94 protein-coding genes (2 of these 94 only partly in view) are annotated in these 115343 nt (G+C 46.6%); 51 read left to right on the top strand and 43 right to left on the bottom strand.

Features of this window, described 5'->3' with window-relative positions:
• Nucleotides 1-819 carry the 3' portion of a hypothetical protein gene (locus P3C17_RS06410; protein WP_300928635.1) on the top strand. Its footprint begins 60 nt before the window's first position, so the window shows 819 of its 879 coding nt (coding positions 61-879); the start codon falls outside the window, past its left edge; its stop codon occupies nucleotides 817-819.
• On the opposite strand, the gene P3C17_RS06405 is transcribed toward P3C17_RS06410, so the two are convergent.
• The 7 genes from P3C17_RS06405 to P3C17_RS06375 form a co-directional block, all read right to left on the bottom strand.
• The gene (locus P3C17_RS06405) at nucleotides 781-1686 is read right to left on the bottom strand and encodes a site-specific DNA-methyltransferase (RefSeq protein ID WP_300928634.1); all 906 of its coding nucleotides are present in this window, start codon (nucleotides 1684-1686) and stop codon (nucleotides 781-783) included. The two genes, P3C17_RS06410 and P3C17_RS06405, sit on opposite strands and share 39 nt — an antisense overlap.
• 231 nt (nucleotides 1687-1917) lie before the next feature.
• Nucleotides 1918-2346, bottom strand: coding sequence for a DUF2787 family protein (locus tag P3C17_RS06400; protein ID WP_300928633.1), 429 nt, complete (start codon nucleotides 2344-2346; stop codon nucleotides 1918-1920).
• 142 nt (nucleotides 2347-2488) lie between these two features.
• On the bottom strand, nucleotides 2489-2938 hold the full coding sequence (locus P3C17_RS06395; protein WP_300928632.1) for a DUF6641 family protein: 450 nt from the start codon (nucleotides 2936-2938) through the stop codon (nucleotides 2489-2491).
• Between the two features lie 30 nt (nucleotides 2939-2968).
• Nucleotides 2969-4930: an AAA family ATPase gene (locus P3C17_RS06390; RefSeq protein WP_300928631.1), complete on the bottom strand. Its 1962-nt coding sequence runs from the start codon at nucleotides 4928-4930 to the stop codon at nucleotides 2969-2971.
• A 56-nt stretch (nucleotides 4931-4986) separates the two neighbouring features.
• The gene (locus P3C17_RS06385; protein ID WP_300928630.1) at nucleotides 4987-5892 is read right to left on the bottom strand and encodes a tyrosine-type recombinase/integrase; all 906 of its coding nucleotides are present in this window, start codon (nucleotides 5890-5892) and stop codon (nucleotides 4987-4989) included.
• Between the two features lie 178 nt (nucleotides 5893-6070).
• Nucleotides 6071-7381, bottom strand: coding sequence for a hypothetical protein (locus tag P3C17_RS06380; RefSeq protein WP_300928629.1), 1311 nt, complete (start codon nucleotides 7379-7381; stop codon nucleotides 6071-6073).
• A 3-nt stretch (nucleotides 7382-7384) separates the two neighbouring features.
• Nucleotides 7385-9028, bottom strand: a complete 1644-nt coding sequence (locus tag P3C17_RS06375) for a DUF3987 domain-containing protein (protein WP_300928628.1) — start codon at nucleotides 9026-9028, stop codon at nucleotides 7385-7387.
• Between the two features lie 290 nt (nucleotides 9029-9318).
• Between P3C17_RS06375 and P3C17_RS06370 the strand changes: the two genes are divergently transcribed.
• The 3 genes from P3C17_RS06370 to P3C17_RS06360 all read left to right on the top strand — a co-directional run bounded on the left by P3C17_RS06370 (nucleotide 9319) and on the right by P3C17_RS06360 (nucleotide 11112).
• Nucleotides 9319-10047: a hypothetical protein gene (locus P3C17_RS06370; protein ID WP_300928627.1), complete on the top strand. Its 729-nt coding sequence runs from the start codon at nucleotides 9319-9321 to the stop codon at nucleotides 10045-10047.
• Between the two features lie 176 nt (nucleotides 10048-10223).
• Nucleotides 10224-10865 carry a hypothetical protein gene (locus P3C17_RS06365; protein WP_300928626.1) on the top strand — a complete coding sequence of 214 codons (642 nt, stop codon included), beginning with the start codon at nucleotides 10224-10226 and terminating at the stop codon, nucleotides 10863-10865.
• Between the two features lies 1 nt (nucleotide 10866).
• Nucleotides 10867-11112 (top strand): hypothetical protein, encoded by a 246-nt coding sequence (locus tag P3C17_RS06360; RefSeq protein ID WP_300928625.1) that lies wholly within the window; start codon nucleotides 10867-10869, stop codon nucleotides 11110-11112.
• On the opposite strand, the gene P3C17_RS06355 is transcribed toward P3C17_RS06360, so the two are convergent.
• Nucleotides 11109-12701 (bottom strand): MASE1 domain-containing protein, encoded by a 1593-nt coding sequence (locus tag P3C17_RS06355; RefSeq protein ID WP_300928624.1) that lies wholly within the window; start codon nucleotides 12699-12701, stop codon nucleotides 11109-11111. The two genes, P3C17_RS06360 and P3C17_RS06355, sit on opposite strands and share 4 nt — an antisense overlap.
• 56 nt (nucleotides 12702-12757) lie before the next feature.
• Here P3C17_RS06355 and P3C17_RS06350 point away from each other — a divergent pair, with 56 nt between their 5' ends.
• Both P3C17_RS06350 and P3C17_RS06345 read left to right on the top strand, forming a co-directional pair.
• Nucleotides 12758-13411: a response regulator transcription factor gene (locus tag P3C17_RS06350; protein ID WP_300928623.1), complete on the top strand. Its 654-nt coding sequence runs from the start codon at nucleotides 12758-12760 to the stop codon at nucleotides 13409-13411.
• A gap of 190 nt (nucleotides 13412-13601) precedes the next feature.
• Nucleotides 13602-14183 carry a hypothetical protein gene (locus P3C17_RS06345; protein ID WP_300928622.1) on the top strand — a complete coding sequence of 194 codons (582 nt, stop codon included), beginning with the start codon at nucleotides 13602-13604 and terminating at the stop codon, nucleotides 14181-14183.
• Between the two features lie 266 nt (nucleotides 14184-14449).
• On the opposite strand, the gene P3C17_RS06340 is transcribed toward P3C17_RS06345, so the two are convergent.
• From P3C17_RS06340 to P3C17_RS06325, 4 genes are all read right to left on the bottom strand, one after another.
• Nucleotides 14450-15322 (bottom strand): Kiwa anti-phage protein KwaB-like domain-containing protein, encoded by an 873-nt coding sequence (locus P3C17_RS06340; RefSeq protein ID WP_300928621.1) that lies wholly within the window; start codon nucleotides 15320-15322, stop codon nucleotides 14450-14452.
• Between the two features lie 4 nt (nucleotides 15323-15326).
• A complete protein-coding gene (locus tag P3C17_RS06335; RefSeq protein ID WP_300928620.1) occupies nucleotides 15327-15836 on the bottom strand; it encodes a hypothetical protein in 510 nt (169 codons plus the stop codon).
• A gap of 207 nt (nucleotides 15837-16043) precedes the next feature.
• Nucleotides 16044-17330, bottom strand: a complete 1287-nt coding sequence (locus P3C17_RS06330) for a tyrosine-type recombinase/integrase (RefSeq protein ID WP_300928619.1) — start codon at nucleotides 17328-17330, stop codon at nucleotides 16044-16046.
• A 12-nt stretch (nucleotides 17331-17342) separates the two neighbouring features.
• A complete protein-coding gene (locus tag P3C17_RS06325) occupies nucleotides 17343-18620 on the bottom strand; it encodes a site-specific integrase (RefSeq protein WP_300928618.1) in 1278 nt (425 codons plus the stop codon).
• A gap of 481 nt (nucleotides 18621-19101) precedes the next feature.
• On the opposite strand from P3C17_RS06325, the gene P3C17_RS06320 reads away from it, so the two are divergent.
• The 3 genes from P3C17_RS06320 (at nucleotide 19102) to P3C17_RS06310 (ending at nucleotide 21508) form a co-directional block, all read left to right on the top strand.
• Complete coding sequence (locus P3C17_RS06320) at nucleotides 19102-19914, top strand: alpha/beta hydrolase (protein ID WP_300928617.1); 813 nt, start codon at nucleotides 19102-19104, stop codon at nucleotides 19912-19914.
• On the top strand, nucleotides 19850-20956 hold the full coding sequence (kynU, locus tag P3C17_RS06315; RefSeq protein ID WP_300928616.1) for a kynureninase: 1107 nt from the start codon (nucleotides 19850-19852) through the stop codon (nucleotides 20954-20956). The genes P3C17_RS06320 and kynU overlap by 65 nt, the downstream gene beginning before the upstream one ends.
• A 288-nt stretch (nucleotides 20957-21244) precedes the next feature.
• Nucleotides 21245-21508, top strand: a complete 264-nt coding sequence (locus tag P3C17_RS06310; RefSeq protein WP_300928615.1) for a DnaJ domain-containing protein — start codon at nucleotides 21245-21247, stop codon at nucleotides 21506-21508.
• Nucleotides 21509-21599: 91 nt separating this feature from the next.
• Here P3C17_RS06310 and P3C17_RS06305 read toward each other — a convergent pair whose 3' ends face one another.
• Nucleotides 21600-23084, bottom strand: coding sequence for a serine hydrolase domain-containing protein (locus tag P3C17_RS06305; RefSeq protein ID WP_300928614.1), 1485 nt, complete (start codon nucleotides 23082-23084; stop codon nucleotides 21600-21602).
• A 254-nt stretch (nucleotides 23085-23338) separates the two neighbouring features.
• Between P3C17_RS06305 and P3C17_RS06300 the strand changes: the two genes are divergently transcribed.
• From P3C17_RS06300 to P3C17_RS06290, 3 genes are all read left to right on the top strand, one after another.
• A complete protein-coding gene (locus P3C17_RS06300) occupies nucleotides 23339-24184 on the top strand; it encodes a restriction endonuclease (protein WP_300928613.1) in 846 nt (281 codons plus the stop codon).
• 189 nt (nucleotides 24185-24373) lie between these two features.
• A complete protein-coding gene (locus P3C17_RS06295) occupies nucleotides 24374-24745 on the top strand; it encodes a PA2779 family protein (RefSeq protein WP_300928612.1) in 372 nt (123 codons plus the stop codon).
• 12 nt (nucleotides 24746-24757) lie between these two features.
• A complete protein-coding gene (locus P3C17_RS06290) occupies nucleotides 24758-25738 on the top strand; it encodes a PA2778 family cysteine peptidase (RefSeq protein WP_300928611.1) in 981 nt (326 codons plus the stop codon).
• Between the two features lie 95 nt (nucleotides 25739-25833).
• Here P3C17_RS06290 and P3C17_RS06285 read toward each other — a convergent pair whose 3' ends face one another.
• Nucleotides 25834-26736 (bottom strand): LysR family transcriptional regulator, encoded by a 903-nt coding sequence (locus P3C17_RS06285; protein WP_300928610.1) that lies wholly within the window; start codon nucleotides 26734-26736, stop codon nucleotides 25834-25836.
• 126 nt (nucleotides 26737-26862) lie between these two features.
• On the opposite strand from P3C17_RS06285, the gene P3C17_RS06280 reads away from it, so the two are divergent.
• Together P3C17_RS06280 and P3C17_RS06275 are read left to right on the top strand one after the other, a co-directional pair.
• The gene (locus tag P3C17_RS06280; protein WP_300928609.1) at nucleotides 26863-28053 is read left to right on the top strand and encodes a serine hydrolase domain-containing protein; all 1191 of its coding nucleotides are present in this window, start codon (nucleotides 26863-26865) and stop codon (nucleotides 28051-28053) included.
• Nucleotides 28050-29222, top strand: a complete 1173-nt coding sequence (locus P3C17_RS06275; RefSeq protein ID WP_300928608.1) for an MFS transporter — start codon at nucleotides 28050-28052, stop codon at nucleotides 29220-29222. The genes P3C17_RS06280 and P3C17_RS06275 overlap by 4 nt, the downstream gene beginning before the upstream one ends.
• 149 nt (nucleotides 29223-29371) lie before the next feature.
• Here P3C17_RS06275 and P3C17_RS06270 read toward each other — a convergent pair whose 3' ends face one another.
• Nucleotides 29372-29764, bottom strand: a complete 393-nt coding sequence (locus tag P3C17_RS06270) for a RidA family protein (protein WP_300928607.1) — start codon at nucleotides 29762-29764, stop codon at nucleotides 29372-29374.
• A 190-nt stretch (nucleotides 29765-29954) separates the two neighbouring features.
• Here P3C17_RS06270 and P3C17_RS06265 point away from each other — a divergent pair, with 190 nt between their 5' ends.
• On the top strand, nucleotides 29955-30542 hold the full coding sequence (locus P3C17_RS06265) for a TetR/AcrR family transcriptional regulator (RefSeq protein ID WP_300928606.1): 588 nt from the start codon (nucleotides 29955-29957) through the stop codon (nucleotides 30540-30542).
• A 54-nt stretch (nucleotides 30543-30596) separates the two neighbouring features.
• On the opposite strand, the gene P3C17_RS06260 is transcribed toward P3C17_RS06265, so the two are convergent.
• Nucleotides 30597-31265, bottom strand: a complete 669-nt coding sequence (locus P3C17_RS06260; RefSeq protein WP_300928605.1) for an RluA family pseudouridine synthase — start codon at nucleotides 31263-31265, stop codon at nucleotides 30597-30599.
• A 109-nt stretch (nucleotides 31266-31374) separates the two neighbouring features.
• On the opposite strand from P3C17_RS06260, the gene P3C17_RS06255 reads away from it, so the two are divergent.
• On the top strand, nucleotides 31375-31827 hold the full coding sequence (locus P3C17_RS06255) for a DUF4826 family protein (RefSeq protein ID WP_300928604.1): 453 nt from the start codon (nucleotides 31375-31377) through the stop codon (nucleotides 31825-31827).
• 12 nt (nucleotides 31828-31839) lie between these two features.
• On the opposite strand, the gene P3C17_RS06250 is transcribed toward P3C17_RS06255, so the two are convergent.
• Nucleotides 31840-32889 (bottom strand): helix-turn-helix domain-containing protein, encoded by a 1050-nt coding sequence (locus P3C17_RS06250; RefSeq protein ID WP_300928603.1) that lies wholly within the window; start codon nucleotides 32887-32889, stop codon nucleotides 31840-31842.
• 147 nt (nucleotides 32890-33036) lie between these two features.
• Between P3C17_RS06250 and P3C17_RS06245 the strand changes: the two genes are divergently transcribed.
• Together P3C17_RS06245 and P3C17_RS06240 are read left to right on the top strand one after the other, a co-directional pair.
• A complete protein-coding gene (locus P3C17_RS06245; RefSeq protein WP_300928602.1) occupies nucleotides 33037-34569 on the top strand; it encodes an amidohydrolase family protein in 1533 nt (510 codons plus the stop codon).
• Nucleotides 34570-34643: 74 nt separating this feature from the next.
• On the top strand, nucleotides 34644-35348 hold the full coding sequence (locus P3C17_RS06240; protein WP_300928601.1) for a hypothetical protein: 705 nt from the start codon (nucleotides 34644-34646) through the stop codon (nucleotides 35346-35348).
• 11 nt (nucleotides 35349-35359) lie between these two features.
• Here the strand turns inward: P3C17_RS06240 and P3C17_RS06235 are convergent, their stop codons facing one another.
• Both P3C17_RS06235 and P3C17_RS06230 read right to left on the bottom strand, forming a co-directional pair.
• Nucleotides 35360-36940, bottom strand: a complete 1581-nt coding sequence (locus tag P3C17_RS06235; RefSeq protein ID WP_300928600.1) for a tetratricopeptide repeat-containing sulfotransferase family protein — start codon at nucleotides 36938-36940, stop codon at nucleotides 35360-35362.
• A 66-nt stretch (nucleotides 36941-37006) separates the two neighbouring features.
• Nucleotides 37007-39460, bottom strand: coding sequence for a TonB-dependent receptor (locus P3C17_RS06230; RefSeq protein WP_300928599.1), 2454 nt, complete (start codon nucleotides 39458-39460; stop codon nucleotides 37007-37009).
• A gap of 425 nt (nucleotides 39461-39885) precedes the next feature.
• Here P3C17_RS06230 and P3C17_RS06225 point away from each other — a divergent pair, with 425 nt between their 5' ends.
• A complete protein-coding gene (locus P3C17_RS06225) occupies nucleotides 39886-41289 on the top strand; it encodes an ADP-ribosylglycohydrolase family protein (protein WP_300928598.1) in 1404 nt (467 codons plus the stop codon).
• A 56-nt stretch (nucleotides 41290-41345) separates the two neighbouring features.
• Here the strand turns inward: P3C17_RS06225 and P3C17_RS06220 are convergent, their stop codons facing one another.
• The gene (locus tag P3C17_RS06220) at nucleotides 41346-42203 is read right to left on the bottom strand and encodes an SDR family oxidoreductase (RefSeq protein ID WP_300928597.1); all 858 of its coding nucleotides are present in this window, start codon (nucleotides 42201-42203) and stop codon (nucleotides 41346-41348) included.
• A gap of 83 nt (nucleotides 42204-42286) precedes the next feature.
• Here P3C17_RS06220 and P3C17_RS06215 point away from each other — a divergent pair, with 83 nt between their 5' ends.
• Nucleotides 42287-42709 (top strand): helix-turn-helix domain-containing protein, encoded by a 423-nt coding sequence (locus P3C17_RS06215; protein WP_300928596.1) that lies wholly within the window; start codon nucleotides 42287-42289, stop codon nucleotides 42707-42709.
• Nucleotides 42710-42734: 25 nt separating this feature from the next.
• Here the strand turns inward: P3C17_RS06215 and P3C17_RS06210 are convergent, their stop codons facing one another.
• Nucleotides 42735-43250: a DUF1569 domain-containing protein gene (locus P3C17_RS06210; RefSeq protein WP_300928595.1), complete on the bottom strand. Its 516-nt coding sequence runs from the start codon at nucleotides 43248-43250 to the stop codon at nucleotides 42735-42737.
• Between the two features lie 102 nt (nucleotides 43251-43352).
• Here P3C17_RS06210 and P3C17_RS06205 point away from each other — a divergent pair, with 102 nt between their 5' ends.
• The 3 genes from P3C17_RS06205 (at nucleotide 43353) to P3C17_RS06195 (ending at nucleotide 46093) form a co-directional block, all read left to right on the top strand.
• A complete protein-coding gene (locus P3C17_RS06205) occupies nucleotides 43353-44039 on the top strand; it encodes a Crp/Fnr family transcriptional regulator (RefSeq protein WP_300928594.1) in 687 nt (228 codons plus the stop codon).
• 80 nt (nucleotides 44040-44119) lie between these two features.
• On the top strand, nucleotides 44120-44611 hold the full coding sequence (locus P3C17_RS06200; protein WP_300928593.1) for an Mpo1-like protein: 492 nt from the start codon (nucleotides 44120-44122) through the stop codon (nucleotides 44609-44611).
• A 132-nt stretch (nucleotides 44612-44743) separates the two neighbouring features.
• On the top strand, nucleotides 44744-46093 hold the full coding sequence (locus P3C17_RS06195; RefSeq protein WP_300928592.1) for a ribonuclease J: 1350 nt from the start codon (nucleotides 44744-44746) through the stop codon (nucleotides 46091-46093).
• Here P3C17_RS06195 and P3C17_RS06190 read toward each other — a convergent pair.
• Entirely contained in the window at nucleotides 46090-51654 is a 5565-nt protein-coding gene (locus P3C17_RS06190) for a response regulator (protein ID WP_300928591.1), read from the bottom strand. The two genes, P3C17_RS06195 and P3C17_RS06190, sit on opposite strands and share 4 nt — an antisense overlap.
• A gap of 185 nt (nucleotides 51655-51839) precedes the next feature.
• On the opposite strand from P3C17_RS06190, the gene P3C17_RS06185 reads away from it, so the two are divergent.
• Nucleotides 51840-52952: a response regulator gene (locus P3C17_RS06185; RefSeq protein ID WP_300928590.1), complete on the top strand. Its 1113-nt coding sequence runs from the start codon at nucleotides 51840-51842 to the stop codon at nucleotides 52950-52952.
• Between the two features lie 37 nt (nucleotides 52953-52989).
• Nucleotides 52990-54156, top strand: coding sequence for a GNAT family N-acetyltransferase (locus tag P3C17_RS06180; RefSeq protein ID WP_300928589.1), 1167 nt, complete (start codon nucleotides 52990-52992; stop codon nucleotides 54154-54156).
• Here the strand turns inward: P3C17_RS06180 and yghU are convergent.
• Nucleotides 54153-54998: a glutathione-dependent disulfide-bond oxidoreductase gene (yghU, locus tag P3C17_RS06175; RefSeq protein ID WP_300928588.1), complete on the bottom strand. Its 846-nt coding sequence runs from the start codon at nucleotides 54996-54998 to the stop codon at nucleotides 54153-54155. The two genes, P3C17_RS06180 and yghU, sit on opposite strands and share 4 nt — an antisense overlap.
• Nucleotides 54999-55190: 192 nt before the next feature.
• Here yghU and P3C17_RS06170 point away from each other — a divergent pair, with 192 nt between their 5' ends.
• The 4 genes from P3C17_RS06170 (at nucleotide 55191) to P3C17_RS06155 (ending at nucleotide 57897) form a co-directional block, all read left to right on the top strand.
• Nucleotides 55191-55637 (top strand): glycine zipper 2TM domain-containing protein, encoded by a 447-nt coding sequence (locus P3C17_RS06170; protein WP_300928587.1) that lies wholly within the window; start codon nucleotides 55191-55193, stop codon nucleotides 55635-55637.
• A gap of 66 nt (nucleotides 55638-55703) precedes the next feature.
• On the top strand, nucleotides 55704-56990 hold the full coding sequence (locus P3C17_RS06165) for a leucine-rich repeat-containing protein kinase family protein (RefSeq protein ID WP_300928586.1): 1287 nt from the start codon (nucleotides 55704-55706) through the stop codon (nucleotides 56988-56990).
• A 119-nt stretch (nucleotides 56991-57109) separates the two neighbouring features.
• Nucleotides 57110-57505 (top strand): response regulator, encoded by a 396-nt coding sequence (locus P3C17_RS06160; protein WP_300928585.1) that lies wholly within the window; start codon nucleotides 57110-57112, stop codon nucleotides 57503-57505.
• Between the two features lie 182 nt (nucleotides 57506-57687).
• Nucleotides 57688-57897, top strand: a complete 210-nt coding sequence (locus tag P3C17_RS06155; RefSeq protein ID WP_008897616.1) for a cold-shock protein — start codon at nucleotides 57688-57690, stop codon at nucleotides 57895-57897.
• Between the two features lie 381 nt (nucleotides 57898-58278).
• Here the strand turns inward: P3C17_RS06155 and P3C17_RS06150 are convergent, their stop codons facing one another.
• A complete protein-coding gene (locus tag P3C17_RS06150) occupies nucleotides 58279-58971 on the bottom strand; it encodes a hypothetical protein (RefSeq protein WP_300928584.1) in 693 nt (230 codons plus the stop codon).
• A 130-nt stretch (nucleotides 58972-59101) separates the two neighbouring features.
• Here P3C17_RS06150 and P3C17_RS06145 point away from each other — a divergent pair, with 130 nt between their 5' ends.
• On the top strand, nucleotides 59102-60415 hold the full coding sequence (locus P3C17_RS06145; protein WP_300928583.1) for an AarF/ABC1/UbiB kinase family protein: 1314 nt from the start codon (nucleotides 59102-59104) through the stop codon (nucleotides 60413-60415).
• On the opposite strand, the gene P3C17_RS06140 is transcribed toward P3C17_RS06145, so the two are convergent.
• Nucleotides 60303-62954: an EAL domain-containing protein gene (locus tag P3C17_RS06140; RefSeq protein WP_300928874.1), complete on the bottom strand. Its 2652-nt coding sequence runs from the start codon at nucleotides 62952-62954 to the stop codon at nucleotides 60303-60305. The genes P3C17_RS06145 and P3C17_RS06140 overlap by 113 nt on opposite strands.
• Nucleotides 62955-63281: 327 nt before the next feature.
• On the opposite strand from P3C17_RS06140, the gene P3C17_RS06135 reads away from it, so the two are divergent.
• From P3C17_RS06135 to P3C17_RS06075, 13 genes are all read left to right on the top strand, one after another.
• Entirely contained in the window at nucleotides 63282-65960 is a 2679-nt protein-coding gene (locus tag P3C17_RS06135) for a TonB-dependent receptor (RefSeq protein WP_300928582.1), read from the top strand.
• A gap of 64 nt (nucleotides 65961-66024) precedes the next feature.
• Nucleotides 66025-66732, top strand: coding sequence for an SDR family oxidoreductase (locus tag P3C17_RS06130; RefSeq protein ID WP_300928581.1), 708 nt, complete (start codon nucleotides 66025-66027; stop codon nucleotides 66730-66732).
• A 41-nt stretch (nucleotides 66733-66773) separates the two neighbouring features.
• Complete coding sequence (locus tag P3C17_RS06125; RefSeq protein WP_300928580.1) at nucleotides 66774-69143, top strand: sugar-binding domain-containing protein; 2370 nt, start codon at nucleotides 66774-66776, stop codon at nucleotides 69141-69143.
• Nucleotides 69144-69147: 4 nt separating this feature from the next.
• Entirely contained in the window at nucleotides 69148-70164 is a 1017-nt protein-coding gene (galE, locus tag P3C17_RS06120; RefSeq protein ID WP_300928579.1) for a UDP-glucose 4-epimerase GalE, read from the top strand.
• Nucleotides 70165-70184: 20 nt separating this feature from the next.
• Nucleotides 70185-71255 (top strand): UDP-glucose--hexose-1-phosphate uridylyltransferase, encoded by a 1071-nt coding sequence (locus tag P3C17_RS06115; protein WP_300928578.1) that lies wholly within the window; start codon nucleotides 70185-70187, stop codon nucleotides 71253-71255.
• A gap of 5 nt (nucleotides 71256-71260) precedes the next feature.
• Nucleotides 71261-72427, top strand: a complete 1167-nt coding sequence (gene galK / locus P3C17_RS06110) for a galactokinase (RefSeq protein ID WP_300928577.1) — start codon at nucleotides 71261-71263, stop codon at nucleotides 72425-72427.
• Nucleotides 72424-73422: an aldose epimerase family protein gene (locus P3C17_RS06105; RefSeq protein ID WP_300928576.1), complete on the top strand. Its 999-nt coding sequence runs from the start codon at nucleotides 72424-72426 to the stop codon at nucleotides 73420-73422. The genes galK and P3C17_RS06105 overlap by 4 nt, the downstream gene beginning before the upstream one ends.
• 96 nt (nucleotides 73423-73518) lie before the next feature.
• On the top strand, nucleotides 73519-75081 hold the full coding sequence (locus tag P3C17_RS06100) for a sodium/sugar symporter (RefSeq protein ID WP_300928575.1): 1563 nt from the start codon (nucleotides 73519-73521) through the stop codon (nucleotides 75079-75081).
• 2 nt (nucleotides 75082-75083) lie between these two features.
• Nucleotides 75084-77651, top strand: coding sequence for a cellulase family glycosylhydrolase (locus tag P3C17_RS06095; RefSeq protein WP_300928574.1), 2568 nt, complete (start codon nucleotides 75084-75086; stop codon nucleotides 77649-77651).
• A gap of 102 nt (nucleotides 77652-77753) precedes the next feature.
• Nucleotides 77754-79199, top strand: coding sequence for an MFS transporter (locus P3C17_RS06090; RefSeq protein WP_300928573.1), 1446 nt, complete (start codon nucleotides 77754-77756; stop codon nucleotides 79197-79199).
• A gap of 37 nt (nucleotides 79200-79236) precedes the next feature.
• Nucleotides 79237-80247 (top strand): LacI family DNA-binding transcriptional regulator, encoded by a 1011-nt coding sequence (locus P3C17_RS06085; protein ID WP_300928572.1) that lies wholly within the window; start codon nucleotides 79237-79239, stop codon nucleotides 80245-80247.
• Between the two features lie 285 nt (nucleotides 80248-80532).
• Entirely contained in the window at nucleotides 80533-81033 is a 501-nt protein-coding gene (locus P3C17_RS06080) for a hypothetical protein (protein ID WP_300928571.1), read from the top strand.
• Nucleotides 81034-81630: 597 nt separating this feature from the next.
• Entirely contained in the window at nucleotides 81631-82074 is a 444-nt protein-coding gene (locus P3C17_RS06075; protein WP_300928570.1) for an anti-virulence regulator CigR family protein, read from the top strand.
• A gap of 52 nt (nucleotides 82075-82126) precedes the next feature.
• Here P3C17_RS06075 and P3C17_RS06070 read toward each other — a convergent pair whose 3' ends face one another.
• The 7 genes from P3C17_RS06070 to P3C17_RS06040 form a co-directional block, all read right to left on the bottom strand.
• Nucleotides 82127-83611 (bottom strand): NAD-dependent succinate-semialdehyde dehydrogenase, encoded by a 1485-nt coding sequence (locus P3C17_RS06070; protein ID WP_300928569.1) that lies wholly within the window; start codon nucleotides 83609-83611, stop codon nucleotides 82127-82129.
• An 87-nt stretch (nucleotides 83612-83698) separates the two neighbouring features.
• On the bottom strand, nucleotides 83699-84928 hold the full coding sequence (locus tag P3C17_RS06065; RefSeq protein ID WP_300928568.1) for a DNA-processing protein DprA: 1230 nt from the start codon (nucleotides 84926-84928) through the stop codon (nucleotides 83699-83701).
• On the bottom strand, nucleotides 84925-87039 hold the full coding sequence (locus P3C17_RS06060; protein WP_300928567.1) for a RecQ family ATP-dependent DNA helicase: 2115 nt from the start codon (nucleotides 87037-87039) through the stop codon (nucleotides 84925-84927). The genes P3C17_RS06065 and P3C17_RS06060 overlap by 4 nt, the downstream gene beginning before the upstream one ends.
• Nucleotides 87040-87175: 136 nt before the next feature.
• Complete coding sequence (locus P3C17_RS06055) at nucleotides 87176-88426, bottom strand: RNA polymerase sigma factor (protein WP_300928566.1); 1251 nt, start codon at nucleotides 88424-88426, stop codon at nucleotides 87176-87178.
• Between the two features lie 12 nt (nucleotides 88427-88438).
• The gene (locus P3C17_RS06050) at nucleotides 88439-88846 is read right to left on the bottom strand and encodes a YciI family protein (protein WP_300928565.1); all 408 of its coding nucleotides are present in this window, start codon (nucleotides 88844-88846) and stop codon (nucleotides 88439-88441) included.
• A 79-nt stretch (nucleotides 88847-88925) separates the two neighbouring features.
• A complete protein-coding gene (locus P3C17_RS06045; protein WP_300928564.1) occupies nucleotides 88926-89270 on the bottom strand; it encodes a YciI family protein in 345 nt (114 codons plus the stop codon).
• A 9-nt stretch (nucleotides 89271-89279) separates the two neighbouring features.
• Nucleotides 89280-89708: a nuclear transport factor 2 family protein gene (locus tag P3C17_RS06040; protein ID WP_300928563.1), complete on the bottom strand. Its 429-nt coding sequence runs from the start codon at nucleotides 89706-89708 to the stop codon at nucleotides 89280-89282.
• Nucleotides 89709-89884: 176 nt separating this feature from the next.
• Between P3C17_RS06040 and P3C17_RS06035 the strand changes: the two genes are divergently transcribed.
• On the top strand, nucleotides 89885-90895 hold the full coding sequence (locus tag P3C17_RS06035; RefSeq protein ID WP_300928562.1) for a GGDEF domain-containing protein: 1011 nt from the start codon (nucleotides 89885-89887) through the stop codon (nucleotides 90893-90895).
• Here P3C17_RS06035 and P3C17_RS06030 read toward each other — a convergent pair.
• The 6 genes from P3C17_RS06030 to P3C17_RS06005 form a co-directional block, all read right to left on the bottom strand.
• Complete coding sequence (locus P3C17_RS06030) at nucleotides 90892-91905, bottom strand: prolyl oligopeptidase family serine peptidase (protein ID WP_300928561.1); 1014 nt, start codon at nucleotides 91903-91905, stop codon at nucleotides 90892-90894. The two genes, P3C17_RS06035 and P3C17_RS06030, sit on opposite strands and share 4 nt — an antisense overlap.
• 142 nt (nucleotides 91906-92047) lie before the next feature.
• Nucleotides 92048-92506 (bottom strand): hypothetical protein, encoded by a 459-nt coding sequence (locus P3C17_RS06025; RefSeq protein ID WP_233080496.1) that lies wholly within the window; start codon nucleotides 92504-92506, stop codon nucleotides 92048-92050.
• Nucleotides 92506-93657: a PepSY-associated TM helix domain-containing protein gene (locus P3C17_RS06020; protein WP_300928560.1), complete on the bottom strand. Its 1152-nt coding sequence runs from the start codon at nucleotides 93655-93657 to the stop codon at nucleotides 92506-92508. Before P3C17_RS06020 ends, P3C17_RS06025 begins: the two co-directional genes overlap by 1 nt.
• Nucleotides 93658-93854: 197 nt before the next feature.
• On the bottom strand, nucleotides 93855-95294 hold the full coding sequence (locus P3C17_RS06015) for an efflux transporter outer membrane subunit (protein WP_300928559.1): 1440 nt from the start codon (nucleotides 95292-95294) through the stop codon (nucleotides 93855-93857).
• Nucleotides 95287-98454, bottom strand: coding sequence for a multidrug efflux RND transporter permease subunit (locus P3C17_RS06010; protein WP_300928558.1), 3168 nt, complete (start codon nucleotides 98452-98454; stop codon nucleotides 95287-95289). The genes P3C17_RS06015 and P3C17_RS06010 overlap by 8 nt, the downstream gene beginning before the upstream one ends.
• A 9-nt stretch (nucleotides 98455-98463) precedes the next feature.
• The gene (locus P3C17_RS06005) at nucleotides 98464-99720 is read right to left on the bottom strand and encodes an efflux RND transporter periplasmic adaptor subunit (RefSeq protein WP_300928557.1); all 1257 of its coding nucleotides are present in this window, start codon (nucleotides 99718-99720) and stop codon (nucleotides 98464-98466) included.
• A gap of 465 nt (nucleotides 99721-100185) precedes the next feature.
• Between P3C17_RS06005 and P3C17_RS06000 the strand changes: the two genes are divergently transcribed.
• Both P3C17_RS06000 and P3C17_RS05995 read left to right on the top strand, forming a co-directional pair.
• Nucleotides 100186-100815, top strand: a complete 630-nt coding sequence (locus P3C17_RS06000) for a TetR/AcrR family transcriptional regulator (protein WP_300928556.1) — start codon at nucleotides 100186-100188, stop codon at nucleotides 100813-100815.
• 127 nt (nucleotides 100816-100942) lie between these two features.
• The gene (locus P3C17_RS05995) at nucleotides 100943-101875 is read left to right on the top strand and encodes a sensor domain-containing diguanylate cyclase (RefSeq protein ID WP_300928555.1); all 933 of its coding nucleotides are present in this window, start codon (nucleotides 100943-100945) and stop codon (nucleotides 101873-101875) included.
• 63 nt (nucleotides 101876-101938) lie between these two features.
• Here the strand turns inward: P3C17_RS05995 and P3C17_RS05990 are convergent, their stop codons facing one another.
• Nucleotides 101939-104536 (bottom strand): TonB-dependent receptor, encoded by a 2598-nt coding sequence (locus tag P3C17_RS05990; protein ID WP_300928554.1) that lies wholly within the window; start codon nucleotides 104534-104536, stop codon nucleotides 101939-101941.
• Between the two features lie 334 nt (nucleotides 104537-104870).
• On the opposite strand from P3C17_RS05990, the gene P3C17_RS05985 reads away from it, so the two are divergent.
• The 3 genes from P3C17_RS05985 to P3C17_RS05975 all read left to right on the top strand — a co-directional run bounded on the left by P3C17_RS05985 (nucleotide 104871) and on the right by P3C17_RS05975 (nucleotide 108651).
• The gene (locus P3C17_RS05985) at nucleotides 104871-106601 is read left to right on the top strand and encodes a phosphoethanolamine transferase (protein ID WP_300928553.1); all 1731 of its coding nucleotides are present in this window, start codon (nucleotides 104871-104873) and stop codon (nucleotides 106599-106601) included.
• 209 nt (nucleotides 106602-106810) lie between these two features.
• Nucleotides 106811-107716 carry a porin gene (locus tag P3C17_RS05980; RefSeq protein WP_300928552.1) on the top strand — a complete coding sequence of 302 codons (906 nt, stop codon included), beginning with the start codon at nucleotides 106811-106813 and terminating at the stop codon, nucleotides 107714-107716.
• Nucleotides 107717-107919: 203 nt separating this feature from the next.
• On the top strand, nucleotides 107920-108651 hold the full coding sequence (locus P3C17_RS05975) for a transporter substrate-binding domain-containing protein (RefSeq protein ID WP_300928551.1): 732 nt from the start codon (nucleotides 107920-107922) through the stop codon (nucleotides 108649-108651).
• Here P3C17_RS05975 and P3C17_RS05970 read toward each other — a convergent pair.
• A complete protein-coding gene (locus P3C17_RS05970; protein ID WP_300928550.1) occupies nucleotides 108648-109058 on the bottom strand; it encodes a DUF4440 domain-containing protein in 411 nt (136 codons plus the stop codon). The genes P3C17_RS05975 and P3C17_RS05970 overlap by 4 nt on opposite strands.
• Nucleotides 109059-109128: 70 nt before the next feature.
• On the opposite strand from P3C17_RS05970, the gene soxR reads away from it, so the two are divergent.
• Complete coding sequence (soxR, locus tag P3C17_RS05965; protein WP_300928549.1) at nucleotides 109129-109632, top strand: redox-sensitive transcriptional activator SoxR; 504 nt, start codon at nucleotides 109129-109131, stop codon at nucleotides 109630-109632.
• Here soxR and P3C17_RS05960 read toward each other — a convergent pair.
• On the bottom strand, nucleotides 109593-110300 hold the full coding sequence (locus P3C17_RS05960) for a glutathione S-transferase family protein (RefSeq protein WP_300928548.1): 708 nt from the start codon (nucleotides 110298-110300) through the stop codon (nucleotides 109593-109595). The two genes, soxR and P3C17_RS05960, sit on opposite strands and share 40 nt — an antisense overlap.
• 276 nt (nucleotides 110301-110576) lie before the next feature.
• On the opposite strand from P3C17_RS05960, the gene P3C17_RS05955 reads away from it, so the two are divergent.
• Nucleotides 110577-112052 (top strand): SulP family inorganic anion transporter, encoded by a 1476-nt coding sequence (locus P3C17_RS05955; protein ID WP_300928547.1) that lies wholly within the window; start codon nucleotides 110577-110579, stop codon nucleotides 112050-112052.
• Nucleotides 112053-112108: 56 nt separating this feature from the next.
• On the opposite strand, the gene P3C17_RS05950 is transcribed toward P3C17_RS05955, so the two are convergent.
• Together P3C17_RS05950 and P3C17_RS05945 are read right to left on the bottom strand one after the other, a co-directional pair.
• Nucleotides 112109-114754 (bottom strand): TonB-dependent receptor, encoded by a 2646-nt coding sequence (locus tag P3C17_RS05950; RefSeq protein ID WP_300928546.1) that lies wholly within the window; start codon nucleotides 114752-114754, stop codon nucleotides 112109-112111.
• Nucleotides 114755-114866: 112 nt separating this feature from the next.
• On the bottom strand, nucleotides 114867-115343 hold the final stretch of the coding sequence (locus P3C17_RS05945) for a hypothetical protein (RefSeq protein WP_300928545.1). Its footprint extends 2208 nt past the window's final position; the window shows 477 of its 2685 coding nt (coding positions 2209-2685); its start codon lies beyond the right edge, outside the window; its stop codon occupies nucleotides 114867-114869.

Raw genomic sequence — 115343 nt, 5'->3', positions numbered from 1 at the left:
AATAGAGCTTTTTTTGATGAATTTGTTCGTTTTATTCAGAGCTATGGTTACCCCCACATACACAACTTTGTCACTGATATAGATCAGCAAAGAGTCCAGTTTGTTTTGCGTTCATATTTCAGTACTCCATTTGCTACTACATTGTTTGATGGAATTGCACGCCCTTATAATGACGCAAAATCGAAGTGGTTTTTCATTACATGGCTTTTGCGTGATGCCCCTCAACAGAGGCTCCAGCCAATTGTATCTTCATTAAGTGGCTCCCCAATTGATAATAAAATTTGGGTCGTTATGAAAATAATGGCCTTTGTTGCACCTTTATTGCCTTGCCCGAGTCAGTGGGAGTGGTCAGCTATTTCAGAAGTGATGCTCCAGCGGATTGAAGGAAGTCGACGCGCTTTAAAGGGGGGGCTCTTTGAAGCTATTGTCAGATCTCAGCTTGTCGAATTGTTTAGAAGACACCAGCTTAGGCTCAGAGTTACACCAAATGAAGTTAAACTTCACGACGAGACATACGATGTTGAAGTTGCGGGCACGGCTAAAAAAATATTAATGCCTGTTAAGACGCGTGAAACAATGGGTGGAGGACATGCTTTATTGTTCACTCGGGATATACATAAATCAATATCAGTCGCTCATGATAATGGGTTTGAATGTATACCTGTTGTAATAGCTGAATCTTGGGCAGGTAACCTCGATGACCTTCCTTGTAGTAACTTCATTTATATTCAAATGAACCCAAATCAGGTTGATAAAATCAACCCGATTCTTGAGCAGAAACTAGAGAACCTTGTTGGTTTTTTCCAGATGATTCAATAAGTCTGGTTGAATAGTAGCAAGTCGACGTTGAGCAATCAGCGCATAATCAGGGTTAATTTCAAGGCCTACAAAGTTTCGATTGAATTTGTAGGCAACAACTCCAGTTGTACCTGCTCCAAAAAATGGGTCTAAAACTAAACCATCCTCAGGACATCCCGCTAGTATGCAAGGCTCAATTAACTTCTCAGGGAAGACTGCAAAATGAGCCTCTCTGAATTTCGATAATGGGATATTCCATACTGTTCGTTTATTTCTCCCGTTTGGGTGAAATGCCTGATCCCACCTACCCGAATGGAGATTAGAATTACCGCCGTTTTTACCTTTTTCTGGAGTACCGTCTACTTTACCAAAGTGATTTCTACCACCTTTCATTTTACTGTTTTCGGAAAATGTAGTGTGCTCTTCTCTAATAGAATCTTGATCATAAAAATAGTTTTTATTGGATTTTGTGAAGAAAAAAACATATTCATGATCAGTTGTTAGTCTATTTTTAGATGAATGCGGCATCGCATTAGGTTTGTGCCAAATAATGTCGTTTCGGAGAATCCAGCCCGAATCTTGGAGAGCTATGGCTACTCTCCATGGCATTCCTAGCAAGTTTCCGTCGACATACTTGTCGCCTAAATTTATCCAAAGAGTCCCTGTTTTTTTGAGGACACGATTACATTCAGAGAAAATATCTACTAAGTTGCTGATATACTCTTGTGGTGTTTTTTCAGAGCCAATTTGTCCATTAACTCCATAGTCTCTTTGTCCATAGTAAGGAGGGCTTGTAACTATACAGTCAATCGATTCAGAAGGCATTTTCTGAAGACTGCCTAACGAGTGACCAACAACAATCTTATTTTTAATATCTTGATATTGCACAGGTTTATTCCAAATCTAGTTGGGGTAGAAGGTGACTATCATTGAGTCGAAGCTTGATTGATTCGACTACAAAATCTTGGATAGATATATTTCTGAATGCAGCTTCTATTTTTAGCCTTTTATGTAACTCAGGTTCTAGCTTTATGTGTATCTGTTTTTGATTGCTAAGGGCTTGATCCATATTTATCACCGCCAGGTATATTTGGTTTAAATATACCTCTAGCAATGATCTCACGTCAACGCAGATGTTAAAGCAATTTCAACTATTGGCTTTGTCTTGCTCGTACTTGAATAAGTAATAAAATTCTCCTCCCATACCTGATAGATGTCTAACCCTTCCTCTATCCGGTAATACCCGTGTAAGGTCTGAAACACACCTGCCTGAAAGTCAAAATCCAAGTCTTTTGCTAGTTCAACGTCTTGCCCTTGACCGACATACTTAAAGTCGGTGATGTAGGCAAAGTGCCACGTATCACCTCTCCGAAATAACATGATCTCAACTGGATGGTAGCCACCTTTTTCTGAACAGTAATCTGGATCTCTGAAGTTGATAGTGACTGTACTGGTGTTGCTCAAATCATGATTTTTTAGCAAATCAGTAAGGTGGTTAACCAGTATTTCGCTGACTGGTAGAGGTAAGTTTTTGTAGTCGATGTTCATCACAGACTCCTATTTTTTCTGTCTAAATAGTTCGATATGGCTGCTGGTAAAAATCGGGGGGTGTATAGCTGTGTGTCTTAAAAACAAACCTACAAAACCCCCAAAACTCGACCAGAGTGCTGATCTGGCCGAAATACCATGGTTATTTTTTGACGTTTCTTAATTTTGGGGGTTTTGGGGGTGACATTTGGAGGATCTGCTGGTCTAACTCGCCACGTTCAACCGCCTGAATGATGATACCTATCACCTCTAGCAGTTTGTCTTTTGGGCCCACATCAATGGCCGTTTTACCCTTCGCCAGCTCCATGGTTTTTAACCCTACCTTGATTTCAAAGTAGTAGTGGTTATCACTGTCGTAATACCAAGGCCGGACGGCTTTGCGTTTTCTGACGATTTTGCGTTCACCCGTTTCAGGGTCTTTGATGCTTTTGTCCTTAAACGCTTCAAAGGCTTGGTTTTGTAACATGCATTGCGCCATGGCCAGCTGTTCATCCAGCTTTTCAATCAGCTTCATGCGCTTGCCTAAAATCGGTGGCTTCGGCTCGATTTTTGGACGGTCGATCACCTTGAGAGAACTCAATAATGTAGTCATAGATACCTCGGGGTTTTGGTTAGTCAGAGCCTAGTGGACAAAGCCAATGGTTCTGTTGGGTTGCTTGCGGTTGTTTTCGCCTTTCAGCAGCTCTAGTGCTGAAGTGCGATGGTTTTGCTTGGGTTGAAACATCATGCGACGAGCAAGGATCGCAAAATCGCCTGGGGTCAGCAGCTTGAGCTGAGCAAGAGCGCTAAGTTCTTCATCTGCCAGCGTTTTAACGCTCAGAGCGCGCTTGTAGAGCGCTATGACTTGCGGTGCAGTCAAGTAGTCACAGTCGAGCTTAAAATCGAATCTACGCAGTACAGCTTTGTCTAAAAGCGTTTCAAAGTTTGTTGCTGCGAACAGCGGCTGAGTGAAGCACTCCATCTGAGCCAGCAGCTCGTTAACAAGTGTCAGCTCATGGTGTGATTTCAATCGCTCCCTGCTGGTGAGCAGGCTGTCTACTTCATCGAGCAGCAGTATTTTCTGTTCGTGGTGGGCGGTTTCAAATAACCGAGCCACCTGCTTTTCACTATCTCCCACGTATTTACTTAAGATGTCCGAACACTTCACCCGAAACAGGTCATGGTCGTTCTGCTCGGCTAGATAATGCGCAAAGGCGGTTTTACCCGTTCCAGGCGGTCCGCATAACAGCACCCGTATGGGCTGTTGGTGTTCCACTGCATAGGCGATTTCGTTCAGTACCTCTGGCCCTTGCTTCAGGTTTAGTAAGGTCGGGTCGAATGCCATTTGTTGTTTGTACGTCAGACCATCTTTCCACAGCATACAAGCCCGCAATGTCCCTTCCACCACATCACCAATCACCTGCTGCGCTTCATTGCTGGCAAGGGCCATGGTATTGGCGATATAGCCTGCATTTTGCAAAATGGCGGGGGTAAGGCTTGGCGTATTGACCAGTGATTTAGCATACTTCTCACTGACCGATAACCCCTTAAACGACTGCTTGGCAATCGACAACAGGGTTTTCTTATCCGGCTGGCGTACTTCTTCGCAGAGCTTAAAGCGCCTGATATAGCTGTTTTCTAACTCATAGACATGGTTCGTTATCCAGATACAAGGCACTTCGGATTGCTCTATCATCCGGTGTAACGTCTCTTTGCTGTACCCTCCATCAGCCTGACGAAACAGGCTTTCACATTCGTCGATTAGCAAAATGGCATCAGATGAACCCGCCAGCAGGCGCTGCAACAAGGCCAAGTGCTCAAGACGCTGACCACTGGCATTTTTGGCGCTGAACTCATTACTGGGTTTGCCCTCATCCATTTTCAGGTTGCGCACTTCAAACAGTATGCGGCCACTGTAGTCAGCCAAGGTTCGTGCTAACTCAGTTTTGCCGTTGCCAGCATCTCCATAGAGTAAAATACTGACCCCCTCGTGCTGCTCGGCACAGGCATGCAAAAGGTACTGGCTCAGCAAGTCAGTATTCACATGCGGGAAGTGCTTGAGCTTAAACTTCGGCTCTGGGCTTGGGTGCAGCATGGTATGCAATAGCATTTCTTTGCTAAGCACCTCTTCACGCATCAGAGTTTGTAGCATGGGGCGTGGTATGCCCATGGTATGAATTTCACCACAGTCATAGCCCTCCAAAAACAGCCCCTGTGCCACCAATACCATCAAGTATTCCAACACTTCAGCACGGCTTAACCCTGCTTGCTGGGCGATGAGGTCAGTAAAATCCTGCTCTAACAGGGTGAGTTCAGTCGCCTGAACCAAGTGGTGTAAGCCTGTATTAGCGTTATGCACCAGCACGAATTCAATCACCCTTGCCATGGTGTCTGGGACACCAAATAGTCCACACAGATTCAGGCAGTTTTGCTGCATCAGCTTGGTTTGTGCTGGGTAGCGGTCATCTGTATTGAGCAGGTCTAATAGCTCTGAGTGGCTGCGCTGGACTGGCCCCAATTCACGCCTGCAGATGATGCGATTCACCGTGGATGGGGTTAACACTTCTTCGTCGTGTTGCTCCAGCAGTTCATTCACAATAAGCATGGCAAACTGCGCTGCCAGATAAGGGCTTTGCTGCGCAGCATTAGAAGCGCGGCGGCTCATGGCTTGCTCCGATAACTTAAGTTCGACGCTGCCTTTTGCATAAACTGGTGGTCGCGTTTGTCGTAAATGGTGGTGGTGCTGATATCCGAATGGCCTGCCATTTGACGCACGGTATTGAGGTCCACATTCTGCTCTAACAGCTGGGTAATGAAAGTGCGCCGCAAGTCATGCGGGGATGCGTTTTTAACCCCAATCAGCGCCAGCTTTTGCTTAATCAACCGATAGATGGTGGACACATTCATGCTGTCCATGGTCTTCACGCTGCCATTGGCATAGACAGAGCACAGCAAATAGCCGGTGTCTTTGCCCCGCAAGCGAGACCACGAAACGAAGTATTCTTGTGTCCATGGCGGTAAAAACAGGGTTCTGCTTTTATTGCCCTTGCCACTTCTTACAAACAAGGTCTGTGCCTGGCGGTTGTAATCAGCAAGTTCTAACGCTGCCAGCTCACTGCGACGAAGACCCGTACCCAGCAGTAGCGCAAACACCAACTGATTACGAATACCTATGGGTGACATATCATCCCGCAGCAAGTGAAACAGTTTTTCAACCTGCTTCACCGTTAAGGGGTTGCCCTGATGCTGACCATGCTTGACCTGTGTAATGGTTTCTAAGTGGGCAGACTGTTGCTGCTCAGCACGGTCAGTCAGAACGGCCACTTTCACGATGCCTCGAATAGCAATAATGGCTCTATTAATAGAACGGGCTGACCAACCAGCATGAGTCAGCACAGAACGAATATGCAGCGCCTGCTGATAATCCACTTGATGCAGTCGCTCAGCACGTTCTTTTTCCGGCCAGTTCATCAGCTTGCCAACGCTATTGAGCTGTGACGCTATAGAGCGCTGACTATTGGGCGACAAACGGCTGATATACAGCGCATACGGGCTAGCTGTAGACATAGCGTATCTCCGGTGTGTGTTTGTATGTGATTGAGTCTTAAAGGGGGGAACACAGAAAAGCAGTGCTACACCAAGGTAGCACTGGTTGCCGGATGATTTGAAGGGGTATTTTTGCTGCGGATAAGCGAGCTTTACCCCAATAAAAAAGGGAGCCTAAGTAGCTCCCTTGTAAGATTTATTAGTCGTTTAACATCGTCTGTTTTAAGTGCATTAAGGCAGCAGTTTGAGCTTTTTTGAACCATTTATGATTGATGTTCAGCAAGTGACGCTGCATTGACTCACGGTGAGCGTTAAACGCTGGACCATAATAGCCCATTGCCCAAGCCATATAACCTTTACGTAGTGCAATTGTTACCTGATCTTGCGGTATGAACTTAAAGGCTTTAGGACTATAGAAGTTAGTGCCTTTCAAAAAGTATGGAGTGGTTTCAATATCCCATAACTTTTTTACACTGCCGTTCTTCTGCGGCTTATAAACGCGTTCAATCCGACTTATATACATAGGGTTGGTATCAGGGCCAGTTAGCATCACGATATTGCGTTGGTCCTTCGCCATGACCTTTTCGACTTTGCTATACACAAGCCAATAGCAACCTTCACGGCTACCCACATAATGAGTCTGAACCCATGTACATGGGTCGTCCTCATTAACACGCGGTATGTCCGGCTTGAAGCTAAAGTTTTCGATACGATCTTTGGCAACAATAACAAGTGGCGTCGGCACGCACACTAAGTCTAACGCAATATCAATACGGGTAATATTCGCGTCTTTCATGGTTTTACGATAGTTCTGAAAGACCTGCATATCGTCTAAAAAGGCAAAAAATTGGCGGATCTCTGAGGCCTCAAAACGTGCCGGATTGTACGAAATCTGCATTGCACGGTGGTAATCAGATCCTTTCTTACCTTTCAAGCCAAAGTTAATCAAAAACCACTTTTGCGGCTGATCTTTGATGCAGAAACGGACATTACTTGCATACAAGTGAGTACAGTACTTACGACGGTTGAAATTGCGTTTAATTGTGTACTTCTCACTGTATTCTTTGTTATCCAGCAACTGTTCCAGACGTTTAAGCTCTTTATCCTTAGCGGCAAGGGTCATGGTCAGGCAGTCGATAATAGGATACGCAGCCCACTGCTGTGGTACACCCAGCTGGCTCTCAATCAGATTATCGCAGTGATACATGAGCTTATCTTGTGTATCTACCTCTAACATGCCTTTAGTTGCAGCTATTTTCAGGGACTTTGAGTCCACATTTGATAAAGGGAACTTGTCTATGCAGGCGGTATAGGCACGCGTTGGCAATAACAGATTACTGGATTTACGAAAGGCAGCTAATGGAACTTGATACTGTTTAATGTCTTCCATGTAAATAGATGGTAGTGGCTTAGATTCATTAGTCATTTTAGTATTCTCTATGTCATTCAATGGCTTATCGTGTGCATTAAGAGCTAATGTAGTACTATTACAAGTAGATTTACTGCTCATAGGTCAGCCCTTCTTTTTCTTTTTGCCATTGAGTTTCTTTTTACGGACCACTTTTTTAGTAACAGGCTCTTTAGGTGTGCGCTCAATGTCAGGGTGCTTAACCCAACGTATCGCTGGACGGCCACCTTTGCTGCTAAGAACTTCAATTTGTGAGAGATAGTGGTGTTCTTGGAGGCAAGTCAGAGCCTCGTTAATTTTGTCGAGGTTTTTACGTAAGCCTTTCCAGCACTTTTGCTGCAAATCGCGCGATGAGAATGAATCATCTAATTCGTCCATACGTGAGAGAATCAGTTTTGCGTTTTCTAAACGCTCGTCCGCCGATTGCCATAACTTTTTCACATGACGTTCCAGGTACTTCGCCCAACGAATAGCCATTTTCATATCAGCTAAAGTGATTGGTTTCAGGCGTTTGACTTCAAAATCATTCTCTTCATACTGGCGAAAGGCTGCTATGACTAATGCGATAGAGGGAACCATTGAGCGGTACTTACTCAGATGGCTGTATAGGTGAACGCTGAGGTTTTCGTTGCTTAACTTGTAGTTCAAGTATTTCATGTAGTGATGGTAAGCTTTCTCAGCATCTTCTTCCATGTAGACTTTTGTGCGTTTACCACTACCGACAATCGCACAAATTTCACCGTCATCCAGTTGTGTCACGAAATGGTAAAGTTGATCTAGAGCTTCTTTGTCATGAAGAGTTGCAGCACTGTATGTGGGAAGCGAGTCCATATCTGACATGATAAAGATCTGAAAACGATACAGGAGGCCATCATCTGGGATAGAGCCATCCTTAATCGAGTTAACAATTTTGGACATGACAGCTGGCTGAGCGGTGCCAAAGAGCGAGAGCTTTGGTGCAACCATCTTAAAGCTAAATTTATCGCTAAAGCTATCTACCGAAGAGTCATTTTTTCCATCCATAGCTTCCATTGCAAAGGTGCGAAGCCTGTCGGAGTTCGAGCCCAAGAGTTGCGTCAATATACGCGGAAACTCATCGCGAAAAAGCATAATAGGAAAAGTCTGTCTACTGAAATGCTTTGCAAATGCTGCGGGTGTAGCATCATTACAAACAACAACCTTCTGTTTGGGCGGAAACAGTTCGACCTGAGAGTCGATCAGTAATTTTGTCGCTTGCTCCTCTAAAGCAGCAGACTCAGCAGGATCTTCTTCCCATATATCGTCAGCAGTTTTCAGAAGTTTTTTTGCCTTCTTTTTCTTTTCTTCGTTTTGAATTTTCTTCTTGTCAAAGAACGATTTCAGCTCAGGGAAAGCCTTGTTAAATTCTTTGGCGACCTTTTTTCCAAGGATTTCGAGGCAAGCCATAACAGCTTGAACAGCACCCGATTTGTTATTTCCAGAAGCTGCGCAAACAAGGCCAGACAAGTTACCTGAGATGCTGTATTGTGGTGTTTCACTGTCCGTAACGATCTCATATTTATTAGACAGCAACAGGCTTATCATTACGACAAGTGGTGCCGCCGCAAACTCTGGAGGCGTTTTTGTTACGGCACTCACATTTTGGACGATTCGCTGTGGCCATGCAGGCAGCAAATTAGTAGGCATTGGTGGGACATCGTAACCACGAGCTGGCAATGGTTTTGGTGTAATACCCTTTTTACTCTTGGTTTTTTTCAGTTTTTTAGGCATAATATTTTCCTCGATATGACCTTCTTCGTAGTGAAGGTAGTCATTAGGCGATTTTTTTATCCCTCCCTGTTACCCGCGTTTCCCCCACGCTTAAAAACCCCCTGAGGCCGTTGATTTAAAAGGCTTTTTAACCGAATTCATAGGTCTAAATTTGTCAAAACGAAGGACAAGATTTTGGTATACTAAATCTGTAGTTACCTTGCCGAATGTTTCAACTTTAGCTACTTTCTTATAATGTTTATTTCAATTAAATCAGTCGCTTACCTATCGCAGGCTAAATGAGGTGTTGTATGGAAGATGGACACGATAAAGTCGGTAAAAAATCACCTAAAGTGCGCATTGGAACAAAAGATAATCCTTTTTTGGCAACACCTGAGAGTGTCGAGCGTCCATTTTTGATTGCAGCTATTGAAGGTGGTAACCACGCTGATTTTGATTTCAGTAAGTGGCATGAAACAAATGATTGGTTTATGTTCAACTCAATTTACAATACCAACCTGAGTCATAAAGAGGTCAGGTTGCTCATGTTCTTTCACGAGACAACCAATAATTTGGGGACGATTTACGAAACATCGACTAACGGCACGACTAATGTTGCTCGGCATTATGGTGAAGATAACTTTATCTTTGTCGAGTTCCCGGCTGCAACAAAGCTTGCTGAGAATCCACTTGGCTATGAGTTCTTTTTTGAAGATCAGGAGTGTATTGCCCTTCTGACCGAAATAGAAAAAATAGGCCTAAAACTCGATCAAAAAGAGTTGGCTAAGATGCTTTACCGACTCCATGATTTTGGCTATCTCACCGTGACGGATTTAATCGCAAGCAATCTGAAGCGTCCTCTAAAAACGGTGGGTGAGAAACCTACTTCGCATAGGGCGAAACTTCGACTTGTACGTGTAACCAATAGCATGACGCACAAAGAACTCTGGAATAAATGGAATTCATATTCAGACAAACAACTTTTGCAACGAGTTAAAGAGCTGAAAATTAAAACAAAACCCCTCAGTTCTGGTAAATAGTCTGCAAAGTGCGGGCCGTCAGCGTTAGCCTTTGTCCTCTGGCAGGAAGGGGCAGAGTGAATGTTGACGGCTTTCACTCTAATCACTCCATTTTAGGGAATCTCAGAACTTTTCTTAGATACTTCAAGCAAGTAGCCGAGTAGAGTCAGCGCACTATCTCTAGGGCTGGCGAGACGATGACGGATACCATCAAACAAGTCGAAAACCGACTGCGCGAAATTAATCGCTTAAAACGTAAAATCACCTTCGGTAATATCCCCGCTTTTTATCACTCAGTGGCAACCTCTTTAGGCATGGCCGAAGGGATGCTGAAGTATGGTTTTGAAAACTCATTAGACATATTGACTGATCAGCGTAACTGGAATGCTCGTTATTTAGGTGCTGTCGAAGATGGGATGGGGCAATTAGTGTGGCCGAACAAACCAAGGGTTTCTGTCTATAAAGTGTTCACGCCACATGGCTTTGAAATTCATTGTGTGCCATGGAAAGGTAGTCGTGAATTCGATTTTGATTTAGCTAACCATCCTGAAATGGACTTCAAATTCTGGAAGCCAGGGATTATGAAAGTGGTGTTTCGGATTGCTCAGCTGCATACATTTATTAAGCTGTATTTTGAACATGGCGATGAAGCTGACCTGCAACTGATACGCTGTGCTCATAACATTGCGGAGGAGTTTGTCGAAACGCTGGTGTCGCAGTTCAACACGCAAAAGGTGTACGGTGTAACGATTAAGAACTTCTTTGACTTTGCTGAGAAGAAACATCAGGCAGGGGAAGAGATTTACTTACCGACCGTGTATTCGTTTCAGGATAACTAAAATGACCACGGACGATTGTGTAGCGGCACTCAGTACGCTGTTTAATTGCTCTGTTTATCAAGACAGTAATGGCTGGTCGATCCACATTGATAGCCAGCCAGCGCGAACTATAATTTTTTCAGACAGTTTTGTACGCATGACGTTAGAGCAGATGCAGCCACATGAATTTGTCTGGATCATCCAAAGACTACCCGACACTCAATGGCAGCGACTGCCGGATGGTAACTATATGACCATACTGAGTTAGTCTGGCTTTAATGTTAAAGGCAAACGAACAGAGATCGACGTACCTTCAGAGCCAGACATAAACCTAAAAGTACCACCATAGGCCATCACCCTGTCTTTTATACCCTGCAGTCCAAACTTACCCGATTGTGCTGTTGCTTTGATTGTACCATTGTCAGTAAGTAGAAGTTCTGCATTGTCCTCAATGACGTTGATCTGAAGTTTGCATGTACTGGCATTACTATGTTTTACCACATTGGTAATCCCTTCCTGACAAGCGCGAAATAAGGTGGTTTGTAGCTCTTGTGGCAGCTGAAGCACCAAGGGGCTGATGTCGGTGATGTAGTGAATGTTAGCGTTTTTTAGCATGGAAGGTAGCTGGCCTGTGGTCAGCGCATTCACTAAGCCAAGTTCTTCTAAAAGCCTTGGGCGAAGCTGATTCATCAGTCGATAGACGGCCTCATAGATATGATCGACAGCCTTTGTCAGTCTTGGCAGATTGTCCTTAAACATCTGTTGGTCTTTGCTGCGAGACAGCGCCATGGCTTCCATTTTCAGAGCTGTTACTGTTTGGCCTAATTCATCATGTAATTCATTCGATAAGTGCTTGCGCTCGTTTTCTTGCAGTGTTGAAAACTTTTCTGCTAGTTTCAGGTTCCGATTTGCCAGTTCTGTCAGGGCAGTGTTCTTTGCTCGAAGCTCTGCTGTTAGCTCATGCTGCTCTGATACCGCCGCACCAAATAGCAAGGTAGTGATGTTGATCAGTAGCACCAGAACCTGAATTTGTTGCATGGTAAGAGTGCCAGAACTGCCATAGAGCGACAGGCCAAGGAACAGGTTGATTAAGGTCAAAGAAAATACAGCCCCTAACCAGCCATGCCGAAAACTCTCATATAAAGCCGGTATCAGGCTCAGTGATGCCAGCAAGTAAAGCGACGCTGGTTCTGACTGGAATACAACATAAGCGACAATACCTGATGCTGCTAACAAGGCGCTATGTAGCCAAAGTTTAGAGTGAATAGCTTGAAATACCTTTTGGGTTGTCAGTTGGTATACCGCCAATAGCAAAGGGCAAACCAGCAAAATACCAATACAGCCTCCGGTAACAAAAGAAAGCCACACTTCCAGTTTTCTCTCAGCAGGGATGTTCTGATAGAACTTACTTAGTAGCACCAAATCAGTGGCACTGACGATAGAAAATGCAAATGTTGCCGCAAGTAGCATTAGCCCAAACTTGAGTTTGTGAAGCGCAGCAGTTTGGAAATGATGTTTGATCCAAATAACTGGTAAAGCACAAAGAGTTCTGGTTGCCATACCTCTGAGAAAGGAATACCAAAACTCAGCAGGTACATTGCCGTAATACAGTGTGATTGAGCGCTGACAAAAGAATTCGGTAACAAAAATGGTTGACCAGTAACGCCATGGCAGTATCAACAACATGGCTAACCGAAAACCATTGGGCATATACCATGTAGACCAGCCTTGGTGAGTAAAAAAGTTTTTGGATAGGGCGTACAAGCCCAGATAAACCATCGCATAGCCGAATAAAAGCGCTATATGTTTAGTCAATAAACTCAGACTGTTACTGGTATCCAGGAATTCCTTTTTCATCTGACCCTTATTTTGCTAAAGTCGAGTCTTCAATAAGACTTACTGAGTTGTATTACATGGACGCTAAAGCTTCAGTTCTGCTGATTGATGATCACCCGATAGTTCGAGACGGCTTTCGTCATCTGCTTCAAACGACTGAGAATTTTACAGTGCTTGACGAATGTGGCAATGGTCAGCAGGCTTTGAAGCTTGCACGTGACAAGCATTTCGACTTGATTGTGGTCGATTATGCGCTGCCTGATATCAAAGGCCCTGAACTGGTTCAGCAGCTTAAAGCCATATCACCTATGTCAAAAATGGTGATGGTGTCGATGTACGACAATGACCCATTCGTAAACAATGCTATTCATGCTGGTGCTATGGGCTATGTGTCCAAGCGCTGTGCGGCAGAGGAACTCATTCTAGCTTTAGAAAGTGTGACCGAAGGAAACACTTACCTTAGCGACGATGTAATGAAAAACCTGCGCTTCAACAAGGATTACCAACACTCTGGTTTACCAGAACTGACCGCACGTGAATTCGACACCTTTATCTGCTTGGCACGTGGTCTTGGTGTAAAAGGCACTGCCAGTAAACTTGATGTGATGCCAAAGACAATCCACACCCACCGAGCCAGTATTCTGGACAAGCTGAAAGCTAAAAACGACTTCGAGCTGTTACAGTTGGCCCTTAAACACAACCTGCTTACCTTCGCTGAACTGGTGCAATAGCACGAAGCAGTAACAGCATAATCCCACCTGCTTTTACTGAAATAAGCAGGTTCTGCCTATCAGAATAATTCTTAGACCCTCTCAGATATTATGCGATTACTGTCTTGTCTCACATCACTAAAATAGTGAAATGAACAATTCTAGCTGTGTGAAATACAAAAAGCAGAGCTGCAAACCATTGGTGGTCGTTATGCCTTTTCATGTAAAACTGAAATCATCCTATTGTAGAGACATTATTTTCAAACAAACCATGGTACTAATGGCTTCTATCTTAATTACAGGGTGTGGACAATTAACTAGCGCTGGAAGCATATCTATCGTAAAGGATGGGTATTATGAGATGAACCAGTCTATATCAATAGGTAAAGCATTCGACACGTGGAGCTTTTGCCAGAGCACAGAATGGTCTAATCATAAAACAGAGCGAGGTGAGAATTTAGTTGTTTTTTATTGCAATGTTGACCCAAAGCTGTTGGTTAAATCAGTACATGACCACACAGCGGTAAGCAATCCACTTAAAGGTGATGAAAGTCACATTCAGCTAAAAACTGTGCAGTTGGAAGTGAGCTGGTTAGTAAATCATGATGATACATTTTCGAATGGAGGTCGCTACTTTCATTATGAGTGGAAAGATGGCACAAAATTTACCGCTAAGTACCCTGTACTTGATTTTCTACTCAATGACGTTTATTCAGACAAGTATGTACTATCAATAGATTCATTTGGCCAGCATTCAAAAACATTTTACAAAATGGGTAAAGGCGCTAACTGAAAAAATAGAGCCATTAAAATTGATGCTTATACAACTAGATTTTTTATTACTCAGCATGAACCCGTGTACGTAAAAGTGACTTAGCTAAATGCACTTTAATACTGATCTTAGAGCCTCAAACGCACGTTAATGACAGAAATAGCCAAAACGCATGTTAACCAGCGATTTTGAGCTTAAAATAGCCTGAAAAAGCACTTTAATAGATATTAAAGTGCTTATACTAGAGAATTAGTCAGCTGTTAATAAATGCAAAGCTACCTGAAATATTAATTTGCTGGGCGCTTTGAATTTGAGATGAAATTTGTTTTTGATAATGGGGACTTGTAATAGTCCTCATCTAAGAATCTGAGGAGTTTTTTCAAATCAGACTTGCTCGCAGGTATCGAAATAACCTCTGTCCCATTTTCATCTACTGTTGATAGTGGAATGTTAAAATCAGCTGCAATTGCCTTTATTTCGTTTAGTGGAACGTTTTGTAATATTCCGCTCTGTTGTATTAAAGAAACCTTCCTTCTGATCCATGTGTCTGAGTGATCAAGAAATAACTGTGCATCAACGCTCTGTATGACATCTGCTTGTAAAAATTCCCTAAGGTCGTCATCTGTTGCAACTTTATAGTATTCAGTAAGGTCGAAGATGTTTCTTGCAGAATGGAAACTATAAAATTTTAACTTTCCGGACTCTAAAGTTGCAGTGAGTTTTGTATCAACTGTGAGGCCAATACCTTCAATTTTCTTATAAACGTTGCTGGAGTGAAATATAGATAAACCATTAGTAGATATTATTTTTCTTCTGTCAAAGTTTTGGAGCAATATTTTAACGGCCCCCTGATTGCTGTAGCCCGTAAATAGTGCTTTTATCTCAAGAAAAAACTCTTCAGTTGGGTCAACGGATTCGACAGAAAGTGGATTTAGAATAGCTACTTCAAGACCTTCAATCTCGTCGTAATTGTCAATGTATAACACTTCACCATCATCAGGTTTATACTTCCCATCAAATTCTATTTCCTCTACACCGTCATCAAATTTTACTTCTTGCGCCTTGATATAGGCTGTGAAATCGACTTGCACTGGTTGAGATACATCAAACTTAACTATCCTTTTTGCTGGATTATTAGTTAACGCAAACAAATTTAACATAGTTTTACTCCATCAACATTCCATTTGAAATTCTTATTACACTAGTGATGTTACTAGGGCTTCTTATTTGTCTTTTAGTTATCAAAACAAAAACCATTCCGTCGTCAGATTCAACTTTGTAAAATCTATATTTTAAAAGGTAAAGCAATGGGTGGGAAGGGATGTTCGAAATGAACCAGGAGACTATAAATATTAGGGAAATTATAGCTGTAGTTGCCTCTGCATTTATTTCTGCCAGCTTCATTACAATAGGTGCAGAATAACTTGCAACGAAAACTAAGAGAAAATAGTCTGCTGATTCAACTTTTTTTGCTTTAAATTTGTATATTTCAGATTCTTTCTTCAATAGTGCGATAATGAGTAAAGGCAGTATTGTTCCAATTATTGATATTGTAACTAGTTGGATTGCTAATAAGTCGATTTTGCAAGTCGAGTAAAATCTGACACCAGCGATAACAAAAAGTGTGGGAGAGAACGATGAAACAAAAAGTATTGTCTTTAACCAATTTCTCATGACTAACTTCCTTGCACTGAGCTTCCATCTAAAATTTAATATAATTTTTACATTTTAGGCGAATTTTAAATTCGCACATGCAACACATGTACCTAAATTAATTAGTACATTAATAGCCAGCTGATTGCAATTATATTGAAATATTTATTTTATATTTATTCAGCGACTTAATAATCTTTACCTTGCAAAAAATTAAGGTATTGTCACCTAAACAAACATCCGCTCTTCAAAGTTCTTAGCAAGCCATCCATAATCCCTAATATTGCGCTCTTTAGCCTTTTGGCTAATCTCTCGCTGTTTCAGTGAATCAGGCTCTTTCTGCTCATACACCACACCGCTAAACTCTTGCCTGAACATTGATGGCAAGAGGTGGCTATAAGTGCGGTCAATCATCTCAATGCTGGTGCCGCATTGTTTGGCTAAAGCTGCGATGTCACCTTTGTTTTTTAAATTCCATGTGATGTAAGAATGGCGAAGCGAGTAAAGAGTTCTTTCACTTAACTTGTCATCGTTCAAATCGAGCTTTTTCAATATGTCAGAAAACTTGCGGCTTAGACTCTTAGGTTTACTGCCATCTGAAAGCCTGAAGACTAAATCATCCCCTTTTCTGTCGGGGAAACGAGCGGCCAAGTCTTCAAGATTCGCGACGAAGTCGCTTCGGACTACTACCTCTCTTGGTCCTGTATAGAGAGTTGTCTTTCCCTTTGTGACAGTCACTGTAATCTCAGGCACGCCATTGCTTAATTTGAATTTGATATCACGCCACCGGACGTTTTCTATCTCAGTACCGGGGCGCATGCCCGTTGCTACAGCAAAGTCGATATAGTCGTACAACAGTTCAAGCAGCATTTGGCTGGTTTTGTTTTTAGTGCGTTGAGCTTCTTCAGAGATATACTCAGATATCTTGCGGAATTCTTCCCATGTAAATACTCCACGCCGCTCTTGGCGTTTACCGTCTGTCTCGAAGGTTGGGATATGGTACTTGGTGATCTGGCCAGAACTGAGTGCTTTATCATAGACCTTAGAAAGAACAGCATTGTGGTTTTGCAGTGATGAACTAGACATCTGTTTGCCAAACTGTTCACGTCGCCATGCATGGAATTTATCCATTTCGGCTTGGTTAATCTGGTCGATACGCGTGTCCTTGAAATACTCGATATGGTATTTTTTCAGGATTCCAATGTAGTTGCTTTTGGTCTTTGATGAATTTTTGGCATTTTCAGCTTCTGCAATATCTCTTTCAAGGTCTTTGATTACCAGATTAGCAAGGGCTGTAAAAGATTGAGCACCGGAACGAATACCAAGCAGGTGTTCAGTCCGGCGTTTGTAGTATTCATCTGTAGCTTTGATTTTGGCGGCTTCAACGTCTGATTCGCCAGTGGAGAAGGTGATATGCTCTTTGCCAACCTTAAAGCGGGCATACCACCTTTTTGAGTTAGGCTGGGTGAATATAAACAGGCCATCAATAATGGTTACTTTCTGTAGATACCCCACCAATCACTCCTTTTAGATAAATCCCCGTCGTTTGTAGTTTTTTGCCCATCGATCTATTTGGTTTTGCAGCAGTTCGTCATAATCCACCTCTGAAAACTGTTTTGTTAACAGCTTCTTGGTTTCAAGCGCTACACCCGACAGTTCACGGCCAAACATTCTTGGAATAACATGGCTGTAATGCTGTTCAATCATCTGGATACCCGTACCACATTGACGGGCTATCACATCAATACTGACATTCTGAGCTATCAGCTCCCAAGTTATATAGCTGTGACGTAAAGAATATAAACTTCTTTCCCCCTGTTGGGAATTCTTTAGTTGAGTTAATTCAAGGGCTTTGTCGAAATGGCGAGGCATTTCCTTGATGGATGAACCATCTGGTAGTCTGAATAAACGATCATCTTTGTGTCGGTTGGGGAAGCGATGGCTTAGGCGTTGGAGTACCTTTACTATGGCCTCTTTACAGACAACTTCGCGGGTGCCAGTGTACTTAGTGGTCTTGCCTTTACGTACCGTGACATAAAAACGGCATCGCTCAGCATCCCGTTCAATATGCATGTCTGCCCAAGTCAGGTTGTCCATTTCAGATCCTGGCCTCATGCCAGTCAATATGGCGAAATCCATATAGTCCAATAGTAACTCACGTATCTGCCGAGTTCTTTCTTTGATACTTTCAAGATGCATTTCTTCAACTTTTTCCCGCACTATCAGGTATTCATCAACGCTAAAAGCCGCACGGCGCTGGCCGCCAGCGCCATTGTTTTCAAGCGTAGGGACTTGGCTAACCAGCATCCATTTTTTCTTCACTGCATAATCGAAAACCATTTGCAGAGCAGAGTTATGGTTCTGAATGGTGGATTTAGCAGGGATACGCCCAAGCTGCGCGACACGCCACTGATCAAACTCGGTCAGCTGGTCAACGCCTATACGGGTGACATAGGTGTTGCCAAAAAATGGTATGTGGTACTTGCGCAAAGCGCCTATGTAATCGTCATAGATCATTTTCCCAGTACCAGCAGCTAAGGCTTGCTGCATCTGATGGATAACTTTATCAGCGACAAATGAGAACTTTTTGTTGTCAGTAACAAAGGTATTTGTTTCAATGCGAACCTCAAATTCGAAGTACAGGCGGTGGGCTTTGGCCATGGCCTGTTGTATATCGCGTGTTTGGGTGCTGCGGGAAAAATAGGTTTTATTGAGCTTTAGGCGTGCAATCCAGTTGTGACAATTGCTTTGTTTGTAGATGCTAAGGCTTGGTGTGAGTTGGTGCTTTTCAAGGACTTTTGACATAGTAGAACTCCAAATGAGCCCTTCTGATTTTGTAAAGTTTTCAGAAAGGTCAGTTTTATGCTGCTGTAAGCTATTGATTTAATAGCAGTGAAAGCATATATGCAGTTCATTCAAAATCCGCCGGGGGAAACTCCGTGTCGGTTCGAGTCCGACCCTAGGCACCAATAATTTTTATGATTCCCTTTTGTCCATATACAGCTATAAGTTGTGCATATTCATCATTGTTCCATACGCCACATTAACAAGCCAAGATCCCAACTCTCATCTATACAAATACTCTCTTTTCCACTGATCCAATACGCTGCTCCGTTGTATTCGTTAGATACAAAAATAGCTTTTGCTGCCTAAAACCGAATGCGCAGTATAAAGCGGTTTCAAATTGTTAATCCTTTGATATTCTTAGGTCTTTAATCAAGAGCATCGCATCGTTATGTCAGCTGAGTTTTCTTCACTTCCACATTGTTTTTCAAAGAAAAACACTGTGTTGTGGTTACTACGGATAGCTGGTGTTGGGCTACTGAGTGCCTGCGCTGCTTTGCCACCTGCACAGCTGGCGACTGATGCCAAACCGTCAGCAGCACTTAGTGTTACGCCGCTTTACAATGTTAGTTTTAATAGCGTTTTGGCGTTGCCTGTAAAAAATCAGGGGATGAAATTAGCCTATGGAAAAGCAGCTTTGCAGTTTGGTCTGTTGTCTTTACCTGAAGCCAGCGCTGACGCTAAACCGCCTTTGGTTATTTTTGTGCATGGTGGCTGCTGGTTGAATGCTTATGATATAGGGCATAGCAAGGCGTTAAGTCAGGCTTTGACAGAGGCTGGTTATGCCGTATGGTCGTTGGAATATCGCAGGGTAGGTGATGAGGGCGGTGGCTGGCCCGGTAGTTTGAACGATATAGTGCAGGGCATCGACTATGCTCAGGCTCAGTTTGAGCAGTATGGCGTTGATGTCAATCGCATCGCCCTGATGGGACACTCAGCCGGTGGCCAGTTGGCCCTTTTAGCAGGTGAAAAGCTTGCTGGTGAAAAGTTAGCGGCCGGGAAAAAAGCTCAACAGGTACAAGCCGTGATAGGGTTAGCCGCTATTACAGATATGGCTAGTTACTCGCTTGGTACCAACAGTTGTCAAACCGCTACTGCTAAATTTATGGGTGCGACAGTTCAGCAGGCTCCAGAGCTATACCAACAAGCCAGCCCAAGTCAGGGCAAAGCTCATCCGAAAACAGTGTTGCGTGCAGCGGGCGCAGGACGTGCTGGTCAGGCAATGGAGTCAGGATTTAATACAAAGCTGGAATAGCAATCACTGGATTGATTTACCTGTAAAAGTAGGTGAGCAAATTGGCCGTTTGATTGGCGCTGAAAGTGGCCAGGTGATTTGCTGTGACTCTACGTCGGTGAATTTATTTAAAGTGCTGAGCTGCGCCTTGTTTATGCAGCCGGATCGTTCTGTGGTGTTAACCCAGCAAGGCAATTTTCCGACCGATCTTTATATGGTGCAGGGGCTTAGCGCGCTGGTAGGTGAAAAACGCTGTCAGCTGTTGGAGGCACCAGAGCATGAACTGGAACAGGCGCTGAACAGCGATGTTGCGGTCTTAATGTTAACTCAGGTTGATTTTCGCAGCGGCCGTTTACTGGATGTGCAGCGTTTAACCCAGCGCGCACACGAACAGGGAGTATTAGTGATTGTAGACCTGGCTCATAGTGCCGGTGCCTTGCCTGTTGAACTGGACGCATGGCAGGTCGACTTTGCAGTGGGCTGTGGTTACAAATATTTGAATGGTGGCCCTGGCGCTCCAGCGTTTTTATATGCGGCCAAGCGTCATCACGCCAACATCACTCAGCCGCTGAGTGGCTGGATGGGACATAAAACCCCTTTTAGCTTTAGTCCTCAGTACGTTAAATCTGACGGCATAGAACAATTTTTAACTGGTACTCCTGCTGTGATTTCAATGAGTGTTTTAGATGCCGCCTTAGGGGTGTTCAGCGATGTCAGCATGGCGCAAATTCGCGAAAAATCCCTGGCTTTAAGTCACTGTTTTCATCAGTTGGTACAACAACAGACTGCGTTGAGTGAATTAAGTCTGATGACGCCTCTGGATCCAGCAGAGCGGGGAAGTCAGTTGGCTTATCAGCATAGCCATGCGTATCAGTTGTGCCAGGCTCTGATTAAGCGGGGTGTTATAGCTGATTTCAGGGCACCTGATATTTTGCGTTTGGGTTTTACTCCGCTGTATTTACGTTATGTCGATTTATGGCATGCAGTAGACATACTCAGCGATATTGTACAGAGCAAAGAGTATTTAAAACCCGAATATGCCATCAAGCAAAAAGTGACCTGAACTTGCACGTTGCGGGTAAGCCGTTAACCCGCTTAGCGATTCTGGTGTTGCAGATTCTGGCATCGCTGTTTTGTTACTGAAAAAGCAGGTTTGATTGGTTTAACTCAGGCCTTAGCATCCGAGTTTGGTCCACACAATGTGCGGGTGATGAAGCTTTGATAGTTATGATGCTCAAACAACCATGGTTGTCCAACGTCTTCCGTTTTCGATTCAGCGCGTCAGCGCACAGAGCGGCACTTTGCGGGGCTGTTAGGCTTGCTGTAGGAATTCGTCAGATAGGATCACGCAATGGAATTCGTAGATTATTACACTGTGCTTGGCGTTGTTGCAACGACGGACGCTAAAGCTATTAAAATGGCCTACCGTAAACTTGGCCGCAAGTATCACCCTGATGTCAGTAAATTGCCGAATACCGCAGAAATATTTAAACGTGTTGCTGAAGCCTATGCCGTCTTACACAGCACTGAGAAACGTGCCAAATATGATGCATATTGTGCGGCGCGCCGCCATGGTTTTCTACGATTAGTCCGGTCAAACGCAAGCGGCCGTTAATGACGGCTGCGTAGTTTTTTAAACGCTATGGAGCAGTAGTAGTTGATATGCCAGAGCTAAGCTGGAACCTGGCGAATAGGCTGACTTTGCGCTATCGGACTTTCGTCGCCCTATAAGTATTCGCACCCCTAATCAAAGAAAACCCTGTCGGCTTATTATTAGTATCTGTTTCAAAGCGGACTGTGGCATTTGAGACTGTCAGGAAGAAGCTTGAGTTCGCTTCGCGGTGCAGTTCGAGGCGATTGCTGCTGAGTAAATTGCTTTGCAGATACAGGCGATCTGCTTCGGCGAAAACATGGGCAGGCTGGTTCAGCAGCAGATACTCGCCTGCTAATTTTTGGTTGAGCTTAGCGTCTGCTGCAATGACTGATTTTTCTACCACCTTAAAATCAGGCCAGTTGTATTCGGCGGCAATACTGGCAAATATCTCTTGAATTAACGCTGAGCCATTGTCGCTGTTGGTCAGTACCACCGCACCCTGACCTGTTTTGGTGTAGCCGAATAACAAGGTGCGAAATCCTTCATTGCCGCCACTGTGGCTAAAGCTGGTTCTGTCTTGCTGTTGTTCAACAAAAAAGCCAAGGCCGGTTTCACCTAAGCCGCGAGTTAACATAGTTTTGGTCATTTGACTGGAAAGTATTTTGTCTGAAGTACCAGCCTCCGACTTTTGCACTTCAATAATGATTTTTGCTAAATCTGTTGCTGTACTCCACATGCCTGCTGCTGCCAGTTCAGGATATTGGTGCCACAAACCGGGAATGGCTGCACCGCTGCCGTTATGTCCTGCGGCAGCATTGTTGCGATCTTGCTTTGGCAAGCGTGCTGCAAAGCGACTGTGTTGCATAGCTAATGGAGTGAATACGATATCTTGCAATAGCTGGGGGAAATCCTGTTTGCTTGCTTCCATCATCATCAACTGGATGATGCTGTAGCCACCACCTGAATAGCTCCACTGGGTGCCTGGTATTGCGTTAACACGAACCGCTGCTGAATTCGCTGGAGTATCGCCATTCAGCACTGCAAGTAAGTTTGGTGCAGTTTGCTTATCTGTATACCCATGAAAACCATGCACATTGACGCCTCCACTGTGGTTCAGCAACTGCCGCAGGCTCACTTTATGCTCTTTGGTGAATTCATTGTCAGGCAGCTTCCAGCTTTTCAGTTGGTTATTTACATCACCATCCAACTGAAGTTTTCCTTGTTCCACCAGATGTAATGCTGCCATGGCGCTGATGGCTTTGCTGATGGACGCGGTTTGAAATAAGGTGCTTGGCGTGGTGTGTGCAGGTTGTCCCACAACATTAACCCCATAAGCGCGGGCCCACTCAATTTGACCATTGTTTACAACAGCAATGCTTACCGCAGGCACCTGATGATAGTGCATCCGATCTGCAAGCCGCATTTTTTGAGCTGATGCACCTTTGACAACCACTGAAGTGGAAAGCCCTTGTTCAACGCGGGAAATTTTCTCATCTAGCCCGTTAGAGTCTGAACTTGCTGCAAAAGCTGCTCCTGTATAGGTACTACATAACACAAGGAACATCAGGGTTTTACCAAGTAACTGTGGTGCAGGCATGAAGTGGTCGTCCTTGAGTTAGCGGCCAAGAAGGTGGCTCTAACAAGTTAATTTACTTCACCTTATTGAAAAGCAGCGGCAGTTGCAATGGCGAAGCTGTAAGCAATAGTTTCGTAAAAAGGTAAACCCAAAGTTGCTCAATCCACTTGCTCATCCTCGTCTATGGCTTTAGTCTGTACCCGTATTTTGATTTTCAGTCACCAAAGTTGAAGTGACTGAACAGTGATGTTGTAGTTGCTAAGCATGGAGTGCTGATGGCCCGCAGAAAAAAGACTAACCTGTTGGAAGACTTATTTAATATGGCCGCAGCTTTGCCCTGGTGGGTTGGAGTTACGCTGGCTGTTGTTGTGTTTTGGTATCTCGATTCGCTTGCGGCGCAGCCTATTCCTGTTGTAACCAATGCGGAGCAGTTATTGTCGGGCGTGAAGTATCAGGCTCTGCAGACCTTGGGCTTTTATGGCCGTTTTGTTTTTCCATTCTTTTTACTGGCTGGGGCCGCCGCTTCATTTTTTGCGCGGCGCAAAAGGGTTAAACTTTTAGCTACTGCAAGAAACACAGAGTCTTGTGATCCTTTTGCAGCCTTATCCTGGCATGATTTTGAGTTGCTGGTAGGCCAGTACTTCAGGGAATTAGGCTATAGCGTGGCCGAAACCAGCTTTGGTGCAGACGGCGGCGTGGATTTGCGGGTCAAAGACGGTGCCGATATTTATCTGGTGCAGTGCAAATTATGGAAAGCCAGCAAGGTTCCTGTGACTGTAGTGCGTGAGCTCTATGGCGTAATGATGGCTGAAGGGGCATCCGGCGCTATTGTGGTTACCAGCGGTGAATTTACTCCTGATGCAAAAGGTTTTGCAGAAGGTAAATCTATAGTGCTGGTGGATGGTCGCTTACTGGTGAATTCCATTCGCAACAAAGAACCCAGCTCCGAACTAAAAGCTGATATACGTTGCCCATTATGTGGTAGCGATATGCTGCTGAGAAAAGCCCGAAAAGGCCCCAATACCGGCAACTTCTTTTACGGCTGCAGTCGTTATCCTGGTTGTAAGGGCGTTAGAGATGCAACCGCTGAGGCACAGCAGAATTCAGAGACTCGTGTGTAAAATACCAAAGCGCAGCCGTCAATACTATGGTTCATCTTTATCTACATTAGCGGCTCTTCCATAAGCTTTGTTGCGCATCCCTGATGGATGCTTTACTGTGCACCCTAGATGAATGTTAAATAGTTAGCTCTCTGAGATTTATCTAAAACGGTTTTTCCTATAAAAACAACAGATTAAGGATAAATAAAGATGAATAAATTTTTAAAAGCCAGCATCCTGTGCCCTATGTTAGTTCTTGGTATGAGCCAGGCTAGTGCTGCTGTATTTAGTTCAGAGCAGGTCATCGCCAATCAACAGTTTAACTTCAACAAGCAGCAAGTATTGTCTTATGTCGACAGTGCAGAAGTGCAGAATAAACTGATCGAGCTGGGCGTAAGTCCTGCTGACGCAAAACAACGTATCGCCAATATGACTGCCGAAGAGCTTAGCGCGCTGAATAGTCAGATGAACGAAATGCCTGCAGGCGGTATTGTCGGTGTTGTGATCACTGTATTGGTGGTTGTGGTTGTAACGGATTTAATGGGGCTGACTGACGTTTACCCTTTTATCAACCCAATTTAATTCGTGAGTTTGATGGTTTTACTACGACAGGCCTGCCTTTTGGCGGGCTTGTTGATTGTACTGACAGGCTGCCAAACGCCGCCACAAACCAAGCAGCTACTGGCAGAGCCTCCTGCTATCGCTCGTCAGCATCTTATCCCACAAGTCCCATTTTATCCGCAGCAAGACTATTTTTGCGGCCCAACCACCTTATCTGAAGTTGCTGGTTTTTATGGGCTTGAAAAAGACCCAGCCACTATAGCGCCCACTACCTTTATTTCGGGTTTGCAAGGCACTCTACAAATTGAAATGTCGGCGGCAACACGGCAACTTGGGCTGGTCGCTTATGCGCAGCGCGGGACCATGCACCAACTGTTAAGTCTGGTTGCTGAAAATATTCCAATCATAGTGCTACAAAACAACTCTCTGGCCTGGCTGCCGCAGTGGCATTATGCCGTGGTGATTGGCTACGACCTGCAAAGCAAAGAAGTGATTTTGCACACCGGCGTGACTGAAGCGCATCGGCTGAACTTTTCTACCTTTGAACGCACCTGGGCGCGGGGCAACTACTGGCTGTTAGCCATGTTACCTGCGGATAAAAGCAGTTCGCAGCTTGAGCCTTTTATTTACACCAAAGCCAGTCAGGATTTACTCAGCACTCAACAGGCCAGTAGTGGTATTACAGCGCTTAAAACCGCGGCAAGCCAATGGCCTGACTATTGGTTACCGTACTTTTTATTGGGTAATCATTACTTCTCAAGCCAGCCTTTAGTGGCAGCCCAGTGGTTTGAAAAAGGACTGCCTTTTGCGGAGCAGGAAATATCTTATCTGAACAATTACGCTGTGCTGCTGAGTGAGCAAGGTTGCCATGCTAAAGCAACCACACTGATTGAAGCCGCGCTGAAAATTGCTCCGAATGACAGCAATTTGCTGGATAGCCAGAAACAAATTCGCGCCTCTGAAGGCTCTGCTACCCATACTGGCTCTCAATGCCAGCTACAAACAGCCAACTAGTTGCTGTAGTGCGGCGGCTCTATGTTGGTTTGTAAACACCAAAAAATGGCGTGGACCTTCCTCAATACCGGCAACTTCTTTTCCAGTTGTGCTCCTTACTGCTTGGTTGCATCCGAAGGAAATACCCTTGCACAGAGAAAATCTACCAGAGCTCGTACTTTAGGTGATGGATGTTTACTTGCTGGCCACAGTATATGAAAGACACCGCTGCGCTTGATGTAGTCATCAAGGATCGGGAGTAGTTCTCCATCTGCTAGTTGCTTGCGGATGGAAAAATCAGGCAGATAGGCGATCCCGAGGCCCTGTAACGCGAAACACAGGCGGGTTTCTATATTGTTGCAGATCATCGAAACAGGCAGTTGCAGTTTGGGTTCATCAGGTTGCTGTTTCAGCGCCCAGTTTTCCAGCTTACCACTGTTAGGAAAACGGTAGTGCAGGCAACTATGTTGCAGCAAGTCGGCCGGAGTTTGGGGTATGCCTCTGAGTGCCAGATAATCAGGTGAAGCGACCAGCCTCACCTGAAAACTGCCCAGGCGCCTGGCTGACAAGCGCGAATCTTCTGGCTCTCCAGTACGCACTACCGCATCAAAACCTTCCGCTATTACATCCACCATACGGTCGGTGAAGTCCAGATCCAGTTCGATTTGTGGGTATGCGCGCATAAATTCACCAAGTACGGGTAGCACCAGCGAGCTGACCAGCGGCAGGCTTACGCGCAGGCGTCCACGCGGTGCAACAGTGGCCTGCGATAGTTCCTGTTCTGCCGCCTCAATTTCGGCCAGAATGCGGCGGCTGCGCTCCAGAAATAAAACACCTTCTGCTGTCAGCGTGACACTGCGGGTGCTGCGGTTAAACAGACGTACGCCAAGTTTTTCCTCCAGCCGTACTACGCTCTTACCTACGGCAGAAGCGGAAACACCCAGTTCCCGACCTGCAGCAACAAAGCTGCGCTTCTCGGCTACCTGCACGAACACGATAAAGCCATTCAAACTGTCCATGTGACCTCTGTTTATTAGTTTGATTGCGGACAAATAGCTCCGTATAGAGTGGAACTATATCCTACTTTTTCTTTAATCTCTGGCTTTATATGATCCTGGCCTCAGCATTGAATTAAGGATCTTTCTATGACTACCCTCAGATATTCGGAGCTTCAGGCCGTGTCACGCAGGCATTTGGCGGCTGGTATTCAAACTGTTGTCCGGCAAGCGTTAAGCGATCAACTCGTGGTTGGTACTGTCGTGTTGGTCGCTCGTGATGGAGAACTAATCTACCAGCAGGCAGCAGGTTTTGCTGATCGCGAGAGGGCGAGGCCTATGGCTGTGGACACAGTTTTCCGGCTGGCCTCGGTGAGTAAACCCATAGTCTCTGCAGCGGCATTGGTGCTGGTCGCACAAGGACGGCTCGACCTGGACGAAGATATTGAACGTTGGCAGCCGGAATTTCTGCCTCGATTGGCCGATGGCTGCCGGGCGCGTATTACTGCCCGGCAGTTACTTAGCCATACGGCTGGGTTGGGCTATCGCTTTTTTGAGGTGGACGAAAGCAGTCCCTACGCTATGGCTGGCGTGTCGGATGGGATGGATGCGTCCGGCATCAGCTTGGAGGAGAACCTTAGGCGCATCGCCAGTGTGCCGCTATTGTACGAACCGGGCACCGCCTGGGGGTATTCGTTGGCGACTGATGTGCTGGGCGCATTGATTGAGCGCATTCATGGCACTTCGCTRGATGTCGCGGTGCATCAGTTGGTGACCGGCCCCTTGGGGATGAGCGATACCAGTTTTGTAGCGACTGATCCGCAGCGCATGGCTACCGCTTATGTAAATGACACTCCGTTACCACATCCACTGAAAGAAGGTGAAACGGTTTCGCCTTTTGAGGGGGCTATTGGCATCAAATACAGCCCGGCTCGTATCTTCGATGCACAGTCTTTTCTATCTGGGGGAGCGGGTATGGCCGGTACGGCCGGGGATTTCATGCGCCTGCTGGAAGCCTTGCGTCGGGGCGGCGTACTTCTGCCCAACGAGTTGGTCACAGAAATGGAGCGGGATCAGACCGGCGGATTGGAACTGCCCAATTCACCGGGCTTTGGATTTGGTTTGGGGTTCTCGGTGCTGCGAGATCCTTTGCTTGCCGCTTCGCCCGAGTCTGAAGGGACTTGGCGCTGGGGTGGCGCTTACGGCCATTCCTGGTTTGTGGACCGGGTGCAGCAACTTAGCGTGGTTGCTTTCACCAACACACTGTATGAGGGCATGGCTGGCCGCTTTGTTACTGATCTGCGGGATGCGGTCTATAGTGCGCTGGAGGTGCAGCGATGAATTCCGCTACAGCAGATCGTCTGCCTCTGGCCGCTTTGCTGGCGCTGGCATTAGCAGGATTCGTTACCATACTGACCGAGGCTTTACCTGCGGGTCTTTTGCCACAAATGAGTGCAGGTTTAGGGGTTTCAGAAGCACTTGCTGGTCAGCTTGTTACCATCTATGCCCTTGGATCTCTGCTTGCTGCTATACCGTTGATAGCCATGACACAGGGAATACGGCGCCGTCCCTTGTTACTGGCAGCTATTGCTGGTTTTGCTATCGCGAATACGGTGACCACCTTCTCTACAAGTTATAGCCTGACTATGGTTGCCCGCTTCCTTGCCGGTGTAGCGGCGGGCCTGCTATGGGCGCTATTGGCAGGTTACGCGGCCCGTATGGTGCCAGAGCATCTGAAAGGGCGAGCTATAGCCATTGCGATGGTGGGAACACCGCTGGCACTTTCTTTGGGGGTTCCGGCGGGCACCTTTCTCGGCACCTTGGCAGGTTGGCGTGTCTGTTTCGGGATCATGAGTCTGTTGGCGCTTCTGCTCATTGTGTGGGTCCGCGTGAAGGTACCGGACTTCGCTGGCCAAACTATGGGTAAAAGGCTGTCGCTTGGGCTGGTATTTACTTTACCTGGGATCCGTCCGGTGCTGTTTGTAGTGCTGGCTTTTGTGTTAGCTCACAACATTCTTTACACCTATATAACGGCTTTTCTGGCCGATGCAGGGATGTCTGAGCGAACCGATCTGGTTCTGCTGGTCTTTGGCATAACCGCGCTGTCAGGCATCTGGGTTATTGGTGTGCTGATAGACCGTCATTTGCGGACATTGACACTTGTCAGCACAGTTTTGTTCGCTCTGGCTGCGCTGGTGTTGGGTATTGCCGGCGATATTCCCGTGGCGGTTTATAGCGCAGTTGGTGCCTGGGGACTCGCTTTTGGTGGCGCTGCAACGCTGTTCCAGACTGCGCTCGCCAAAACTGCAGGGGATGCCTCGGATGTAGCACAATCTATGCTGGTTACCGCCTGGAATCTGGCTATAGCGGGCGGTGGCCTCGTTGGAGCTGTGCTGCTGGATCGCTATGGTTCAGTTTCCTTCTCACCTGCACTGTTGATACTGCTTATAGCCACTTTGTTGGTGGCTGGTGCTGCACGGAGTCATGGTTTCCCGGCATCACAACATTAGTGAAGCTGTTGGTTTTTGGTGATGTTCCATGGGCTGCGTTTCGAAATGAACGAACACCTTATTCTGATGAGCAGTAGAATAAGGTGTTCGGCAGAAGGTGTTCATCCAGGAACAAAATTGCAGCTTGGAGTCAAAGTGAATAAGCGTTACTAGCCCGGAATGCGGGCAATCACCTTAATCTCAAAATCAAAGCCGGATAACCAGGTGACACCCACCGCAGTCCAGTTTGGATAAGGTGGGGCGCCAAAGATCTTTTGCTTCACTTTCATAATGGTGCCGAATTGATGTTGTGGATCGGTATGAAAGGTGGTGACGTCGACAATATCGTCAAAGCCGCAACCTGCAGCAGCCAAAGTGGCTTTAAGGTTCTCAAAGGCTAACTCCACCTGAAGTTCGAAATCTGCTTCAGGGCTGCCGTCAGCATGACTGCCTACCTGGCCGGAAACAAACAACAGATCGCCTGAGCGAATTGCTGCTGAATAACCATGCTCTTCATAAAGTGCGTGTCTGTTGGCTGGGAAAATGGGTTCTCTTTTGATCATAGTGTGGTTCTCTTTGTAAAGGGTTTGATGGACAGTGAAGCTGCTGATATGTGCAGTAGCACTACTCCATTCGGATAGTTTTAATAGTCCTGCATGTTGAATTGGTTTAACATACGAAGCGTATGTAGAATATCTCGCATACGCCACGTATGTCAAGTGGCATACATTGCGTATGTGAAAGGAGTATCGAATGAGCACCCGATTAACAAAGATGGCTGAAAACCGTGAGAAGCTGATTGCCGCCGCAAGGCGTGCCTTTGCTGAACAGGGTTATGCTGCCGCATCTATGGATAGCTTAACTGCTGAAGCCGGATTAACCCGGGGCGCGCTGTATCATAACTTTGGCGATAAACGTGGTTTACTTGCTGCTGTTGTCGACCAAATTGACTCTGAAATGGCTGACTATGCGAAGTCTGTTGGAGCCAAAGCAGGGGATGTCTGGTCTGGTTTATTAGCTGAAGGCGCAGCCTATATAGAAAAGGCACTGGACCCCGAAGTGCGGCGAATTGTATTGCTGGATGGCCCTTCTGTACTGGGTGACCCATCGCAGTGGCCAAGCCAGAATAAATGCCTGCAATCGACCAGAAACACCATTGAACAGCTGATTGAAAATGGCACAGTCAAGCCAGTCGATGCTGAAGCTGCCGCTATGTTGTTAAATGGCGCAGCCTTAAATGCAGCGCTTTGGCTAGCGTCCAGTGCCAATCCTCAGGCTATGCTGCCAAAAACGCTGGAGGCATTTAATTTACTGGCTTCAGGGTTTCTGGTTAAGGGATGACAGAAAAAATAACCTTCTGACTTTACAGTGTGTTACGAAGTGCCTCGTATTGGATCAAAACGGGCAAGGGCACGATATCGTCATACGTTGCCCTGTTACCGGATGATCAAACTCCAGTTCTGACGCATGCAACAACAGCCGTGGAGCCATAGCTTGTGTTTCGTCGTTGCCGTATAAATCACAACCCAGCATAGGGTGGCCCAAATACTGGCTATGAATACGCAACTGATGAGTGCGGCCTGTTTTTGGCGTAAATAACAGCCGGGTTCTATCCGGGTTCGTCAATCGTTCCAGCACTTGATAATGGCTAAGTGCTTTTTGGCCTTGTTCAAAACAAACTTTTAAGCGTGGAAACAAAGCTTTGTCTTTGCTGATGGGCGCTTCTATTACTCCGCTATCTTTTTCTATATGACCAGCCACTATGCTTTGGTAGCGTTTGATCACAGTGTGGGACTGAAATTGCTGGCTTAACAAGGCGTTGGTGGTTTTATCCAACGCCAGCAGCATAATGCCTGAGGTGCCAAAGTCGAGTCGGTGTATTAATGTGATCTGTGGATAAATTTGAGCTAGACGATAGTGCACAGAGTCGAGATTCAGTGGGTTTTTACCGGACAAACTCAATAAGCCGCTCGGCTTGTTAATAAGCAGAATCTGGTCGTCCTGATACAGCGTTTCAATAGGCTGATGACAGGCAGGGGCAACAAAATTATCTATAACCGTCATCTTCAGTACCTAAGCTACACAAGGCGCAGAGTGTACTTGAAATCAAAGCTTGCTGCCTTGCTTWAACTTGGTGAAAATAGTGGTTTTCAGCCAGCAAGGGCGTTTGACGATGAATTTGGATGAAGCAGAAGATTGGGCCTGGTGTGATGCGCAGTTTGCCGCTATTGAAGCTTATGTAAAAGCGCAGAATATTCCGCATGGTGTCATTTGTGACTGGCCTGAATGGTATGCCGCACCTTATGTCGGTTTATGGGCCGTGGAAGATCCTGCGGATCCGGGTTTTGTTGGACACTGGATATTAGCCGGTGATACTACAGGTGTGCAGCCGCAGCCTGTGGCTTTTGATTATTTAAGCGCAGAAGACGGTGCCGAACCTCGTGAAGCTTTAGCTGCATTTGCTAAAAAGTGGGCGGCTTTGGCAGCAACTGCAGCGAAAGGCACAGCCTGGACTGGTAGTCCGGTATTAACTGGTGAATTAGCCCAGCAGGCCGCACAGTTAGCACGGCAGGCACAACTGTTAAAGCTTTGGGCCAGTGATGAGGATATGTGGGAGCAGGATTAAAACTCTGCCTGGTTAGTTGATCTGCCTAAAGGCTGAAGGTGATAAACCGACAACCCGTAAAAACTCCTTATTAAAGTTAGATTTGCTGCTGAATCCGGCCTGTTGCATCACTTCAATCACTGGCATGTCAGGTTCAGCCAGCAATAAACGTTTGGCCTCATGGATGCGTTGATCATTCAGATAGACCGAATAACTCTGGCCGTACAGCTGATTAATGGCAGTAGACAACTGACGGGCTGGTAACTGCAGTTTTTTGGCGGCTTGCGGCAAAGTAATGCCAAATTCCTGTTTATACAGCTGCTCTTTAATCACCAGTTGCTCAAAGCGTTGCATGATGTCAGCGGCACGTTGTTGCTCTTCTGGTGTTAGGCTTTTTTGTTCAGGTTGTGAGCCAAGCTGATACATCCATTCCAGCCAGTTGCTGCGCTGTAAAGCGGCCAGCAAAGTGGCGATATTTAGCAGAAAAAAGGCGCAACCCGAAATAAAAAGTGCCACCGAGTCCTGCAGTTTCACTCCAGCCTGAATTTCCTGAACCACAGCTATTTCACAGCCAATATTGATCAGTGCAATCAGCATCAGACAAGCTAACCAGCGATAAGCAGGGGAGGCCAAAGTGCCCAGATGGCGCAAGGCTTGTTTTCCTTGTCGCATCCGAAAAGCTATTAACAGGAAATACAAAATAAAACTGGCCATGATGGCGAAGTCTATGCCATTCATCAGCATTGGGCTGCTGAGCAGTATCACAAACACTAGAGTTCCGGCGACAAAGTGCAAAACATCAGACCAGCGCAGTTGAGCATCAGGTTTTTGCACCAGACAAAAATACAGATACAACAAAGGCCCAAGCCACATAGCCACCAAAGGCCGAAGCAAACCTAAAGCACCGGCTTGTCCATGCAGCACAGCAATCAGCACAATACTTTGATGGGCATACAGCAGATAGCTAACACCAAGCAGACGTTTAGGCCAGGGCCGCAAAGCTGTCATAAACAAGAATTGCGCTGCTAACAACAGGCAAAGCAAAGTATTAGCGAACTGAATATAGGTAATGTAACTAAGCATCTGATCTGCCTTTTAAATTATGCCTCATCATAGCCCTGGTTAAGGCGACCTGAAACCTGTTTTTTAAGACCTCGATCCTGTTTTGAGTCGAGCACAAGGACCAAAAAGTACAAAGTCGCTGGCAGTTCATCACAACAGGAAACTTTTATGCGCCACTCTTTAATTTCTACCAAAAGCCGTTTTGCCAGTATCAGCGCTTTGACCTTGCTGATGGTCATTGCACCTGCGCAGGCTGAGTCTTTGCTGATCCGTAATGTCCGCGTTATAAGTGACGGTGTTAGTGACGGCATCACTGGCAATCACCCACAAGCTTCAGCTGCGCAGGATGTGCTGATTACTAACGGAAAAATTAAGGCTATAGGCACAGAGCTTGGACAAGCTGACAGGCAGATTGATGCGACTGGTAAGTATCTGATCCCTGGGTTAATCGACAGCCATGTGCACCTAGATGGTGTGCCTGGCTACAAGGGCCATGACGCAAAAGATGAGTCTATGCTGCAACAAGCCAGAGCCCAGATGCCACGCAGTTATGCTTATTTTGGTTTTACTACTGTGCTGGATTTAACTGGGGATGCGAACTTTATTGCCAGCTGGAACAGCGTGCCTGCAGGTCCAAAAGCGTATTTTTGTGCGCCAGTGGTGATCCCTAATGGTTATCCGGCAGTGTTTTTTGGTAAAGAAGGCCAGTTTCAGCTAAAAGGCAGTCAATTCATGCTGTATGACCCGGCTCAGCCTGATGTATATCCGGCCAGTTTTAACAAGGAAGAGCATAGCCCACAGGCTGTGGTGGCTATAGCCAAACAGCAGGGTGCCCGTTGTATCAAGGTATTTTATGAAACAGGTTTTGGCGCACAACGTAACTTACCTGTGCCGTCCATCGAGCTGATGAAAGCCGTAGTGACACAGGCTAAACAACAAGGGCTGCCAGTGTTTTTGCATGGTAATTCGCAGGCCGCTTATGAGTTTGCGCTGGACAGCGGAGTGAATACTTTGGTGCATGGGTTATGGCATACCCATAAAGGTGCAAAGCCAGAACATAATCACAGCAAATTGGATCAGATTGCCGACCAACTAGTGAAAGCTGGTATAGCGGTTCAGCCTACCATTCAGGTGCTTTATGGTGAGCAGGAATTATTGAACCCAGCATTTTTTCAAAGTCCACAAGTGCAGCATGCAATGCCTAAGTCACTGATCCAATGGTATCAAACCGAAGCAGGGCAGTGGATGAACAGAGAGCTGGCTGGCAACTTTGCGCCAGCGAAAAATCCAGCACAGCTGTATCAACAGATCACGCAGGCTTATCAGCAACCTCTGAATACAGTAAAAAAAATGACTGCAGATTTAAAGCAGCGAGGTGCTTTGTTGCAGTTTGGCAGCGATACGCCAAGTGGTCCTTTTTATAGTCAGTTTCCAGGCATCAATGGTCGCTGGGAAATGGATCGCTGGCTGGACACTGGTTTGAGTTTATCGCAGCTGTTCAGCGCCATGACCAGTGGCAATGCCAAAGCTTTAGGCATGGATCATCAGATTGGTCTGGTAGCGGTTGGGCTGGATGCTGATTTGTTATTGCTCAATAGCAACCCACTGCAGAATGTGCAAGCTTATGATGAAATAGAGTGGGTAATCCTTAAAGGCAAAGCAGTGGAACGCTCTTTATTGTCGGCAACTCAATACCCATAAAGACTATCGCTTTGGTTTTTTGTGCTCTTGCTGTTAATCTGGTTCTGTAAAAGGAATTTTCAGCAGGAGTGAAAGTGAAAACAACCCATGTTCTGATGGTGTCTGCAGTGGTATTTGTTGTGGGTCTGTTTGCCGGCTTGCAACTAAATAGCAGTAATCGGCAGCTTGCCAATTCGATTTCGCAGGAAAATGTAGAGCCCGAATTGCCAGAGCCCCAGGTTCAAGCGTCGATTCCGGCAGATGCGACAAGGCTGGAGCAACTGCAGCAGAGGATCATAGATCTAGAACAGCAATTATCTGCACGGGATCAAAGGCAGGAGTTGGCTCAGCAGTCTTTACAGCAAAACTTAGTATCTGAAACTGAAGAACCTGAGCAAAACACCGATGCTGCCGAGACCGCTATCAAGCCTGAGCACGCCAGTTCCTTTTTACCCGAACCTTTTGCCAGCCTGATGGCAAAACAAGCAGGCCAGGCTATTGATTATCTGAATCAGCATCAACTGGAAGACATAGACAGCGAATGGGCTTATCAGATGGAGCTAAAAATAGCCGACCATTTTGCCACTCACGAGCATGCCAGTCAGGTAGAGCTGAGTTCAGTATCCTGCAAAACCAGTATCTGTGAAATTCGTGGTTATGAATACGAGCCAGAGCGCTTTATTGTTGTTTACAACGCGATGCAAACGCAAAGCTGGTGGCGTTATAGCAGCTCTTATGCATTTCAGGACAGTAACGAACAAGGCAGGTACTTTTATCTGCTGGCTGAAATGAGGCGCTAAGACAGCAGGCTCTATAGCGCTATACCTGCGGCTTTCAGCTGCTGCAACAAAGGCTCCAGCATAGGCTGATACTTCTGCCAGCGCCCGACAGATTTTGTATTCACAGGCTCACGCACCTGAACTTTGGAGGCGGTAGACACTGGGGCCTGATTCAGTTCGCTATGTAAACAAGCTTGTTGCCAGTCCAGATCACAAAATTCAAGTAATTCAGCAATCTGTTGTTCTGGGTTTTGCACCAGCGCCTCATAACTTTGCAGTCTGAAATTCGGCAAATTTTGCTGTTGCCAGAACAAAGCCAGTTGGTGGAAAGCGGTATAAAAATGTGCGGTGTGTTTTAGATTAAAGGCATAACGGTAATAAGGACTGCCGAGGGAAAACAGTGCTCTGTAGTTACCAAGGCAGGTGTCCATCGGGTGACGCATCATGCAGATAATTTTGGCATTGGGCAGGGCACGGCGTATCAAATCGATATAAAAAAAGTTAAACGGCAGTTTGTCGATAAAACGTGGCTTGCTGCCAGTCACCACTCTGCTGCGCTCAAGATAACGTTCGCCTAAAGCGTTAAAATCCAGCGCATAAGCCGCGTTTAAGGTCTCTACATCCACTACTTTATCACTGGGTGTTGCTGTCAGTTCTTTGACCGCTAAACCAAAATCCTGCAATTCACCTGCTGATAATACGTCGCTGTGACTGCTTAAAATACGTTCCACTAAGGTAGTGCCTGAACGGGGCATACCGAGAATAAAAATGGGCTCGCGGCTTGGACAGCCTGCGGTACTGAGTACAGGGCTGACCGCATGCTGAGTGGCGGCAGCAAACAAGGCTAAATCCTCTTCGACCTGATAATTCAGAGTCTGAGATTTGTAGTGTTTGGCCTGTGCCAACTCTGCCATAGCGGCCGGGTAGTTGTGTATGGCTTCGTATTCTTTGGCCAATGCATGGCCTATATGCAATAAAGCATCAGCCGAATGCAGTCTGGTTTTAACCTGTTGTAACTCATTGATCCTGGTCTGTGGATCTGAGGTCATGGCCAAATCACTCATTGCATAATGAGCCTGATAATAAGTGGGCTCGAGCTGCAAAGCCTGTTCAAAAGCGGCTTTGGCTGAAGGAAAGTCACCAACAAACTTCAATGACACGCCAAGGTTGTATAAATAGCTGGCTTTGTTTTGTTGCAAACGAACCGCATGTTGAAAATAGCTTAACGCCAGTTGATGTAAACCTACCCGGCTTAACGCTACGCCTAAGGTATCTAAAGTTAAAGCCTGCTGAATTTGCTCTGCAGGCAAAGCTTCGGCTATGGCTTTGGCTTTTTCTAAAGCGCCTGTCAGGCTGTAGCCTTTGGCTAAATGAGCCAGATACTCATCTTTCGCATGCAGGCTAACGGCTTTTTCCATTAAACGAACAGACTTCTGCACCTGACCATATTCAAGGTTAATCACCCCTAATAAAAAGTAACTGTCAGCATGATCGGGCTGATGTTCCAGCAACTGGGCTAAACAGGCATGCGCTTCTTTAAAACGGCGTTGCTGGAGCAGTTGCATGGCGTGCTGGTGTTGTTGGCGTAAAGCAGGAGCGAGTTGTAGAGTCATACTATTCCGGAAAAATAAGGGCACAGTCAGTGCCCTTCAGAAAAAACAGTTTTACCTCAACTGAGCTTAGATCTCAAACTGATAGTTAAACTTCATGCCCACCGTCATTGGCGTCAAAATGAAATGACCGTAGTTACGTTGCAGTGCCGGATCATTTGCATTCATCTCTGGATAAGTCGCCAGACCAATGTCGCCTTTATCACGGCGGACTGAAGTAAAGGCATATTTATCAAACAGGTTATCGACATAGAAGGTAACAGACCAACTGTCGTCAGCCAGTTTGGCTGCGACGTTGCTGAGGCTATAGGCTGGCAAGGTTTCACCGTCAGCTCTTAAACCCACTTTGGAAATCACATCACTTTGGTAGGTTAAACCGTAGGTCAGATCCAACTGTTTACCATCCAGAATTTCGGTCTGATAGTTCAGGCCCAAAGAGAACTGGTGTTCAGGTGAACCCGGCAGTCTGTCACCGTCTTTACCGTCATAAAAATCTTGTATCTCAGTGCCTTGATCGTCCACAACCGCAAACAGGAATGGCGCATCGCTGGTCAGTTCTGCTTTGGTGTAAGCGTAGGTGGCGTAAGTGCTGATACCATTGGGTAAAATAGCCCGGGCTGAAATTTCAACACCCCTGGAATTGGCGGACGCCGCGTTGGTGACAATAGGTTGCTGACCATTGACTGTTGCACCTGAAACCTGAGCATCTTCCCAATCCACATTAAATACTGCTGCATTAAAGTGCAGTTTGTTTTTAAACCAACTGCTTTTAAAACCCAGCTCGTAGTTAGTCGTGGTGTCTGGTGTGAAAATGCGCTCGTTTGGCAAAGCACATATCTCAGGTCTGTCTGGTAGCGGATCCGGGCACGGTCTCACGCCGTTAGAACCACCAATACGGAAACCTTCACTAACGGTAAAATAGCCCATGACATCCGGAGTGAATTTATAGTTGGTATTAAATTTCAGTAAGTTACCGCTGTCACCTGCATTGGCTGGTTCGAAAACCAGATTAATCGCGTCTGATGGTTCTCCCTCAAAGACGGAGTTATATAGCGGCAAGTCGGTCGCGGACTGGGACTTTACATCGTAGTCATAAAAACGAGCGCCGACAGTAAAAGCCAATTGTTCTGTCATCTGATAACCCAGTTCACCAAAAATTGCTTTTTCAGTGACAGTGGTGTCGTCGACAGAAATATATTCTAAAGCGTCAGGACGTGGGTTACCGCCAGTTTCCCACTCAGTCAGAGCGTATTGATCAAAACCTGGGGTAAACTCTCTGCTGTAGCCTTCAAATTCTGACTTGTTATAAAACGCACCCACAATCCAGTTCCAGTCACTGTCACCTGTGGAGACTAAGCGCAGTTCCTGAGTGAATACTTCCTCTTCTTCATCTTCGCGGGTAAAAGCGGAGAAGGCCGGAAACTCTTCATAACCATAATTCAGACGGATCAGTAAGTCGGTTTGATCACGTTGGCCGTGCTCTTCAGCTTTGGCTAAACCCGTAGCAGATACCAGCTCGGCAAAACCTAAGTCGGCACTGACTTCCAGGCTTAACAGTGAGTTATCAATATCGTTTGGTTCTTCATAGCGGTAGGCTGATTCATATTTGCCAACTAATGGTTTCAGCGGATTAGGTTCACCCAGAGAGTCGTAATGAGTAATACCACGGCCTTCAATTTTTTCGTTCTGAAAGTAGTAATTTAATGTGCTGTCTAGCCAGTCATTTGGCGTCCAGCGCAAAGCTATACGGCCAGTGGTGGTTTGTTCACCATTGGCGTCCGCTTTACGGTAGGTGTTTTCAGCGACTTCAGCACTGTCACTCCAATCCGGATCGGTCAGTGATACCCCAGGTTCACGCACCAGATAGTTGTAATCTATGTAACCTGGATCGTTCAGATAATTCAGAGAAGCACGCAAGGCCAATGTATCGTCAATCAGCGGCAGGTTGACAATAAAACCACCTTGTTTGCCTAAGCTGTCACTTTCTTTTGTCGATGATAAATCGCCAAAGATGCTGGCGCTGGTGACGTCAGTTTCGGGTTTATTCAGAATGTAACGGATAGCGCCACCCAAAGTACCAGCGCCATACAGAGTCCCCTGAGGGCCAATTAACACTTCAACCCGCTCCACATCGACCAGTTTCAGATCCACAGCAGCAGGCAGTTCACCAATATAAGTAGAGACTGTGCCACCGTCAGAACCAGGGCCTGAAGAGTTGGTATTTAAGCCACGCACAATAATAGGGGAGGCTTCACGGCCGCCTTGATCAGTAATGGTTAAGCCTGGTACCCAGCGGGCAATATCTGCCAGTTCGCTGATGTTTTGCTGGGCGATGACATCATTGTCCAGAGCTGTAATATTCAGAGGTGCTTCCTGCACTGTTCCGCTGCGGCGGGTTGCGGTGACATTAATCACCTCAATTTCTTGTTGTTGTGCTGCTAACTCTTCTGCTTTTACAGCAATAGCAGGTGCTGCTAAAACAGAAGCTATGGTCAGCGATAACAGGCTGGGCTTAAACTGCATGGAAAATACCTCTATTGGTCGTGTTTTTTTGGTGTTTCATCCGATGGAAACACAGAAAAAATCATAAAACAATAGCCATTTAAACTGTATGATGAATTTATATTCAATAATTAACAAATTAAATTCATTTCTCCATTTTTGTTTAAATTTTGTTTCAGCCCTTTATCTGTGCAGTATTGTTGTTTTTTTTCTTAGGTGAGTATGAAATCTAAACTACATGAATCTCATATTTATGCATATTAGCTATGGGTGATTTATTTTTACTCGATAAGTGAAGTTTTTTCATGCGCTGATGTGCCGGGGTTTTTGATCCTTTTCATCGCTCACAGGCACAAGCTTATCAACCTTGAATTGTCACCAGGCTTGACAGCCGGGCACTGGCATCAGATAACAGAGTTATTGTAAGTGCTTTCATTGGGGCTGGTATGAGGTCTGTTATATGCAGAATAGCTGCTGGGTTGTTTTTTGTTGTTATGTTGATGGCTTCGCCTGTGTCTGCGCAGCAGAAACTCTCTTTGTGTCCGGCGGCTGCAACAGGCACTTATACACTGGATAAGCAGCACTATGCCGATAAAGTACATGGGTTCTGGCTGGGGCTGAGTATTGCCAACTGGACTGGCTTGGTCACTGAAATGGATAAAATTGGTGGCGAGGGACCAGCAGGGCAGTTTTATACCCGCGAGGACTGGCAAAAAAAAGACCAGCCCAGTATCTGGGGTCAGGGGATTCCCAGCAATTTATCGGACACTATTGATTGGGTGGTGGCAGATAAAGATGAAGTCTGGGGCTCGGATGATGACAGTGATATTGAGTATATTTATCTGAAGCTGATGCACGACAGCAAACAGCCGTTACTCAGTGCAGAGCAAATCCGTGATGGCTGGCTGGCGCATATTTATAAAGACACAGAAACACCATTTAAAACCGCCGACGGCAAAGCTGAGAACTTTTTATGGGTATCGAATCAGCAAGCTTTTGATTTAATGCAGCAAAATATTTTGCCGCCCTTTACCGGTATGCCAGCTTATAACCCGCATTACGATATGATTGATGCCCAACTGACCACTGAACTCTTTGGCATTCTGGCGCCTTTCCGTGCTGATATAGCCTCTAAACTGGCCTATTTACCTATACGCACCACGGCTTATGGCGAAGCGGCCGATATCGCTAATTTTTATGTGGTGATGCATGCGCTCTCAGCTGCAGTGGATCCAGCCATAGCTATACAGCCGCAATTGCTGCGAATGGCTAAGCAGGCTCGCGCTGAGCTGCCATCAAACCAGTATCCGGCCAAGATGTTTGATTATGTCTGGTCTTTGTATCAGTCCGGAATGCCCTGGGAAGAGGCCAGAGACAAGCTGTATCAGCGGTATCAGCTAGAAGCGAAAGATGGTTACGAAATTACCAACAAGAAACTGTATTGCAATGGCTGTTTTGCAGCTGGTATTAACTTTGCCGCCAGTTTGGTCAGCTTGTTTTATGGTGAAGGTGATATGCAGGAGACAATAAAAATAGCAGTATTAGCCGGCTGGGATTCGGATAATCCGGCTGCAACCTGGGGTGGGCTTTATGGTTTTATACTGGGAAAATCTGGAGTAGAACAGGCTTTTGGGCGCAGTTTCTCCGACAAATTTAATATTCACCGCACCCGCAAAGGTTTTGCCAATAACGGCATAGATAACTTTGACCAGATGGCGTTGATGGCTACAGCTATTGTCGACCAGGTAGTAGCGCAGCATATGCCAGCAACAACGGCAGTAAAAACAGCTGCTGATGCAGAGTGTTGGCATATTCCGGCTTTTGTCACACCAGCCGTCAGTCCTTTATAACGCAAATCAAAAAAGACAGTCTGAGTTACAGACTGTCTTTTCAGAGAAAAATACCTTCAGCTTTTTAGTGCATCGGCTACTGCCGCTTTTAATGACAGGGTTGCTTGCCCCGTCAGTTGACTTAGTTGCCGGCTCTGATCAAACAAATCGCCTTTTGATGCGGCTGTATCTGAGTCTGCCAGAATATGGGCCAAACCATCAGGCAAACCTGCTTGTTGTAACATGGCGTAATAATCTGCTTCGGCCATATCCTGATAGACCACTGTTTTTCCGGATTGCAGACTAATTTCGGCCGCCAGTTCCGTCAGACTATAAGCTTCATCGCCAGCTAGTTCATACACCAGTCCGGCCTGATCCTCTTTGGTTAACACTGCGGCAGCAGCAGCTGCATAGTCAGCTCTGCTTGCTGAAGCAATACGCCCTTCTTTAGCGCAACCCGCTAATACGCCATAGTTGAGCGCGACCGGAATGGCGGCTAAGTAGTTTTCGGTATACCAGCCGTTACGCAGCAGAGTGTAAGGCAAGCCTGAATCCGCCAATAACTGTTCTGTCGCCAGATGTTCACCGGCCAGAGCCAGGGTGGATCGGTCGGCGTGCAGCAGGCTGGTGTAAGCCAGTAGTTTTACACCTGCATGTTTGGCTGCTTCTATCACAGCTTTATGTTGAGGCACACGCCAGCCTATTTCGCTGGAAGAGATCAACAGTACTTTGTCTACACCATGAAAAGCACTTTGCAGACTACTGGGTTGGTCATAGTCCGCCTGGCGCAGCTGCACACCTAAAGTGGCCAAATCCTGTGCATTTTCGAGGTTACGCACTGCTGCAATAATTTGTGAGGCCGGTACTATGTTCAGCAGTTGCTGAATAACAAGACGACCGAGCTGACCATTAGCACCTGTAATTGCAATCATCATATTTACCTTGTGAGTTGAGTTCGTTGTGCATACTATCAAGCACGATTTCTTTTAGTAAGTACGCACAAAAAGGTAAGTGTCTGATGTCCGCAATAGAAAAAGAGCAGCATCTCCCAGTCCCAGGGCTGGCATCTTTATTACAACGACCTGGCATGGTGTTTTCGCCAGATTGTCCTTCCCGTCAGGTGTTGCAAACCGTGACCAGTCGTTGGGCTGTGCTGGTTCTGGTTGCTCTGCTGGCCGGGACTCACAGATTCAGCGAACTGAGACGAAAAATAGGAGGGGTGAGTGAGAAAATGCTGGCGCAGACGCTGCAAGCCCTTGAACAGGATGGCTTTGTATCACGCAAGTCATTCCCTGTGGTTCCCCCTCATGTGGAATACAGTCTGACGCCTATGGGCAGCGAAATAGCTAAACAAGTGGAAAGTATGACGGATTGGATCAACCAGAATTTGTACCGCATCATGCAGCACAAAGCGGCGCAGCAGGATGATGCTACAACATAAAGCGCCGCCGCTCTGAGCCATGAATTCAGGTGCTTTGAATGTGCTGTAAATGCTGACGGATATGCATCACATGAGCGGCCTGATAGTCCTGATGATTCAGCACACCGTAGGCAAAATGTGGCGTGAGGCTTGTGCTCTGGCTAAATTGCTCTAAGGCTTGTAATAAGGTCTGCAATGCCTGTTGTGTTGGCATGGTTGCGTCAAGCAGCGGCATGCCTGGGATCACCTCATCCAGCGGGTGATGCATAGCACCTGCGGTTTTAAAAGCTTTGAGGGCAACAGGTCCAATACTATGAGTGAACCAGGCTGCTTTATGTTCAGGATAACCCTGAAACGAGCCCTGAACGCTTTGAGCCAGATGCTGAAATACCTGGCTTGGATTCCAGCTGCCGCTGCTGGTGAGTTCTTTATTCTGCAGCCATTGCAGTTGCTCAATTAATGCATCCCAATGGGCTTCAAAACCTCTGCTGCCCAGTTCCAGTCCTGCAGCAGCTGTCACAGCAATACCTGCACCTGCTATTAAAAATTGTCTTCTGTTCATCTGCTTTCCTTGATCCGGCGCCGCTGTACTTGCTGATTTTATCCGGATCTCCTACCTTGTGCACAGTTTGAATTATTCAGCTTGATAAGCTCAGGTTAATTTATGTCCGACCATTTTGCATTACAGCTTCGACAGCACAGCCACTGGTTTGCCGCTTTATCAGCCAGCCAACAGCAGCAATTGTTAGCTCATGCCAGACTGGTGCAACTTGGGGCAGGGCAACGTTTATTCAGTCGCGGTGATGAGTTTGATGGCATCTATGTGTTGTTATCCGGCGCTTTGCTGATTGCTGGTGTGCATCAATCAGGCCGCGAAGCATTGCTGACCATAGTGGAAGCCGGTGACTGGATAGGTGAAATAGCCTTGTTTGACCGCAAAGCCCGCACTCATGATGCGACCGCCAGTGTGGCTTGTCAGTTGCTGCAGTTGAATCATTCAGCTTTGCAGCAATTAGCGCAGCAAGACCCGCTTTGGTGGCAACGCTTTGGCCAGTTATTAACTGAAAAAATGCGCTTAGTATTTCAGGCGCTGGAAGATATCAGTTTGTTACCCGCTTCAGTGCGTCTGGCCAGGCGTTTAGTGATGTTATGCCGTTTGCATCAGCAGGATGAGCGTTATCTGATCCCGGTGCAGCAAGAGCAACTTGGGCAATTATTGTCGTTATCACGCCAGACTATTAATCAGTTACTTCAACAACTGGTAGTGAGTGGCGTGATCCGCACCAGTTATGCCGAAATTGAAGTATTAGATTTGAAGCTGTTAAAACAAGCTGCGGAGATGGCCGTTTAGCGACTGCTTAAGATTGTCGGCTGCCCGACAGTGTTCCGCCCGGTTTTGCCTTAGAGTGTTTTTTTACTAAGGAGAACCCTATGAAAACCTTATCAGAACATTTAATTCAGTATGCCCATTACCACAGAAACAAACGTAATATTTATACCCACTTTGCTGGTATCCCGCTGATTGTGATTGCCTTATTCAGCTTATTGTCGTTTGAGATAGTGGCTGGTATCACAGCCACTCATCTGCTGCTGGTTGGCTCTTTGCTATTTTATTTCCGCTTAAGTTTGAGTATGGGGCTGGTGATGCTGGTGTTCAGCTTGAGCTGTTATGCTCTGGCGCTGCAATTGGTAGCACTGAACAGCACCGCTGCCTGGGTAGGCTGGTCTGTTGCAGTATTTGTGTTGGGTTGGGTTTTGCAATTTATCGGGCACTATTTTGAAGGCAAAAAACCAGCTTTTGTCGATGATCTGGTGGGATTGTTGATAGGGCCTTTGTTTGTGATGGCTGAAGTACTGTTTTTGCTGGGTTTTGCCAAATCGCTGCAACAGCAAATTGATCAAAGCGCCGGACCTGTGCATTAAGCATCTATGCGACCTTTATTGTTAGACTATCTTTATTGCCAGACTGCCTTTATTGCTAGGTTGACTGGGCCAATCAGCTTACACTAGCCGTATTGTAAATAGTGGTTATGAAAAGCGCAGGAAGTTGTGATTGTGGATTTAATACCGGGCCGCGCTGATTTGTGGTTTTTACCTTTGGGTGGCACAGGCGAAATTGGCATGAACCTGAATTTATATGGTCATGCCGGTTGGTGGCTGATGGTGGATTGTGGCGTGACTTTTAACAGTCCTTTGCAGCCTGACAGCTTACAAAAAGCCGATGTGGTGGCTGCAGATCCGGCTTTTATTGCCAGGCAACCGGAAAACCTGGCCGGCATTATTATTACTCATGCTCACGAAGATCATATAGGTGCTTTGCCTGCACTTTGGCCTCGTTTTAAATGCCCTGTTTATGCCACTGCTTTTACGGCTGAAATTTTGCGTCGTAAGCTCGCTGAAGTAGGGCTTTTAGATAAAGTCCCTATCATTGAAGTCAAAACCGGCGACACCAAACATATAGGCCCTTTTGCCGTACAATTTCTGGCTATTACCCATTCCATCCCTGAGCCGCATTGCCTGATGATCCGCACTGACGCTGGTTCGGTGTTTCACACCGCCGACTGGAAAATAGATGCAACACCTATGACAGGCAAAGCCTTTAAGCCTCGTGTGTTTCAGCGTCTAGCCCAGGAAAATGTCACTGCTATGGTCTGTGACTCCACCAATGCGTTGCGTGAAGGCTTTTCTGTATCAGAAAGCGACTGTTACCAAGCCTTGTTGCAGGTGATAAGCCAGGCTGCGGGCAGGGTGGTGGTCAGTGGCTTTAGCAGTAATGTCGGGCGTTTAATAGCCCTTGGCCGGGTGGCGAATAAAACCGGCCGTTATATGGCGCTACTCGGCCGTTCTTTACAAAACATGGTGGGTGCTGCACGCGCTACCGGACATTGGCCTGACGACATTCATTTGATAGACGCCAATGATTTAGGCTATTTACCCAAAGCAGAAGTCTTAGTGGTCGCCACCGGCAGTCAGGGCGAACCTAAAGCTACTTTAAGCCGCTTGGCCGCAGATATGCAGCGTGAGTTGTCGCTAGAAAGTGGTGATTTAGTCATCTTCAGCTCCATTATTATTCCTGGCAATGAAGCTTTTATCGAAAAGCTGGTGCAGCAATTTCAACAACGTGACATTCAAACCTTACAAAGCCACGACACAGACTTACCCATTCACGTCTCTGGGCATCCGTGTCGGGGTGAGCTGGAATTATTGTACAGTTGGGTAAAACCTCAAATCGCTGTGCCAGTGCATGGCGAAGCTGCGCATATTGAAGCTAATGCTCAAGTCGCGCATCAAGCTGGAGTGCCAATCCAGCTGACTGGCTTAAATGGTGACTTGTATGTACTAGCACCGGAACCCCGTATCTATAAACAAGTGGTCAAAACCGGTCGTATTGCTTTGCTGCGTTAAGACAGTTTGGCCTCTATCTGCTGGCTTAACAGGGTTAAGCTGGCTGCTGCTTCATCAAAATCGTAGTTATTGAGATGCTTGAGTAAAGCAGCAACCGCTGTTTTATATTCTGTGCCGCTGAGTAACAGCTGCAATTGCTCTGCTGTATCCACGGCTTCAGTGTCATTGTCTGCTATCAAGTCTGCCAGTTGTTGCAGTAAGTTCTGTACTTCTGTCGGATCTGCAGTCTGTTGCTGTATTGCCCTTTCGTTTTGACCGGTGTTGAGTTGCTGCAAGGCGGTTAATACTGCTGCCAGTTCCTGCTCAAGCTGCAGTAAAGGCGCTGCAATTTCGGAGTGTTCACGGCAGGCCAGTTCCAAGGCTTGTGCCGCAAACTGCACGGCCTTGGCACCTATATTTCCTGCTGAACCCCGTAAGCTATGAGCACAACGACTGGCGGCTTCCGGGTCTGGATCCTGCAGAGCTTGTTGAAACTGCTGACTGAAATCCTGATTGGAATCGGCAAAACGTTTTAATAACTTCAGATACAAAGCCTGGTTGTGCTGGCTGACCGCAAGCCCGGCCTCTGTGTCTATACCAGCTAACTCAGGCAGTTGAAGTTGGTTTGTTTGCTCAGACGTTGGCATCACTTCCGGCTGCGAATGAGCGACTTTGATCCATTTTGCCATCACCAAAAACATCTCATTGACGTTTATAGGTTTGGCAATATGAGCATTCATGCCGGCATCCAGCGCTTTTTCAATATCAGCGGCCATCACATTGGCGGTCATCGCAATAATAGGTAGCTGTTTAAACTGTTCTAACTGACGAATAACTGCAGTGGCGGCGTAGCCATCCATCACAGGCATCTGACAATCCATCAGCACAGCATCAAAGTGGTGCTGCTGCAGTAAATTCAGTACTTGTTGACCATCTTCGGCCAAAGTAACCAGCAACCCATTGCTGGTCAGTAATTCCATAGCCAATTCCTGATTCAGAGCATTGTCTTCGGCCAACAAAATACGGCCACCCCGCAGTTGTCGGATCGCAGCCTGAACTTTTGCTGTTACTCCATTTTCTTTGTGGCGGACATCACTACTGTGGCCACAAGCATGCAATACAGCTTGCAGCAGGCTATCGCGGGTAAAAGGTTTAGCCAGATAACTGTGAATATTCAGATCTGCCGCCGCTTGCTGGGCCTCATCAGTACCGTAAGCGGTCACCAGCATGATTTTAGGCCTATGACGCAGTGGCTGCTGTTCCAGTCGGGCAATAGTTGCTAAACCATCCAGTTCTGGCATATTCCAGTCAATACAAAGCAATTGAAAAGGCTGTTGCTGAGCGGCTTCATGCAGCAGAGTTAAGCTTTGTTCACCACTGTTTGTCGTAGTGACATCAAAACCCTGCTGGCGCAGCAGGCCAGCTAAAATATCCCTGGCTGTATCGTTATCGTCGGCTACTAATACTTTTAATCCACTTAGTGTTTCTGGTACTACAAGCTCAACCTGATACTGTGCTACTACACCTAAGCGTGCAGTAAAATGAAAAGTGCTGCCCTGGCCGGCACTGCTTTGCACCCAAATCTCACCTTGCATCAGTTCAGTCAGGGTTTTACAAATAGCCAAACCCAAGCCTGTACCGCCGTATTTGCGGGTGGTGGAGCTGTCAGCCTGACTGAATGATTGAAACAAACGAGCCTGTTGCTCTGGTGTCATACCAATACCGCTATCTTTGACAGCAAAATGCAGCAACACATCGTTGTCCTGTTGTTGTTCGCAATGCACTGACACTGTAATTTCACCAGCCTGCTCGGTAAATTTCACCGCGTTATTGCCCAGATTCGTCAATATTTGGCCTAAACGCAGAGGGTCGCCACGCAATACAGTGGGTACATCAGGGGCTATGGAAAAATGCAATTCTATGTGTTTTTCAGCCGCTTTCAGCCCCACCAAATCGACCAGTTGCTCCAGCACGGTATCGAGCTGAAACTCGGTTTGTTCTATATCCAGTTTACCTGCTTCAATTTTACTGAAGTCGAGAATGTCATTAATAATGCCCAATAAGACTTCCGCACTGCGGTGTACTTTTTCGATGTAATTGCGCTGCTTGGGTGCTAATTCTGTATTGAGCGCCAGATGACTCATGCCAATAATGGCATTCATCGGAGTACGGATCTCATGCGACATATTGGATAAAAAGTCAGATTTGGCTTTGGTGGCATGCTCAGCTTTTTCTTTGGCGTCCAGCAACGCACTTTCCATGGCTTTGGATTCACTGACATCCAATAAAATCCCAAACACCTTGTGCTGAATAGCTTTACCTACACTCAGCATCCATTTCCATTGACCACTGCGGCTTTTCATCCTGACTTCGGCACGGTAAATATCGCTGACACCTTTGATGTGTTTTACAAAGTCGCTGTTGGCTCTGGCGAGATCCTCCGGATGCACCAACTGACTAAGCTGATCTATGGTGTTGCCATACAAGGCCTGCAGTTCGTCAGGGGTATAACCCAGCATAGTGGCCCAGATTTCATTGGTAATCAGCTCTCCGGTTTGGTTATTTAGCTCCCATGAACCTGCATTGGCTCCTACCATTGCCATTTCAAATCGTTGCCGGGTTTCGGATAATTGTTGGAATGACAAAGCATTAGAGACAGAGACTGCAGCGTGGCTGGCAATAATACGCAGCATATTGATTTGGGCTTGATTAAAAGCGTCACTCTGGTCACTTTGAATAGTCAAAATGCCAAGTAACTGCTCGCCTGCGATCAAGGGCTCACAAATCACCGTCTGGGTTTGTGGGCCATTCAGACAATGTTGGGGTGATAAACCATAGCGAGTCCAGTCCGATGCGGCGGATACGATAAACTCCTGCCGCTGTTCAATACAGTAGCAGCTTGGACGACGCGGATTGTTCAGTTGCACTGAGACAGGGGCAAGCCGCTCGCCTTTTCGCATGGCAAACAGATAATTCAGCTCCGAGCGCTGATGATCGTACAAGCCCAAAGCCACAGTATCGGTGTTGAGCACTGAGGTCAGGTGGTTATAGATTTTCTGCGCTACTTGCTCCAGCTCAAAAGTAGCGGCTATATCTTTGCCCAGTTCACCCAGTAATAAAATATCCTGAGTGCGTCGACTGACTTGTTCGGTTAAATGCTGCTCACGTTTTTGCTGAGCCAGGGTTCTGGCTCTGAACCAGAAAAAGATCAGCAGGGCCAGCGTCAGCGGGGCTGCGACCAAAAACACAGTAGTTTGGTACCAGGGCGGTAATATTTTCAGTTTCAGCCGCTGTGGACTTGGGTTCCAGACGCCATGGTTATTGCTGCCCAGCACTTCAAACTGATAGTCACCTGGCGGCAGGCGGCCATAGTTAACCAGATGTTCAGGCGTTCTGTTGCTCCATAGATCGTCATACCCTACTAATCGGGTTTGATATCTGTTGTCTTCAGTGGCCTGAAAATCCAGAGCGGTAAAATCAATGCTTAAATTTTTAAAATCAGCAGCAACTTCAAGTAATTCGGGCAATGGAAAAGGCTGATGTTTACCATCAATTTTGACTGAAGTAATGACCACTGGAGGTGGCATTTCATTAACCAGGACTTGAGATGGATGCACAGCAGTGATGCCTTCAACACTACCAAAAAAGATCCGTCCATCCGGGGTTTGGGTCACGGACCGAGGTAAAAAACCATTGCTGCTTAAGCCATCATTGGTAGTGAAGTAGTTAAATATTCCTGTGTCCGGATCCAGCCGGGACACGCCATGAGAGGTTGCCAGCCACAACATGCCTGAAGAGTCCAGAGCCATGGATTGTACTGAAATGACTTCACCTTCGATCACGTGTTTAAAGTGAGTCACTTTACCGGTTTTTTTCGAGTAAAGGTCTACCCCCTGGCTGGTGGCAAACCACAAGCTGTCCGCATCGGCTTGCACTATGGCAAGCACACTGGCAGTGCTCAGATTGGTATTGCTCAGACTCTGGCTGGTCGCAGGTAAAAAATGTGAAATCTGTGTGCGATCGGCCGAAATGCGATAGGTGCCGTCCCCTAGCGTGGCCACCCAGATTTCATTTTGCTGGTCAACAAAACTGAAGACCGGGTCCACGTCCTTTAAAAAGTAGTCTGCGGTATTGGTTTTTGGATCCCAACGCACCAGTTGATGAGTGGAGGACAACACCAGCCAGAGTTGATCCTCTTTATCCACCGCCAACGACTCTATGCCATCTCCTGCTAATGTCATCCAGTTCAGAGACAATGGTTGGATTTGCAGTTGTTGTGGGTCCAGTTTGTACAGGCCGGAATCCGTATTGATGTAAAGCTGGTCTTGACTGTCATAAGCCATGGTTTTAATGCGAAAGCGGGTGAACTGGCCTGGAAAGCTGTCTGAAGTGAAGGGACTGAACTGCTGTTTGCCATCAAATGCGACTAAACCTTTACCTGTGCCCAGCCACAATCCGCCATCAGGCCTTGCGATCATACTTTGCACCTGAGAATACAAACCAGACAGCGGTCTGTCGCTTAAGTAGTTGTTCCAGCCTTCAAAAGCGGGCAGGCGTGGAAATACTTTCACCACACCAGCATAACGGGTGGCTGCCCATAGCAGGCCAGTGGAGTCGAGCTGCACCTGGCGCACGTCATGGTTGCCGAGCAAAGACCAGTCACCATTTAAGGCCGCCGGACTAAAGCTTTTGTCTTTGGTATTAAAATGATAGACCCCAGCCAGAGTTGCCAGAATAAGTAGGTCTCCTTGCGCTGTCATGCTATTTACGCTGGGCAGTTCACCATCAGGTAATGCATACCGCTGATAGCTGTTGTTGTCTGGATCAAAACGGCCAAAACTCAAGCGGGTAGAGACCCAGAGCTGATCTTGAGCGTCGATAAAAATAGAGCGTACTTCAGGGTGGTCCAAAGAGCCTTCGGCTACACCGTATTTATGAAAGTGCTGCTGCTCTGCGTCAAATCGATACAGACCATCCGTAGTGGCAACCCATAAATTCTGTTTGCTGTCTTCCGCTAAGCCCCAAATCCTGTTGTTGCCAATACTCTGCGGGTTAGCAGGATCATGAGTGTAACTTTTAAAAGTGTCGCTTTGTGGCTGATATAAATTTAAGCCACCGCCATTGGTGCCGACCCATATCTCACCGGATTTACTTTCAAACAGAGATTGCACTCTGTCTGCGCCTAAGGAACTTGCCGATTGCGGGTCGTGGCGAAAATGCCGGAAGGTCTGACTTTGTGGTTGGTACAAATTCAGTCCGCCACCCCAGGTACCTACCCAAAGACGGCTTTGTGAATCATGCAGCATCACCCCGACATTATTATTTGACAGGGAACCTGGCTGGTCTGGCTCATGCTGAAAGGATATAAACTGATAACCATCATAACGTTTCAGCCCGTCCGTTGTACCAAACCATAAGAAGCCTTGATGATCTTTGGCCACACTATAAATTTGCGGATTAGCTAACCTGCTGTACACCGATAGTTTTTCAATTTTTTGTTCAGTGGCTGCCACTGTGAACATCAGCAGTGCAGGAATAACAAATGCCAGCAGCTTGATGCACTGCAGATACAAATGATTCAATCAGACTCTCCGGATAAAACAAGGCGTTTGGATAACAGGCTCTGGCTCAACTGTCAGCCATCTGCACCTATTCGTCAAGTTAGGCTGTTGAGTTTATAGCTGCACTTTTGTCGGGCAGAATGATTCCCATGCAGTAAAAAAGAAAGTAACCTGCAAAACAGAAGAGGAAGCCGGAGTGCAACACTATGACAGTCAAATCTATGGATATCACAACAGAAGCAGCAGAGCCGGTACGCAAAGCATACTCTGAGATGACAGTGCTGGTGGTGGATGCCACAGATATTGTGCGTGAAACTGTGGCGACTATGCTGCGGGATATGGGGTTTGGTCAGGTGTTGCAGGCAGGCAATGGCGAACATGCGCTGAGTATGATGCTGCTAAAAAAGGTTGATTTAGTGTTATCAGAATGGCAAATGCCCAAAATGGATGGCATGGAGTTACTTGCCAAAATGCGTGCGGATAAAAAACATAGCCGCACCCCTTTTATTATGCTCTCGTCCATTATTGAGCAGGCCGCAGTGATCCAGGCTATTAAGTCAGGTGTGTCCGAATATGTGGTCAAGCCTTTTTCGGCCAAAATCTTAAGTGAAAGGGTGCTGAGGGCTATTGAAGGGCCAGCCCGTTCTGCTGCCCAGAAAAAAGCAGCAGACTCGGCTAAAGATGAGCCACTGCAACAACAACCGCTGCGCATTCTGGTGGTGGATGATGTGGTGGATAATATTCAGGTGATCAGCGAGATTTTGCGCAAAGACTACAAAGTAGGTGCTGCCACCAGTGGTGAAAAAGCATTAAAGATTTGTGCGGCAGAACCTCAGCCAGATTTGGTGTTGCTGGATGTGATGATGCCGGAAATGAATGGTTTTGAAGTCTGTAAACGCTTAAAAGCTGATCCACACACCCAGCATATTACCGTGATTTTTTTAACAGCTTTGGATCAAACCATGGATATAGTGCGGGGTTTTGAATTGGGTGCTGTGGATTACATCACCAAACCTGTGAATCCGCCCGTGGTCAAAGCCAGAGTGAAAACTCATGCGGCTTTGATCCAAAGTGCTAAAGAAATGCGCAATCAGATTGATACATTGCAAGACAGTTTTCGCTTAAAAAATGACGTGGAGCACATTTTACAGCACAAAATTAAAGGGGCTTTGTCGGATCTGCAGATGACGTTGACGGCTTTAGAACAAGGGGCTGATGACGCAGCCACGGTGCGTATTAATAGCTCATCCATTCGTTTGTCCTGCTCTGACTTAACCCAGCAGGTTGAACAGCTGTTGGTATTAACAAAACAAGATTAAATGAACCTGAAAAAAGGCATTAGTGCTGTGGAGTTTTATGCGTTTTGAATGGCTGTCGTCATTGGCTGACGTGACAGCAACTGACTGGAATGCCTTATTTCCTGCTGATTATCCTTTTTGCCGTTATGAGTTTTTACTGGCTCTTGAGCAAGGTGGCAGTGTGGGCAGCAGTGTCGCTAAAAACACCGGCTGGCTGGTGCAGCATTTTGTCGTCTGGCAAGACGAAAAACTGATTGCTGCTGTGCCTGCTTATATCAAATTGCACTCCTATGGCGAATACCTGTTTGACTGGTCTTTTGCCGAAGCCTATCAGAACTACGGTCTGGACTATTACCCTAAGTTGTTGCTGGCTATTCCTTTTACCCCAGCCGAAGGGCCACGTTTGGGTTTAGCTGCTGGTATTGATAAAGCAGAACTGTTGCAGTGGCTGGAACAAGGTGTGACACAACTGCAGCAGGTTGCGCCACTGAGTCATCTGCAATGCCTTTATGCTTCTTCACAAGATCAGCAAGCTTTTCGTAATGCCGGTTTTATTGAACGTTTTGACGTGCAGTTTTTATGGTCCAATAAAAACTACTCCTGCTTTGACGATTTTCTGGCTGCACTGACAGCCCGCAAACGTAAACAAATCCGCAAGGAAAGAGCTGCTGTAACAGAGCAGGGCGTGCTCGTCAAAACCCTGACTGGTGCTGAGCTGGATTTAGCGTTCTGGCAGCAGTTTTATAGTTTTTATTGTGACACTTACCAAAAACGTTCCCGTCATAATGGCTATTTAACGGCGGATACCTTCTGGCGTTGGGGTCAGACTATGGCCAGTCAACTGATAGTTTTTGCTGCATTTAATGATGATCAAATGCTGGCGGCTTCTTTGTGTTTTCAGTCAGAAACTACTTTGTTTGGCCGCTATTGGGGCTGCAAACAAGACTTTAACTTTCTGCACTTTGAATGTTGTTATTACAGCGGCATAGACTATTGCATCAGGCAGGGACTGCAGTTTTTTGATGCCGGAGCCCAGGGTGAACATAAGCTGCAACGAGGTTTTGCGCCCGTGCTCAGGCATGGTTTTTACCGCTTTACTGAAAAAGCAGAACATAAAGCAATGAACGAAGCGATAGCCCGTTACTGTTTACAGGAGCAACGGGCTTTAGTGTTGTATCAGCAGGAAGCACAAGACAGCCTGCCTTTTGCTAACCGGAGCGATTAAGCTTTCGGGATGGTGTCAAAATCCGAAGCGCTATGGCGTTCTGGCAGTTGTTCGTGAGGTTCGCCCCAGCTGCGATTCACCTTCACTGCACGTTGTACTGCAGGACGCGCATCAATCTGTTTAGCCCAGCGCTGCAGATGTGTATAACTTTGCACATCCAAAAACTCAGCCGCATTGTATAACCGTCCCAAAACCAGAGCGCCATACCAGGGCCAAATCGCCATATCGGCAATGGAATACTCATCACCTGCGATAAATTCATGGTTTGCTAATTGCTGGTCCAACACATCCAACTGACGTTTGGTTTCCATCGCATAACGATTGATAGGGTATTCATATTTTTCTGGTGCATAAGCATAAAAATGACCAAAACCGCCACCGACAAAAGGCGCACTACCCATTTGCCAGAATAACCAGTTCATCACTTCAGTGCGTTTAGCCAGATCCTGTGGCATAAAAGCGCCAAACTTTTCGGCCAGATAGAGCAAAATAGAACCGGATTCAAACACCCTGATGCCTGTGCTTTTATCGAACAAAGCCGGGATTTTACTGTTTGGGTTGATACCGACAAAACCACTGCCAAATTGGTCGCCATCACGAATATCGATCAACCAGGCGTCGTAGTCTGCTGCTTTATGACCTGCTTCCAGTAGTTCCTCCAGCAGCATAGTGACTTTAACCCCATTGGGCGTAGCCATTGAATACAGCTGCAACTCATGTTCACCCGCAGGCAAAGTTTTGTCATGGGTAGCGCCAGAGACTGGTCTGTTAATGCTGGCAAAAGTGCCACCGTTTTGGCTGTCCCATGTCCAGACTTTCGGTGGAGTGTAGGTATTGCTCATAAGATCTCCTGTTGTGCCTGATGCATAAAAGCTTTGATTTATATTGGTTTGCATTGTCGTTATTGCAAGGGGTGGGCAGCTTTATTGAGACGAGCGGAGCTTTGCTTTGAATTCGCTTAGTGGTTTGTCGTACAGACTCAGTGGTGGTCAGGGCGCAGGCTGACTATCCATATATTGAGTTGGATTATAAATATGAAAACTTTCACTTTTTATTTATCCTGTTTCACTCTGGCTGCATTGAGCCTTGCACCTTTAGTAGGTTGTAGCTCTGGGGGGCAGAATGTACAACAAAGTGTTGCACCTGCAGAGCAGATTGGCAGCGTCAGCTCTATTCAGGTTATTGCCCTGGACAACCGTAGTTCAGGGGGCGGAGCTGTGCTTGGTGCTGTATTAGGTGGTGTGATTGGTAATCAATTTGGCCGTGGTTCAGGCCGCAGAGTTGCTACGGGCGTTGGGGTGATAGGCGGTGCTGTTGCGGGTAATCAGGTAGAAAGAAACAATAAAACTGCCAACGAGATTTATCGGGTCACGGTAAATTTTGACAATGGCCGCACGCAACAGTTTGATTATCAGAATATTGGCGACTTACGTCTGGGCGACAGAGTGCGGGTTGCCGGTTCGCAAATCTATCAGCTATAAAGGTCAGAACTTGTTGCATTGAGGCTGCATCTGTACAATCCGGCTTTTTTAGCAGGTTGGGATCAGATGTTTAGCCTTGAAACTTTAGCTCAGACCAAAGCACCATTAAGCCGGATTAATCTGGCCGCTGGCCTGCGAGAATTTCCTGCCGACTTATATCGTTTTGCCGATAGTGTGGAAATTCTGGACCTGTCCGGTAATCAGCTGTCTGATTTACCTGCGGATTTCCACCGTTTTACTAAACTAAAGCGTCTGTTTTTAACCAATAATAACTTCGACCAAATTCCTGCTGTATTAAGCCTATGCCCAGCTTTAGTTATGGTCAGTTTTAAAGGCAATCAGTTAACAGACTTTGCTGAAGGTTCTCTGCCAGAACAGCTGGAATGGCTAATTCTGACAGACAATCAGCTTACACAACTACCGAATGACTTCGGTCGTTATACAAAACTACGTAAAGTAGCGATGGCTGGCAATCAACTATCTTCATTACCTGACTCCATGCAGCAGTGCCGTGAGCTGGGTTTATTACGGCTATCGCTGAACAAGTTTGAATCTTTTCCGGATTGGTTATTTGAGTTACCCAAACTGGCCTGGCTGGCACTGGGCGCCAATCCTGCTTGTCCTGTGCCTGAAGCCCAAGCCAGTACTGCTCATAGCTTGTCGGATTATCAGCTCTTAGAAAAATTAGGCGAAGGCGCATCCGGTGTGATTTATCAGGCGTGTTTTGCACAAGATAAAGAGCTGGTGGCGTTAAAGCAGTTTAAAGGTTGGGTCACCAGCGATGGGTGTCCAAAAGACGAGATGAACAATTACCTGAATGCAGGTGAGCATCCAAATCTGATCGCCGTCAAAGCGAAGCTAAAAGACTGCGATTTACCTGGTTTAGTGATGGAGCTGGTACCAGCGTCTTTTTCTGTGCTGGGACAACCACCTTCTTTTGAAACCTGCACCCGCGATACTTTTACCCAAGGCCAGAGCTTAACTCTGGCAGAACTGAAACTCCTGGCGCAGCAGGTGGTGGATGTGATGGCACATTTGCATCAACAGCAGATAGTGCACGGCGATTTGTATGCCCACAATATGCTGGTAAATGCGACTCAGCAGCTTTATTTGGGGGATTTTGGTGCTGCAACAGCGCTGAATGCTTTACCACCACACCAGCAACAACATTTCTGTGCACTGGAAGTCCGCGCTTTTGGCTATTGGTTGCTGGATATGCAGACGTTGTTGTCTGTAGCAGACGCAGCGGAGTTTGAGAATAAATGGGCTGCTGTGTTCAACCTTTGTTTACAGCAGGAAGTTAAGAGTCGTCAGGGATTCAGACAGCTAAAAGCTTTGCTTCAAGCTCTGTAATTGTCTTTATCGGTGACATCATCTTGTTACCGAACTGGAGAATTTAACCAGTTGTAACTAGAGTAAAAGGCATGGAGTATTTCCTGTTTAAGTAACAAGGAAGAGGTTGAAATAGATTTATGCCTTTTAAGTTATTGATAGTAGATGATAGTCAGGTGTGTTTGATGCTGACCAGAGGTTATGTACAGGCAATACAACCAGACTGGTTATGTTCCATCGCAGGAAGTGCTGAAGAAGCCATGACGCTCATTGAGTTACAGCACTTTGATGCCTATTCGCTCGACTATAACCTGCCGGGTCGCAATGGTTTAGAGCTGGCCCGCTGGATCAGAGGCCGTGATCCGCACTGTTTTATTGGTTTGTTAACCTCCAATATGATGAATTACATTGAAGAGCAGGCTGTGACGGATAAAATTAATTATTATCGAAAACCCGCTACACCCGATGTAATACAGCAGTTTGTGCATGATATCAGGCGTTATAAAACTGCTTATTTTAATAACGTGGTGAAATAAGCTTTGACACTGCTCTGAAAACCTATACACTGGCCTTGCTTTGTTAGTCTGTTCATTATTTATGCACCACAACGAATGTTACTGTTGTTTTAGTACGTCCTGTATTCATAAGTTAAAACATCTCTTACAGCACCACCGCCTGAAACCAGGCATATTAATTTCATTAAATACAGGTATATACCATGTCTAATACAACTACCGGCACAGTAAAATGGTTCAACGAAACTAAAGGTTTCGGTTTCATCGAACAGGCTTCAGGTCCAGACGTTTTCGCTCACTTCAGCGAAATTTCTAGCACGGGTTTCAAAACTCTGCAAGAAGGCCAACGTGTACAGTTCACTGTAACACAAGGTCAAAAAGGCCCACAGGCTGAGAAAATCGTTGTTCTGTAATTTCTAATTACAGTTACCCAAGACAGCAGAGTTAATCTGAGTTAAGGGTCACAACACAAAAAAAGGCAACTGCATCGCAGCTGCCTTTTTTTATGTCCATGGAAGGACGGTATGCCGTAACTGCAGGAGTACTGTTACGGCGATGTCCATGGAAGGACGGTATGCCGTAACTGCAGGAGCACTGTTACGGCGATGTCCATGGAAGGACGGTATGCCGTAACTGCAGGAGCACTGTTACGGCGATGTCCATGGAAGGACGGTATGCCGTAACTGCAGGAGCACTGTTACGGCGATGTCCATGGAAGGACGGTATGCCGCAACTGCATGGAGCACTGTTACGGCGATGCCTGAAAAAACTCTGTTCCTAGTTGGCCTTAAGCGCTACTCCTGCAGCGCATACACCTTAGGTAAATAGATTTCTTCCCCGGCTTTATACTTCATTTCTGCAAAATCAAAAAAATTCTGGATAGTCACGCCAAATACCTTTTGGGTATCAAACTGCGGTGTCAAACGTTCAACAAACTCTTCCGCTATATTGTGTGCACAACGAATGAGCTGTAAGTCTGCTTCATCGCCATGTTCAAAATACATTTTGATAAAACTATGCAAACCGGCGATACGAAAGACAGTTTTCATCGAATTGGGGCGCCAGAATTTAAAATCCATCTGTGGATGATTCGCCAGCTCAAAATCAAATTCCCGCGCAGCTTTCCAGGGCAAACAATGAATTTCAAAGCCATGTTGAGTAAAAACTTTGTACACAGATAAGCGGGGTTTGTTAGGGCAAATGATTTGTCCGGCCGCATCTTCGGAACCACACAAGTAGTTCAGGTTCCAGTTGCGCTGGTTGGTCAGAATATCTAATGAATTTTCAAAACCGTATTTCAACATGCCTTCAGCCATGCCTAAAGAGGTGGCAACGGCGTGATAAAAAGCCGGCACATTCCCAAAAGTCAGTTTTAATTTCAGGCGGTTAATCTCTCTGAGTCGGTGCTCAATCTTTTCTATTTCTGGTTTGCTATCCATATCTTTGCTTTCTTCCTGATACTGACTTTGCAGAATACAGTCGCTCACTGCGGCTCTGCGGAAGTATGCCGAAAATAGCGCGTGCTGCCAATCGGGATAACCAAAGTAATTGAAGTCGCTGGGCTAATTGGTATTTGTGCTCGTATAGAATACATCTGTGCTGCCACTTCGGGATCTTATGAGCGATAAATCAGCTAAATTACCGCGACAGCCACTGGCTCGTTTAGGAGGTCTGGCATCTTTGGCTGGACGTGTTGCTGGCTCTGTGTTGTTAAATGGTGCTAAACAGCTGGCGCAAGGGCAAAGTCCAAAGGCCAGAGATTTATTGCTGACTCCTGCCAATCTGAAGCGAGTTAGCGATAAGCTGGCGCAGTTACGTGGGGCGGCGATGAAAGTAGGTCAATTGTTGTCTATGGATGCCGGAGATCTATTACCCGCTGAATTGACTGAAATACTGGCAAGACTTCGCTCTAACGCTAACCCCATGTTGCCCAAAGAGCTTGCTATGGTGTTACGCACTGAGTTAGGTGAGCAGTGGCAGCAACACTTTTCACAATTTAGCTTTGCCCCTTTGGCTGCGGCTTCTATTGGGCAAGTTCACCTTGCACATCATGACAATGGCAGCAAGCTGGCGGTCAAAGTACAGTATCCAGGCATAGGGCAGAGCATTGACAGTGATGTGGACAATGTAGCTATGTTGTTGAAACTCAGTGGTTTGTTGCCAGATGCTATGAATTATCAGTCTGTGCTAAACGAGGCAAAACTACAGTTGCATCAGGAGGCTGACTATTTGCAAGAAGCTGCCTATTTACAGCGCTACCGCGATTTACTTGCCGACGACAACCAATTTGTGTTGCCAGAACTCTATCCACAGCTTTGTACCTCTAAGCTTATGACCATGAGTTTTGTCGAAGGTGTGCCTATTGAGTCCTTAATGCAGCATTCACAGCAAGTACGAGATCAGGCCATGACACAGCTTTTCACTTTGTTGTTCAGGGAGATTTTTGAGTTTCGATTGGTGCAAACCGATCCAAACTTTGCCAATTATCTGTATCAGCCAGAGCATGCACAGCTGGTGCTGCTAGACTTTGGTGCATGCCGAGACTATTCAGAAGCGATAAGCCAAGGTTATCGTCAGTTATTATCTGCAACTATTACTAATGATTTAGCTGGTATTGAAGCAGCCATGCGCCAAATCGGCTTTTTCAGTCAGGATATTTTACCCGAACAAAAACAAGCCATACTGGCCCTGGTGCAGCTGATTTCTGAACCTGTTCAGTCAGATGCCGCTTATACTTTTGGACAAACTGATTTAGCCCAGCGAGTTCGCAAGGCTGCTACAGCCCTCAGCTTGCAGCAAAATTACTGGCATACACCGCCTATAGCCGCAGTGTTTTTGCATCGTAAAATGGCTGGTTTGTATCTGTTAGCTGCCCGGCTTCAAGCGAATGTGAATGTTCGGCAACTACTGAACCCTTATCTGAGCGAATAGAATGTCGTGCTGATTTTTTCAGCAGAGCTGTGATTTTTAGTGGGTCCTGCGCTTTACCAAACCAGTAACCCTGACCAAACTGACAGCCGGCAGCCAGCAAAAACTCCTGTTGTGCAGCTGTTTCTATACCTTCAGCAATGACATCCAGCCCCAGTGCATTCGCCATCGCAATAATGGCAGTGGTGATTTGTTTATCGCTGGTATTGTCTGGTAAAGCCTTGATAAAGCTGCGATCAATTTTCAGGCTGTTGATGGGCAAATGGCGTAAATAGGATAAAGAGGAATAGCCTGTGCCGAAGTCGTCAATAGCCAGTCGTATCCCTAACTGCCGCAGTTGCTGCAGTACATGGCGGGTTTGAGCTTCCCGCTCTGGCAGCAGGCAGCTTTCGGTAATTTCCAGTTCCAGTAGTTTTGGGTCGACTGCGGTTTCAGCCAGGATCTGGGTTAAGTGGGTGATAAAAAGTGGGTCATCTAACTCTTTTGCAGAGATATTTACAGCGACAGGCACAGCCAGTTCCGCCCATGCTTGCAATTGGTAACAGACCTGCCTGAGCACTTGTTGGCCTAACTGCTGAATAAGTCCCAGGGTTTCTGCAATGCCGATAAAACGCTCTGGCGGTACCTGACCCAGCTCTTTATCATGCCAGCGCACTAAGGCTTCCAGGCTATGCAACTGTCCTGTGCGTAAAGCTATTTTTGGCTGGTAATGCACTTCTAATTGCTGTTGAGCCAGAGCTTTACGTAATGCCTGTTCCAACTGTAAAGCCTCGTCATTACGCTGACCTACACAGCTAGTGTAAAGGCTGTATTTGTTGCGGCCTGACTCTTTGGCCTGATACATAGCTGCATCGGCAAACTTCAGCAGTTCACTGGCCGTGCTGCCATGCTGAGGATAAATGCTGATACCTACACTGGTGGTCAGTACCAGTTCGTTGTGCTGAATTTGGAAAGGTAATTCAAATTGCGCCACTATGCGTTGGGCCAGCTTTTCGATTTCCTCAATGCCGTTGCATTCAGGCACCAGCACAGTAAATTCGTCCCCACCTAGCCGGGCCACAGATTCACCTGCTCTGCTGGCTTTTTGTAGTCGTCTGGCCACCTGACGTAAGGCTTCATCACCAGCCTGATGGCCCAGTGTGTCGTTGATCCGTTTAAACAAATCCAGATCAAGAAATAGCACAGCTAACTGGTGATTGTGGCGCTTCGCATTGGCTAAAGCTTGCTCCAGTCTGTCTTGGTATAAACGACGGTTAGCAAGGCCGGTCAGTTCGTCAAAATAAGCCAGTTCGTGAATTTTTTGCTCGCGCTTTTTACGCTCTGTAATATCAGAAAAAATGGCGGCATATTGATTGATTTCAGCATTTTCTCCCCGCACAGCGCTGATCGACAGCCATTCAGGGTAAATTTCACCATTTTTACGTTTGTTCCAAATCTCACCTTGCCAGTAACCTTGCTGTTGCAGCCGTTGCCACATTTGCTGATAAAAGTTCTGGTCATGTTCTCCTGAGCTGAGCAGGTTAGGGGTTTGACCTATCGCTTCTTCGGCGCTGTAGCCTGTCAGCTTACAAAAGCTGGGGTTAACCGACTGAATGATGCCGCGCTCATCGGTAATCATCACCGCATCGTGCGAGGCTTCTATCACTTTGTAAGCTAAACGCAAACTGCTTTCTGACGATCGTAGCGCCTTGTCTCGGGCGTGCAGCGCCGCTTTTAGCTCGTTGATGTATAAATGTTCCATATTCAGCAATATATGATTGTGAGATAACAAACCAGCGGGTTTTCCATAGGAGTCGGTGACTCCGAGGTGGCGAAAACCATGCTCACGCAGCAAACGCACGGCCTGTAGCAAGCTACTGTGCAGAGGTAACGTCAGCAGAGGCCGGGTTGCGACTTCAGCCAGAAGGCAAAGAGTACGTCCGGTGGCGATAAAGTGTACGAGATCACGTTCTGTCACTATGCCGTACTCAGTGCCAGTGAAGGGGGCTGGTTCAAACTGCACTATGGCCGCATCACGTTGAGTTTGTCGCATCAGCAAGGCTGCCTGAGCTACAGTCAGTTCGGCTTGCAGCAACAAGGGCAACTCCACCAGAATCGAGCTGATATCCCGCAGCATTAAATAATGTTCCAGTGGCTGCTGATGAATAAGATCGGTTTGTGTCACTATGCCAATGGCCTGGTGTGTCGAGTCTGTCACCAGCAAACGTCTGATGCCCTTTTGTTTCATCAGTGCGGCAGCCTCGCTGGTTGTGCACTGATCTTGCACTGAAAACACAGGACTGGTCATCACCACAGAAACAGCTTGCTGCAACACAGTGTTATCCGACAGATCCAGTTTTTTGCAGTCAGACTCTGTCCAAATCCCGATGATCCCCTGTTCATCTTTAATCAGTATGCAGCTGATATTGTGTTGCTGCATCAGCTGCGCAGCTTGTTGCACACTGTGTTGTGGGGCGCAACAAATCAGGTTTTTCTGCAGCACCATAGCAACGGTCTGGCCTGATGACACAGGTGTTAAAGCAGAGCTCAGCGGAGAATTCATCGTCAAAGCAGTTCCAGGTTCAGCAGTACAAACCGCTATGCTAAAGCGTGCTCTTGTTTTAGATCTTGATCTGGAACAACAGCGCTAAAGCTTTGTTGTTTTTTTTGCCGGAATGGGCACAACTGCTTTCCTATTTTTAAGAAATCGATTACCTGACTATATTTTTATTAAAATCAATGTCTTGATGTTTTGTTTGGTCGGTTGACGTAAAAATATTTGGTAAACGTTTACCTTGAGTGTTATAACTGCACCGTGCACTGCTGAACCCGTATATAAAATCAGCTTAGCGCATAAAAAAATAACAATTGATACCGACAGGGGTAGGAAATGACAGGCAAATTCAACTTGACCGTTGTAGCTTTAGCTATGACGCAAATTTTTGCTATGCAGCATGCACAGGCGCAAAGCGAAGAAAATACCACTCAACAACAAGCTGCAGAAGCTGAACAGCAGATTGAAACCATAGTCGTTAAAGGTTTTGGCGCCACGCTGAGCAAGTCTTTAATGCAGAAAAAGTTTTCAGAATCAACGGTAGAAATTATCTCTACCGATGACTTAGGCCAATTACCTGACGTAACTATCGCTGACTCTTTAGGCCGCTTACCTGGTGTAACGGCAGAGCGTGACCGTGGTAATGCCAGCAGTATTTCTATCCGTGGTTTAGGTGCACGTTTAAACGCTGCCACCATGAATGGTCGTGAGATTGTCAGTGCTGAACCAAGCCGTGACGTACGTTACGAGCAATTCCCTGCCGAACTGATTAACTCAGTTGAAGTGTACAAGAGCCCAATGGCAAACAATATCGAAGGTGGTATTGCCGGTCTGGTCAATATGAACTTCATCAGCCCTCTGGCCCGAGACAAACGCATGATTAATATCAGCGGTCATCTGATGGATTATCAATTAGCAGACGATATTCCGGATGCGGATGGTACAGGTCAAAAAGCCAGCGTCTCTTATGTTGATCAATGGGCTGATAATTTTGGTGTGGTGTTTGGTTTAACCTATCAGGACCAACCTTCAGTTCAACGTGAAACCGCATTTTATTCCTACAATAAAAACCCGGACGAACAAGGTGATGTGAATGGCGATGGCATCAAAGAAGCTGCTCCTTGGGGTGGTAAAGCCGGAACTAAATCAGGTAACAACGAACGTGTAGGCGGCCTGATGATCCTTGAGTGGGAACCCGCTGATACGGTAAATCTGAAATACGATCTGTTCTACTCCAAGTTTGATATTGAAGAGCGTGAAGACCAGTTTATGTTTGATGGCTGGGGTAATTATCAGGACGCAAGTACCTGGGGCTACAACAACTCTGCTACTACGCCGACCATTGTGACCCGTCCTGATGGCTCGCAGCAACTAACTGGCGGTGGTGTGTTGTGGGGCGCTCATACAGCCAACAACGCCACCTGGTTCCAGCAAAATCATCTGTTAAGTACAGGTTTAAAAACTACTGTCACTGGTGATGTCTGGACTTCTACCTATGATGTTGGTTATTCCGAAGCTGGTATTGAATCTCGTTGGGTGAATATTGTATCCACTTACGTTGGACCTACACCTCTTGATATCAGTTGGGCTAATGCTGGCGGCCGTTTAGCTATTAATGCTGGCCCAAATGTGGGCAACCCAGAGTTTTATCGTATTCAGGATGCAACGCAGAACCCTGATAATCCTTCCAGAATGAATGTGGACGGCGATCGTGATTTAACAGATGAAATGGTGACCTTCAAGGCCGACTTTGAACGTAGCATCGACTGGGGCACCTTTGAGACTTTAGTGCTGGGCGGCCGATATAGCGACCGTGATAAAAACAACGATGTGCTGAGCTGGCAGCAAGATCCTGTCGACACCTCTGTCACAGGTTATGGCTACAGCTACGCTCTTGGCGGCGATTTTATTGCTCCTGCCATATATGGTATGAACAACTGGGGTGCTGTGGTCAATCAGGCCTTTGGTGGTATTGATAACCGTAGTGATCGTACAAAAGCTCCTATAGATTTCGTCAATAGCTGGAGAGTGGAAGAAACCAACTCGGCCTTGTATGCCATGTTAAAAATGTCTGGCGAAATTGGTGATTTACCTTACACAGGTAACGTTGGTGTGCGTGTAGTGCAAACTGATTCTACCTCGTCTGGCCATCAGCTGATGCAGGGTGTGTTATCGCCAATCACTATGGAACATGATTACACTGAAGTATTACCTTCACTGAATATGGTGTTCAGCCTGACTGAAGAAGCACAGGTACGTTTTGGCCTGTCGCGTGCTATTTCACGTCCGCCGCTGATTGAGATGCGTACCGGTTACCAGTTTAATACCTCAACTACGGTTAATACGGCGTCAAGCGGTAACCCGGCTTTGGATCCTTTTCTTGCGGATCAAATCGACTTAGGTTTTGAGTACTACTGGGCCAGCGATCGTGCTATGACGATTTCTACCTTCTTTAAAGACTTAAAAACTCATATCGGCACAGCGACAGATGTGATGGTTGTAGACGGTATTTCTTATAACTACAGTCGTCCGATCAATGGTGATGGTGGCCAGATCAAAGGCTTAGAGCTGATGTATCAACAGGCTCTGACCATGTTGCCAGAACCATTTGATGGTTTAGGTTTCTACGCCAACTACTCGCTAACCGACAGTAATGTCACTGAGTTTGTGCCTGAAGATAACCCAATGCCTTTAGGTGGTTTATCTAAGCACGTGGGTAATCTGACTTTGTGGTACTACAAAGCTGGTTTTGATGCCAAGGTGTCCTACAACTACCGCAGTGCCAACACTCGTGTGGGTAGCTGGGAACCTACAGAAATCACCAGAGCTCAAGCTGAGCGAACTGTAGATGCCAGTTTATCTTATGAAGTAACCGAAGCTTTTAAAGTGATGTTGCAGGCACAAAACCTGACCAATGAGGCTGCTGTGACTTACTTTGATAACGACCCAAGCCGTCCGGCTAACTTCACTGAATGGGGTCGTCGTTTCCTGGTCGGTTTCTCTTACTCTATGTAAGTGGCTTGTTATTCAGCACATAAAACCCGGCCTTTGGGCCGGGCTTTTTACGGAAGCCATACTGATGTCCTTATCTCCTTACCATATTTTGCTGACCGGTGCTTCATCGGGCATAGGCCGTGCTTTGGCTGTCGCTTTAGCGGCACAAGGCCACAGCTTGAGCTTATGTGGTCGAGACCCGGCCAAACTGGCTCAAACCTTAGCTTTATTGCCACAGGACGCAGCGGTGTTCAGTCAGGCTTTTTCAATAACTGAACCAGCCGCTATCAGCCAGTTTTGCCAACAGGCGAAGCAGCAGTTTGGTGAAGTCGAGGTGTTGATTAATTGCGCCGGAGGCAATAGCAGCAGAAATGCCGCTACAGAGCCGGATTGGTCTGCGATTGAACAGATGATGCAGCTGAACTTTTATGCGCCGCTGCATTTTATCCAGCACTTGGTGCCTGCTATGCAACAGCAGGGCAAAGGCATAGTGCTGAATGTTCTCTCGACCGTTTGTTTATTTTCCAACCCCGGTATTTCCGCCTACAGCGCCAGCAAAGCTGCGCTGGATAGCTACAGCAAAGTGCTGCGTAAAGAGCTAAACGGCACAGGTGTAAAAGTACTGTCTTTGTATCCGGGTGGAGTTGATACCGAATTTCGCGCAGCCAGCAGACCTGATTATTTGTCTGCGGAAGAGGTGGCTGATGCCATTCTGCTGATGCTGGCAAGTTCTGCCAAAGCTCATATCCATGAGCTGGTGCTAAGGCCTGCCATTGAAACTAATTTTTGCTAAGTCCTGTGCAGTAAAACAGGCGTATTAAAAGGAATTCTCCAGTGTTGAAGTACTTAATACAATCTCTGGCTGTGTTGGTCTTGCTGCTGCAGTTTGGATGCAGCCCAGTCTCCGAGTCGCCAACAGACGCGCAGTCACCGAAAGTTGCAGTAGCAACAGAGCAGAATTTAAATGCCGACTGGTTGTTTTACAAAAGCCAGTCTGCTGATTTAGCGGCCCAACCAGAAGACTGGCAGCAGGTGAGTTTACCTCACACGCCACAGATTGAACCTTTGTTGGTGAATAACCAATGGCAGGGTTTTGCCTGGTACCAAAAGTCGCTGACCATAGCGCCTGAGTGGCAAAACAAACAGCTGTTGATCCGCTTTGAAGCGGCGATGAACCATGCGCAAGTCTGGTTAGGCGATAAACAGATTGGCGAACATCTGGGCGGTTATTTGCCTTTTACTATTGATTTAACGCCTTATGTGACGGCCGGTGAAACGTATCAGCTCAAGGTCAAACTGGATAACAGAGATAATGAAGTCACAGGGCCTAAACCTTTGGCTCAGCTGGATTTTAATACCTACGGTGGTTTATACCGCGATGTGCGTTTACTGATTAAAAACCCTGTGCATATCACAGACGAAATGCTGGCGAATGAAGTGGCCGGTGGCGGCATTTTTGTCACTTATCCAAAAGTGGATAAAGCAGAATCTGTAGTTGCGGTAAAAACCCAGTTGGCAAACCAGTCAACAGTAAGCGCAGAGCTGGAATTAGTGCAGCAACTCTTTGTCGGTGAGCAGTTAGTGACAGAAGTCAGCTCAGGTCCTATCCAACTGGCCGCAGGGGCTAAACTGGACCAGCAACAACAGCTGACAGTGACCACACCTAACTTATGGAGCCCTGCCAGTCCGTTTTTATACAGTTTACAAACCGTACTGAAACAAAATGGCGAAGTGATTGAGCGTCAGTTACAACAGATTGGTATCCGCAGCTTTGCCTTTAACGACAAGCATCAGTTGCTGATTAATGGCGACATCACCTTTTTACGCGGCGTAAACCGTCATCAGGAATACCCTCATGTGGGGTATGCTATATCGCCTCAAGCGGATTATCGGGATGCGGTAAAAATTAAATCTGCTGGTTTTGATTATGTGCGTTTATCGCATTACCCACATTCTAAAGCCTTTATGCAAGCGTCGGACGAGCTGGGTTTGGTGTTGATCAACGCTATTTTAGGCTGGCAGTATTATCAGCCGACTGAGGCGTTCCGGGCACACAATATTCAAAGCTGCCGCGATTTAATTCGTCGTGACCGTAACCATGCCAGCGTTTTAGCCTGGGAATGTTCACTGAACGAATCGGACATGCCGGATGAATTTGTCGCTACTTTGCATAACACCGTCAAACAAGAGTTTCCGGGCGCTTATTCTGCGGGCTGGCAGCATGGTTACGATATGTATCTGCAAGCGCGTCAGCACCGTCAGATGCACTATGAAACGCCAACACAGCCTTACAATGTGTCTGAATACGGCGACTGGGAATACTATGCACAAAATGCCGGTTTGAATCAGGACAGCTGGGCCGATTTAAAAGAAGAAGCCCGCACTAGTCGTCAGTTATTAAGCCACGGCGAAGCGCGTTTGTTGCAACAAGCCCGTAATGTGCAGGAAGCTCATAATGACAACCTGACCACTCCTGCTTATGCCGACGGCTACTGGGTGATGTTTGATTACAACAGAGGTTATGCCAATGATCTGGAAGCTTCTGGTGTCATGAGCATATACCGTTTACCTAAATACAGTTACTACTTTTACCAGAGTCAGCGCCCGGCTTCAGAGCAATCTGACAAGTACCAATCCGGTCCTATGGTCTTTATTGCCAGTGAGTGGCAACTGGGTTCCAGCTCACAAGTACGGGTATTTAGTAATGCTGAAGAAGTGGAACTGTATTTAAATGGCGTTTTAGTCAGCCGTAATAAGCCGTCTACGGATAAGTTTTCTACCCATTTGCCCCATCCGCCTTTTGAATTTGACTTAAAAGAGTTCAAGGCCGGTCAGTTAGTGGCAAAAGCTTATAGTGCAGGTAAAGAAGTGGCGACTCATCAGGTGACTACTCCTGACGTCGCTGCTAGTTTAAAATTGACAGTCGATACCAGTGGTGTGGCGCCGGTGGCCGGTGATTTAGTTTTTGTTTATGCACAAGTGCTGGATAAAAATGGCCAGCTGGTGCCTTTAAATAACCAAATCATTGAATTTAAAACCACTGGTGATATTGAAATTATCAACCCTGAACCTGCTTTTACTGAACAAGGCAAAGCTGCAGTTTTAGTGAAATTAGGTGCTGAATTTAACAAAGCTAAGCTTGAAGCTCACTCCAAAGCCTTGGCTATTCAAAGTGAAGTCTTAGTTTTTAACCTCAAGGAATAATAGTATGCGTATTTTAGTCACGGGCGGCGCTGGTTATATTGGCTCTCATACTTGTCTGGAGTTACTGAATTGTGGTCATCAGGTGGTGGTGGTCGACAACTTGAGCAACAGTAGTGTTGAGGCGTTAAAACGGGTCGAGCAACTGACAGGCCAGAGCATTCGCTTTTATCAGGCCGATGTCCGTGATGAAAAGGCGCTTTCTGCTATTTTTGCTGCTGAGAAAGTAGATGCAGTCATTCACTTTGCCGGTTCCAAAGCCGTCGGTGAATCTGTGGCTAAACCGTTGTTTTATTATGAAAACAATGTCAATGCTTCAGGCTTATTGATGCAAGTGATGCTAAAGCATCAGGTGAAAACGCTGGTGTTCAGCTCCTCTGCCACAGTCTATGGCGAGCCGGTCTCTTCGCCAATACGGGAAGATTTTGCTGTCCATCCTGAAAGTCCTTATGGCCGTTCCAAGCTGATGGTGGAGCAGATGATGTCGGACCTGGTGGTGGCGCAATCCGATTTCAGCGCCATAGTGCTGCGTTACTTTAACCCTGTAGGCGCGCATGAGTCAGGCCAGATTGGTGAAGATCCAAACGGTATTCCAAATAACCTGATGCCTTTTATTAATCAGGTGGCTATAGGCCGCCGACCGCACTTATCGGTGTTTGGTGATGATTACGACACGCCGGACGGTACCGGTGTGCGGGATTATATCCATGTCTGTGATTTAGCTTCAGGTCATGTTAAAGCCTTAGAAACGCTGCATCAGAATGCGGGTTTTCATGTATTTAACTTAGGCACTGGTCAGGGCGTTTCTGTGCTGGAAATGGTTGAGGCTTACCGTCGTATTTCAGGCCAACTAATTGCCTATCAGGTGGCTCCGCGTCGTCCTGGCGATATTGGCTGTTATTACGGTGATCCGTCTTTAGCCGCTGAAAAACTCAACTGGAAAGCGGAACGTGGTTTGGATCAAATGGTGGCGGATAGCTGGAACTGGCAGAAATTAAACCCGCAGGGTTATCCGAAGAATTAAGAAAAAGGTTGGAGTAGTAGATGTCTGAATTTAATGCAAAAGATCATCCGCACCGCAGATATAACCCGCTTACAGGGGATTGGGTGCTGGTGTCGCCACACAGAGCTAAAAGGCCATGGCAGGGGCAGATTGAAACTGCAGCCACAGAGCAGAATCCGTCTTATGACCCCAGCTGTTTTTTATGTCCAACCAACACCCGTATTTCCGGTGACCTGAATCCTGACTATAAAAAACCTTATGTCTTTACCAATGACTTTGCCGCTTTAACTGCAGATACGCCTTTTTATCAGCGTTCAGACGATGATTTATTTGTGTTAAAAGCCGAGCGTGGTACCAGCAGAGTGATTTGTTATTCACCTGATCACAGCCTGACCATGCCAGAACTCAGCGTCGCTGATATTCAGAACATAGTGGAAGAATGGATCCGTCAGTACCAGGACTTATCCAAAACCTACAGCTGGGTGCAGGTGTTTGAAAACAAAGGCGCTATTAACGGCTGCTCCAATCCGCATCCTCATGGCCAGATTTGGGCCAACAGCACAGTGCCTACCTTACCAGCCAAAGCCGACGCAGCTCAGCGTGAGTATTTAGCGAAACATGGCAAAAACCTGTTATTAAATTATGCCGCGCTGGAACAACAAAGTGGCGAGCGCACTGTGGTTGAAAACGATCACTGGCTGGTCGTAGTGCCGTTCTGGGCCAGCTGGCCTTTTGAAACCCTGGTGTTGCCAAAAGCCCATGTACGCCGGATGGAAGACTTAACCACAGAGCAGCAAGCCGCGCTGGCTGATATTCTGCAGCAAATCACCATTCGCTACGACAACCTGTTCCAGTGTTCATTCCCTTATTCAATGGGCTGGCATAGTGCGCCTTATCAGAACGATGCTGGTGCTGATACTGCTGAAAACATCGAACACTGGCAATTGCATGGCCATTTTTACCCGCCGTTATTACGCTCAGCCACCATTAAGAAGTTTATGGTGGGCTACGAAATGCTGGCTGAAACCCAACGTGATATGACTCCTGAACAGGCCGCTGAACGCTTAAAACAGCAAAGCCCTGTGCATTACAAACAGCAGAGCAAGGTTTAAACCAGATGGAATTAGTGCAACAAGTACAACAGGCATTTGCCGAACATTATCAACAGCAGGGCGAATTTACGTTCAGAGCGCCGGGCCGGGTTAATCTGATTGGCGAACACACAGATTACAACGACGGTTTTGTATTGCCATGTGCTATTAACTACGACACTGTGGTAGTGGCTCGCCGCCGTGACGATGCTGGCAATGACAAAAGGGTCCGTGTGTTGGCGCTGGATTATCAGCAGCAAGTGGATGAGTTTGAACTGACGTTTCCGCTGGCTAAACATCCACAATACCAGTGGGCAAACTATGTGCGTGGTGTGGCCAACAGCCTGATGCAAAAAGGCTTTAATCTGGTCGGTTGCGATTTAGCCATCAGCGGCAATGTGCCACAAGGTGTAGGTTTAAGCTCATCAGCTTCATTAGAAGTCGCCTTGGGCCTGACCTACAGCACTTTAGCTGGCGTTGAATTATCCAGCCGTGACAATGCACTCAATGGTCAGCATGCAGAAAACAACTTTGTTGGTTGTAACTGCGGCATTATGGATCAGCTGATTTCTGCGCAGGGCAAAGTAGCTCATGCCTTACTGATCGACTGTCGTAGTTTAGACAGCACGCCGGTATCAGTGCCAACAGATATGGCCGTGATGATTATTAACTCCAATGTAAAACGGGGTCTGGTGGACAGTGAATACAACACCCGCCGTCGTCAGTGTGAAGAAGCTGCAACCATTTTTGGCGTCAAAGCCTTGCGGGATGTCAGCTGGACTACTTTTGCCGCTAAGCAGGGTGAGCTGGATCCGTTAGTTGCCAAACGGGCTCGTCATGTGATAACAGAAAATGGCAGAACTGAATTAGCAGCTAAAGCTTTAGCTGCTCACGATATCAAACTGTTAAGCCGTTTAATGGCTGAATCTCACTTGTCGATGAAACATGATTTTGAAATCACTGTGCCTGCTATAGATGCACTGGTGGAGATGATTGGCAACACCCTGGGTGATACAGGTGGTGTGCGTATGACAGGTGGTGGTTTTGGTGGTTGTGTGGTGGCTTTAGTGCCTCAAGGCAGGGTGGATGAAATTCGTGCTTTGGTTGAGCGTCAGTACCCACTGCAAACAGGCTTAAACGCCGGTATTTTTGTGTGTACAGCCAGTCAGGGCGCAGAGCAGATTTTGGCATGAGTGCTGCTTTAACTGATGACATTGATGACTCAGTGATACGGCTGGGTGGCCATAAGGGTTTAGAAGTGGAGCTGTTGCCTTTTGGGGCAACAATCCGCTCTATCCGCTTGTTTGGCCAGGAACTAACGCTGAATTATCCAGACCCGGCAGATTACCAAACAGACCAGTTTTATCTGGGCGCTACCGCAGGCCGGGTTGCTAACCGTATTGCCAAAGGTCGTTTTGAGCTCAATGGTGTGGCTTATCAACTGGACTGTAACAATGGTCCTAATCATTTGCATGGTGGTGTGACTGGTTTTAACCGCCGCGAGTGGCAAGTGCTTAAACAGCAGTCTGATTCGGTGCAATTGTATTTGCGCTCAGCCGATGGCGACCAGGGTTATCCGGGCGCTGTGCAAGTCTGGCAGCAATTCCGTATTGTGGATAAACAGCTGGAGTTATCCTTTTTGGCTTTATCCAGCAAAGATACGGTGCTGAACTTAACCAATCATTGTTATTTCAATCTAAACAATGACAAGTTAAATGACGGCGGCAGTTCTGTTGAAAACCATCAGTTGCAGCTTACAGCGACACATTACTTGCCCACAGATGAGCATGCTATTCCAACCGGAGAGCGTCGTGCTGTAGCAGGTACTGCCTTTGACTTTACTAACGCTAAATTGGTGGGGCCAGCGCTCAAACAGCAGGATCAGCAGCTTGCTTTGGCCAATGGTTTTGACCACTGCTTTATCTGGCAAGACGCTGATGCTGCAGAGTTAAAATTGATGGCGGTGTTAAGTTCCAGCCAAAGTGGTCGTCAGCTTGAAGTATTAAGCACTCAGCCTGGCTTGCAGCTTTATACAGGTAATTTTCTGGCCGCACCTTTTGCAGCTCGGCAGGGGATTTGTCTGGAAGCTCAGGGCTGGCCTGATGCGATTAATCAACTTGGCTTCCCAGGCACTCTGCTTAAAGCAGGTGAGTTGTATCAGCAACAAATAGTGTATAAGTTCAGTTAATTAAAAACTGGTAACAATAACAACAATACATGCCCGGCTGTTCTGGTGTTGCAGCGCAGTACTAAAAATGACGGGTAAAACAGGGTAAGGATTAGTATGACCTTAAGTAATCTGGATTTGACGATCCTCGTCATATATGTGCTTGGGCTGGTAGGACTGGCTTATTTTATTTCCCGGGAAAAAAAGGGGCATGATAAAGACACCAACGACTATTTTCTGGCTGGCAATACCTTACCCTGGTGGGCTATTGGTGCGTCTTTAATTGCAGCTAATATTTCGGCTGAACAAATTATTGGTATGTCAGGTTCTGGTTATGCCATAGGTATGGCGATAGCGGCCTATGAATGGATGGCTGCTATTACCTTATTAATAGTCGGCAAGTTTTTCCTGCCAATTTTCCTTAAACGTAAAATTTATACCATGCCGCAGTTCCTGCAGCAGCGTTTTGACAACAGAGTACGCACCACCATGGCGCTGTTCTGGATGGCGGTTTATGTCTTTGTTAACTTAACCGCAGTGCTGTGGTTAGGTGCTTTGGCTATTAATACAGTCACTGGTGTGGATATGACCACCAGCATGCTGATATTAGCCACTTTATCTGTGGCCTATTCCTTATACGGCGGCCTAAAAGCTGTGGCCTACACCGACATTATTCAGGTGGTGTTACTGGTGGGCGGTGGTTTGTTCCTGTCCTTTATGTCGCTGGAACTTTTGGGCGCAGGTAACGGTTTATGGGCTGGTTTTGACCGCTTGCTCACTGAAGTGCCAGACAAATTCGATATGATTTTAACGCCGGATAGCCCACATTATGTCAGCCTGCCTGGTTTATCCGTGCTGTTGGGTGGTATGTGGATTATGAACCTGAGTTATTGGGGTTTTAACCAATATATTATTCAGCGTACTTTAGCGGCCAAAGACTTAGCTGAAGCGCAAAAAGGTATTATTTTTGCGGCCTTCCTGAAAATTTTAATGCCGGTGATCGTGGTTCTGCCTGGTATTGCTGCAGTGTTAATACTGCCGGATTTAAGCAAGCCGGATCAGGCCTATCCTCAGCTGCTGAGCATGATGCCCTCTGGTATCAAAGGCTTAATTTTTGCGGCTTTAGTGGCAGCTATTTTGTCGAGTTTAGCTTCGATGACCAACAGCGTCGCGACCATTTTCACTATGGATATTTACTCTCAGTTTAAGAAAGATCAAAGCCAGCAGCACTACGTCAAAGTAGGTCGTATTGTCAGTCTGGTGGCTTTGGTGATTGCAGTATTTACTGCTAAGCCATTACTGGGCGAATTTGATCAGGCCTTCCAATATATTCAGGAATTCACCGGCTTCTTTACGCCAGGTATTGTAGTGCTGTTTTTATTAGGTATGTTCTGGGCCCGCACTACAGCAACTGCTGCTTTAGTGGCGGCTATCAGCTCAGCTGTACTGAGCTGGATTTTCAAAATGACTTTGCCAGAGATGCCATTTATGGACCGCGTAGGTTTAGTCTTCCTCTGCTGTTTAGCTTTAGCTGTACTGGTGACTTTATTCCAGCGTCAGGGCAAGCATCCACATGCGGTAGAGTTACGTGATATCAGCTTTGACACTCGCCCAAGCTTTAACTTCCATGCTGTGCTGATCACTTTGATCGTGGCCGCCTTTTATACGGCATGGTGGTAAGGATGAAACAGAAACTCCTTTCTGTAGCTTTGGCCGCGACGCTGTTTAGCGCCGCTGCCACGGCTAATCCTGTGTCGGTAAAAGAGGGCGTCATGCTGTGGCAAGACGGCTCTGAAGTTGCGCTTTTTGGTGTGAATTACAGTGTGCCTTTTGCTTATGGTTATCGCTCTGTTGAACGTGTTGGCGTGGATCATCGCGCTGCCATCGACATGGATGTGGATCATATTGCCCGTTTAGGACTAGACGCTTACCGCGTGCATTTATGGGACAGATTGCTGGCCGATAAAGAGGGCAATTTACAAGACAATATTCACCTGCAGTTATTCGATTACTTGCTGCTGCGCTTAAAAGAAAAAGGCATCAAGGTGATTATTACGCCTATCGGCTGGTGGGGCAGTGGTTACCCTGAGCCGGATCCGGTGGAATATGGTTTTTCTACTTTTTACAGCAAAAGCCAGATGAACCAGTCACCAGATGCTATTGCAGCGCAGAAAAACTATCTGACTCAGCTGTTTAAGCACGTCAATCCGCTGACCGGCAAAAGCTATCAGCATGACGACAATATCATTGCCTTTGAGATCTTTAACGAACCCAAACACGAGATCGCACCTGCGCAAAGCGCGGCTTATATTGAAGACTTAATCAGCACCATTCGTGCCGCCGGTGTCACTAAACCTTTGTTTTACAACACCAGTGAGCAGGGTGATGATCAGCCTTTTGCCAAAGCTTTATGCAATACCAGCATAGATGGCGTGTCCTATCAGTGGTATCCAACGGGTTTGGTCAAAGGCAGTACTATTCTGGCCAATATGTTGCCAGCTGTTGCGCATTACACTAATCCTTTTGCCGGTATTAGCCAATGTGCTACTAAAGCCAAAATGGTGTACGAGTTTGACGCAGCCGATGTGGCAAGTTCTGTGATGTTCCCGGCTATGGCGCGCAGTTTCCGCGAAGCTGGTTTCCAGTGGGCCACTCAGTTTGCTTATGACGCTGCGGCTGTGGCTCATACCAACTCTGAATACAACACTCATCATCTGAACTTGTTGTATACACCGGAAAAAGCCATCAGCTTAAAAATTGCCGCTGAAGTATTCCGTACGCAAAAGCGTGCTGAAAAAACAGCGGATTATCCGGCCAGTAATAGCTTTGGCGCTGTGACTTTGGATTATCAGCAGAATTTGTCAGTGCTGAATACCCCAGCGAAGTTTTTCTACAGCAACAGCACCACAGTGGTGCCAAAAGCTGTAGCTAAGCTGACAGCTATTGCAGGTGTCGGTTCATCTTCTGTGGCGAAATACAGCGGTTCTGGTGCTTATTTCCTTGATAAAGTAGCGGATGGTGTCTGGCGATTGGAAGTCTACCCCGACTTACTCACCTTGCAGGACCCTTATCAGAATTCCAGTTTAAGCCGTGAAGTAGGGAGGTTATACCCTGCTGCTCAGCAACTGAAACTGACTTTGGTTGATTTGGGTAAAACCTATCAACTGAAAGGCTTAAATAGCGGTAATACAGCAACTGCATCTGCCGTTGATGGCGAAGTGACAGTACGCCCCGGTGTGTACTTACTGACCGCCAAAGCCGCTTTGGCACAGCAGTATGCGAAGAAAGTAGAGACAGATTTTTATCTGCCAAAACCGCAATCGACTGAACTGGCTTTAGTGCATCAGAATCAGCGTCAAAGCCATGTGGGCGACCCGTTCAGCTTTAAGGTGGACATAGGCGCTTTGGTGAAGCCTGAAAAAGTGCAGCTGATGTTACGTTATCTTGGGCACCACAAGTTTACCGCTTTTGATATGCAGCAAAGCCCAGATGTCAGTGGTCGCTATCAGTTAGCCATGCCAAAAGACTGGACTCAGACAGGTTTACTGGAATATGCCTTTGTGGTTACAGCTGATGGCAAAAAACAAACTTTCCCTGGTGCAGCTGCTGGCTCACCAGAAGATTGGGATTTTGTCAGCAAGGCACAGTACTGGACCATGGCGGTAAAACCACAAGGCCAGCCTGTGGCGTTATTTGATGCCACTTCGGACAGACAAAACAGCCTCTATCCAAAAGATGCGACTGTGACGCAAGGTGTTGTTGCCGATAGTTCAGGTGCAGGTTTAGCCTTGCAACTGGGTGTGGATTCTTTAGAAACAGCTCAAGCTGCGGCGATACTTAAAACCACTTTGTCTGCTGATAACAGCCTGCTACAACGCAACCTGAAAGGTTATGACACAGTGGCGCTGAAAATTCGTGCGGTCAAACAACCGGAACAGTTGAAGTTCGCATTGCTGGATAAAAACGGTATAGCGTACGGCACAGAGCTGAAAGTGGGCACTGACTGGCAGTATCTGTTAGTTCCTCTGCATAAACTAAAGCAAACCGATACGCTGATGACTCAGGCCTACCCTATGTTTATGCCGGTCTTTGCGCCCAAAGTGGAGCAGGGCTTAGAGCTGAACCTTAATGAGCTTCAGCAGTTGCAGGGTATACAGTTGATGTTTAATCAGAGCGCCTATAGCCCAACCGAAGCCAAGGGCTGGCATGGTGTGGAGCTGGCGGAAGTGAGTTTGATCCAAAAGCCATAATGGTTCGGGCATTGGATTCGATTATAGACGGGCGGGGATAAACCCGCCCGTCCGGTTTTATGTATATAATCTTTTGCATTTCATCCTCAGCACAGGAGTGCTATGGCCAAGCCACTGCACCAAAGCACAACACCGTCTGCATCGACATCAGGATCGATACGGGTCTCGGGCACTCAAAAGCTGGCGCTTGGCGCTGGCTTTTTTGCGATGTTTTTTGCCCAGCAAAGTGTCAGTGTACTGGCTATTCCTTTTTATCAGATGACCCTGGGTGTAGACCCATTTTTACTGGGGCTTGCTCTTACTTTACCGCTGTTGCTTGGCACTTTATTAGGCCCCTGGGTCGGGCATTTATCTGATCATCATCAAAGCCGTTTTGGCCGCAGACGGCCTTTTGTTCTGGTTGCCAGCTGGGCCTGTTGTCTGTTTTTTGGTTTGATTTGGATGGTGCCTTCAGGCTGGGGCGAACTGGCTCATCTATTGTATTTTGTGGTTTTTTCCCTGCTGTTTTATGTAGCTGCCACTTTTATGTCTGTACCTATGACCTGTTTATCCTATGAAATGAGCCCGGATTACCATCAGCGCACAGAAATTATGGGTTTTACCACCTATTTTCTGAAGTTGGGTTCTTTGTTGTATCAGTGGTTGTTTCCGCTGGCACAACTGGCGATATTCAGTTCGGTCTTTGTTGGTATTCGCTATGTCGGCTGGGGCGTTGCCTTGTTTATTTTTGGCCTGCTGGGTACTTTAGCTGCCTGTTACAGCAAAGAAATAGTCCAACGTTCTTCCGTAGCTTTTCCGCCTGTCACTTTGCGGCAAAGCTTAAAAACGCTGAAATCAAACAAAGGTTTACGGGTGTTATTGTTGCTAACTGTGTTACAGATGGCAGGCGGCGCTTTTACAGCCAGTATGGATTATTACCTGCTGGTGTATTTTATTGCCGATGGCGATATAGCTCAGGGCGCAATTTTTAAAGGCTGGTTGTCGATGGCCTATGCGGCTTTTGGTTTTCTGACAGTCCCCTTGATCTATGCTTTATCATCCCGTGTCGGCAAAATTAAAGCGATGCAGCTGATTTATGCTGTGACTTTAGTAGGTGGTGCCTGCAAGTGGTTTATTTTTACGCCAGAGGGATACGGCTGGATTTGGTTAGATGCGCTCTTGTGTACTGCAGCCTGGACTGCTATGACCATGTTAATCCCCTCTATGATGGCGGATTTATGTGACGAAGATGAGCTAAAACATGGTCAGCGCCGCGAAGGTGTGTTTGTCGCTATTCATAGCTGGGTCACCAGTTTAAGTGCAGCGCTGGCGCTATTAATCGCAGGTTTATCACTCAACCTGATTGGTTTTGATGCTCAGCTCTCTGCAGCCCAAAACCCGGACAGTATTTTCGCTATGCGGGTTATTTTAGCGTTAGGCACTATGCTGTTTGCCTTGTGTTCTTTACTGATAGTCCGGGGTTATCATCTGGATGCCCAAGGCAGTCAGCAAATCAGTCTGGCTTTAGCTAAAACAAAAGATCAAAATCAGGGTTCAGAATCCATTTAATTCGCTGTTGATAAGCAAACAATAAAAAGAAAAAATTATGGTCACAATCAAAGATGTAGCAAAAGTAGCTGGGGTGTCTATAGCTACGGTGTCCCGGGTGATCCACGACGGTCATCAGGTGGGCGAAGCCTGTCGTGCGCGGGTGAAAAAGGTCATTGCCGAATTAGGCTACAGACCGAACAGCAATGCCAGGGCTTTGGTCAGCAAAACCACCAATACGCTGGGGGTGGTCACACCTAAACTGTCGATGCCATTTTTTGGCAGCCTGGCCAGTGGTGTCGAAAAAGGCGCGCGGGAAAACAACTACAAACTTCTGATGAGTAACTCGTTATACGAGACTAAGTCGGAGCAGGAAGCTATTGATTCGCTTAGGGATCACAACTGTCAGGCCATTATTCTGCACAGCGAATACTCAGACGAAAAAACCTTATTAAAGCTGGCAAAAGAAATCCCCGGGCTGGTGCTGATCAACCGCTATATGCCCGCTATCGCTAATCGCTGTGTCTGGTTGGATAACGTGGCTGGCGCGCGTCAGGCGACAGACTATTTAATCAATAGAGGCCATAAAAACTTTGCGGTGATCACCAGTATTTACCAAAACGGCGACCCGGGTTTTCGCTTGCAGGGCATTCGTGAATCGCTAAAACTGGCTGGTTTGCACTTAGCCGAAGCTGCTATTGAAGAATCCACCGCCAATATGGAAGGTGGCGAACAGGCAGTGCAGGCCTTACTGAATAAAGGCATTAAATTCACCGCGCTCTTGGCCTACAACGACTTAATGGCGATAGGCGCTATTCACGCCTTATTTGCCGCAGGCCTGCGTGTGCCTGAAGATGTGTCCGTTATAGGTTTTGACGACTTAATAGTAAGCCGCGCCTGCCGTCCCCGTTTAACCACTATGCATTACCCAGTCGAAGAAATGGCCAGCTACGCCACCAAACTGGCAATACAACTCAGCGACACCAGCATAGAACCAGAACACCGCACACATTTATTTATACCGCAGTTGGTGGAAAGGGATTCAGTGGCAGATGCGCCAGAAAGTTAGGGGGAATTGAAAGGGGCTGGTAGTTTTTTATTGGCTGTGCGGTTTTGTCGGTTCTTCAGAAAAATTTGTTGAATTAGAGGTACAGCAGCGTTAGCTTGGTTTGAGTGAAAGTGACGGACGACGGTGGAAGACATTCGACTTACAGGCGTGCTGTCCTTGAGAATGGATTGTTAAAATAAATTGGATAGTCATAAGATGATATCAAAGTACAAGTCATTCGAACCTAAAATAATTCCAGCAAGTGCAATGGCAAAGTTGGGGCTAAAGAACGTCGTGGATGTACCTGTGCAACCTGAACTGTATTCACAGTCGGATTATTGTTTTAACAACGTGAAGAGATATTTAGAAAGTAATGATGGATCAATGATGTTCGGTTGGATTACATCCATCTGGGGCAATTTGGTTTTAAGACTTAGCGCTCATGTCGTGGTTCAAAAAACAGATGGTAATTTAGTCTGCGTCTCTCCATCAGCGTTGAACGCTAAAAAGATTAAGTTTCTCCCTGACCCGACAATTCCTAATTTAATCAAAAATGAACGTATGCCGATTAAACATATCGCATTGAAAGAGCATGCGCTTGTTCAAGAGTTATTAGATCTGGAGGCAGAAATTGGGGATTGGCATTTGTCTGGAAACGGGTTAATGACTCCACAAGATGCCAATGAATTTAACTTCAAACGAGCTCTCGCATATTCAAAATTAGAAAAACTAGCGCAAGAAGTTACATCCAAAAATGACCAGTGTTTTTGTGGTTCAAGTAAGCTAAGAAAAAAGTGCTGTAAATGAAAAACCCTTTAGGGTCAGGTTTTGCATTGTGCGCAATGTTTACTTTTTGTTTTTTTCAACCAACTATAGAGACCATTCCAACTACTGGCACCAAATCCCCATTGGGGCGCGAGCCGGACAAAATTGGGTGGCCAAGGTTTTAAGGCTGGGAGTGTCTGAGTGAGGAGCGGTAGCGACGAGCGAGTTACCCAGCCGCCTTGGACGCACGATTTTGGGCCGGGCTTTCGCTGCGACCTGGGGTCGCCTTTTCTTTGGATACTTGTCTTTTGGCGAAGCAAAAGAAAGTATCTCGCCAAAGGCGAAACGCTTTGAATTAAAAGTCTTACTTGAACCATAAAAAATCATTCCAACCCAGCCAGCAAAAATCCCTCAGAGTCAGGTTTTGCGGTTTGCGTTATTTCCGTTTTTTACTCTTCAGTGAATTATAGAAAAGGATAAATGCTTTTAACTCATGGCCTTATACTTTTTGTTGTTGCAGGTTTTGTTGTAATGCCGCTGCGCGGCGATTACAACCTACAGCTCTTTCCAAATCCATTCAGCCGCCATCCAGCTTTGGCGACTATGCTAAAGAACAACTGAATCTTAAGGCCAAACAACATGAATGCACGAACTACATTGTGGGTTGCTTTAATAGCGCCCTTATTAACACAGCAGGTGATGGCAGCTGATAATAAACAAGACCATAAACATAAAGCCAAAACGGTTGAAAAACAGGTAAAACATCAGGGTAAAGATAAGGTCACTGAACTTGATCCGGCTGACTTCAGCGTCAGTGCAGGCATTAGTGTGGCCGATGCGCGGGTTTTGGCAACGCGATATCAGCTGACAGGCCAAAGTGCTTTGCCACCAGGTATTCGTAAGAACCTGGCCAAAGGAAAACCTCTGCCACCAGGTATTGCGAAGAAGTCTGTACCTACGGCTATGGTCGCTGAACTGCCACAACATCCAGGTTATGAATGGCAAGTGGTTGGCACAGATATAGTATTAGTCTCTATTGCCACAGCTGTGATCACGGACATACTGATTGATGTACTAAACTGATTTAATTTAACTAAAAGCCCGGATGTGATACCGGGCTTTTAGTTTTAACCACTCAGCTCAAACCGCCCAAGCAGATATATTTCAATTCGGTAAAATCATCCAGCCCATAACTGGAACCTTCGCGGCCTAAACCTGACTCTTTGACACCACCAAAAGGCGCGGCGGCATTGGAAATTAAACCTTCGTTCACACCAATCATGCCGTAGTCCAGTGCTTTAGCGACACGAAAAATCCGGCCTATATCACGGCTGTAAAAGTAGCTGGCAAGGCCTGTGGGCGTATTGTTAGCAAGCTCTATCACTTCTTGCTCAGTATCAAACAGACTGATACAAAGCACAGGACCAAAAATCTCGGTTTGGCTGATTTGCATACCGGGAGTGACGTCTGTGACTATAGTGGGCTGGAAAAACAATGGACCTAAGTCGGCATCAATAGCGCCGCCTAACAGCAGTTCTGCGCCCTGATCCAGTGCCTGATCCAACAAGCGGGTTATTTTATCCACGGCAGCCTGGTTAATCAGTGGTCCTATCTGGCAACCAGCTTCCAAACCAGAGGCTAGTTTTAGCGGTGCTGTGGCTTTAATTAACAAAGCTAAAAAGGCATCGTACACAGGACGCTGCACAAAAACTCGATTGACACAAACACAGGTTTGACCGGCATTGCGGAATTTAGCGGCCAATAGCCCCTGCACTGCAGCGGTTAAATCGGCATCGTCAAATACAATAAAAGGCGCATTGCCACCCAACTCCATTGAGACTTTTTTTACGGTAGAAGCGCATTGAGCCAGTAAAGTTTTGCCGACAGGGGTTGAGCCGGTAAAACTGAATTTAGCCACACGGCTGTCTTTAGTCAGTACCTGACCTATAGCTTTGGCATCTGTGCCTGTGACCACATTAAAAACACCAGCCGGAATACCAGCACGGCTGGCGAGTTCAGCTAAAGCCAAAGCAGATAAAGGGGTTAGCTCTGCAGGTTTGACCACAAAAGTGCAACCTGCGGCCAAAGCCGCTGCAGCTTTACGTAAAATCATCGCATTAGGGAAATTCCATGGCGTAATGGCAGCCACTACTCCTATGGCTTGTTTTAGCACCAGAATTTGCTGATTCGCTTTAGCGGCCGGAATAATATCGCCATTCATGCGTTTGGCTTCTTCAGCAAACCAACTGACAAAAGAAGCGCCATAGCTGATTTCGCCCGCCGCTTCATCTAAGGGTTTGCCTTGCTCCAAAGTTAAGATACGGGCTAAGTCTTGCTGATGCTCCAACATCAACTGACTCCAGCGCATTAGCTTGGCAGAACGTTCAGCAGCCGTTAGACCAGACCAGGCAGGAAAAGCCGCAGCGGCTGCCGAGACTGCTTGTTCCGCTTCTGTGGCTCCTGCTTCAGCGACTAAGGCCAGCAAGCTGCCATCAGCAGGATTATGCACAGCAAAATGGCCACTGCGGCCACTTTGGAATTGTCCGGCTATATAGCTACTGTGATGCACCAAAGCGCTGTCTTTGAGGATTGAGAACTCGCTATTTGTCTGGTTTGTCATGGGCTTAGCTCACGTCTGTTTTGGCACTGCCAGTGTAGCCTGAAAACAGGCTACTGACATCAGGTTGCCACAGTCTTCTGCCCTGAACTATCTGTTGTTTTTCATATACTGATAACGCATAGGGTTTTGCAGCTGGATCAGCTGCTTGTCATCCACTGCACGCTTTAACCAGTCATGAAGCTGGGACGGATGTAACAAAGTTCGGGCAGAAAGTTCTTCTGCTGTAACAGGATGCGCAGCCAGCTTTGATAACGAAATCACAAAAAATTTATAAAAATCAGTGACAGCAAGTTGTTCCGTTGTGCCGACCACTTGTGGTTCTGTTGTATCAGCAGGCGAAAATAATTGCTGCTGTTCTTCCTGACACCTGTGTTCCATTGCTGGGTGTACTGGTGAAGAGAACAGCATATCAGTGCTAAAAGACTGACTATCAGGCAAGCACCAGTGGCCACCTTTTGTCACTAACAGAGTGTTTGTTGCCTCTGAGTCTGTCGTAGGTTTTACCCAGAGTGGCACCCACTGGTGTTTCAGGTTTTCTTCGGCGCCATTTAAGGTGCCGCCTTTTGGGCCTGAATGGACAACTAAGGCACTGTCGGCCAGGCAATAAATATACTTATTCCTTGCCATCGCATTGCCGGCGTGAAAGCCAGCTTCGGGATAAAAAGGCGAGACCAGTACCAACTTGCCATCCATCAGAGCCTGACGCCATTTGGCACTGGTTGCAGCTTGAAGCAAGCTATCTGCCATCACACCTATCACTGTACCACCCTGACTGAGCGCACCAAGCATAGCTGCTTCATCTACACCACGTGCGCCACCTGATACCACAGTCACTGCTTCTGCTGCAGCTTTGGCTGCAACCTGTTGGGTAAACAACAGATCGCTTTGCACCGCATTACGTGAACCCACCACAGCTAAGCCGCCACTATGAAGTAACTCTTTGTTACCACAGCCAAAGAGCACAGGAGGGCTGTCATTTTTTAGCCTGGTTTTGAGGCGTTTTGGATAATCAGAGTCTGAACGAGTCAGCACCCATAAACCTGCTCTGTGCCATTTCTCCATCGCCAGTGCCAGACTATGACCTCTGCCTAATAACTGCAAAATACGTTCGGTAGTGACGCGGTTATCATGCCAGCTTGCTAACAAGGGGGATGGGTCTGCCACCAGCAAATCGGCCGGGGATAGCATGTTGTCTTTTAGCCATAAGGCAAAACGTCCCCATTCACCATTGCTTAATGGTTTTACACTCTCATTACTGGCTTTGCCAAAGTAGCAAGTGAGCAACAAAATGGCCTGGGCTGCACTGGTTAAATTCATGAATCATGTACCGAAGTCGAAGCTAAGGCTGCGGGGTAAACAGGCCCACAGCCATGTTGTCTGAGTAATGCTGCGATCACTGTCAGTGTCCAGCCTGAGTCCACTATATCATCGATCAAAAGCACAGGGCCATTTGGTATGGGTTGATGAACTACAAAAGCACCATCAAGATTACGGCATTGGTGAAAACTATTTTGCTGTCCCTTTTGTGGCTGATTGTTTTTCACTTTGTCCACCACATTGAAAAACGGTAGCTGTAATTGTTTCGCCAGTCTGGATGCAAAATCCGGCACTAAATTCGGATGTCGCAATGAAGGGACTGCACAAATCCAGGCAGGAGCAGGCTGTGGTTGCCAGCGCAACAGGAACATATCAGCCATGGCCTGAACCAGTTCGTTGCTAAAGTGTCCGCCATATTTTCCTGCTGCTACTGTTTTCCCCCAGCCCGCATCATTCCATCTGGATAAAACCCGGCCTTCTTCTGCGGCGAGTTCGCCGAATAAGCGTGGAAATTGATAGGTTGGAAAAGCTCGTGCTGTGTCAGCCTTAGAGGGCGCAACTTGTTTCCTCGGCTTGAATACAATCTCTGCTTGTTTCAGGAAAATACCAGCCTGGTGTGCAAGTTGGCTATCTGGTGCCATGTTGATCACAGGATAGCCAAGACAAGAACTGCATTTGCCACAAGGCTCAGAATAGGAGTCATCCAGAGCTGTACGCAGGTAATTCATTTTGCAGCCCGGGTCGGTCAGATAACTTTGCACTTGTTGCCATTCCTGTTCACGTTGCTCTGTTAAGTGCAGCATTCGGGCATGATCCATTGCATAACCAACAGCAGTTCTGCGCCACAGACTGCCTATTTTGATCACCGGAGCTGGGTTTTCCACGCTGAGTAACTTCAATACTTTTTCAATTTGCGATTGCCGCAGATTGGTTTGTTCTTCAAGAGCCCGGATAGTCAAACCATCACTTGTTGTTAAAGCGTACAGAATATCATTGACCTGGGCTTCACCAGGAAAAGCTGAGTGGCGGAAAAACTCGTGGATATCCTGATCTTCACCACCTGACATCAGCACACCTACGGCACTGGCTATGCCTCTGCCAGCACGGCCCACTTGTTGATAATAAGCCACTATAGATCCAGGAGCCTGATAGTGAATAACAAAACTCAAATCTGGTTTGTCGTAGCCCATACCCAAAGCGTTGGTGGCCACCAGCACCTTTAGCTGATTACGAAGCAGTTGTTCTTCCAGCTGTTGGCGATACAAGTTACTGTTGGCAAAACCTTCGGCTTCGATGCTGCCATGGTAGGCTTTGGCGTCGATGCCATTTTGACTGAGCCACAATGCTACCTGCTCAGCGTCTCTGATGGTTAAAGTGTACACAATACCAGTGCCTGGCAATGTCGGGATCACTTGTGCCAGCCAGGCCAGGCGTGATGCCTGATCAGGCATCCACATCGTCTGCAGGGCCAGGCTTTCTCTGTTGAGCTGTCCACGCTGAATTTGAATATCACCCAACTGAGACTGAATATCTGCCACTACTCTGTTATTGGCCGTGGCGGTAGTGCCAAGCACAGGCGTATGAGCTGGCAACTGGCGTAAGATATTGACGATACGGCGGTAGTCAGGGCGAAAATCATGTCCCCAATCGGATATACAATGAGCTTCATCAATCACCATCAAGGCAATACGATCTGCAATGGGGGTTAACACGGTTTCAATAAAACTGTCGTTTGCTAAGCGCTCTGGAGAAATCAGTAAACAATCCACCTGATCAGCCAGCACACGGGCTGTGACAGAGCGCCAGTCTTCAACATTGGTGGAATTCATGGTTTCAGCGACCAGACCCAATCGTTGTGCCGATTCTATCTGGTTACGCATAAGCGCCAGCAAAGGGGATACGATGATGGTCGGCCCCATGTTGCGGTCACGGAATATTTTTGTACTGATAAAATAAACCGAACTTTTGCCCCAGCCAGTACGTTGCACCACTAAGAGTTTTTGGCCTTGGTTCACCAAAGCATCAATAGCTTGCCATTGACCATCGCGAAACTGAGCTGCCGGATTTGCCAACGCAGTTTTCAGTAAAAGTTCTGCGTGTTGTCTGTTCATGATCAATCCTTTGACTCAGTTGACGTTACTCCAGAGTTGCCCCTGAGATGGTCAAATAGGTAATTGTTATCGAATGGTTAATAACTATAGCAAGCTATAGCTGCTGAAGGCGAAAGTATTGATTTAAATATCGGGGTTAACTAAGGCTCTCTAAACGCTTTTGCAAAAACCGCTGTTCTGCCTGTTGGCTGGTTTTGTTGAGCGCTTGCTGGTAGTAAAAGCGGGCTTGTTGGGTCAGCCCCAGTTTTTGGTGTATATCGGCTAAAGCGGCGTCGAGCAGGTGATACTGTGATAATTCGCCACTTTGTTCCAGCGCCTGTAAGAGTGGTAATGCCGCAGCCGGGCCTTGCGCCAGACTGATGGCTACAGCTCTGTTTAACAGCACCACTGGCGAGGCTTCAAAACGATACAACAGATCATACAAAGCAACAATTTGTGGCCAGTCGGTATCAGTGGCTGAAGGGCTTTCGGCATGCAGTGCAGCTATGGCGGCCTGCAAGCCATAAGGACCAATACGACGACCTGTTAAAGAGCGTTCGACCAGTTGAACCCCTTGTTCGATCAACACCTGATCCCACAAGCTTCTGTTCTGATCGGCCAGTAAAATCAGATCACCTTGTTGGTCGATGCGGGCAGATCGCCTTGATTCCTGCAATAACAACAAGGCCAGTAAACCCATGGTTTCAGTGTCGGGTTGTAACTCCAGCAATAAATAACCAAGCCGTATCGCCTGAGCTGAAAGCTCTGCACACAACAGCTGGTCGCCTGAACTTTGGCTATAGCCTTCGTTAAACAGTAAATAAATGACTTTTAGCACTGCATCCAGCCTTTGTGGTAATTGCTCTGCAGCGGGAATTTCATAAGGGATAGCGGCATCACGGATTTTGTTTTTCGCCCTGACTATACGTTGGGCTATGATGGTGACTGGGCTGGTTAAAAAAGCTTTGGCAATTTGCTCTGTGGTTAAGCCACAAATTTCCCGCAGGGTTAAGGCAATTTGGGCTTCGGTGGATAAAGCCGGGTGGCAGCAGGTAAATATCAATCGCAGCTCATCGTCTTGCCAGCTTTGATGATTTGCTTCATCGGCCTGAAAAGCTTCGATGTCTTCATCTTGTTCAGCAAGCCATTGCTGTTGATATTTACGCTGGGTTTGCTGCTGGCGAATTTTATCTATGGCTTTAAATCGCCCTGTGGAAACCAGCCAGGCTCGGGGTTGTTCTGGTAATCCGTCAACGGGCCACTGCTGCAAAGCGCAGGTAAAAGCCTCCTGCAGTGCTTCTTCAGCCAGTTCAAAATCACCCAAGAGCCGGATCAGGGTGGCCAGCACCCTGCGGCTTTCTTGTTGGTATAAAGCCGAGATAGTTTCGGCAGTGACAATCTGGTTCAAAAGTTCAAGAACTCAAGAGCTTTGCATCGTGGCGAAGTCAGCGGCAATCTGCTGTATATCTTCAGGGAAATCTTCCATATCCTGAACTTGTCGCACTTCAATTACTTCGTTATCGCCGGCCGGGCATAAGCTGGCCCAGCGAATGGCTTCGGCTTTGGACTTCACTTTAATCATCCAATAACCACCCAGCACTTCTTTGGTTTCAGTAAAAGGACCGTCTGTGACCAGCGGCTTGCCTGCGCTGAAGCTGACACGAGCGCCCATAGACGGCGGATGTAGCCCTTCACAGCTGATCAAAATGCCAGCGTCCTGCAGTTTTCTGTTGTACTCCATCATGGCCTCTACAGCTGCGGCTTCAGGCATAGCGCCAGGTGCTGCGCTTTCATAGCCTTTAGGGATCATCAGTAACATAAAGCGCATGCTACACCTCCAACTGACGTGGTGGTACCGAACTTCGGCTGGTTATCGCTGTTGGCATCAGTAGCATAAACTCCATATTTTACACCTCCAGTTGCCGTATAGGACGTACTTCAACAGAACCAACCCGGGCTGCCGGAATACCAGCAGCAAGCTGTATCGCTTCGTTTAAATCTTTGGCTTCCACCAGATAAAAACCAGCCAGTTGTTCTTTGGTTTCGGCAAAAGGACCATCGGTTAATAAGGTTTTACCAGCGCGAACCCGCACGGTGGTGGCTGTATCTATAGGCTGCAGCGCTTCGGCGGCCAGCATACGGCCACTGTTTTGTACCGCAGCGGCATAAGCAAAACATTCCTCATCTTTTGGACTATCGGGCAAGGAGTGCAGCAGCTTTTCATCGCTGTAGACTAAACATAAATATTTCATAGCTGCTCCTTAAGCATCTGGTGTCAGTTCAAATAATACGGCGCCAGATACCATATCAAAAGGCACAGAAAAATGGTCATGAATAATACGCCACTGGCCTTGTTGCATCTGCCAGCCTTGGGTCAGGCGCATCCAGCAGCCCTGAGTTTCGCCTTTTTCATTGCTGCCTTCGCAGTACACCAGTGCATGACTGAATGCCAGTTGGTCGTTTTGCTGAATGTTTAAATCGCGCAGTTCAAACTTAGAATGGCCACCAGGGCAAAATTCCATACAGTGTTGCCAATGGCTTTTGTAGGCGGTTTTACCAATAAACTGCAATTGAGCGACAGCGTCATAGGCAATCAGCTCGTCGGCGTAAAAAGCCATGATCTGTTCCATCGACTGGCTGGCTACTGCACTGGCCCATTGTTGGGATAACTGTTGAATGGATTGAGTCATGTTGAGTTCTCCTTAGGTTGATTCACTGAGTAGTCGGCTTGACCTGAATGAATTCGACAGCCTGAAAAAAATAATTTTTATTTGCTCCAACACAGCTAAAACGACGTACTAATCTCACATCAGGGAGAAAACAGTGCTACAAGGGATATTACATCTTGCAGCCCATCAGAGTCGTTATGCCGCAACGTCAACTTTATACCAGTGTAGCTCTTGAACAAGCAGCCCGACCTTTGTTGCAATTGGTGCAGCATTTAACAGGTTTAGATACCACATTTTTAACCCGTATTGACTGGAAAGCTCTGACCCAGCAAGTGGTGCTGGTTGAAGGGCAACCCAGTGTCCCAGTGCTGGAGGGGAGTGTAGTGAACTGGTCAGATTCAATGTGCCGCTTGTTATTTGATGCAAAACTGGAGCAGTCAGATGCAGTGCCAGAGCTATTTCCCGGATCTGCAGGTGTGGCTTTGGGGATGCAAAGTTTTTTTGCTTTGCCAGTGTTATCTGAAGGTAAAACCATAGGTACTTTGTGTGGTGCCAGTAACAACCTTGTGGTTATTAAAGACCATACGTTAATCAGCCTGAAGCTGATTGCAGATGCAATCGCTTACCAGATGGCATTGGACCAACAGATGCAACTGCAACAAAAAAAGGTCAAAGTGGCAGAAAAAACCATAGATAAGCTGTACCAACAGGCACAGCAAATGGAAAATCTGGCTCATACCGACGAGTTAACAGGCCTGGATAACCGCCGGGCTTTTCAAACCAAATTTGAACAATACCAGCTTCAGTCAGAAACTCAGGACACTGCTTTAGCCTTGATGATGATTGATATTGACGAGTTTAAGCAGCTGAATGATCTGCATGGCCATGAAACCGGCGATCAGGCATTGCAACATTTAGCCAATGTGTTGGCGGCGGTGGCCAGACAAAGTGATATTGCCTGTCGTTTAGGCGGCGATGAATTTGTATTGGCTGCTGCGGATACAGATGCACAAGGTTTATTGCATTTGGCAGAGCGGGTACAGCATGAATTTAAACAGCAGATGCAGCAATCAGGTTTAGAAAGCAGTTTAAGTATAGGTATTGCAAGTTCAGTGGAAAGCCCGTTGGATCAGTTGTTACAACGCGCAGATCAAGCTTTATATAAAGCCAAAGAGTTAGGACGAAACAGAGTTGAGATTGCAGGTTAAGGAGCTGTGACTACTTTTTGCTCAGTTTGCTGGTGCTGGCGAAACCACTGCAGCATAGCCTCACGTTCTTGCTCTTTGTAGTCTGTTAATAAGTGGTCCGCATCGGTAAATTCAATTAATTTTACCGGGCGTTGCAGCTCTGTCAGCTTAGCCGCCAGCCGTTGTGAATTGTCCGGGTGCACTCTCTGGTCCTCAGCTCCATACATCAGCAAAATGGGTAAAGTTGCAGGTAATTCTTCTGCCCAATACAGCACTGAACGTTGTTGTAGTTCCTGTTGTTTGTTTTGATCGTAGTTCGGGATCAGGCTACGGAAAATAAGTTCCATTTCTGGCAGACGTGGCAGTTCTGTGACTAAATCGACGGGCGCGCCGGTAATGGCCATAGCGCGAATATCATCACGTTGTCTGGCTGTCAGATAGCTCATAATGCCGCCTCTGCTGATGCCGTATAAAAAAATATTATTAGCGTCAGCCTCTGGCAGTTTTTTCGCCAGCTCAATCAGTTGATGAATGTCATTCACGTCAGCGCCACCAAACTGATCCTTGCCATAGGTCTGTTGATCTTTAGGGACTGAACCTCTGTACTGGCTGGCCAGCACAATAAAACCTTGCTGAGCTAAAGGACTTAACTGGCGTAACACAGAGACAAAATCCAACCTGCCTAAAGCTGCATTGCCGCCTCTGTTGTAAATGATCACAGGCCTTTTTTTTGTGCTTTTGCTGTGAGGCTGTAAACCCCATGCCTGAACTAACAGAGTGTCAGATTGGTATTCCAGTTGAGCACAATTCAGCTGCTGTTGGGTGACTTCAAATTGTTGTTTGGGCAATAGCCAGGGCAGTAACCAGTGATCCATACTGTACCAGGGGGTATAAGAGCGGACCTCATCAACCAGTTGCTGATATGTGGGGTAAAGTTCGAGGCAGGATTGTTGTTTGGCAAAACCCGGCCAGCTCTGAGCAGTGCTTTGAGCGTGATAACCAAGCAGCAAAACGAACCAAAACAGTTTCATGGCCGACCTCGTGAACAGAACTGTTTAAGTGTACCGCTTTAACCGGTTAATTTGTGCTTGGTTTTGTAACAAAAATTAAAAATGGGGTCAGAACACATTTGTTACGCGTAACTAATGTGTTCTGACCCCATTTTCAAGAAAACTAAGACTGAGGCCAGTCCCATGAGCCTACATGCACCTGACCTTGCCAGTCTTCAATCAGTAACCAGACTTTATCACCAGCTTTAGGCATAGCTGTGGCTTTGGCATGCACATGTTGGGCAAAAGAGCTGCCGTGCAGAATGCTCAGATCAGTTTCGGCAAAGTCTTCAATGGCAGGTTGTTCCGCAGCTATTGCCATATAAGCCTGACGGATATTGGCCACGCAACCTTCACAGAATTGCAGGCTGAAATCTTTGACCCAATCGCCATGATGCTGGTATGGCGCGTCGTTCGTCAACGGGGTAGGGGTTACTTCAAAAGCCCCCACTTTTTGAGTGGACCATGACGGCGGAAACACCGGACTTAAAGAGTCGTATAAAAACCAGAATGGCAAAATCAGCACTAAAGCATTGAGCTTAAATTTATTACGTTGCCACCAATTGTCTGAACGTTGTGCCATCAGGAATTTACCTCTGTAGTACTGTAACTGACTGCGGGTTCTGCCCGGGCTGCTTTGACGGTGCGACTGCCCCAGATCATAAAACCTGTAATCGACATACCAGACAATAATAAGCCAAACAGGAACCAGATGATTTTGGTCCAAATGCCACCTAAAGTGCCGTAATGCAGCGGGTCGGCAATATGGCTCAGCACTTCAAGGCCTCCCATCTGATCCGGGGTATGCACATCAGTCACCTGGCCTGTCCAGGGGTTCACTGCCACAGAATAAGAATACTGATCAAAAAATATCGAATCACCAGAACCTGCAATACGGTATAAATCACGGTTATGTTCTGGCATCGCAATATAGGCTGGTTGCAGCTCAGGCAAAGTCTGCTTGGCAATCACCAAAGCATCTTCCAATGAATAAGGTGGCGTCTGTTTTTGACCTGCGGCCGGCACTTCAGCCGCTGTCAGAATTTTAGTTTCGTGGTAAAACTCAACATCGTTGTGCCACAAAATAGCCTGCACCAGATACCATAAACCCGTCAGACTCATCACCACTAAAAACCAAATCGACCAGACACCAGCTAAACGGTGCAAGTCGGTCAGCAGGGTTTTACGGCCCTGATTTAAACGCACTTTGGGTTGGGTAAAAGACTTCCAGAAGTTCTTATAAATCACTAAACCTGTGATTAAAGACGCCAGCATCAAAAGTGCCATACCACTGACCAGGTAATAGCCAACGCTGTAGCTACTTTGCCAGGGAAACAATAACCAGCCATGTAACGAACGCATAAAAGTAATGAAGTTCAGGCCGTAGTTCAGCTCTTGTACTTTGCCTGTGTACTGGTTGACATAAGCAATACCAAAGGGTGCTTTGGCAGTAGAAAATACAATGGCGTTGACCAGATAAGGTTCCATCACCATCACAGTACCAATTTCAGCGTCAGGCACTTCAGCTTTTACCGCTGCAATCAGTTCAGTGGCAGGTTTCACAGGCAGGTTTTGTGGGTTTTCTGCTCTGGCATTGGGGTTGGTCAGCCAGGTGAGTTCATGACTAAAAACCGCAATGGTGCCCGTTAAACACACAGCGCAAAAAATAAGCCAGACAGGTAAACCTACCCAACCGTGCACTAAAAACCAAAAGCGTTGTTTGAGTTTAAACACCGGACGTTCAGCCTTATTCAGCAAGCTAATAAAATTGGCCTAATAGTAATGCGGATAAGAATAGTTATCAATGGTCTTGCGGTGACTGGTGTTGATTGTGAGGGAAAAAAGGGGCGTCCGTTGGGAATGGGACTAACCGGACGCCCAAAAAGTTACTCTTTAACAAAGGCTGGAGAGGGAGCCAGCCTTCAAACTCTTTACTCTTTCACTAAGGCTATTTGCTGAGTGCCTTGCTCCAGTTCTAAACCACCCGAAAAGGCGCGGTAGACAGAGACTAAACGCTGGAAGCTTTGAGTCGATAGTGCAGCCTGCTGATCGCGGGCTGCTAACCAGTCACGTTCGGCGTCCAGTAAGTCCAGAAACTCAGTGGTGCCTGCTTCGTATTGAGCTCGTGTCAATTGCACAGCTTGTTCAGTGGCTGCTACTTGTTGCTGCGCGCTTAACTGTTGCTCACGGCTGGTTCTGTAACCGTGCAGTGAAGTTTGCATTTGCGCCAAGGCATCAAACACCGTCTGCTGAAAGCGGGCAAAGGCCATTTGCTGAGATGCTTCTGCGCCGCGAATACGGGCCTGAATAGAGCTCAGCTCTGTGGCTTGCCAACGTAAACTAGGCGCTATGCTCCAGGCTTCGTTTTGCGAACCCAGGCTCAGGCCAGGGCTGGCAATAAAACCTAAGAACCCACTGACAGACACTTCAGGGTAGAGCTCTGCTGTGGCCACTCCTATATCTGCGGTGCTGGCTGCCAGTTCGCGCTCAGCTACTGCTACATCAGTTCTGAACTTTAAATAGTTGTGCTGATTGGCAAAAGACAAAGGTGTTGTCAGTTCTGGCAGACTTTGTTTTTCACCTTTCACTAAAGATCCATCAACCACAAACTGCTCTGCAGGTTGCGCCACTAAAGCCGCTATGGTGGCGTTAGCTTGTGCTTTGGCAAACTGAAACTGTGGCAGAGTGCTTTGCAACTGATACATCTGCGCGTCGATACGGCTGATTTCCAGATCGGACGCAAAACCTGCATCACGGCGTGCCAGAATAATTTGCTTGGTACGGCGCAAATTTCCGAGGTTTTGCTCTGCTACTGTGAGGCGCAGCTGTGCCCCACGGTAGTCGCCATAACTGGCAGCGACCTGAGCTAACAATTGCACTTTGGCTTCCTGCCAGGCCAGTTCGGCACCTTGTGCTCTGGCATTGGCTGCTTCAGATGCGCGGCGCAGTTTGCCAAATAAATCTAAATCCCAGCTTAAAGCACCGCCTAAATTGGCCTGACGCTGAATTTGTCCGGCATTTTGTGCGGCACTGTCCGGCACCTGATTGTTTTGCTGACTGGCAGTGATGTCCATACGAGGCCAGCCGTCATTGTCGCTGTCTTCAAAGGCGGCGTAAGCACGTTTTACGTTGGCTTCTGCCGCAGCTAAGGTCTGGTTATTCAGCAAGGCTTTTTCTATCAGTTGATCAAGCACAGGGTCATTAAACTGCTGCCACCAGTCTTGGGCTTTATCTGCTGCTTTATATTCAGCAGGCAGTTGCACCTCATTGGCTGCTACAGGTGCTGCATAGCTTGGGCCTACTGAAGCACAACCAAACAACAGTGAGGCTAATGCCATACTGATAGCGGTTAAACGAATGGTTTTACGCATGATGAGTGTCCTCAGTTACAGTAGTCTGTGCCAGTTGGCGATCACGGCGTTTGGCCAGAGCGTAATAAAACAGCGGTGTTAAAATCAGACCGAAGATAGTGACGCCAATCATACCGGCGAATACGGCTACACCCATGGCCTGACGCATTTCTGCACCGGCACCTGTTGAGAGCACCATAGGCACCACACCCATAATAAAGGCGATGGAGGTCATTAAAATCGGACGCAGACGTAAGCGGGCCGCTTCCAGAATGGCATCCATAGTGTTCATGCCGTGGTCCTGCAACTCTTTGGCAAATTCGACTATTAAGATGGCGTTTTTCGTCGCGAGCCCCACCAGTACTATCAAACCTATCTGAGTGAAAATGTTGTTATCACCACCATAGATCCAGACGCCTGTCATGGCCGACAACAAAGTCATAGGCACAATCAGGATAATAGCCAGCGGTAAAGTTAAGCTTTCGTACTGAGCGGCCAGCACCATAAACACCAGCAGTATCACCAGCGGGAACACCAGCAGTTCAGCGTTACCTGCCAGAATTTGCTGATAGGTCAGTTCTGTCCACTCGTAAGTCATACCGACAGGTAAGGTTTCAGCCAGAATTTTTTCAATGGCAGCCTGAGCTTCGCCTGTACTGTAACCAGCGGCAGGGCCACCGTTAATTTCTGCTGTGGTGTAACCGTTGTAGTGCATCACACGGTCAGGGCCAGCTGAATGTTTCACGTTGATGAAGGAACCCAGCGGGATCATTTCACCTGCGTTATTACGCACTTTCAACTGACGGATTTGTTCAGGGTCTTGACGGAATTGCTCGTCAGCCTGCACATTCACCTGATAAGTCCGGCCAAACTGGTTGAAGTCGTTGACATAAGCTGAGCCCATATAGACTTGCAGCGTCTGGAATATCTCGTCCAGATCCACGCCTTGTTGTTTGGCTTTGGTACGGTCTACGTCTAAATCCAGCTGGGGCACATTCACCTGATAACTGGAGAACACACCGGCCAGTTCAGGCGTCGCCCAGGCTTTTTGCATCACTTGCATGGTGACAGCAGCCAGTTCTTCATAACCCAGGTTGGCTCTGTCCTGGATTTGCAGACGGAAACCTCCTATGGTGCCTAAACCTTGTACTGGTGGAGGCGGGAATATGGCGATAAAGGCGTCCTGAATACCGGCGAACTTCTGGTTTAACGCTGCGGCAATGGCGTTGCCTGATAATTCAGCCGAGCCACGTTCGCTAAAGTCATCCAGACCAACAAAGACTATGCCTGCGCTTGGACTGTTGGTGAAACCATTGATCGACAAGCCCGGGAAGGAGATAGAGTTCGCTACACCAGGATGTTCAGCCGCAATACGTGACATTTCTTTAATCACAGCTTCGGTACGATCTAAAGAAGAGGCGTCTGGTAACTGAGCAAAAGCCACTAAGTACTGTTTATCCTGACCTGGCACATAACCTGTAGGCGTTTGCTGGAACTGCACAGCAGTTAAGCCGACTAAGCCAATGTACAGAATACCGATAATGCCACCAAAACGAATTACCTTACGTACCATCAGGCCATAACCTTTGGACGCTTTGCTAAACAGACGGTTAAAAGGATCAAATAACCAGCTGCCAAAAGCTTTGTTCAGTACACGGGTTAAGGCATCAGGCTTAGATCCATGAGGTTTTAACAGCAGTGCCGATAAAGCCGGGCTTAAGGTTAAGGAGTTCAGCGCCGAGATAAAGGTGGATATAGTGATAGTTAAAGCAAACTGTTTATAAAACTGGCCTGTTAAACCTGACATAAAAGCCGTAGGAATAAACACAGCGGCCAGCACTAAGGTAGTTGCAACTATAGGGCCTGTCACTTCTTTCATGGCTTTTTGCGTAGCGGCCATAGGAGATAAGCCATCAGCAATATTACGCTCGACGTTTTCGACTACCACTATGGCGTCATCGACCACTATACCTATGGCCAATACCAGACCAAATAAAGATAAAGCGTTCAGTGAAAAGCCCAGTAAGTGCATAAAGGCAAAGGTACCGACCAGGGACACAGGCACGGCCACTAAAGGAATAATAGAAGCACGCCAGGTTTGCAGGAATAACACCACCACTAAAACCACCAGTAACACTGCTTCCAGCAAGGTTTTTACGACGGCTTCAATTGAACCACGCACGAATACAGTAGGGTCGTAGACGATGTCGTAGGTTAAACCTTCAGGGAAACCTTTGGACAGTTCAGCCATAGTGGCGCGCACATCATCAGAAATCTGAATAGCGTTTGAACCAGAAGCCTGGAAAATAGGAATAGCCACAGCGTCTTTGTTGTTCAGTAATGAACGCAGTGCATAAGACTGAGCGCCTAATTCCACCCGGCCAATATCACGGATGCGGGTTACTTCGCCGTCTTCACCGACTTTGACGATAATGTCAGCAAATTCCTGCTCTGTGGTTAAACGGCCTTTGACGTTAATCAGAATTTGGAAATCACTGTCACCCGCAGGTTGGGCACCTAAAGAACCAGCAGCTGCCTGTTGGTTTTGTTCACGAATAGACGCAATAATTTGCGCAGGTGATAAACCTACTGCAGAGACTTTGTTCGGATCCAGCCATATACGTAAGCTGTATTCGCTGGCACCAAATAAACGTACAGCACCTACACCGTCAATGCGGGCTAATTCGTCTTTGACGTTTAGTGCCGCATAGTTAGACAAATACAACATATCGTATCTGTCGTCCGGTGAGGTTAAATGCACCACCATGGTTAAGTCTGGTGATGACTTTTCAGTGACTACACCTAAACGTTGTACTTCCTGCGGCAGGCGAGGGCTGGCTCTGTCGACCCGGCTTTGCACTTGCGTCTGAGCACGGTCTACATCTGTGCCTATAGCGAAGGTGATAGTTAAGGTCATACGGCCATCAGAAGTCGCCTGAGAAGACATATACAGCATGTCTTCGACACCGTTAATTTCCTGCTCTAAAGGCGAGGCTACAGTTTCAGCTATGACTTTAGGGTTAGCACCCGGATAGTTTGCCGTCACTACCACAGTAGGTGGTACCACTTCAGGGTATTCAGTGATGGGGAGTTGCCAGACTGCCAGGGCGCCGCCGATAAAAATCAGCAGCGACAGCACAGCGGCAAAGATAGGTCTTTTGATAAAAAATTGCGATAACATAGCCGTTCCTTAACCCTGGTTAGCTGCTTGTTGCACAGAAGCAGCTTGTTCAGCAGCAGCGGTAAGTTCCAGCTTGCTGTCTGCTTCTAACTGCTGTTGCTCTGCTTTTAAAGCGGAAAGTTGTTGCACTGTTGCCATTTCTACCTGTTTAGGCTGAATAGTCATGGCAGGACGTACACGTTGCAGACCATTGACCACAATGCGATCCTGAGCTTGTAAACCTTTGCTGATAATACGCAGGCCGTTGACCTTTTCACCTAAAGTGACAGCGCGATATTCCAGTTGGTTTTCGTTATTCACCACCAGTACAAATTTATTGCTTAAATCTGTGCCTATGGCTTTGTCGTCGATCAAAATGCCCTGATACGCATTGCTGCCCACCAGTTTTAAACGGGCGAATAAACCAGGGATTAATTTGTTATCGACGTTTTCAAAGGTAGCGCGGGCACGGATGGTTCCGGTCTGGGCATTGATGCTGTTGTCGATAAAGTCGATGCTGCCGACATAACCAAAGTCGCTGTCACCCGCCAGCGCCATATAGACGGTGTTGTGGGCTGTGCGCTGTTCGGCTCTGTTGCCTTCAGCTGCCAGTTGCACATATTTCAGATAGGTTTGTTCGTCTGCATCAAAGTACGCATACATTTTGCTGGTGCTGACTAACGTAGTCAGTTGGCTGCTGCCAGCCTGAACAAAGTTACCAGCCGTGATTTGCGCATAAGAGACACGGCCCGAAATAGGAGCTTTCACCTGGGTAAAAGACAAGTCCAGTTCAGCACGCTGTAATGCGGCTTTGACAGAGGCCACAGTGGCTGCTGATTGCAATTTACGGCTTAAGCGGGTATCCAATACTTCTTCAGAGATCGCCCGTTGTTTTTTCAAGGCTTCAGCACGACGGTAATCATTATCGGCCAGTTTTTGCGCTGTTTCAGCATTGGATAACTCAGCTTTTAAGCGTGCTACTTCAGTGGCAAAAGGACGAGCATCAATCTGGAACAGCAGGTCGCCTTGTTTGACTAAAGCGCCCTCAGTGAAAAACACCTGTTCGATATAACCTGATACCCTTGGTACTAAAGTGACTGTCTCAGGCGCTTGCAAGCGACCGGTGAACTCATCCCATTCAGTAATTTTTTCATGTACTACTGTCGCCACATTGACTTCTGGTGCTGCCATAGCGCCAGGTGCTGCAGCTTCCGGCGTGCCACAAGCTGATAACACTAAGGCGGCTATGCTTCCCAGTACAAAGGTTCGGATAGTGTTGTTGCTCATGACGTTTTCCTCGTTCAATTTGGTCAATAAAGAGATTTGGTTTCAACTTATGTTGTACAAACTAGTTTCATCTGTTAGTTTTGTACTGGTCGGTAAATATATAGAAGTTCAACCAAGAGTCAATTAATATTTTGTACTGACTGGTAAAAAACTATAGAGTCTTTTGAACTTAGCCAAATAACTTTGGTTATAAGCCGAAGTTTGATGGTTAGCAGGACTACTGCCGGAAGGTCTGTTAACGGGATACAGCATAAAATCTGCTGTGTTTTTACTGAATATCTAAAAACCGCTCTGAATTGCCTAAAACTATTTCACAATGACAGAGTCCAAAACAGAGCAAGTAACTGGTCTGTCAAGATAAGTTGCTATTATATACATTAATGTACCGATTGGTAAATATTCCTTTCTGGACAAGTTCTGCCAAGCAGTTTAAGCTAGTGCATCGTTTTTAATCCGGAGTCTGAAATGTCAGCATCAGCGGTTACACCAGCGCCAACAGTGGGACGCCCGCGCGCTTTTGACATGGAAAAAGCCTTACAAAAGGCATTGGAAGTCTTCTGGCGTAAAGGTTATGAAGGCGCATCCTTGCCTGATTTATGTGAAGCTATGGGCATCAACAAACCCAGTTTGTATGCCGCTTTTGGTAATAAAGAGCAGTTGTTTTTAAAAACTATTGAGCTGTATGAGAACCGCCCTTGTGCGTTTTTTTACCCAGCTTTAGAGCATGCTACTTCTTACGAAGTGGTGAAACATATGCTCTGTGGTGCAGCAAGCACCAATGCTGATCCGGACAATCCGCCGGGTTGCGTTATAGTGCAGGGCGCTTTGGCATGCAGCGAGTCTGCCACTTTTGTCAAAGAAGCACTGATTGCCAAACGTCGGGCCGGCGAAGTGGCTTTATGCACTCGTCTGGAACAAGCGAAAACAGAAGGCGATTTACCAGCCACTTCAGATCCCGCGGCTTTGGCTCGTTATATACTTGCTGTACTGCAGGGTATGGCAGTGCAAGCCACCAGCGGTGCAAATTGTGCCGAGTTAAAGCAGGTTGCAGAAACTGTGCTTTCTGCCTGGCCTGGTAAGAGACCAGAGCTCTAATACAAGGGGACATTGCCAGTCCCCTTTTTCATTAAATTCCTGAAAAAAATAAGTTTTATAATCTTCTTTGGCACTCCTGATCCCCTCTGCTAGTGTTTAACAATCAAAGCCCGCGCTTGAGGTTGTTATGCCATTCTCTTCGTCGCAGTTTCAGCAAAAGCTACTCGAATTTATTGAAGTCTGTAATGATGGTTATGCCATTTTAAGCGCGGACGACAAGATGCTGGGTTGCAATCTGGCGTTTTGCGATATTTTTTATCAGGACCAGCGCAACATACAGGGAATTTCCTTCGCTGATCTGATGCGTTTATCTTTCCGTGAAGGCAAAGGGGTGCGTTTTGATGCGGATGATATTGAAGACTGGTTGGCTCAGGCTCAGCAAAAAAGGCGGCAAAATCCGTTCCGCTTATTTGAGGTCGATTTAACGGACGGTCGCTGGTTTTTAATGTCAGAGCAAATTCTGCCGTCAGGTGAAATGCTGATCCAGGCTAAAGAAATAACCAAACAAAAAGTGCTGGAGCATCAGTTGCATAGCAAAGTGGCCAGCTTAAGTGAATTAGCACTAACCGACGAGCTGACTAAAGTGGCCAATCGTCGCGCTTTTGTTGATTCGGTTGAAGCTGAGCTGACCCGTTGCCAGCGCACGGACCAGCCTGCGGCTTTGTTACTGCTGGACTTAGACTTTTTTAAATCCGTGAACGACACCTATGGCCATCAGGCTGGTGATGAAGTATTAAAAGCCACAGCCAACCGGATTAAAAAAGCACTGCGTGAATACGATATTTTTGGGCGTATTGGCGGCGAAGAGTTTGCTGTATTTTTAACCGAAACTGATCCGGCAACGGCTTTGCATGTGGCTGAGCGGATCAGGGTGATTCTGGCAGATTATCCTGTTAAAGCCGGTATTGCCGAGTTATGTGTGACGACCTCTATAGGTATTGCCCTGACCCATGGCGAAAGCAATTTTGAGGAATTGTATTTGCAGGCCGATTCAGCGCTTTATATGGCCAAGCGCAATGGTCGCAACAGAGCTGAGTTGTTTGCTCTTTTGAGCGAATAAACAGGTTGAATGTTTTTGTATGTTCGACAAAAGGGCCCGCAGGCCCTTTGTTAGTCTCGGACTTTAGAACTTGTAATTTATTTTGCCATAAATGTACTGCCCACGAGGGTTGTACATGCTGGTCACATAGCCATACAGGTCACCATCGCCATCACCTATTGCAAATGGGGGTTCCTTATCAAACAGGTTGTTGATACCTATAGTCAGTTTGGTTTGTTCATTCAGGTTGTAATAACCCTGAACGTCCACCAGAACCTGAGCTTTGATCATACGTGACTTGTTCTCTTCAAAGTCCAGCGTGCCATCAAAGTCTATATCTGGTGTATCTTCAAACTCGCCAATGTAGCTCAGCACTGTCGCCATGCCCCAATCGTTTAAGGTCCAGTCTGCTGTGCCTGTCCAGCGGTGTTGTGGGTAACGGTATTCACCTGTGTAGTCCTGACCATCTTTTTCAAAATTATTCAGGTAGGTGTATTCCAGGTTAAATTTCAATTTACCCATGTTGGATAAATCCATTTTGTAGCGGCCAGATAAATCAATACCATCGGCTTCCTGCGAGCTGACGTTAAAGAAGGTATTGTTAATCCGATCCAATTCACCCAGAGTCTGGCCTGGCAGCGGAGCTCGGCGTACGCAGATGGTGCTGTTTTGGTTACCACATTCAGCGGTATAAACATCACCAAAAGGGACTTCGTCAATTTTGTTATCCTGAGTAATGCTCCAGACATCCATGCTGAAATCCAAATCATCAGTGACTTGCCAGATAGCACCCACATTCCAGCTTTCAGATTCTTCTGCTTCTAAATCCGGGTTACCAGAGAACAAAATGGTGTAATCCGTTGAAGCACAAGCCGGATTGGCTGCATCAGGAGTAGGGCAACGGAAGGTATCGGTAAAGAACTGAGATTCCTCTGAAGGGCCTAAACCTACTTGTGCCAATGATGGTGCGCGGAAACCCTGACTCCAGGATGCTCTTAACGACCACTGATCGGATGGCGTAAAGTGGAAAGCTATTTTTGGATTGGCTGTACCACCAAAATCACTGTAATGGTCGTAACGCTCTGCCAGTTGCATTTCCAGGTTTTCTAACAAGGGCACTGAAATTTCCACATAAGCAGCTTTTTGTGAACGGCTGGCAGCAGCAGATACTGACTCAGTACCAAAAATCAGGCCGCGCTGGAATTGATCGTCAGGTGTATCAGTGGCATCTTCTTTGCGGTATTCAATACCTGCTGCTAAAGACACAGCGCCATGACTGACGTCAAACAATTCACCACTGATCCGGGCGTCAGCTGAGGTCATATGGGATTTACCACGACGTACTAAGCTGGTGGTAATAGCATCAATCACAGATTGTGGGTTTTGTACGCCACCAAAGGGGTTATAACGGCCCGCATTGATTTCTTGTTGCAGGAAGTCGGTACGGACCCAGCCCTGTGATTTATCACCGGTTTGGGTCGAAGAACTGCGGCCTTTTTGTACTGCAGTTTCCCAATCCCAGTTATTAAAGTTACCGCGTAAGCCCGCTAAAATCCGCAACGTATCTGAGGTAATATCCCAACGTCTGTTGCCAGCATCTACTGTGCGGTAGCGGCTGATCTGTACATCCCGGCCAAAAGGGTTATTTGGGTGAGTGCCTGGTACAGTTAAACCTGCACCTTCATTTAACGGAGTCGCAGCGCCGCCAGCAACTGAGGTATTGTGTTGGGCAGCAATTTCAGTAAAAAGCTCAACATCGTCGTTGATGTCACGATTCATACTAAGAATAGCGCCCATACGCTCAGCTTCCGGCACTGCAATAGAGTGCGGGCCATAGTCATACACGCAGGTAACACCAGCAATTTGGCCAGCCGGGCAACCTGGGTCTATAGTCACAACGCCATCCACAATAAAGCGGCCAGGGTAGCCCATTGATGAACGGAAATCCTGACCGCCATAAGGGGTTTGATTGGCTGTACCAAAGCGGCCTAATTCATAGTTGTCTATTTGTGAGTTACTAAAATAATCCAGGATCAGTGTGGCGTTGCTTTTGTCATCGCCAGTGCCCCAGACTGTTGCAAAGGTTTTTTCATTGTAGTTCGGGCCAGTGGTGCCGCCATAGCCAGCTGTTATATCAGTGCCGGTAAAATCTTTACGCAGAATAATATTAACGACCCCTGCGACAGCATCAGAACCGTAAATGGCAGATGCACCGTCTTTTAAGATATCAATACGCTCAATGGCTGCCATTGGAATGCTGTTGATATCGACAAAGCTGTTGACAATACCTTCAGCAAAAGGACTGCTGGCTACCCGTCGGCCATTAATCAGCACCAGGGTCGCGTCGGCGCCAAAACCTCTTAAACTGACTGCTGCTGCACCGTTAGCTGTCGAATCCTGGCTGTTGCCTCTGGTAGAGAAGGTACCAGAGCCTGCAGATGGAAGACGTTCCAGTAACTGTTGCAGGTTATCAAAACCTGATTTGTCTATGTCATCACGGCTAATAATGGTGACAGGAGAAGGTCCTTCCAGGTCCGTTCTTTTAATATGAGAACCGGTAACGGCAATACGTTCTACCTCTTTACCCTCTTCAGCTTGTTGAGCAAAACTTTGTCCGCTCAGCAGTACGGCACTGACGGCTATAGCGCAGCGGCTTAATTGTATGATTTTGTTATTATTCATATTGTCTGGCTTCCTAGCTGGATTTTAATAGTTGCATTCTTTATAAGTGTTATAAGTACCCGACAAAGCGAGCGTCCTAGATATAGTACAAACCCACTCCGTTTGTAAATGGGGTAATAAAGTGATATTTGTGTGATTTTTGTATTTAAGTGGTTAATTTTTGTTCAGGGATGGCCCTGAACCATAGTGCTAAAACTGGTTAGCGCCGCTGTCGCTTCCATTGAGTTCACAGCTTTTTTCTTTACAACAGTTCTGGTAAAAACTAAAAAATACGCTCAGAATCCATTTTTTTCAGACCAAGTGCATTTTGATTTTTAAGCCTGGAGGCTTTTTGGTGAACCCGTCGTTACTACATTCGTTATTCCGTGTTTCTGGATTGGTGCTTTTTGCTTTGGTGTTGTTGTCTCCCGTCTTGGTGCAATGGCCAGAACAGGATTTCATGCCTTATTTGCAATGGAAACTGATCGCGGCTGTCTGGTTTTATCTGTTGGTGCTATCGTTGTTTCGCTCTTTATGGCCAGGCTTAGTGTTGTTATTGCCAGCTGCTTTGCTGGTACCACAAGAAGTTTTTTATTTACTGACCTATCAGAAAAATACTGACGCTCATGTGATCGCCATAGTGGCGGAAACCGATCTGAATGAAGCTTTGGGTTATCTGACCGGCGTTGGTGTGTTTTTAGCTTTGGCGGTGTTAGCTATAGTGCTGTTGTGGTGGTATCTGGTGCGCAGTGCCTGGCAACGTAACTGGCGCTGGGAAGCCGGAGTACGCCCTTTGGTCTGGCTTATTGGTATTGGTGTGCTGGCAAGTTTGGGCTGGAATGAATGGCAGTATCAGCAAATCAATAAATCTAAACAGCGCAGCAATCCGGAAGAAAATGTATTTGTGCAGAGGCCCTTGCCTTATAGCTACGAAAAGTTTCATGCCACCTACCCATTGAATATGTTGTTGGCACTGAACGAATTTGCCAAACAAAAACAAGCGGTGGCGGATATTGCAGACAGCACAGCTTTGTTTAAGTTTTCCGCCAAGCAGGCCAATGTGCCTGCGACTCGCCAAATTTATGTGCTGGTACTGGGAGAAACCTTAAGACCGGACAGGTTACAGATCAATGGTTACAACAGAGCGACTACGCCTCGTTTGGCCGGAACTGAAAATCTGATCAGCTTTACCGATATGGTTAGTCCATGGGCCTGGACGCGCATGTCAGTACCAGTGATCCTTTCACGGAAGAACCCTGTTGATCAGCGCTATTTTCCGACTGAAACCTCGGTGGTGGCTGCGTTTAAAGAGGCAGGCTTCAATACGGCCTGGTTGTCTACTCAAAGCCCTTTGGGTGTGCATGACTCTTCGATTGCTTTGCATGCCAGCGAAGCCGATCAGGTTCAGTATTTAAACCCTATAGGTTATAAACAGGAAGGATTTTACGACGATGTACTTTTGTCCGCCTTTGAGCGGGTATTAAAACAAAATCACACCAGGCAACTGATAGTGCTGCATACCCTTGGCAGCCATTTCAGCTACGCGGATCGTTATCCCCCAGCTTTTGACTTGTTTACACCTTCAGGCAAAGGACAAGCCATTAGTATGCATGACAAAAAATCCAAAGTATTGCTGAACAATGCCTACGACAACAGCGTGGCCTACACCGACTTTATTTTGTTCACTCTGATTAAACAGCTGGAGCAAACTCAAAGTATCAGTACCTTGTTTTACGTCTCGGATCATGGTGAAAACATTTTTGATGGCGAATGTGGCAAAAGTGGTCATGGTCATAATACAGAACGCGATTACAGAGTGGCGTCTATGCTCTGGACTTCTGATGCTTATAATCAACTTTATCCTCAGAAAAAATCATTGGCTGAGCAACGCCGTCAGCAGCCATTGATGACCAGCAGTATTTTTCATAGCTTGCTCGACCTTGCAGATATTCAATATCCGGATCAACGACTTAACAAAAGCTGGGCTCATCCTGAGTGGCGCCCGGCTCCGCGGCTGCTGCAACAAGGGCTTGATTTTGATCAAGCCAAAAGGATTGGAGCATGTCTGGAGTTAAAAGCCCCTTAATCACTGTCATAATAGTGTCATCTTTCAGTCATAAAATAGACTCCGAAACGTCATGTATCGGAAGCTTTATTGTCATAATCCAATAATTCTTCGGCGGACGATGAATAAAGAAATGGGTTCAGAAGCCTGTCTTCTGTGCCCAATGATTTGAGTTCAGCTAAACAGGCTTCTGTTGTTAGCCCAAAGTCCCTACCACGAAGGAATAAATCATGTTTGCAAAAACTTTTATAAGTATTGCATTGGCTTTAAGTTGTGTTGCTACCGCCCAGGCAAAAGACTGGGAGATCTACGGAAAAATTAATGTGTCAGCACAACAGTCTGACGAGGGCGAAGGATCGTTCGGCGAGTTAAAAAGTAATGCCTCCCGTTTTGGCATCAAAGGCGATTATGCTCTGGACGGTGATTTAACTTTGGTTTATCAACTGGAGTGGGAAGTCGATCCTTCAGATGAAGCCAATGAGAAAAATATTAAATCCCGAGACCAGTTCATTGGTTTACAAGGCGCTTTTGGTACTGTAACCGCTGGTCGTCACGATACTGCACTTAAAAAGTCGCAGGGCAAAGTGGATCAGTTTGGTGATTACGAAGCGGATATTAAAACCTTATGGAAAGGTGAAAACCGGATGAGCGATTCTCTGGCTTATACCTCACCGTCTTTTCAGGGTTTTAAGCTGATGCTCAGTTATGTCATGGAAGATGAAGCTGACGCAGAAGATGCGCAGTCTTACGCTTTGCTCTATGGTGATGACAACTTAAAAGATTCTGACTGGTATGCATCCGTTGCGGTAGACAATCAAATCAATGGCTACGACGCTACTCGTGCCACTGTGCAGTTTAAGGTCGCAGATTTTAAACTGGGTGCTATGGTGCAACAGCAGAAAGAAGTGGCAACAGGTGACAAATCTGATGGTTATTTGGCAAGCGTCGCTTACCCGCTGAATAAGTGGGAGTTAAAAGCTCAGTATCAGACCTTAGAAGATGACAATGGCATTTCCGCTGGCGCTGATTATAAATTAGGCAAAAACACCAAGTTGTTTGGCTGGTATAGCAGTTTTGATTTTGACAGCAAAGTCGACAGTGATTATATCGCTGTGGGTATTGAGCATAAGTTCTAAAGAGCGTTTGAGCGAGAAGGCAGCCTCCGGGCTGCCTTTTTTGTATCCGCCATTTGTTAAAAAAGACCTGAATGCAGTGTCTATTATTTTGATGCCAAAGCGGCGTAGATAAAAGCCATATTTTAAGCGTGAAGTTACTATTTAAATTGTAAATGCTTGGTTATGATGAAGACAAAGCCGTAGCGCACAATGAGTAGGTTCAGATGTGGAAGTGGGGGTTTTTGCTGTTGCCCTGCCTGACGTTGTCGGCAGAGCCATTAAGAGCTGTGGTCAGTCAAACCAATACTGCCCCCTATGCCATTTTTGATCAACATCAGCAATTAGCCGGCGGTGTGGCTAAAGAGCTACTGGACACCCTGGCCGCAGGGTTAAAAAGACCAGTGCTTTACCTTGATTTACCGCGGGGCAGGGTGGTTGAGTGGTTAGTTACGGATCGGGCTGATATCAGTTGTTTTCTGAACCCAGAATGGGTGCCAGCGACCTATAAGTTAAGCTGGACCCCGGTGTTGTTTCACACCCGTCAATATATAGTGCGCCGCATTGAAGATAGCCCGGTGCGCTCCAATCAGGACTTGTTTCGTAAGCGCATAGGCACAACCAGAGGGTTTAGTTACCCTGAGTTGCAGTCGTTGTTTGATACTCAGGCCGCTGTGCGTGACGATGCAGAATCGCTGGAGAAAAACATTCAGCGTCTGGAACAAGGGCGTATTGATGTTGTGATGACAGTGGATTTAAGTTACGGCCATTATCAACGGCAATTTGATACGTCCAAACTGGCGGTTGATCCATTGTGGGCCGAGCCTGCTGCTGTTTATTGTGCACTGAATCCAAAAAATGCTGTGCTGGTGCAGCAGATCCAACAGCAACTGGATCTGATGCAGCAACAAGGAGTGATGAAAAAAGCACTGCAGCGTTGGGATCACAGCAAGCCTTAAAGCATATTGCCTGCGCAGATCTGCCACTTTTGCCCCTGCCGTTTCGCCACATAAAGTGGAGTGCTGCTCAGGCCTGTTTTGTGCTGCCGTTCTCTGTGTAACCAATGCTGTTCTGCATTGATCAAAAAGGTATCCAGATCCAGTTGCTGCAGATGCAGCAGCTGGTAAATCCACAGCCTGTCCTGATGCCTGTCGATCAACTGCTGTTGATAGTCCATCAGCTGCGTTTGCCCTGTCAGGCGTTGACCCAATAAATTGACCACTATGGCATCTTCACTAAAACAACTGCTGAATAATGACCAGTTACGCTGATTAATTGCATTTTGTAAAACCACCAATAGTTGCTCTGCAAAGTGTCGGTTGGATTGAACATCTGCTCCAATTCTGTATACGGCTTGTTCCAGCATAAATATCCCCTTTTGGTTTGAATTGCGGTTATGCTAAAACCTCAAGTTAGGTTAAGGTCAACAGTTTTTTATGTCAGAAACAAATTATGTAAAAAATCAGCTGAAAAACCCGCTAAAGACAGTGTTATCTGTGGGCGAAGTAGCAAAACGGACAGGGGTGTCAGTCGCTACTTTGCATTTTTATGAGCAAAAAGGCTTGATCCACAGCCAGCGTAATGCTGGCAATCAGCGGCGTTATTCGCGGGACGTATTACGCCGGGTGGCTATTATTAAAGTAGCGCAGCGTACCGGCATTCCGCTGGAGCAAATAGGCAAGGCTTTGTCAGTGCTGCCACCAGGCCAGAATGCGGATCAACATCACTGGCAACAGATGTCGGAGCAATGGAAAGCGGAGCTTGATTCTCGTATCGCTCAACTGACAGATTTAAGGGATCAGCTGAGTATGTGTATAGGTTGCGGTTGTTTATCTATGGCGCATTGCCCGCTGCGTAACCCGCAGGATAAGCTTGCAGCGCAGGGGGCCGGTGCACACTTTTATCCTACATCAGATGAACTGGACGAGCCTGAACGGTGATCGGCAATCAGTTTTCCTGCCCCCAGGGCCGCAATTTCGTGTTCATCGTCCCAAAAGGGTTCAGTCAGAGCCTGATGATACCACAGCTGCATTGCAGGTAACTTCATCATCAGTTCGATATAAGGTAAAAGCGTTGGTGCAACGGGTAGCTGGTAACTTTGGATGCGAAATAATACCGGCGCATAAAATGCATCGACAGCACTAAATTGATTACCCGCCAGATAAGGTCCGCCAAAACGTTGTAACCCTTCCAGCCACAACTGCTCAAGCCGTTTTAAATCATTTTCTACAGAGGCCGGTAGTGGCGTTTTATCAAAACGACCACCGGCATGGAAAGGGCAGTAGCTACGAAGTTCACTAAAGCCTGAATGCATTTCGGCTGCGGCAGACCGTGCCCAGCTACGGGCTTTGTTCTCTTGCGGCCAGACTCTGGCATGACGTTCAGCTAAATATTCAACAATAGCCAGCGAATCCCAGACCACCCAGTTGTCATGATGCAGGCAAGGTACTTTGGCATTAGGTGCAAAAGCTTTAAATTGAGCACTATTGTCATTGGACTGAAACTGCACCTGTTTTTCTTCAAAGGGGATTGCCAGTACCTGCATCAGAAGCCAGGGCCGCAACGACCAGGAGGAGTAGTTTTTGTTGGCGATATAAAGTTGGTACATTAAAGCCTCCGCTCGGTGAACAATAGTCGGGACGAACACAAAGTACTGTATCAGAGAAATGACGCTGCAGGGGGCAGGTTTTTTCAGTCAGGCTTTTGCGTTATACTGCCCATCGTTTTGTTCATATACCTCACCTGATATAAGGAACTTTGTCGCCGATGTAGTTTTTAAACCGTTTTTTCTATCAATAAAAGTGAAAACGCAAGCTGGGGCGTTACAACTTTTATGCCTGAAAAAAATGCGTTTAATAAGTACTCAAACACAAAGGAATTCCTGATGTTTCAATCGATACGGCAGCAATGGCTGTCTAATGTTCGTGGCGATGTATTATCCGCCATAGTGGTTGCTCTGGCGCTTATTCCTGAAGCTATCGCCTTTTCTATTATTGCTGGTGTCGACCCCAAAGTAGGTTTATACGCTTCTTTTGCTATTGCTGTGATCACCGCTTTTGCCGGTGGCCGTCCGGCGATGATTTCCGCAGCCACTGGCGCTATGGCGCTGTTGATGATTACCCTGGTAAAAGAGCATGGTTTACAGTATTTGCTATTGGCGACTTTATTGACGGGTGCGCTGCAAATTCTGTTTGGTTTGTGCAAGCTGGGTGAGCTGATGAGGTTTGTGTCGCGCTCAGTGGTGACAGGCTTTGTCAATGCTCTGGCTATTCTGATATTTATGGCACAGTTGCCTGAGCTGACAGATGTTACCTGGCATGTATATGCCATGACAGCTGCAGGCTTAGCTATTATTTATTTGTTTCCTTACGTTACAAAAACAGTGCCTTCTCCTCTGGTCTGTATTGTGGTTTTAACCTCCATTGCGCTGTATTTCCAGATTGATGTTCGTACTGTGTCGGATATGGGCGCGTTGCCTGATAGTCTGCCGATTTTTTTATGGCCTGATGTACCTCTGACACTGGACACGCTGCAAATTATTTTCCCTTATGCTTTAGGTCTGGCGTTAGTCGGTATTCTGGAATCTCTGATGACCGCCACTATTGTCGATGATATGACGGATACCAACAGCAATAAAAACCGTGAGTGTATAGGCCAGGGCATAGCTAATATAGGCTCAGGGTTATTGGGCGGTATGGCGGGTTGTGCCATGATTGGCCAGTCAGTAATTAACGTAAAGTCTGGTGGTCGTACGCGTTTATCCACTTTATTAGCTGGTGTTTTACTGCTTATTTTTGCAGTGTTTTTAGGCGAATGGGTGGGGATGATCCCTATGGCTGCTTTAGTGGCCGTGATGATTATGGTGTCTATAGGCACCTTTAACTGGCAGTCAGTTCGGGATTTAACCACTAACCCAAAAAGCTCCAGTCTGGTGATGATCATTACTGTGCTGGTGGTGGTCTTTACTCACAACCTTGCTTACGGTGTGTTTGTTGGTGTACTGATGAGTGCGTTATTTTTTGCCAACAAAGTTGGGCAATTGCTGGCGATACAGTCTGAATTATCAGCGGATGGCAACAGCCGTCGTTATCTGGTGACAGGGCAGGTGTTTTTCACATCAGCTGAACCTTTTGTCGCTGCTTTTGATTTTAAAGAGCCACTTCGCGTTGTGCAGATTGATTTAACTCATGCACATTTCTGGGACATTACAGCCGTCAGCTCGCTGGATAAAGTGATTTTAAAATTCCGTAAAGCAGGAGTTGAAGTTGAAGTGATTGGGCTTAATCATGCCAGTGCAACTTTAGTGGATAAGTTTGCAATTCATAATAAGCCAGAAGCTATAGAACAACTGATGCACTAAAAAAAAGGTCAGAGCTTTGGCTCTGACCCTTTCATCAGTCAAACGAGAATAGATACTTAGTACTTATAGCTAAAGCTTAAACCGTAGCTTTGGCCTTCAACACGGCGCTGTAACAACTCACCTTGCTGCATAATTTCAACATCTTCATCCAGAATGTTTTTCATCGACAGCTTGACGGAAGTAGATTCAAACGGCGTGTAAGAATAAACGAAATCTAATGAGTTAAACGGCTGCTCGTAGGCATCGTCTTTGTCGTTCACACCAGCAAAAGCGATACGTTTACCAAATACGTTGTAAGTTAATGTCGCGTTATGCTCGTCGTTATCCGAATCGAAACCTAACTGCAAGTTCACCACGTGCTTGGAGTGACCACTTAACGGGCGTGTCAGATTGGTCAGGTTAGTACCGGCAAAAGGCTGAATAGTGATTTCAGATTCGCTGTAGGTAAAGTTACCGGCCACAAAGAAGTTATCCAGCCAGTTATTGCCTTCAAACATATTCAATTGTTGCAGGAATTCCGCTTCCACACCGTACACTTCACCGGTGTCACCATTACGGAATGACATCAGTAAGTTACCGTCTGAACCACTTAATTCAATAGACTCGATTGGCTTATCCAGGTCTTTATAGAACACACCCACGCTGTAGTTGCTTTCGTCGTAGTACCACTCTAAACGGGCATCATAGCTGCTGATGTCTGTGCTTTCCAGGCCAGAAAAACCTGTCACTTTAAAGTCAGTCAGCGGGTCGATAAAGAGCACTGGTGTGACTTCACGTAAGTCTGGGCGAACCACTGTGCTGCTGTAACCAAAGCGGGCTTGTAAATCGTCACTGACAAACCAGGTTAAAGACAAAGAAGGGTAAAAACCATCTTCGTTCAGCGGGAAGTCTTCGACATTACCACTGATTTCACCATCCGCATTTAACGGGATAGAGATTTGGCGGAAGTCTTCATAACGTACACCAACGTTTAATCGCAGCAGATAGTCGTAGTTCATTTCCATGCCAACATAAGCTGCATCGATCATCTGCGCTGCTATATAGTCGTCGGCCTGAGTGGTCACGTTGGAAATCTGGAAGCCGTTAGCGGTATTAAGAATGCTTTCATCAGAAAAGATCTCTGAAAAGCTCTGTCCTAATTGTTCCAGGCTGTAACCCACTGTATTGAAGTTAAACAGGTTAGTTTGAGATTCACGGGTCCGCTCGAAGTAAGAATAACCGCCGTTCAACGTCATCTCAGCTTTACCTAAGGTAAAAGGTAGTTTGGCATTCCAACTGGCGTTTTCAGTATTATCTTCCATCTTACCGAAGCTGTAGTTCACTGCGTTTTGGTTACGGCGCAGGAATGAGGTTACAGTTCCATCGTCCTGAATTTCGTTTAAGTAACGATATTCCACTTCGCCCGGAGCATCACGTTCGGCTTTGGCGTCTGTGTATTGCCAGTCAACACTGATGTCGTATAACCAGGGCAACATATGGCGGCCACGGATTTGGTTACTGAACATTGAGCGTTCTTCGTAACGTAACGAAGTATCTGTGTTGGATCTGTTCGCTTCATTAACGGTTTCAATACTGTCACCGTTTTTTACTTTGACTTCATCTTTAGTATCTCGCAGATAAATAGATGCTGTCTCAAAACGGTGGTTTTCATCCAGCTCTAAACCAAAGTTCAGCATACCAGACAATTTCACCTGATGTTCTGTACCTTTAATATCGTCGTAAATATTTAAAGGTACTAAATTATCACCAGAAACTGAAAAATAACGTTCCTGCTCTTCAATATTTTGCGTGGATCTGTCATAGCTAACACCAGCCATCACACCAAAAACGGAGGACCCAATATCGAATTTATCACCAAAAGATACACTGCCATCAAAATCAGGCTTCACACTTTCGCGTTGTACATCAATATCACGGTTAAACGCTAAACCTAACTCGCGCACTATAGTGGCGGCCTGAGCCAGGTTACCAGCGTTAATACCACCTAAAGCTTCAGCTATATTAATCTGGTTAATGGTACCGTAAGTATCTAAAGCGGCACGTAGTTCAGGCGACATAGTACGGGTGCCATCATCGCTACCCATCCAGTCATCACCACCACCGTTGTAGCTGTAACCCTTATCGCTGTTCAGGCTGTTATAACCAGTACCTACCGATAAGTTAAAGCTGCGCTGCAATGGAATAGATGCTGTACGTATATTGACGCTACCACCACCAAAAGCTGCTGGTAGTTCAGGTGAATAAGCTTTTTGGACGACTAAACTTTCAATAATACCGGCCGGGAACATATCCAGAGGGATGACGTTTCTTGTTGGATCCGGACTTGGTACCATAGCGCCGTTTAATAAGGTACTGGAATACCGTTCCCCTAAACCACGCACATAAATAAATTTGTCTTTAACTAAAGTTAAACCTGTCACCCGGCGCAGTGCTGTGGCTGCGTTACTGTCGCCTGCTCTGGAGATTTGCTCCATGCCTAATAATTCTGCGACATAAGGTTGTTCACGGCGCTCTGCAGCAGCGGAAGCGGCTGAACTCATCAGACGACCTGATACTTCAATACGTTCAACGGCCTGTTCTTGTTCTGCTGGTTGTGCAGGAGTTTCCTGGGCCGATACAGGCACTATGCTTGCTGTGGCGGCTAAAGCCAGAAGCACACTACGGCCAACCTGACTGATTTTAAAACTTTGCTTGCTGCTCATTTGAACTTGGTCCTATCAGCTAATTCGTACATCAATGTGCCGGGCTTATCCAAGGGAGGCCCGGCACTAAGTGAATTCAAAACTGCCAGCGAGCCGGCAGTTTATGGTGGTCTTAGTCGTCCAGACCTACAGCCCAACCAGCTGTCCAATCATCACCTTCAGAAACTGCACCGACAAAATCAACTGCTTCGAAGAAGGAATCAACTTCAGTCATATCTTTTGGCGTGTTAGTGTCGATGGTGAAGATACCGTCTAATACAGCGGCCTGGTTAGCAGCTAATTTGTTGCCTTCCTGAGCCAGGAACCATGCTTCGGTTGTCGTCACACCAGGCACAACATCACCTTTAGTGGCTTCAGCACAAGCAATAACAGAGTTGGTCATAGTTAAGGCTCCAGCTGCAGCAAAAGCCTGAGATTCAGCAGATTCAATTTCCAGACATTCACCCATACCAGCAGGGCCTGTCACTACGAAGTTAGCTAACTGGGCGTTAGTGCCAGCGCGCAACACAATGCCTTCTGAATCATCATCACCATCAAAGTTGTTACCGATAATAGTCATGTTTGCGATAGTAGGATTTGAAACTGGAGA

It is taken from the genome of Rheinheimera sp. 1928-s (genome assembly GCF_029269265.1).
Lineage (GTDB): Bacteria > Pseudomonadota > Gammaproteobacteria > Enterobacterales > Alteromonadaceae > Pararheinheimera.
Note: the sequence above shows the minus strand (reverse complement) of the source record. Positions and strands in the feature narration are given on the sequence as shown.

Coding starts and splice junctions, on each gene's coding strand:
- P3C17_RS06360 (WP_300928625.1), top strand. CDS start 10,867: ATGACCACGGACGATTGTGTAGCGGCACTCAGTACGCTGTTTAATTGC.
- P3C17_RS06225 (WP_300928598.1), top strand. CDS start 39,886: ATGAGGTCTGTTATATGCAGAATAGCTGCTGGGTTGTTTTTTGTTGTT.
- P3C17_RS06035 (WP_300928562.1), top strand. CDS start 89,885: ATGCCGCAACGTCAACTTTATACCAGTGTAGCTCTTGAACAAGCAGCC.
- P3C17_RS06270 (WP_300928607.1), bottom strand. CDS start 29,764: ATGATCAAAAGAGAACCCATTTTCCCAGCCAACAGACACGCACTTTAT.
- P3C17_RS06285 (WP_300928610.1), bottom strand. CDS start 26,736: ATGGACAGTTTGAATGGCTTTATCGTGTTCGTGCAGGTAGCCGAGAAG.
- P3C17_RS06165 (WP_300928586.1), top strand. CDS start 55,704: ATGTTTAGCCTTGAAACTTTAGCTCAGACCAAAGCACCATTAAGCCGG.
- P3C17_RS06025 (WP_233080496.1), bottom strand. CDS start 92,506: ATGGCACAACGTTCAGACAATTGGTGGCAACGTAATAAATTTAAGCTC.
- P3C17_RS06295 (WP_300928612.1), top strand. CDS start 24,374: ATGAATAAATTTTTAAAAGCCAGCATCCTGTGCCCTATGTTAGTTCTT.
- P3C17_RS06095 (WP_300928574.1), top strand. CDS start 75,084: ATGAAACAGAAACTCCTTTCTGTAGCTTTGGCCGCGACGCTGTTTAGC.
- P3C17_RS06235 (WP_300928600.1), bottom strand. CDS start 36,940: ATGACTCTACAACTCGCTCCTGCTTTACGCCAACAACACCAGCACGCC.
- P3C17_RS06010 (WP_300928558.1), bottom strand. CDS start 98,454: ATGTTATCGCAATTTTTTATCAAAAGACCTATCTTTGCCGCTGTGCTG.
- P3C17_RS06325 (WP_300928618.1), bottom strand. CDS start 18,620: ATGTCAAAAGTCCTTGAAAAGCACCAACTCACACCAAGCCTTAGCATC.
- P3C17_RS06100 (WP_300928575.1), top strand. CDS start 73,519: ATGACCTTAAGTAATCTGGATTTGACGATCCTCGTCATATATGTGCTT.
- P3C17_RS06365 (WP_300928626.1), top strand. CDS start 10,224: ATGACGGATACCATCAAACAAGTCGAAAACCGACTGCGCGAAATTAAT.
- P3C17_RS06085 (WP_300928572.1), top strand. CDS start 79,237: ATGGTCACAATCAAAGATGTAGCAAAAGTAGCTGGGGTGTCTATAGCT.
- P3C17_RS06170 (WP_300928587.1), top strand. CDS start 55,191: ATGAAAACTTTCACTTTTTATTTATCCTGTTTCACTCTGGCTGCATTG.
- P3C17_RS06220 (WP_300928597.1), bottom strand. CDS start 42,203: ATGATGATTGCAATTACAGGTGCTAATGGTCAGCTCGGTCGTCTTGTT.
- galE (WP_300928579.1), top strand. CDS start 69,148: ATGCGTATTTTAGTCACGGGCGGCGCTGGTTATATTGGCTCTCATACT.
- P3C17_RS06395 (WP_300928632.1), bottom strand. CDS start 2,938: ATGACTACATTATTGAGTTCTCTCAAGGTGATCGACCGTCCAAAAATC.
- P3C17_RS06275 (WP_300928608.1), top strand. CDS start 28,050: ATGAATTCCGCTACAGCAGATCGTCTGCCTCTGGCCGCTTTGCTGGCG.
- P3C17_RS06265 (WP_300928606.1), top strand. CDS start 29,955: ATGAGCACCCGATTAACAAAGATGGCTGAAAACCGTGAGAAGCTGATT.
- P3C17_RS06255 (WP_300928604.1), top strand. CDS start 31,375: ATGAATTTGGATGAAGCAGAAGATTGGGCCTGGTGTGATGCGCAGTTT.
- P3C17_RS06205 (WP_300928594.1), top strand. CDS start 43,353: ATGTCCGACCATTTTGCATTACAGCTTCGACAGCACAGCCACTGGTTT.
- P3C17_RS06050 (WP_300928565.1), bottom strand. CDS start 88,846: ATGCGCTTTATGTTACTGATGATCCCTAAAGGCTATGAAAGCGCAGCA.
- P3C17_RS06400 (WP_300928633.1), bottom strand. CDS start 2,346: ATGAACATCGACTACAAAAACTTACCTCTACCAGTCAGCGAAATACTG.
- P3C17_RS06115 (WP_300928578.1), top strand. CDS start 70,185: ATGTCTGAATTTAATGCAAAAGATCATCCGCACCGCAGATATAACCCG.
- P3C17_RS06210 (WP_300928595.1), bottom strand. CDS start 43,250: ATGAACAGAAGACAATTTTTAATAGCAGGTGCAGGTATTGCTGTGACA.
- P3C17_RS06250 (WP_300928603.1), bottom strand. CDS start 32,889: ATGCTTAGTTACATTACCTATATTCAGTTCGCTAATACTTTGCTTTGC.
- P3C17_RS05970 (WP_300928550.1), bottom strand. CDS start 109,058: ATGCTGGAACAAGCCGTATACAGAATTGGAGCAGATGTTCAATCCAAC.
- P3C17_RS06140 (WP_300928874.1), bottom strand. CDS start 62,954: ATGAATTCTCCGCTGAGCTCTGCTTTAACACCTGTGTCATCAGGCCAG.
- soxR (WP_300928549.1), top strand. CDS start 109,129: ATGTCAGAAACAAATTATGTAAAAAATCAGCTGAAAAACCCGCTAAAG.
- P3C17_RS06155 (WP_008897616.1), top strand. CDS start 57,688: ATGTCTAATACAACTACCGGCACAGTAAAATGGTTCAACGAAACTAAA.
- P3C17_RS06005 (WP_300928557.1), bottom strand. CDS start 99,720: ATGAGCAACAACACTATCCGAACCTTTGTACTGGGAAGCATAGCCGCC.
- P3C17_RS06070 (WP_300928569.1), bottom strand. CDS start 83,611: ATGACAAACCAGACAAATAGCGAGTTCTCAATCCTCAAAGACAGCGCT.
- P3C17_RS06335 (WP_300928620.1), bottom strand. CDS start 15,836: ATGAGAAATTGGTTAAAGACAATACTTTTTGTTTCATCGTTCTCTCCC.
- P3C17_RS05990 (WP_300928554.1), bottom strand. CDS start 104,536: ATGAATAATAACAAAATCATACAATTAAGCCGCTGCGCTATAGCCGTC.
- P3C17_RS06355 (WP_300928624.1), bottom strand. CDS start 12,701: ATGAAAAAGGAATTCCTGGATACCAGTAACAGTCTGAGTTTATTGACT.
- P3C17_RS06350 (WP_300928623.1), top strand. CDS start 12,758: ATGGACGCTAAAGCTTCAGTTCTGCTGATTGATGATCACCCGATAGTT.
- P3C17_RS06340 (WP_300928621.1), bottom strand. CDS start 15,322: ATGTTAAATTTGTTTGCGTTAACTAATAATCCAGCAAAAAGGATAGTT.
- P3C17_RS06185 (WP_300928590.1), top strand. CDS start 51,840: ATGACAGTCAAATCTATGGATATCACAACAGAAGCAGCAGAGCCGGTA.
- P3C17_RS06130 (WP_300928581.1), top strand. CDS start 66,025: ATGTCCTTATCTCCTTACCATATTTTGCTGACCGGTGCTTCATCGGGC.
- P3C17_RS05950 (WP_300928546.1), bottom strand. CDS start 114,754: ATGAGCAGCAAGCAAAGTTTTAAAATCAGTCAGGTTGGCCGTAGTGTG.
- P3C17_RS06375 (WP_300928628.1), bottom strand. CDS start 9,028: ATGCCTAAAAAACTGAAAAAAACCAAGAGTAAAAAGGGTATTACACCA.
- P3C17_RS06065 (WP_300928568.1), bottom strand. CDS start 84,928: ATGAATTTAACCAGTGCAGCCCAGGCCATTTTGTTGCTCACTTGCTAC.
- P3C17_RS06300 (WP_300928613.1), top strand. CDS start 23,339: ATGGCCCGCAGAAAAAAGACTAACCTGTTGGAAGACTTATTTAATATG.
- P3C17_RS06045 (WP_300928564.1), bottom strand. CDS start 89,270: ATGAAATATTTATGTTTAGTCTACAGCGATGAAAAGCTGCTGCACTCC.
- P3C17_RS05955 (WP_300928547.1), top strand. CDS start 110,577: ATGTTTCAATCGATACGGCAGCAATGGCTGTCTAATGTTCGTGGCGAT.
- galK (WP_300928577.1), top strand. CDS start 71,261: ATGGAATTAGTGCAACAAGTACAACAGGCATTTGCCGAACATTATCAA.
- P3C17_RS06215 (WP_300928596.1), top strand. CDS start 42,287: ATGTCCGCAATAGAAAAAGAGCAGCATCTCCCAGTCCCAGGGCTGGCA.
- P3C17_RS06260 (WP_300928605.1), bottom strand. CDS start 31,265: ATGACGGTTATAGATAATTTTGTTGCCCCTGCCTGTCATCAGCCTATT.
- P3C17_RS06310 (WP_300928615.1), top strand. CDS start 21,245: ATGGAATTCGTAGATTATTACACTGTGCTTGGCGTTGTTGCAACGACG.
- P3C17_RS06135 (WP_300928582.1), top strand. CDS start 63,282: ATGACAGGCAAATTCAACTTGACCGTTGTAGCTTTAGCTATGACGCAA.
- P3C17_RS06230 (WP_300928599.1), bottom strand. CDS start 39,460: ATGCAGTTTAAGCCCAGCCTGTTATCGCTGACCATAGCTTCTGTTTTA.
- P3C17_RS06345 (WP_300928622.1), top strand. CDS start 13,602: ATGCCTTTTCATGTAAAACTGAAATCATCCTATTGTAGAGACATTATT.
- P3C17_RS06060 (WP_300928567.1), bottom strand. CDS start 87,039: ATGAACAGACAACACGCAGAACTTTTACTGAAAACTGCGTTGGCAAAT.
- P3C17_RS05975 (WP_300928551.1), top strand. CDS start 107,920: ATGTGGAAGTGGGGGTTTTTGCTGTTGCCCTGCCTGACGTTGTCGGCA.
- P3C17_RS06200 (WP_300928593.1), top strand. CDS start 44,120: ATGAAAACCTTATCAGAACATTTAATTCAGTATGCCCATTACCACAGA.
- P3C17_RS05995 (WP_300928555.1), top strand. CDS start 100,943: ATGCCATTCTCTTCGTCGCAGTTTCAGCAAAAGCTACTCGAATTTATT.
- P3C17_RS06305 (WP_300928614.1), bottom strand. CDS start 23,084: ATGCCTGCACCACAGTTACTTGGTAAAACCCTGATGTTCCTTGTGTTA.
- P3C17_RS06015 (WP_300928559.1), bottom strand. CDS start 95,294: ATGCGTAAAACCATTCGTTTAACCGCTATCAGTATGGCATTAGCCTCA.
- P3C17_RS05960 (WP_300928548.1), bottom strand. CDS start 110,300: ATGTACCAACTTTATATCGCCAACAAAAACTACTCCTCCTGGTCGTTG.
- P3C17_RS06245 (WP_300928602.1), top strand. CDS start 33,037: ATGCGCCACTCTTTAATTTCTACCAAAAGCCGTTTTGCCAGTATCAGC.
- P3C17_RS06040 (WP_300928563.1), bottom strand. CDS start 89,708: ATGACTCAATCCATTCAACAGTTATCCCAACAATGGGCCAGTGCAGTA.
- P3C17_RS06380 (WP_300928629.1), bottom strand. CDS start 7,381: ATGAGCAGTAAATCTACTTGTAATAGTACTACATTAGCTCTTAATGCA.
- P3C17_RS06370 (WP_300928627.1), top strand. CDS start 9,319: ATGGAAGATGGACACGATAAAGTCGGTAAAAAATCACCTAAAGTGCGC.
- P3C17_RS06385 (WP_300928630.1), bottom strand. CDS start 5,892: ATGTCTACAGCTAGCCCGTATGCGCTGTATATCAGCCGTTTGTCGCCC.
- P3C17_RS06390 (WP_300928631.1), bottom strand. CDS start 4,930: ATGCTTATTGTGAATGAACTGCTGGAGCAACACGACGAAGAAGTGTTA.
- P3C17_RS05980 (WP_300928552.1), top strand. CDS start 106,811: ATGTTTGCAAAAACTTTTATAAGTATTGCATTGGCTTTAAGTTGTGTT.
- P3C17_RS06145 (WP_300928583.1), top strand. CDS start 59,102: ATGAGCGATAAATCAGCTAAATTACCGCGACAGCCACTGGCTCGTTTA.
- P3C17_RS06290 (WP_300928611.1), top strand. CDS start 24,758: ATGGTTTTACTACGACAGGCCTGCCTTTTGGCGGGCTTGTTGATTGTA.
- P3C17_RS06030 (WP_300928561.1), bottom strand. CDS start 91,905: ATGAAACTGTTTTGGTTCGTTTTGCTGCTTGGTTATCACGCTCAAAGC.
- P3C17_RS06160 (WP_300928585.1), top strand. CDS start 57,110: ATGCCTTTTAAGTTATTGATAGTAGATGATAGTCAGGTGTGTTTGATG.
- yghU (WP_300928588.1), bottom strand. CDS start 54,998: ATGAGCAATACCTACACTCCACCGAAAGTCTGGACATGGGACAGCCAA.
- P3C17_RS06000 (WP_300928556.1), top strand. CDS start 100,186: ATGTCAGCATCAGCGGTTACACCAGCGCCAACAGTGGGACGCCCGCGC.
- P3C17_RS06090 (WP_300928573.1), top strand. CDS start 77,754: ATGGCCAAGCCACTGCACCAAAGCACAACACCGTCTGCATCGACATCA.
- P3C17_RS06075 (WP_300928570.1), top strand. CDS start 81,631: ATGAATGCACGAACTACATTGTGGGTTGCTTTAATAGCGCCCTTATTA.
- P3C17_RS06105 (WP_300928576.1), top strand. CDS start 72,424: ATGAGTGCTGCTTTAACTGATGACATTGATGACTCAGTGATACGGCTG.
- P3C17_RS06180 (WP_300928589.1), top strand. CDS start 52,990: ATGCGTTTTGAATGGCTGTCGTCATTGGCTGACGTGACAGCAACTGAC.